Raw genomic sequence first — 115,343 nt, 5'->3', positions numbered from 1 at the left:
TTTCCTCGCCCATTTCAAGTATGACCTTGGCATTGAAGCCGAGCTTGCCGTTTGTCTTGAGCAACAGACCCAGGGCAGTAATGTTGATCAGATGTTGAATCTTGTTGTCGGCGGTGCCACGCCCGTAGAGACGGTCCCCCTCCTGTATCAACTCGAAGGGATGCAGCCCGTCGCGCCAGCGATGTGCCTCGCCGTTGCAGACATCTCCATGACCGTAAATGAGAACGGTCGGCAAGGCAGCATCCTCAATATGCCGGGCAATCATCAGCGGCGGTCCGTCACTGCGAGGATTGTCGCAGATCGTGGTTTCAAAGCCATAACTCTGGAGGAGCGGACCGATGTCCTCACTGAGATACGCCCAGGAGGCGTCGGGATTGCCCTCGGATTGGCTGACGGAGCGGCGAGCCACCAGGCGCCCAAGGTCCCGGATCAACTGGCCGGTTTTGACATAGTTCAGGGCTTGGGCACGGCAGGCTTCTCGGGACATCATGGGAGATACTCGGTGCGGGGGATACGATCGTCAAAGTCTGCAGCTTCGCCGGATGAACCCGGCGAAGCCAAAGCTGGCGCTCGATTCTGCTTACAGAGGTGTAATATCGAAGCCAAACCACTTTTCAGACAGTGATTTGATGGTGCCGTCCGCCGTCGCGGCCTTGATCGCCTCGTCGAATTTGGCCTTCAGTGCGGTATCTCCCTTGCGCATCGCAACGCCGATACCCGGTCCGAGCATACCGCCCTGGAAATGCGGCCCCACGATCTTGAGCTGTTCGAAGCCTGGCTTCTTCTGCACTGCTGTCAGATAAGCGATGGAAGCTGCGACGAAATCAACACGCCCGGCTTTCAGGTCGAGATCGTGTTCTTCGGTGGTCTTATATTCCCGGATGGTGACATCGTCTGCCAGATAGTGCTTGACCAGTATGCTGCCGATCGAGGCAACCTGCACGCCAACAGTTTTACCCTTGAGATCGTCCTTGATGTCATCGATCGCCTTTTGCGCTCCGGCTGCGTCGGTCGCGAGTGGATAAGTTTCTCCGGCATGTTTCAGATTGACCAGCGGGCTTGTATCAAGCGCTGCAAAAGCCTGCGGCACGCGACCGTAGGAAACGGAGAAGTCGACCGCTTCCTGACGCTTGGGCGTCATGGACATGCCGGTCATCGCGGCATCGAACTTGCCGGCGTTGAGCGCCGGGATCACACCCTCGAAAGACTGGGCAACGAAAGTGCATTCGGCCCCCATCGTCTTGCACAGATGCATGCCCAGCTCAACCTCATAGCCATCCAATGTTCCGTCCGGCTTGGTGAGATTATAGGGCGGAAACGCACCTTCGGTGGCGATGGTAAGTTTCAGCGGCTCGGCCTGCGCCATAGCGCAGGACGCCGCGGCTATCGCGATAGACGATGCAAGTAGTTTTATTGTTTTCAACATTGATGTGCCTCCTTTGAAGTTCCGCCTAGAACGCGCTGCTGTCTGATTGAACCAGCTCAACGCTCTGTGTGATTGTTTTTGTTTGTATCTTTACTCGACACCGGTTTACGCACGCCGTCCCCGCCGCGAACTTCCCGGCTATTTCAGGTAGAGGTCCCGGTATCGGTCGCGCAGTACATTTTTCTGCACTTTGCCCATGGTGTTGCGTGGCAGCTCATCGACAAAAATGACGTTCTTCGGCTGTTTGAAGCGCGCAAGCCGTCCCTGGAGATTGTTCGTGATCGTCGTTAAATCCAGATGGGCTTTCGGCTGCCCCACCACGATGGCGGTGACGCCTTCACCAAGATCGGGATGCGGAACGCCGATCACAGCGCTTTCGACCACGCCTTCAATAGCGTCGATCTCGTTTTCAATCTCTTTCGGATAGATGTTATATCCTCCGGATATAATGAGATCCTTACCGCGTCCGACGATGGAGATGCGGCCATCCGTCTCCATCACGCCGATATCACCGGTGGTGAAGTAACCGTCGGAACGAAATTCCTCCTTGGTCTTGTCGGGCATATTCCAATAACCTTGGAATACGTTTGGTCCCTTCACCTCGATCATGCCGGGTTCTCCCGCAGCGAGTGGTTCGCCGCTTACCGGATCGGTAATGCGGACGGAAACGCCGGGAAGCGCGTAACCAACCGTACCCGGCACACGAGCACCGTCACAGGGATTGGAGGTGATCATGTTCGTTTCCGTCATGCCGTAGCGTTCCAGAATGGCGTGTCCTGTATATTCTTCAAAAAGACGATGGGTCTCGGCCAAAAGCGGTGCCGAGCCCGAGATGAAGAGGCGCATGTGCCGCGTGTTGGCCTTGTTGAGCCGCTCGTCCTGCAAAAGTCTTGTATAGAAGGTCGGCACGCCCATCATCACAGTTGCACGTGTCATCAGCGCAAATATCTGGTCAGGATCGAACTTGCTAAGCAGGTAAATTGCGCCGCCGGCCAGAAGTGTCACGTTAGTGGCCACAAACAGCCCGTGCGTATGAAAGATTGGCAGTGCATGGATCAATCGGTCGGCACTGGTAAAACGCCAGTGTTCGCGCAGCGTCTGTGCATTCGACAACAGGTTGTCGTGGGTCAGCATCGCTCCTTTGGAACGGCCTGTTGTCCCGGACGTATAGAGGATCGCCGCAAGATCGTCCGCTTTGCGTTCGATATCGGCAAACTCCACCGGTTCGAGGCTCGCCATATCCATCAATGAGCCGTCACCGTTTACGCCAAGCGTTAACAATCTGGTGCCGACCCGTCGCGCCAGCGGTTCCAGCTGTTCTGCCGCGCAGGGCGAGACCACCACCAGTTTCGGCGTGGCGTCACCCAGAAAATATTCGAGTTCCGCAGGCGTATAAGCCGTATTGAGGGGCAGATAGACCGCACCGGCCCGCAGGCATCCGAGATAAAGCATCAGCGCCTGGGCGCTTTTTTCCACCTGAACCGCTACCCGGTCACCCGGGGATACGCCCAGTTTCACAAGAACATGGGTAATACGCGCCGAGCAGTTAAACATGGCGCCATAAGTCCATACTTTCCCGTCTTCAAGCTCAATAAACGTGCTTTCGGGAGAGGTAATGGAGAGACGGATTGCGTCAAAGAGATGATTGACCATGGGTTGATCCTGCAATGTGCCCGGCCCGGTTTCCCGTCGCGCCTAGCTTGTTTTGAGAACGGGCAGACTGCCAGAGGCGTTGCAGTTCTCGCGAAGCAGCGACGTCTCCGTGCTGGACGTAAGCCTCGTGATTGGCTTCGATTTCATCGGGCTTGTAGAGATAATTCACCATAACACCGAATGACTGTCGCATGCTGCGCTCCGAACGATCCGCCTCCATCACGATCCGCTCCAACCGCGCACCGTTGCCAAGATGAAAACGGGCGACCGGATCACAGTGCCGACCGTCTGCTTTTTTACCTGAGAAGAAGTATTCCAGCGTTCCGGCCATCAACCTGTCGCGTGTTGTATTGCCCATTTCGGTGGGGTGGCCGTGACCAGACAACCAAGCTGCAAGTCCCGGAACGGGCGATAATGTGACAAAAGTTCTGAGGTTCGGCAGGTCGCGCTGCAATTCCTCTACGACTTGCTTGATGAGGAAATTGCCGAAGGAAACGCCTCTCAAACCTGCCTGACAGTTCGAAATGGAATAGAAGACTGCCGTGTTGGCTTCACCCGCAGGGATAAGCTCGCGCTGGTCCGCCAATAGGTGAGAAATGCTCGCCGATATTTCCTCAGTCAGCGCAATCTCAACGAAAATCAGCGGTTCGTCAGGCAACTGGGGATGAAAGAAGGCATAACACCGCCGGTCTTCCGGCTCGAGCCTTTGGCGCAGATCCTTCCAATCCTTGATTTCATGCACCGCTTCATAGCGGATGATTTTTTCAAGAATGTTGGCTGGTGTTGACCAGTCGATCCTGCGCAGGATCAGAAAACCGCGGTTGAACCACGAACTGAAAAGATGCAGAAAGTCAGCATCCACGACAGTCAGTTCCTTATGGTTCCTTATGAAGTCCTGCAGCTGCTCTCGCATATCCACCAAAGTGGCTACACCGTTACGCGCCAAATTAAGCCGGCGAATGAGTTCCTGTCGTCTTGGCTCGCTCGCCATATGCAACTTGCTTAGATTTTCGAATGTTGGATTGCTGCGATAGTCGGCGATAGTTTTTTCAAGAAGTGAAATATCCGGTCCGAAATCGATGAGCAGCGCGTGCATGATTTCCAGCCGCTCATCCTGGTCCAGCTGGGACCAAATGCTGAGAATCTCTTCGGCCAGAGCCATTCCGGTAGCTTCGCCCCGGCTGGAAAGCAATATCGAGCAGAGCTTCAGTACCGCTTGGGGATTGTGCCGCTCATCAATACGCGATGGCCAGCCGAACACGAGGCTTCCGCGCGCCAATACGCTCTTCAACAGTCCATCAAGGACGGATTTATTTGGTGCCATTATCCCACTCCCATGGATAGGAACCATTAATTTGCTTAGTCGCGGTATAACCAGAAAGTCGCTGGCCTTTTCTGCTTTGCCAGTGAATATGGGTTTAGGTATCCTGCATTATGCATTCGACGTCAAGTATCTTGCATGCAAGATTTCATTTTATGGATGCACAATGAAGAACCAGGGAGACGCAGAGGGTTTGTGATGAACGTCGTGAAGACTGTAAGAGACCAGATTGAAGAAGGAATTCTCACCGTACGTTATGCGCCGGGAGAGCGGCTCGATGAGATGCGTCTGGCGGAGGAATACGGCGTATCGCGCACCCCCATTCGCGAAGCGTTGAAACAGTTGTCCGAGAACGGGTTAATTGAAATACGCCATCGTCGCGGGGCCATAGTCACGAATCCCCAACCGCATCAAATTCTGGAAAAATTCGAAGTCATGTCGGAACTGGAGGGAGCTGCCGGAGCACGTGCGGCGCAGCGCTTTACGACGGACGACAAGTTGGCTCTCCTGGCAGCTCACGAAGCCTGTGCAAATTCGGCAAGCACGGAGGATACAGACCGCTATTATTACGATAATGAGCAGTTTCATAAGGTTATCTACGCCGCCAGTCACTGCGGCTTCCTTGCGGAACAATGCCTCATGCTGCACAAGCGTCTTCGACCTTATCGGCGGTTACAGTTGCGAGTCCACAACCGTATGCGCACTTCAATTCAGGAGCATACCGAAATCGTCGACGCAATTCTGGCAGGTGACGCCTCCGCCGCACGTGAACTGCTTCGCAATCACGTCGCCATTCAGGGGGACCGCTTCAATGATCTGATGTCATCAATAGCAAGCGCTTTTAGCCGGAAAGAGTAATTTTATAGACGAGCGAGAAGCGCCGCTTGAACTATCCACATGACGATGGCCCTGATGCTGAGCGCAGTTATGCAGAGTATGGGGCCGACAAACTATCGCAAGTATGTTGAGGCTTATAAGGTGCAATCTCTAATATATATTAGTATATACTAAATTTATGAAATATATATATCTAACTTTACATATGAAATACTTTAGAACATTGTTGGGCCCGGGGGGTGAATCATGAATATTTTGGAGGCTCGGTTTCTGAGTCTTGTGTGCGGGGTTGACAGATATAATGACGGCTCAAGCTCGGCAAGAAGTGATTGCCGGTGAAGATCAGGCACATGCTTGCTCAAACATTCTACAGGCAGGCACCTTTCATTTCGATATCCCTCCAGGCGGCTTGCGGTCAGGGCAGATTACCGCCCGAGGTGAAGTCGCGCACTGCGTCTGTCGTTCGGGGTCGCTTGCGTTTGTGGCAAGAGCTCATCTGGTTGAAATATTTCTAACTCCCGTAAAAGACCTCGAATACATATCCGGTGGCCGTCGGATAGCACTGGCCGAAGTGCAGGCAGGCGCCGTTTTGACAAGCGCAGCCAACAGCCCGGTGTCTATGAAATGGGCTTCAGATAAGGAAAGCATAATTCTGGCAATCAAGCCGAACTGCTTGCGGAAACAGGACACGACGGAGCTTGAAACGATCGTCGCGTCGCCCGCTGTTGACGTGGTTGCTCTCGATATGGCGAGACAATTGAAAGCGATGCTGGCTGCGCCGGAAGCGGTCGAGCCCGCACGAGTAGACGCACTGGTTACAAGACTGATTGTCCACCTTTTCCAGGGTGATGAAGATGGCGAAGCCCGCGCGAAACCGAGGGCCGGTCTTTCGCTTTATAATGCGAAGAAAGTTCTGGCTTTCATGCGGGAAAATGTTTCGCGCAAGCTTACCGTGGCGGACCTTGCCACGATTTGTGATCTTTCGCCCAGCCACTTTATCAGCGGCTTTACGCAGACATTCGGGCAAGCGCCCTACGGTTATCTTTTGGGTCTGAGGCTTGCTTATGCCGAGCGACTCCTTGCCCAGAGCGAGATGTCCATCGCAGAAGTGGCGTATGTTAGCGGTTTTTCCAGCCAGAGCCATTTGACTGCGACAATGAAAAAGCTGAAGGGTGTCACGCCCTCCAATATCCGGAACCGGAAATGACGGCTGGTCAGGCTGCTGACCCACATGCGCATTAAGCTCAAACCCGCCGGAACATTGTGTGATCTATGCAATTCACTGTGCGGAATAGGGGTGCATTTCATAAAATCGTAGGATTGTGAAATACGAGCGGGCATAACTCGCGCATGCGTCTCCATTGATTGACCATTATCCGGGGTTGTGCCGTCTCTGTGAGGGCAGCAGGCCATGGCTCCGGATGGTTCATTGAGGGGACCATTCATGTTTCAGATTGCCATGCTGCGTCGTGTCGCTCGTCGTTTGTCGGGTCGCTTCGCTCCCGTCGCGCGACTTCATTCCAAGAGTTCGTTCCGCGCCGCAGTAGGCAATGTCACGAAACTGGTTTCGCTGGCGCTTGTTGGAGCGACGGCTCTGCCGACGGACAGCGCGGTTGCGCAGACACAGACGCCTTTCGCGTGTGATTCCAGAATGTATCTGGCACAGGACGCTCCCACAGCGCTCTATCGTTTTGACGCCACACAAAATCCTTTCATCGTAAGCCCTGTCGGATCGCCGTCGACACTGACGTATAACGCCGTCGCGCTGAATCCCGTCGACAAATACATGTATGGATTGAGCGGCACTTCCCTGCTGCGTATCGGTGCGGGCGGTGGTGTCGTCAATCTGGGTACAGTGTCTGGCATTCCCGGCAGTGTTGCCGGCGAGTTTGGGCCCGGAGGTACGTTCTGGGTTGCTAGTGGCGCGAACCTTTACGGGATCAATGTCAATACGCGGACATCCACAACAGTTGCGCTGACCCAATCCGTCAACCTCAACGATCTGGCATGGTATAACAATCGACTCTGGGGTGCTGCCCCCGATAATGGGCCGCTGTATGAGATCAATCCGTCGACTGGCGCCGTTATTGCGCACGGTTCAACGGGAGTGGCTGGCAGCTTTGGCGGTATGTTTGGCGCCACCAACGGTATTTTCGGCAGCAACAACAGCGGCGGTTTCTATCAGTTCGACCCGGTGACCGGTAAAGCGACGCTGATCTCGAGCCTGCAGGGATCGGGTAATAATGATGGTGCCAAGTGCCCGACCACTCCGTTGGAATTTCCTGCAGACCTGAAGATTACCAAGACTGATGGCGCAACGTCCTATTCGGCGGGTCAGGTAGTCAACTACACCATAGTGGTTTCCAATGCTGGTCCCTTTGGCGCAATGGGTGCGCGGGTCAGCGATCCGCTCCCTTCCGGCATCACCACTGCGAGTTGGAGGTGCGGCGGGGCAACCGGAGGAGCTGTTTGCGGCGCAGCAAGCGGTACAGGCGCGATTAATACTACAGCAAATCTGCCTGCCGGCGCGTCGGTAACCTATACGCTTGCCATGAGCATACCAGCCGGGTTTACGGGTGACCTCGTCAACACCGCTACCGTGACGCCGCCGACCGGGACACCCGACCCGAACACGTCCAATAACTCTGCTACGGACAGGGATACCTTCACACCGCCTGCCGCAACCGTAAAAAAAGAACTGATCCGCGAAAGCATTACCACCAACAAGATCGCCGAGCCCGGTGAGGTTCTTACCTATAAGGTAACCGTTACTCATACCGGCGGTGGAGCGTTCAAGGACTTCGATTTCATCGAAAATATTCCAAACGGCGCCACGATGACACGTGTTTCGGGCGCAAAAGGATTTACCAGCCCTGTCTCCGGTGCCTCTGCCGTCCTGTTGACCGTGCCGGAGGTGCCGGTGGGCGGTAAAGCAGAAGTAGAAATCGATCTGACGGTCGCGGCTCCAATTCCGCTCGGTGTGTCGCAGATACGCAATTTCATCAGCGGCGGCGATGTGCCGTCGGGTTGCACCACCTGTTCGGTATCGACTCCGACCCCGCCTTATGTGCCAAGTGCCCCGGATACAGTGTCCTGCGCAACGTCGGGCGCATTCTTCAATACGGCTTATAACGGCGCAGGCGGGCAGAAGGCGAGCGGTTACGATAATTATTGGCAAATCGCATTAACCACGACCAATGTGACAGGCGCGCCCCCCTCCAATCTGGCTTGGGGTGGAGCAACGATTGTCACCAACCCTCCAGCCTCATATGTGAAGTCGCCATTTGGCAATGCCAGCTGGATTTCCAACAGTTCGACAGCCGCGCATCCTAACACGCAACTCTCGTACGACATCTTCTACCGATACCAGTTCAATCTCGATCCGGCCGTCGATCCGGCGAGTCTCGACCTGAAGATGAATTTTTATGCGGACAATTCCGTATATCAGGTATGGGTGAATGGCGTAGCTCAGAATATCCGCTCCAATTACGGAGGTAGCGACCCCTACTATTATTGGGGCTTCACCGACACAGGAGCCGCCACCGGCTCGATGAGAGGCAGCTGGCGAGTTGGTCTCAACACCGTCATTGTCCACATAAAGTCCGGCCCCGGGGCCCAGGCATTCATGGCTCAGGTGACCTCCGAAGCCATCTGTCAGCCGAAGCTTACACTGCGCAAGCAGGTGATCAACGACCAGAAGGGCACTGCGGTACCGACCGAATTCACGCTGCGCGCGACGGGTAAGGCGCCACTCACCAATTCGATCCAGGGGTTCATGGGCGATGCAGCGATCACCAATGCACCCGTTCCAGGCGGCACCTATGTGCTGGCCGAGGATAATAAGCCCGGTTATCTGGCCAGCGCCTATAGCTGCTCGGTTGACGGCAACGCTGCTCAGCCTCTGACCAATGGCGAGATCGCGCTTGCTAACGGCGAGAACGCGATCTGCACCATTGTCAATGACGACCAGAACCCGAAACTGACCCTTAAAAAGACCGGGACGCTGAACGATACGGACGGCGATGGCCTGATCGATCCGGGCGAAACGATCAGCTATTCCTTCCGCGTTGAAAACACCGGCGATGTTCCACTGACAGATGTGACAGTAAAGGACACACTGCTTGATGCTGCCGGCATTTCGGTCACACCGGGACCTCAGACCATTCAGCCGGGAGGTTCGGTGGTCTTCACCGCTACCTACACGCCGAAGCAGGCCGAGATCGATGCCGGGGTCGTGACGAATACTGCGACTGCCACCGGCACGCCACCCCTGGGCGATCCTATCGATAGCGATCCCGACACGGCGAACGTGCCCCCGGACCGGACGCCCGGGCTCACCATCGATAAGATTGGCACGCTGAACGATCTGGACGGCGACGGTCTGATTGATCCGGGCGAAACGATCACCTATGCGTTCGTCGTCACCAATACGGGCAATGTAACGCTAACCGGCGTGACGGTTGATGATCCTTTGGTGACGGTCGAGGAAGCGCCGCAGACGCTGGCTCCAGGCGGCAGGTTCACGTTCCATGGCACTTATGAGCCAAGCCAGGCCGACATCAACAACGGCAATGTGGTGAACACGGCCACCGCAATCGGTACACCGCCTTCTGGCGACCCGTTGGTAAGTGACCCCGATACGGTTACCGTACCGCCGGACCAGACGCCGCGCCTCACGATCGACAAGTCCGGCGTGCTTCAGGATAAGGACGGTGACGGGTTCGTCGATGAAGGTGAGGAGATTGTCTACAGCTTCATCGTCAGGAATACGGGCAATGTCACGCTGACCGATGTGACGGTGAAAGATTCCCTGCTTGCCGCCGAAGGCATTTCTGTGACCCCCGGTCCCCAGACGCTGGCACCGGGCGACGAGGTGACCTTCACTGCGACCTATGTTGCGACGCAGGACAAGATCGACGCCGGTCGGGTGACGAACACGGCGACTGCGACAGGCACGCCGCCGTCCGGTACGTCTTATGAGAGTACTCCCGATACGGAAATCGTACCGTCTGACCAGACACCGGGACTGACGATCGACAAGAAGGGAACGCTCAACGATACGAACGGCAATGGTCTTGTCGATCCGGGCGAGTCGATCACCTACAGTTTCCTCGTCCGCAATAGCGGCGCGGTCACTCTCACGGACGTGACCGTCAATGACCCGATGCTTCAGAAACCGGGTGTAACCGTAACGCCGGGGCCGCAGACGCTCGCCCCGAACGGTTCGGTCACGTTCTCAGCCACTTACACGCCAAGCCAGGAAGAAATCGACTCCGGCAAGGTGACGAATACGGCTACAGCGACCGGCAAGACGCCGACTGACACCCCGGTTGAAAGTGACCCCGATACCGAGATTGTTCCCCCTGCGCAGGCGGCGGGACTGACCATCGAGAAGACAGGTACACTCAACGACAAGGACGGCGACGGCCTCATCGATCCGGATGAGACGATCAGCTATTCCTTCCTCGTAACCAATACGGGTGCGGTGACGCTCTCAAATGTTACCGTCAACGACTCGAAAGTGACGGTAATCGAAGGGCCGCAGACGCTCGCGCCTGGTGCCAGCTTCACCTTCACGGCTCTTCCCTATACGGCTTCGACACCGGAAATCGATGCGGGTCAGGTGGAGAACACTGCGACCGCCACAGGTGTCACCCCGACAGGCGATGCGGTCGAGAGCAATCCCGATACGGCCATTGTGCCGCCTGATCGCACAGCGGGACTGGCCATCAAGAAAACCGGCACGCTGAACGATCTCGATGGTGACAACCTCATCGATCTGGGCGAGACGATTACCTATAGTTTCGTCGTACGTAATACGGGCAACGTGACCCTGACCAACGTCACGGTGAACGATGCGATGCTGGCCAGCGCAGGCGTTTCCGTATCGCCCGGGCCACAGACTCTGGCGCCCGGCGGCACTGCGACGTTTACCGCCACCTACAAGCCGCAGCAGGACGCCATTGATGCAGGCATGGTGTCCAACACGGCAACCGCCAAGGGCAACAATCCGGATGGTGCCGAAGTCGAAAGCACGCCTGACACGGCGATTGTGCCGCCGGATCGCACTGCTGGGCTTTCAATCGACAAGGTTGGTACGCTTCAGGATCAGGATGGCGACGGTCTCGTAGATCCGGGCGAGACGATTTCCTATACGTTCCTCGTAAAGAATACCGGCAATGTCACGCTGAAGGATGTCACGGTCGAAGATCCGAAGGTCAAGGTCGTTGAAGGTCCGCAGACGCTCGCACCCGGCGGAACCTTCACTTTCCATGCCAGCTATACGCCAAGCCAGGAAGAAATCGACGCGGGCCAGATTGTTAACACGGCGGTCGCCGTCGGCACTCCGCCTGCCGGTCCGCTCGTGAAGAGTGAACCCGATACCGAGATCGTGCCGCCGGATTTGGTGCCGGGACTGACAATCGATAAGGAAGGCGCACTCAACGACAGCAACGGCAATGGTCTTCTCGATCTTGGCGAGACGATCAGCTACAGCTTTCTTGTCAGGAATACAGGCTCCGTTACGCTGAAGAATGTAACGGTCAACGATCCGCTGGTGCAGGTCACGGAAGCCCCGCAGACGCTTGCACCGCGCGGTACTTTCACGTTCCATGGCTCCTATACCCCCACACAGGCCGACATCGACGCGGGCAAGGTCGAAAATACCGCCACCGCAACCGGCATCACGCCGTCCAACGGTTCAGTGAATAGCGCCCCGGACACGGTTATCATCACCGCCGATGTTACGTCTGGCCTGACCATCAAAAAGCAGGGTGAGCTCAATGACCTTAACGGCAACGCTGTTGCCGATGTGGGCGAGCAGATCACTTATACATTTATCGTCAAGAACACCGGCAAGGTGACGATGACGAATGTCGGCATCGATGACCCGATGCTGGCACGGAATGGCGTGCAGGTCAGCCCGGCCTCGGTTCAGGCGCTCGCTCCGGGCGCAGAAGCAACCTTCACTGCTGTCTATACGGTGGTTCAGGCGGATGTCGATGGCGGCAAGGTCGAGAACAGCGCAACCGGCAAGGGTACGCCGCCGACGGGCGAGCTCATCACCAGCCCACCCGATAAGGTAATTGTGCCGCCCGACCAGGCTCCGGGTCTTCAAATCCGCAAGACCGGCCAGCTCAATGACCTCGATGGAGACAACCTCGTCGATGCAGGGGAGGAAATCACCTATACTTTCGTGGCGAAGAATGTCGGCAAGGTGACGTTGACGAATGTCAGCGTCAGTGACCCGATGCTGACCAAGTATGGCGTGGCGATCAGTCCGGCTTCGGTGGCCACGCTTGCTCCCGGTGCGGAAGCGACCTTCACTGCGACCTATACAGCAGTTCAGGATGACATTGATGCGGGCAAGGTCGTCAATACAGCTACCAGTACCGGTACGCCGCCGACGGGTGAACCCATAACCAGCCCGCCTGACACGGTGATCGTGCCTCCTGATCAGACTGCCGGTCTGACTATCAAGAAGACCGGTACGCTCAACGACAAGGACGGCGATGGCCTCCTCGATCCGGGCGAAACGATCAGCTACTCGTTCCTCGCCCGCAATACGGGCAATGTCACGCTGACCAACGTCACTGTGAACGATCCGCTGCTGACCAATGCCGGCATTGTGGTAACGCCGGGACCCCAGACGCTTGCGCCCGGAGGAACCGCGACCTTTACCGCGACTTATGAGCCGACACAGGCCGATATCGATGCTGGCAAGGTGGAGAATACAGCTACCGGCACCGGCACGCCGCCGACCGGGGGACTCATCACGAGTCCGCCGGATACGGTGATCGTGCCTCCCGATCAGACTGCCGGTCTGACTATCAAGAAGACTGGCACGCTCAACGACAAGGACGGCGATGGCCTCCTCGATGCGGGCGAAACGATCAGCTATTCGTTCCTCGTCCGCAATACGGGCAATGTCACGATGACCAATGTCACTGTGAACGATCCGCTGCTGGCTGATGCCGGTATTGCGGTGACACCTGGCCCGCAGACACTCGCGCCCGGCGCGAGCGTAACCTTCACGGCAACCTACCAGCCGACACAGGCGGAAATCGATGCGGGCAAGGTGAAGAATACCGCCGCCGGCACCGGCACGCCTCCGACTGGTGAACTCATCACCAGCCCGCCGGATACGGTCGTCGTGCCGCCCGATGAAACGGCTAGCATGACCATCGACAAGCAGGCCCAGTTGGATGACCGGAACGGCAACAGCCTCATAGATCCGGGTGAATCGATCACCTACACCTTTGTCGTGAAGAACACCGGTGCGGTGACCATATCGAACGTCGCCGTCAACGATCCGCTGCTGGCGAAGGCTGGCGTCGCAATCGAGCCTGCGTCCGTCGCGTCGCTTGCTCCAGGTGCGGAAGCGGTCTTCAAGGCGGTCTATCAGCCGACGCAGGCCGATATCGAGGCCGGTTCCGTTTCCAATACGGCGACCGGTACCGGCACACCTCCCGGCGGGGGAGAGCCTATCGAGACCCCGCCGGATACGGTTGTGGTGCCGCCGGTGGAGCTGTCGCGGCTCGAGATCGAGAAAACCGGCAAGTTCAACGATAATGACAACAACGGTTATGCGAGCCTGGGTGACACGATCACCTACAGCTTCAAGATCACCAATACTGGCGGTCAGGTCATTACCGATGTGTCTCCGGTGGACGAAGGGCCGACCTTCAACGGCAAGACGGCGGCCGGAAAACTGTCAGCCTATACGCCTCAAAGCGTAACCTTGCAGCCCCATGCTTCGCAGGTCTTCAACGCGACCTATGCGCTGACGCAGGAGGATATCGACAGCGCCGCCGGTGTATTGGACGGCATAAAGAACTCGGCGACCGTGCAGGGCACTGTAGACGGCGGCGGTTCGGTGCCTTCAACCACCTCGACGTCCAACGTTACTATTCCGCCTGCGAAGCCTGCCGATATCACCATCATCAAGCAGGCCGGTCTGCGCCAGATCAAGCGCGGCGAAAAAGCGCCGTTCACGATCAGGGTAACCAACCATTCGAGCGGAAATGCCGGTTATGTCAGCGTGACGGACATCATGCCGTCCGGCTTCCGCTATGTCGACGGTTCAGCGACCGTGGATGGAGTGGCGGCGATACCGATCATCAATGGCCAGCGGGTGCGCTTCGACAATGTGGCGCTTGGACCCAATGCTGAGGTGGTGATCAGATTGCAGATGCTGGCGCTGAGTTCCGCAGGACCCGGCAAGCACACCAACAAGGCGACGGTGACCGGTCTCGACGGCAATCCGCTCGCGCCGGAAGCGCGGGCTGACATCGAGATCGCCATCGAGCCTGTGTTCGATTGCGGCGATATCGTTGGCAAGGTGTTCGATGACCTCAACCGCAATGGCTATCAGGACGAAGGCGAACCGGGACTGCCCGGCGTGCGTATCGCGACGGTACGCGGATCGTTGGTGACGACGGACAAACACGGGCGCTTCCATGTTGCTTGTGCCGACCTGCCGGACAGCCGGATCGGCTCAAACTTCATCATGAAGCTCGATACGCGAACCTTGCCTGCCGGCTACCGGCTGACGACGGAGAACCCGCGCGTCATCAGGCTCACCGCGGGCAAGATGTCGAAGCTTAATTTCGGCGCTTCGATCGGGCGTGTCGTGCGTCTCGATCTGACCGACGCCGCGTTCGAGCCCGGTACAACAACCCTGAAACCAAAATGGCAGAAGGGCATCGATCGCCTGATCGAGGCGCTTGAAAGCGAACCGTCCACGCTACGCATCGGCTATGGCGCGGCGCCGGATGCCGAGCTTGCCCGCCGCCGTATCAAAGCCATCGAGGAGGACATTACCCAAAGATGGAAGTCGGTCAGGGGCAGATACGAACTGACCATCGAGACCCGTGTGGAGGCAGGTCAATGAAAACGATTTTCCTGACTTCATCCACCTTCGCGAATATCGTGCGCCGCAAGCGCGGCCTGCTTCTGGCGGGCTGCGCCTTGGCCGCAGCCAATGCGGTTGTGCTCGACGCTTCGGCAGAAGATCGTCTGCGTGGCAAGGTGCTGGACAACAGCGCAGTCGCTAAGACGGGGATTGCACCGAATACGGAAACCGAAAGCCCTGACGAGGAAGGCGATATTCCGTTCTCGATCAGCGTCGATGGTGAAACGCTGGCAGAATCCGGCAAGCCGAAGCCTGCCAGCGGCAAGACAGACAGACAGCGCAGAACCGATGTCGGGCTGTCTGCAGTCGACATCCAGGTCAAGTTTGATGGGCTGGATGCGCGGCCCGTGCTTAATATCTCGACCAATCCGGTCCGCCGAACCTACAGGGCCGGTGAAGCGGTGCGTTTTCTCGCAACGGCCAACTATCCGGCTTTCATCTCCCGCTCGGAAATTCGTGTCTTCGAGACGGACAAGACCCTGAAGGAAGAACCTGCAGCGGTCATCCCGGTCGCCATCAATGGCGAGGCGGAATGGGTGATGCCGGAGACGGAAAACGAAAAGACGCGGTTTAAATATATTCTGCGCGTTTATGACAAAGATGGTCGCTACGACGAGACCCTGCCGCGTTCCATAGCCCGCACCGACAAGGAATTGCCGAAGGAAGACACCAAGCTTACGGAAGCACCTGCACCGGGCATGGGCGAGGACAATACCGGCACACGCAATATCGACGTGGTTGGTGGTGCCGTGACCGTCTATGGGCGTAACGTGCCGGAAGGATATCAGGTAAAGGCGCTGGACGGGATTGTCCCGCTGGACAAGAACCAGTCCTTTGTCATGCAGCGCATCCTGCCGCCGGGCGAACATGACGTGGATGTGGCTGTGCTCGGTCAGGAAAAGGGAAGCGCCCTCGACTTCAGCCGCCAGATCAATATCCCGGATAACGACTGGTTCTATGTCGGTCTCGCTGATCTTACCGTCGGCAAGCGCATGGGCGATGACGGGATCGAAGATGTGCGCCCCGGCGAATATGATGAGGTCTACACCAAGGGTCGGCTCGCCTTTTACGTGAAGGGCAAGATCAAGGGCAAATATCTTCTTACCGCAGCGGCGGACAGTCGCGAAGGTGAGATCAAGGATATGTTCCGCGGCCTCGATGACCGTGATCCGCGTAGTCTGTTGCGGCGTATCGACCCCGATGCCTACTATCCGGTCTATGGCGACGACTCGACCATTCTGGAAGATGCGCCGACCAACGGAAAATTCTATGTGCGGCTGGATCGCGGACCGAGCCACGTGATGTGGGGCAATTACAAAGCTTCCATCAAGGGTACGGAGTTCATGCGTTCGGAACGGGGGCTTTATGGTGCCAGCGCCGTCTATAATTCCGAGGAAGTGACATCTTTCGGCGAGCGCAAAACCGAAGTGAATGTCTATGCAGCCCAGCCGGACACGCTGCCCCAGCGCGACGAGTTTCTCGGGACTGGCGGTTCGGCCTACTTCCTGAAGCGGCAGGACATCACCACCGGCTCCGAAACACTGACCGTGGAGGTACGCGACCAGGTAACCGGCGAGGTCAAGGAACGCCGGACACTTATCTACGGAGAAGATTATACGCTCGACTACCTGCAGGGTGTCGTCATCCTCAAGCGTCCGCTGTCGTCTTCGACGGGCACCGGCGGAGCGATCCGCGAGGGCGCGCTTGGGGGCAATCGGGTTTATCTCATCGCGCAATACGAGTTCACGCCCACGATTGGCGAAGTGGATGGCTATGTCTATGGCGGTCGCGCGCAGCACTGGTTCGACGAAAAGGTGCGTGTCGGTGTCACCGGCATGAATGAGACGACCGGAGAGGCCAACCAGCAGGCTGTGGGAGCCGACATCACTATTCGTCACTCGGAAAAGACCTTCCTTGAAGCCGAAATCTCCCACTCCAAGGGGCCGGGTTTTGGTCTGTCGCGTTCGACCGATGGCGGGCTTACGCTGAGTGACGTCGCGACCACCGGCACGCGTGATCGTTCGGCGATGGCCTGGCGAACAAAGGGTCAGCTCGATCTGGAGGACATCGTCAACGATGGCCTCAAGGGAACGGTCGGCGGCTACTACGGAGAAAAGCAGGCTGGCTTTTCCACTCTTGCCGAGCAGGTGACGGTGGACGAACGCATCTGGGGTGCGTATGCGGATATCAAGCTGACGAAGGACGATAATCTCAAGCTCACCTATGACGATTACAAGGAAGGGCGCGATTACGACGAGTTTTATCAGCGGGAAACCGGCGGACGCACCAAGCGCAAGGGCGAGGCAACCGTCAGTCACCAGTTCGACGAATACTGGAAGGCGTCATTCGGTGTTTCCTATACGGAACTTCGATCGCCAATCGCAGTCTATTCCGGCAAGAGCGGCTATGATGGTGACAGGCTCGACGCAGGCGTCCGGCTCGACTATGCGCCCGATGCCGATCACAAATATTACGTTTTCGGCCAGGGCACCCTGTCGCGGGACGGGGACGTTCGCCGCAACGACCGGCTTGGTGTCGGAACGAAATATCAACTGACCGAAAAGGTTGGTCTCGAAGGGGAGATATCTTACGGCAACAGCGGATTGGGCGGACTGGCGGCCATCACCTATTCGCCGACGGCGTCCGACAACTACTATTTCGGTTATCGGCTGGATCCGGACCGCGCTTTCGATCTGGACCGCAGCTACGATCTCGACGGTGTAGACAAGGGTACTTTCGTTCTGGGTATGCGACGCAAGCTCGACGACACGCTGTCGACCTATGCGGAGAACAACTACGATCTCTTCGGCCGCCGCATGTCGCTCACCAAGACTTACGGTGTTATCTATACGCCGGATAAGGTCTGGACTGTCGATGGCGGGTTTGAGGCGGGTTCGGTGGAGGACGATACGGTCGATCCCGATACCGGTGCGGAGCGCTCAAATTTCGACCGCAAGGCGGTTTCGCTCTCGGTCGGCTACAAGGATGAGGAGCAGGGCATCAATGCACGCATACGCGGCGAGGCCCGCTTCGAGGAATCCGACGATGGCAGTCGTGACCGCAACACTTACCTGTTCGCGACAGGACTTTCCTGGAAGACGAGCGAGGATTGGCGGCTGCTCGTCAATGTCGATGCGGTGGTGTCGGATTCTGCCGGCGACAGTTCGTTCCGTGACGGCAATTACGTCGATGCGTCTATCGGCTATGCCTATCGCCCGATAGACAATGACCGGCTGAATGCGCTGTTCAAATATGCGTGGGTCTACGATCTGCCCGGCGAGGACCAGGTGAGCGCCATCACCGGCGACGAATATGGTCCGGCCCAGCGCAGCCATATCCTTTCGGCAGACTTCACATATGATCTGATGCCGTGGCTGTCGGTCGGTGGTAAATACGGCATGCGCTACGGCCAGGTCCGAGAGCGGCAGATGGACGATGACCGCAAGGAGTTTTCGGACTGGTATACGTCATCGGCCCATCTCGGCATTGTCCGGGCGGATCTTCATGTGGTGAAGAACTGGGACGCGCTGCTTGAAGGCAGGGTGCTGCACATGCCGGAGGCAAAGACCACCGATTACGGTGCATTGCTGGCCATTTACCGTCACGTCGGCGAGAACTTCAAGGTTGGAGCGGGTTATAACTTTGGCGCATTCTCCGACGATCTGCGCGATCTGACCCTCAACGACCGTGGCGTTTTCCTGAATGTCATCGGGAAGTTCTAGAAGGCATACCGAAAAGCGTAGTGCTTTTTTCGGTATGCGCTCAACCGAAATCTACAGGAGGCGACAGGGCTGAGCCCGCTCACGTTTCCTAAGAGGTGTCTTCCTCTTAGAAACGGATCGACTTTCGGAGAGAGCGATGCATTGGTTTATTATGTCGCGTGCAGTGCGTCCGAATGGACACACTGCACTCTTGTCGTGGGCGACAAGATCAGGCGATAATTTTTGACGCCCGCGTGCCTATCCCGATAACGAGACAAATTGGCGGAAGCGGTTCCAGTTCAATTCAATTGCTTTTCCTTCAGCCAGTCAGATGCAACCGCATCATAACTTTCCTGAGAAGCGAGACGCCCGTTCATTCGGATTAGGTCTTCGTTGGTGAGCGCCGAGGAAACAGAATCCAGAACCTTGACTATGTCGTCCGTAACCTTTTGAGACGCAATGATGGGTACGATATTTTGCGCAGGAAAGAGGTTCTTCGTGTCTTCGAGTGCAACCAATCCACTGGTCAGTATTGCGGGATCGGTAGAGAACATATCAGCCGCCTGCACCTGACCGTTGACAAGCGCTGTTAGTGTCAAGGGCCCGCCGACGTCCAATGCCTTGAACGATTTGAACTCCAGTCCATAAACATCCCGCAGCCCAACCACACCTTCTTTGCGCGTTTTCCATTCCGGCGGTGCGCCAAGAACGAATTCCGCTGCATGAGGCTTAAGATCTTCGATTGACTTCAGTTTGTATTTCTCTGCGGTCGCCCGGGTGACAGCGAGAATGTCCGAATTCTGCGCATGTGACGGTGTAAGCATTGAAATGCCTTTCGGCAAAACCGCTTTCAGCGCAGCCGCCACATCTTGCGGTGAATGCGCGGTAGCATTTTTATCCAGATAGCTTAGCGTTGCGCCAGTATATTCCGGAAGGAGATCTATGGAGCCGTCCTGAAGCGCGGGCATGTAGACTTCGCGACTTCCGATGCTCAAACGCGTATCGGATGCTATGCCTTTCGCGGCGAGCGCTTTTGCGTAGATCGTGGCCAATAGCTGGCTTTCCGGAAAATCCGCAGAACCGACAATAATCCTTGTATTGTCAGACCTCGTGGGTTCGTCCGCCGCAAGCGGATTGTTCTGCGCAAAAGCAGGTATGGCGGTTGCTGCGAGGAGAACGAATGCGCTGATAGTCTTGGTAATGCGGAAAGCCATTTTCATTGCTCCTGTTTAAAATTGGGAAGATCTTTATGCGTGTTTTTGCCCGGACGCCGCGTGAGTCCCGGCGAAACTGTCATGCGGGAAACGAGCCCTATGATGAGATCGACCGCCAAAGCCAGCAGTCCCACGAGAATGGCGCCGGCGGCCATCTGGTAATAATCATTCTGCGCTCTTCCATCGATGATCAGGCGACCGAGCCCACCCAGCGACACAAACGCCGCGATAGTTGCCGTTGATATAATCTGCAACGTCGCACTGCGGAGGCCGGAAAACATCAGTGGGAGCGCGCATGGAAGCTCGACGCCGAATAGTATACCCAAGGGACGTTGGCCCATTCCCCGAGCTGCATCCACGACCGACGGATCAACAGCGGCGATGCCCGCATAAGTGGCGGTCATGATTGGCGGAACCGCAAGCAACACCAGCACGATGAGGCTCGGGACGAGAAAGGCGAGATCCGACACGAACACCGGACCGAACAAAATCACCAGCAACACTATCAAACCGAGACTTGGCAATGCACGCAGCGCATTTGCCATTCCGGCGACGACGACAACCCCCTTGCGAGTATGCCCCACGTAAAGACCTATAGGTATGGCAATCGTGCAAGCGAACAATAATGCGATGGCGCTGTAACTGATATGCTGGAGCAGCAGCGTTGGGATTCCGTCCGGTCCCTGCCAATGTTGGGGATCGCCAAACCAGGCGAGAATGGAAGCAAGCATGTCACTGTCCCTTCGGTTGCCATGGCGTTAGTCGCCCGGACGCCCATACGATGACCCCATCAAGAAAAGCGGCAAGAATGACGCAGAGCACGATACCTGCGATGATTGGCGTCAAAAAATGCAGCTGAAGTCCCTGAGTGAAAAGCACTCCCAACTGCGGAGTGCCAACGAGTGCCGCAACCGACACGATGCTGACATTCGAAACAACCGCTACACGCAGCCCCGCTGCAATGACGGGTACTGCAAGAGGGAGCTCAACAAATATAAACCGCGGCAGGCGGCGGTATCCCATGGCATTTGCAGCTTGAAGGACGTCCGGTGAAACGGCGTCCAGCCCGTCCGATACGGTGCGAACCAGAAGCGCGAGCGCATAAAGGGTTAAGGCGACAACGACATTGATCGGATCCAGGATCTTCGTGCCCAGAATGGCTGGCAGCAGCACAAAAAGCGCAAGTGACGGGATCGTATAGAGAAGCCCCGATGCGCCGAGCAAAGCGGTCTTGAACAAGCCCGCCCGCTGGGCCAGCCAACCGAGAGGCAAAGCTAGTGCCAATCCGATTAGCACCGGAACGACGGACAGGCCGAGATGCCAAAGAAAAAGCTCGCCTATCCTGCCCGATTCACGCTGAAGCCATTCGAAATTCATGCAGCGTGCCTTCCAAAGGAATTTTGGATCGCCTTGACGGCTTCCCCGAGGGCCACTGACCCGACCAATGCGCCCGAGGCATCCACTATGACACCGCGTCCCGATGGAGAACTCAACGCTGCGTCGAGCACATGCCGCAGCGAACTGCCTTGCGGTGCAAATGTCCCAGAAAGATTAAGGTCGCCTTCCCGCAATGGTGCGCGCGCGCTATCGACATCGGCCCAGCCAAGCGGGTTTCGCTGCGCATCAACAACAAGAATCCAGCGACCGAGAGCATTCTTGCGCGCCTCTTCCGGACTTGTGCCGAGCCCAACGGTCGGTTCGTTCACGAGTTGCACCGATCTGTTGAATTCGGCGAAGCTCAGGATTCGATATCCACGGTCGCGCCCGACGAAATCGGCGACAAAAGCATCGGCGGGGCGGGCCAGCAATTCCTGAGGTGTAGCGATCTGGGCCAATGTGCCACCAGTACGCAAGACGGCGACTTGGTCACCCAGTTTCAGTGCCTCATCAATGTCATGTGTTACCATGATAATGGTTTTACCGATGTCGCTTTGCAGCCGGAGAAACTCGTCCTGCAACTGAGTGCGCACGACAGGGTCAACGGCGCTGAACGGTTCATCCATCAGCATGAATTTGGGATCCGAAGCAAGTGCGCGCGCAACGCCCACACGCTGCTGTTGTCCGCCGGATAGTTGCCATGGATATCGGTGCGCGAAATCTACCGACAGTCCCACGCGTTCCAAAAGCTCGTGGGCCGTTCTTAACGCTTTTGCTTTCGGGACACCATTCAACCGGGCTGTTGTCGCTATATTCTGCACGACCGTTCGATGTGGGAATAAACCGGCATGCTGAATTACATATCCAATCCGGCGTCGCAGGAGCGCGACGTCCATTCGATCAGTTGGTTCACCGTCCAGCAGAATTCGTCCAGAGGAGGGCGCAATCAGCCGATTGACCATGCGTAATGACGTGGTCTTGCCGCAGCCTGATGGTCCAACGAAGACGGTAAGCTTGCCGTTCGGCGCCTCCAACGACAGGCCATTAACGGCCGTCGTCGCACCAGCATAATGCTTTGTGACATTATCAAAGACGATCATGATTTATCTTTTCGTTCCACCAGATTGTGCCGACTTATTGCGCCTTTTCGGCTTATAGTGTCGATCTTGTATATACATATCGTTGCATAAGTTTTTGAAAGCTGCAAGGGCTAACCCACGCCGAAAAATTATCCATGGCAGCAATAAGCTGAGAGAAGGGGACACAAGACACCGGGCGTTATGGACGCCGGCTCATGACATTTGAAAGGTCATCAGAAGTGGCTACAGCCCCAAAAAGCTCTGCAATATCGACATTGATAGCCTATCCATGTCGGGGAAGCTTCCGTTTTCGCCTGGAATTTAAAGACCCCGGGGAATGATTAGTTCCGTCGGGATCATTTCGGGCAGAGCGGCCGTCTGTGCAGACTCGTCCAGAAGCTCAAAGGCACGCTCGATCATTGCCTGAACATTTTGCCGGGCCATCACAACCGGGAAGTGGAGAACCTCGATGAATGGGTCCCAGTCGAAGCACCCGATGGAACATTCTCGCACTTCATCGACCGGAAGCGTTTTCAGAAAGCTGACGATCCCCTCGAAAGGGCTCGTCGAGTTCACGAAAAGAGCCTCGGGCAGCCCCTTCAGTTCAGCATAGATAGCGCGCATCGCCCTTGCGGCGATATCGGGATCGTAGCCTTCCGTAATGATCGTGCCGGGGTGGGTCGGGAGGTTCTGCGCGGCCAGTTCATCCTGATAACCCCGTACGCGTGCACGCGTGTTGTGGTCGCTATCCACGCCGCCGATGAAATAGAAGCTGTTGTCCTTTCGACGTGATCTGCGTTCGGCGATTTGACGCGTTAACTGTCGGGCACCGTCATAATTGTCGCTGATCACGGAAGCGCCGTGTTTCCCGGGAAGATCGACATTGATGTGCTTCAGGTGAGCCTTTTCGCAGAGTTCCGCGACGCTGTCCGGATCGGTTGCGCCTGCTATGAGCAGAGCATCGATATTATGCGCAATCAATGTTTCCACAGTGCTGCGTTCCTGCCGCGGGTCGCGCAATGTGCTGGCCACGACCGGAACAAGATTCCGGGAGCGGGCCACGGTTTCAAAAGACGCTGCCATCGAGCTGAAGTATCGATTGTCCAGCATCGGCAAGATCATGCCAATTAAGCCGGAGTTGGATATCCGTAATCCGCGTGCCTGAAGATTAGTTGTATAGCCGAGTTCGCCAGCTATTACTCGTACTTTATCCGCTGTTGCTTTCGTAATTCTCCTGTTTTCCCAAGAACCATTCATAACGGATGCAACGGTAGAGGCGGATACTCCGGCTCTTTCCGATATGTCGTAAATGGTTATTTTCCGGGGAGTGCTCATCAGGCCTGCTTTTGTGTCTGCATTGAGGCGCAATCTTAGCGGCCCCTCGCCACCCGCTGCAAGTGGCGCAAGGCTGAATCCGGTTGTTTCTCTGTCATTTTCCTCTTGACCGAATGTGTCATGTCGAGCAATGGTAGTGCTGCACTATCGATGGTGCAGCATGATAATACACCGAGAGGAGCGGTGAACACATGCCGAGGTCGGGGAGGAGCCTTCCATTCATGCATAACCCAGCCTCGTCAGCATTGCTCGGTTTGATTGGCCTGCCGCAAGGCAATGCGCCGTCAGGGGAATCGGAATTCCACGGCGTTTTGAGATCGCTGTCGGGAGAACATGTGGGGTGGAATAGCGAAACGAAGTCTGTCTGCAAGGTTGCGGAGACAAAAAATTAGAACTCAACGGGAGTGAGACATGAAGAATCTGATTGGTAAGGCAGCTTTTGCTGCAGTGATGCTGTCGTCTTTTGCGAGCGGTGCGCAGGCAGAAGTAAAGGATGCAGTGGTTGGCTTTTTGATGCCGGATCAGGCATCCACACGCTATGAGGAGCGTGATTATCCAGGCTTTGCCGCCGAGATGAAGAAAATCTGCGAAAGCTGCAAGGTGCTTTATCTCAACGCCGACGGCGATGCGAGCAAGCAGCAGCAACAGTTCAACTCGGTCATTTCGCAAGGCGCGAAGGTGATTGTACTTGACGCGGTCGACACGGCGGCAGCCGCCTCGCTGGTCAAACTCGCCCAGTCGCAGGGTATCAAGGTCGTCGCCTATGACCGTCCTATCCCGGATGCGACGTCTGATTTCTACGTGTCGTTCGACAATGAAGCCATTGGCAAGTCGATTGCGGAATCGCTGGTCAAGCACCTGAAGGACAAGGGCGTATCGGGCGACAAGGGCGGTGTTCTGCAGATCAACGGTTCGCCAACCGATGCCGCTGCCGGTCTCATCAAGAACGGCATTCATGCCGGCCTGAAGGATAGCGGCTACAAGACGCTTGCCGAATATGACACACCGGAATGGGCGCCGAGCAAGGCGCAGCAGTGGGCCAGCGGCCAGATCACCCGCTTCAACGACCAGATCGTCGGCGTGGTGGCCGCCAATGACGGCACCGCAGGCGGCGCGATTGCAGCCATGAAGGCGGCCGGTATCGATCCGCTTCCGCCGGTCACCGGCAACGATGCGACGATTGCAGCGCTTCAGCTCATCATTTCGGGCGATCAGTACAACACGATCAACAAGCCGTCTGAAATCGTCGCCGCGGAGGCTGCACGCGTCGCGGGCCAGCTTCTGAACGGGGAGACCCCCAAGGCTGAAGCCACGCTCTACAACACGCCGTCGAAGCTCTTCGTTCCGGTGGTCGTAACTGCTGACAACCTCAAGGCCGAGATCATCGACAAGAACATCGTTTCCGCTGAAACGCTGTGCGTCGACCGGTATGCTGACGGCTGCAAGAAGCTCGGTATCACGAAGTAGGCAAAGATACGCCCGGCCGGCTATCCGGTCGGGCAATTTGATGCGAATGGCGTATCCTGCTATATGCCGGGGAAAGTAAGATCATGTCCCAAGATCACAAAGCTACCGCGACATCATCGCAGCCCGTGCTGCGTCTTAGCGGCATATCCAAGAATTTCGGCGCCGTTTCAGCGCTGACCGATATCGATCTGGAAGTCTTTCCGGGTGAGGTTGTCGCCCTTGTCGGCGATAACGGCGCGGGAAAGTCCACCCTGATCAAGACGCTGGCGGGTGTGCATCAGCCGACATCCGGCACCATTGAGTTCAATGGTGAGAAGGTTGTGCTTTCATCGCCGGGCGTTGCGCTCGATCTCGGCATTGCGACGGTCTTTCAGGACCTGGCGCTGTGCGAGAATCTCGATGTCGTCGCCAATATTTTCCTTGGCCGTGAAATGAGCCCATACCGCCTCGACGAAGTGTCGATGGAAATCAAGGCCTGGAAGCTCCTGAACGAGCTTTCCGCCCGTATTCCAAGCGTGCGCGAGCCGGTGGCCTCGCTCTCCGGTGGCCAGCGTCAGACGGTTGCGATCTCGCGTTCGCTGCTGCTCGATCCGAAGCTCATCATGCTCGATGAGCCGACGGCAGCGCTGGGCGTCGCACAGACGGCTGAAGTTCTTGATCTTATCGAGCGTGTTCGTGACCGCGGGCTCGGGGTCCTGATGATCAGCCACAATATGGAAGACGTGCGCGCAGTGGCAGACCGCATCGTCGTGCTGCGGCTTGGCCGCAACAACGGTGTCTTCTATCCGGATTCGTCAAATGAGGAACTCGTCGCCGCCATCACCGGCGCGAGCAGCAATTCCGTTTCCCGCCGTGCCGAACGGCGTCAAGCGCAGCATGAAGCCGGTCAGGCCCATGATCGGGGAGAAGCATAATGAACCAGGCAACCGGAAATACCCCTCTCGACCGCCAGGATACACGCGTGCGTCATGACGAAGGCGTTTCAGGCGCGCTGCGTAGCTTCTTCGACCGTGTTCGTTCAGGCGATCTTGGGTCGCTGCCGGTTATCGTCGGCCTTGTCATCATCTGGACCGTTTTCCAGACGTTGAACCCGGTTTTTCTGTCGAGCAACAATCTCGTCAATCTGCTGTTCGACTGCTCGACCATCGGCGTGATTTCGCTCGGTATCGTCTGCATCCTGATGCTGGGTGAAATCGATCTTTCGGTCGGTTCGGTCAGCGGTCTGGCCTCGGCTATCGTCGGCGTGCTCTGGGTCAATCATGGCTGGCCTGTCGGATTTGCGATGCTGGCGGCGCTATGCACTGGGGCGCTTATCGGCCTGCTTTATGCGTTTCTCTATAACCGCTTCAGCATGCCAAGCTTCGTTTCCACGCTGGCTGGCCTGCTGGCAGCGCTCGGGCTTCAGCTTTATCTGCTCGGCAATACCGGCTCCATCAACCTGCCTTACGGCTCGTGGCTCGTGAGCTTCGGCCAGCTTCTGGTGATGCCGCGTCCGCTTTCTTATGCGCTGGTGCTGATTGCCGGACTTGCCATCTTCTTCACCGGATTCCGCTCCGCGCAGCGCCGCCGTGAAGCCGGCCTGTCGGCACCGTCCTCGGCCGGGATCGCGCTCAGGGCTATCGTTATCACGATCATTGTCGGTGGCGCAGTGTTCTATCTCAACCAGTCGCGGGGCGTGCCATGGATGTTCGGCCTGTTCGTGGCGCTGGTGATTGCAATGAACTACGCACTCACCCGCACCAAATGGGGACGTGCCATGCAGGCCGTCGGCGGCAATCGTGAAGCTGCACGCCGCGCCGGTATCAATGTCACCTTCGTCTATATTTCGGCCTTCGTGACCTGTTCGGTCCTGGCCGCGGCAGGGGGAATTCTGGCCGCAGCGCGCCTTGCTTCCTCCAGCCAACAAGCCGGTACGGGTGACGTCAACCTGAACGCTATTGCAGCGGCGGTCATCGGTGGCACAAGCCTCTTCGGCGGGCGCGGCAGCGCATGGTCGGCATTGCTTGGCATCATCGTCATCCAGTCGATCGCCAGCGGCCTGACGCTGCTCGATCTGTCATCGTCGCTTCGCTATATGATTACAGGCGCTGTGCTTGCAATTGCAGTGATTGTCGATTCTCTTGCCCGCCGCTCGCGCCAGTCGCACGGCCGCGCCTAACAAAAAGGGTTCTCAAATGGCTCAGGATCTCAAAGGACAAGTTGCAGCGGTTACTGGCGCTGCTTCAGGCATCGGCTTTGAATGCGCAAAGCACATGATCGAAGCGGGCATGACGGTGTTCCTCGTCGACCGTGACGAGGAGGCGCTGAAGGAAAAATGTGCTGAACTCGGCGACAAGGCCAGACCGCTGGTCATCGACCTGCTCAATCCGGCATCTGTCGCCACGATGATGCCGCAGATTCTCGAACACGCTGGCCAGCTTGACGTGTTTCACGCCAATGCCGGCGCCTATATCGGCGGTCCTCTTTGGGAGGGCGACCCGGATGCATGGGACCGCATGTTGAACCTCAACATCAACGCCGCCTTCCGCACCATCCATGCCGTGCTGCCACATATGATGGAGCGCAAGACCGGCGATATCATCATGACAAGCTCTGTCGCCGGTGTTGTGCCGGTGATCTGGGAACCGATCTATACGGCGTCCAAACATGCCGTTCAGGCCTTCGTGCATACGGTTCGCCGTCAGGTCGCCCCGCACGGTATCCGCGTCGGCGGCGTCCTGCCGGGCCCGGTCGTGACCGCCCTCATCAGCGACTGGCCGAAGGCCAAGCTGGACGAGGCACTTGCCAATGGCAGTCTGATGGAACCGAAGGAAGTTGCGGAATCGGTGATGTTCATGCTGACCCGCCCGCGCAACATCACCATTCGCGATCTGGTCATTCTTCCGCAGAGCCTTGATCTGTAAACAGGAGCGGCCATGACGAGCTATTATCTGGGCGTCGATGTCGGCACCGGCAGCGCCCGCGCGGGTCTCTTCGACGCCAGCGGCAGCATGCTTGCCTCGGCCAAGCGCGATATTACCATCTGGCGCGAGGCAGGCAGCATTGTCGAGCAATCGAGCGCCAATATCTGGCAGGCGGTGTGCGACAGCGTGCGCGAGGCCGTCAAGATCGCCGGCGTCGATCCGGCTGACATTGCCGGTATCGGCTATGATGCGACATGCTCGCTGGTCGTGCTGGGCGAGGGCGGCAAGCCGCTCGCCGTCGGCCCGTCCAATGATCCTGCACGCGACATCATCGTGTGGATGGATCACCGCGCAGTCGGACAGGCCGAGCGCATCAATGCGACCAAGGCCGGGGTTCTCGACTATGTTGGTGGCACCATTTCTCCGGAGATGGAAACGCCGAAGCTTTTGTGGCTCAAGGAAAACAAGCCGGAAACCTTCGCCGCCGCCTGGCAGTTTTTCGATCTGACTGATTTTCTAACCTGGAAATCCTGCGGCAGTCTGGCCCGTTCGGCCTGTACCGTAACTTGCAAATGGACTTATCTCAGCCACGAAAAGCGCTGGGATGAGGCGTATTTCCGCAAAGTTGGCCTTGGCGAGCTGGCCGACGAAAATTTCGTCCGCATCGGTACCGACGTTCGCGCCGGTGGCGAAAAGCTTGGCGACTTGAGCGAACAGGCAGCGGCCGAACTCGGCCTGAAGCCGGGGACAGCGATTGCCGCCGGTCTGATTGACGCCCATGCGGGCGGTATCGGAACGGTGGGGGCACGCGGTTCGGAAGGCCGGATATTATCACGCATGGCCTATGTGTTCGGCACTTCGGCCTGCACCATGACCACTACCGAACAGCCTGTTTTCGTGGATGGCGTCTGGGGACCGTATTATTCGGCGATGGTTCCGGGCCTGTGGCTCAACGAGGGTGGCCAGTCCGCGGCAGGCGCTGCTATCGATCATCTGATCCACATGCATCCTTTCGCGGCAGAAGCGGAAAAGCAGGCGGCGGACAAGGGCTACGGGCTTGCCGACAGCCTTGCCGCCGAAGTCGAGGCGAGGGGCGGCGTTGAAAAGACGGCTGCTATCATCGGCGACATTCATGTGGTGCCGGAATTCCTCGGCAATCGCGCGCCGTTCGCCGATCCTGACGCACGCGCCATCATTGCCGGGTTGGATCTCGATGCCGGGCTCGACAGCCTGACGGCACTTTATCTCGCTGGGTTGTGCGGGCTCGGCTATGGTGCGCGGCAGATCGTCGAGGCGCAGAAGGCAAAGGGCATCAAGACCGATACTATCGTGGTTTCCGGCGGAGCGGCCCGTTCACATCTGGTGCGACAGGTGCTTGCCGACACGACCGGTCTCGTCATCGCCGCTTCCACGTCGCCGGAACCGGTGCTGCTCGGTTCCGCCATGCTGGGCGCGGTTGCGTCGGGTGCTTATCCTGATCTTGCCGCCGCCATGCACGCCATGTCGGAACTTGGCGAGGTGAACAGGCCGGATGCCGAGCGCGCCAAATGGCACGACAGGCGCTTCGAGGCGTTCACGCTGTTGCAGGCAACGGCGCGAAAAATTCGCTCCATGGATGGCTCGAACTAGCGCGAAGGACAGACGGGAGGCGACGGGCATATTCTGCCGCCGCCCGTCGCCTTATTCAGCGCAGGCGTGTTCAGCTTCAATCGCTGGCGACATTCCAGACCACGGCCCCTGCCAGCATTCCGGCACCCGCCGCAGATAGAAGCAGCCGCTCGCCAGGTTGGAAAGGCCGCGTTCCTGATGCCAGCGACAATGAGAGCGGGATGGTTGCAGCCGACGAATTGCCGAACGCACCAATCGTATTGGCCGCGATGGAAACAGGCAGTCCCAGCTGGCCGCAGACGGTGTCTATGATCCGCCTATTGGCCTGATGAGGAAAGAACCTGTCCACATCGGCGGCGACAAGGGATGCTTGCTCAAGCGCGTCTTCTGCGCAACGCGTCATCATGCGAACAGCTTGCGTGAAGACGGCTTTCCCATCCGGCATCGTCATTCGTGTGCCACCCGCCGGAATGGAGATCAGCCCATAATGCGCTCCATCGGAAACGAGCGCGGAGCCACACAGTCCCTCCTGCGGGTTGTTTGACGGTGCGAGCAGGACAGCACCGGCGGCATCGGCAAAGAGAATTGCCGTGTTCCGTTCTTTCATATCGATGCGGCGGCTCAATATATTGGCTGCGACCACCAGAACCGGCTTTCCGAAGTTTTTGACGAAGCCGTCGGCAAGCACGAGCGCGTAAAGAAAACCCGAGCAGGCGCCCGCCAGATCGATGCCGCCGCAGTTTTCCAGCCCCAGCTTGTGCGCGAGAAGGGGCGCGGAAGGGGGCAGAAGGTGGTCGGGCGTGGATGTGGCGAGAATGACAAGTCCGACTGCGCTATGCTCCGGACCAGCAGCATTGAGCGCCATTCTCCCGGCTTTCATTGCCATGTCCGTCAGGGTTTCATCCGGTGCGGCCCAGCGCCGTTCGCGGATGCCGGTGCGCCTTTCGATCCAGCCGGCATCCAGTCCGAGACGTCGTTCCAGTTCGGCATTTTCCACCTGGCGATCCGGCACATAATGACCGAAGCCTGCCATTCGGCTCGAAAGGCTCATCGCGCTGCCTTCCCGATAATGTCGGCTGCCGCATCGATCGCATCATAGGCCAGGTCCAGATCGGCAGGCGTCGCGCAATAGGGCGGCATCAGATAGATCACATTGCCGAGCGGACGCAGAAGCACGCCTGCTTCACGGAAGAAGTCTTTCAGTTTCGGTCCCGCATCGGAAAGGTATCCGGTCTCTTCGACGGCGAGGTCGAGGGCCGCAATGGTGCCTTGCTGGCGCAGATTGGTGAAACGCAGATCGTTGCGAAAACGTGCAAGCCTTTCCGAATGCAATTGGCCGAGTGCCTTGATGCGGTCCGCAACGGGTTCTGTCTGCCAGACTTCAATATTGGCGCATGCAGCGGCACAGGCAATCGGATTGGCCGTGTAGGAGCTGGAATGGAAGAAGGTGCGGCTTCGATCCGTCGAAAAATGCGCATCGAAGATTCCGGCCGTGCTGAGCGTCGCGGCCAGCGGAAGCGCGCCGCCGGTAATGCCTTTGGAAAGGCACAGGATATCCGGTGTGATGGACGCCTGCTCGCAGGCAAACATGGTGCCGGTGCGTCCCCATCCGGTCATCACTTCATCGGCGATCAGCAGCGTTCCATAGCGTTGCGTAATCCGCCGGAATTCAGCCATAAGATGCGCGGAATAGATTTTCATTCCGCCCGCTCCCAGAACCAGCGGCTCTATCAATAGGGCTGCAACCTCGCCGCTGCGACAGAATTTTTCCAGCGCATCAAGCGTTTCCTGTTCCCGCTCGATCAACGGAAACGGAATGGTGTCGACCTGAAATAACAAGGGTTCGTAAGCCGCGTTGAAAACGCCGCGCGCACCCGTGGACATGGTTCCGATCGTATCGCCATGATAGCTATGCTCCATCACCACGATGCGCGAGCGCGGTTCGTTTCTGTTGTGATAGAAACCGAGCGCCATCTTGATCGCGACCTCGACCGAGGTGGAGCCGCTGTCGGAATAGAAGACATGGGCGAGGCCCTGCGGGGCGAGTTTGACCAATTTTCGCGCCAGCTTCTCCGCCGGTTCGTGGGTAAACTCGGCAAATATGATCTGGTCGAACCGTTCCGATGCATCACGGATTGCCGCCATGATCTTCTGGTGACGATGCCCGTGGGTAATCACCCACCATGACGATATGGCGTCCAGCACGGAGCGGCCGGTTTCATCAAGCAGATAGGCGCCCTCAGTTTTGACGATCCGGCGGAAAGCCGGTTCTGTAGCGTGTTGCGTGAATGGGTGCCAGACAGGCGACGAATAGCCGCTCATTCGGAAGCCTCGTTAAATAGTTTCATGTCGAAATGTTCGCGAAAAGCGCGGCGAAGTGTGTCCTGATCGAGCTTTGCAAGATGCGGCAACCGGCCCAGCCTGCGCACGCCGCTGAGTTCCGGAACAATCTGCTCGGTGTCGGGTTGCGGATCGCCGATAAAGGCGATGCCTAGCACGGGGATATTGCGCCGGTTCAATGCCTCGAGCGAAAGCAAGCTATGATTGATGGTCCCGAGGCCGGTTCTTGCACATAGAATGACCGGCTTCTGCCAACGCGCAAAAACATCGATGAATGTCGTACGGCGCGTCAGCGGCACATGCAATCCGCCTGCGCCTTCGATCACCAGAGGCGCATCGACCGATGGGATGTCGAGCGCATCTGCATCGATCTCCACTCCGTCGATCCGCGCCGCAAGATGTGGCGAGGCCGGTGTTTTCAGGCGCCAGGTTTCAGGAATGATCCGTCGCGGCGCAAGTCCTGCAAGCTGCAACACGGTTTCGCTGTCGGTCGCCTCATCCAGCCCCGACTGCACCGGCTTCCAGTAACAGGCATTGAGCGCACCCGTGAGGGCTGCGGAAAAGACGGTTTTGCCGATACCTGTATCGGTGCCGGTCACGACGAAAGTCTGATTCACAACATTTCCTCTGCCATGATTTCGGCAAGGCGCTCGAACATGCGCGTTATCGTGGGTTCATCGACGTTAAGCGTGATGGTGATGCGCAAACGCGCTGTACCGGCGGGCACTGTCGGAGGGCGGATGGCACGTATGTCGAAGCCCTCGGCCTGCATGCGATGCGCAATGCGCAAGGTGCGGTCGGCATTGCCGATGATCAGCGGCAATATCTGCGTGCCGCTGCCGGGTTTGCCGAAAAGATGTGCGAAACGCGCATTGGCGCGAGCGATAAGTCGGTGCAATTCCTGCCGACGGTGCTCTTCCGCCACCATGGTTTTCAGCGCAAACCGTGTTGCGGAAACCTGCAAGGGAGAGGGCGCGGTCGAATAGATGAAAGGACGCGCGCGGTTGATGAGGAAATCGCGCACTACCGGATCTGCCGCGACCAGCCCGCCCGCGCTTCCCATGGCCTTGCCGCAGGTATGGAGGACAATCACATTCTGCCTGCCTTCCAGCCCCGCCGCAAAACCGCGTCCACCCAGTCCGTGCACGCCTGTGGCATGGGCTTCGTCAATGAAGAGAAAGCCATCGTGACGGTCAGCGATTTCCATCAGATCGGACAGAGGCGCGCAGTCGCCATCCATCGAATAGAGGCTCTCCACCACAATCCACGGAGTGCCGCTTCCTCCCCGTTCGCGCCAGACGCGGATGGCTCTGTCGAACGCATCCGCATCATTGTGTGCAACGGAAACGGCCTCGGCCTTTCCGGCCCGCATGCCTTCATGCGCGCTGGCATGGATCAGCGCGTCATAGGCAATCAGATCGCCGCGTTGCGGCAGGGTCGAGAGAACCGCAAGATTTGCCGCATAACCGTTGCCGAAATAAAGCATGGACGGCGCGCGAAAAAAGGCGGCGGCTTCAGCTTCCAGAAGCTCATGTTCCGGGTGGTTGCCACGCAACAGCCTTGAGCCGCCGGCCCCGCTGGCAAGCCCCTTTTCCAATTCCGCAATCAATGCCCTGCGGATAGACGGCGAGGCGGCGAGCCCCAGATAATCGTTCGAGGTGAAGTCCGCGCCGCGATGATCTGAAAGCGCGCGCAGATGCCCGCGCCGCTCAAGATTTTTCAAGCTCGCGGCATAGCGGGCCAAGGAATCGGTGTTCATGCACGATCATCCAGTGTGTCCGTCGTCAGGCCAAGCCGCCGCAAGAGGCTCGTGTCGCGGTCTTCGCCCGGATTGGCGGCTGTCAAGAGCGTGTCGCCGATAAAGATCGAGTTTGCGCCGGCGAAAAAGCAGAGCGCCTGCATTTCATCGCTCATGGAATTGCGCCCAGCCGTCAGACGCACATGCGATTGCGGCATCATCAGGCGGGCAAGCGCGATGATGCGGACAAAGGCGATGGGATCGACGGGCGAGGCTTTTTCCAGCCGCGATCCGGGCATGGGGATCAGCATGTTTATCGGAACGCTCTCCGGCGGCGTGGGCAGATTTGCCAGCGTCACCAGCATGTCGATGCGGTCGTCCTCGGTTTCTCCAAGGCCGAGAATGCCGCCGCTGCAAACCTTGATCCCGGCGCTCCGCACATGGGCGAGCGTTTCCAGCCGTTCGTCGAAACTGCGCGTCGTGATGACCTGCGGATAGAAACGCTCCGACGTATCGATATTGTGGTTGTAATAATCGAGGCCTGCTTCCGCAAAGCTCTGCGCCTGAGCGGGGCTCAGCATGCCGAGGGTCATGCAGGTTTCCAGCCCGAGCGCCTTCACCTGCCTGACCATTTCCACGATGGCTGGTTCGTCACGCGGCTTCGGGCTGCGCCAGGCCGCGCCCATGCAATAGCGCGTCGCGCCACTTTCCTTGGCTTTCTGCGCTTCTGCAAGGACTGTATCAAGGCTCATCAGTTTGGAAGCCGTCAGCCCGGACGCATGATGCGCCGACTGGCTGCAATAGCCGCAATCTTCCGGGCAGCCGCCTGTCTTGATGTTGAGCAATTTGCTGAGCTGAACCCGGTTCGGGTCGAAATTGGCGCGATGAACACTCTGTGCCTCGAAAAGAAGATCATTGAACGGAAGATCATAGAGCAGGCGAGCGCTTGCGAGCGTCCATGCGGCATCTAACGTGGATGCTGTCTTGTCTCCGTTTTCCGGGGCAGATTGGACCGTATTCAGCATGGTTTCTCCATTTTATCTATAAAAATAGAAAGAATCTATGAAATATAGATTAAATGAATGGGCGTGAGTGACTCAAGCTAAATTATTATAGATAATTTAGCTTGGAAAGAGCGTGATGTGCCCACGCCAGAACGGAAAACGCCGCGATCACCAGATCGCGGCGCTATGAAATCGGCGGATTGAAAACGCTGGAAAAGTTTTTGTTGCTGCGGGTAGCTACTCGCCTGACGGCCCGAGCCGGGCTTCAGGTTGATCTTGCAGGAGGCGGTGGCGACCCAATGGCAACATGATGGGGCGACCGGAAGTCGGATCGGTCATGATGCGGCTCTCGAGATGAAAGACCTCGCGGATATTCTGTTCCGTCAACACCATGTCGGGCGTCCCTGCCGCGTGCAGGTTTCCGTCAGCCATTGCGACCAGAAAATCCGCATAGCGGGCGGCGAGATTGAGATCGTGCAGGACCATGACGATTGTGGTTCCGCGTTCCCGGTTGAGATCGGTGAGAAGGTCCAGAACTTCCACCTGATGGCTGATGTCCAGAAAGGTCGTCGGCTCGTCCAGCAGAAGGATTTCGGTTTGCTGGGCCAGCGCCATCGCGATCCATACGCGCTGGCGCTGACCGCCTGAAAGTTCGTCGACCGGCCTGTCGGCCAGTTCGGTGGTCCTGGTTGCTTCGAGTGCCGCCGCGATTGCTTCGTCATCTGCCCGCGTCCATTGCGAGAAAACACCGTGATAGGGATTTCGGCCCCGGCTGACGAGATCGGCAACCAATATGCCTTCCGGGGCTATTGGAGATTGCGGCAGCAGGCCGAGCGTCTGTGCAAGCTGGCGGGAGGGTAGCGCGTGGATCGACCTGCCGTCGAGCAGCACCTGTCCATGGCGCGGAGAAAGCAACCGTGACATCGTTCGCAAAAGCGTGGATTTTCCGCAGGCATTCGCCCCGACTATCGCTGTCACCTTGCCGGACGGTATTTCCAGATCGAGACCGTCCAGCACGAGCAGGTCGCCATAGCCGGTGGTCAGCTCCTGAACGATGAGAGTGTGATCGGTCATAGGGATGCCCCGCTGCGGTTGGCCCGTATAATGAGGTAGATGAGATAGGGAGCGCCCAGAACTCCGCTGACAACACCGACCGGATAGCGGCCCGGCAGCAGGAACTGTCCGCAATAATCGCCGGCAAGGACCAGTATCGCGCCGATAAGTGCGGACGGGATGAGCAGCGAACCGTTATTGCCGATGATGCGCGCTGCGATCGGACCGGACAGGAAGGCGACGAAAGCAATGGGGCCTGAAACGGCAGTGGCGAAGGCGATCATGCCGACCGCGGCGATGATGATGACGATCCGGGTTCGCCCGACATGGGTTCCGAGCGCTGCGGCGCTGTCGTCGCCCAGCCGCAGGGCTTCGAGATCGCGCGAACGGCTCAAAAGCAATCCGCCGAAGACGATCAACGCGATCAGAAGCGGCAGCATCTCATCCAGCCGTGCGCCGTTGACGCTGCCGGTCAGCCAGCGCATGGCTTCCTGCAGGCTCCAGGCGGGCGCGTTTGAAAGGATATAGGCGATGAAACTTTCGAGCATCGCCGAAACGCCGATGCCGACGAGTATCAAACGGGTTCCGGCACCCCCGTTTCTGAAGGAAAGTCCGTAAACGGCGAGCGCTACGGCAAGCCCCGCGACGACGGCAAAGACGGAGACGACCGGTCCGCTCATGGAAAGCACGACGATTGCAAAAACGGCGGCAGCGCTAGCGCCGGAACTGATGCCGATAATGTCAGGGCTTGCGAGCGAATTGCGCAGCATGAGCTGGAACGCGACGCCGCCGAGACCGAAGCTCAGGCCCGCGAGTACGGACAGAACAGCGCGCGGCAGGCGGAGCTTGCCGACCGTGAAGCTTGCCCCCGGAACGTCATCGCCCAGAAGCACCCGCACGATATCTTTCGGCGGCGTGAAAGATTGTCCCAGCATCAAGGTGATGAGGAATAAGCCGACGAGAATGACCAGGAGAGCGCCGACGACAAGATTGCGCTTGCGGGCGCGGCTGCGGCGGTTGCGGGCGATAAGATCGGCGGCGGGAAGCAGCGTTGTCATAACTCGCGAACCCGTTGGCGCCTGACGATCCAGATGAAGAACGGGGCACCGATGAGCGCGGTGACGATCCCGACATCGAGTTCGGCAGGGCGTGCAATGAGGCGTCCGACAATATCGGCGGCAAGCAGAAGGCAGGCGCCGCTCAGCGCTGAGAACGGCAACAGCCAGCGGTGATCGACACCGACCAGCAATCGGCAGAGATGCGGTACAACCAGCCCGACGAATCCGATGGGACCGCAGATGGCCGTCGTTGCTCCGCAAAGGAGGATTGCGCCAAGCGCCGCAATGGCGCGTGCGACGGCGACATTTTCACCCAACCCGGCGGCAAGTTCATCGCCAAGCGCGAGCGAGTTCAGCTTGCGCGCCGACAGAAGGCTGATGGCGAAGCCGACAACAAGAAAAGGCAGTACATAAGACAGCCGGTCGAACGTAGCACCGCCGACGCCGCCGATCTGCCAGGCGCGAATGCCGCCCGCGATATCGTTGCGGGGCAGAACGACGGCGATGACCAGCGAGGAAAAAGCGACCGATGTGGCTGCACCCGCAAGGGCGAGCTTGAGCGGTGTCGCGCCGCCGCGGCCAAGCGACCCGACCATATAGACGAAGACGGCGGCGCAACCGGCGCCGAATATGGCGGCCCAGATATAAGCCGATGCGGAGACGATGTTGAACCACGCGACGCCGATCACGACGGCGAGCGATGCGCCCATATTGACGCCCAGAATGCCGGGGTCCGCCAGCGGATTGCGGGTGATGCCCTGCATGATCGCGCCTGCCAGTCCGAGCGCCGCGCCGGCGAGAAGCGCCAGCAAAGTGCGCGGAATGCGCATGGCGACGGCGGCTTGGCCGACCGTATCCATATGGCCGCGCAACGCGGCGACGATATCCGTCAAGGGCACTTCGCGCGTACCAAGCGACACGGAAAGAGCGCAGAGAATAACGAGAAGAAAAACGACCGCAGCGAGCCAGCCGGTCCTTGTTCTGCTGGAGCGATATGCAGTGATCGGCGGGTGTGAGCGCCGGGTGTTGGCGACGGTCATTTTGCTTTGTCGACCGCATTGGCGAGAAGGGCTACGTAGTCCTTCAACACACAGGAAATGGAAAGCGGCGTGGGATTGGCCGCTGTTCCAACCGGGTTTCTGCCCAGCATGACCACCGCATCTTTCTCCACCACCGGCATTCTGGCGAGAAGCGGATTGCGCTTCATGGCGTCCAGCAATTCCTGACTGCCATAGGTCACGACGATGTCCACGTCATCGAACATATCGATACGTTCCGCGCTGATGGAACCGGAGAACTGGCCGGGCCTCGAAGCATCGACCACGCTTTTGGGTGAGTTTAGCCCCAAGTCCTTGAAGAATCTCACCCGCGTATCGTTGGTGGTGTAGAAGTTGACCGTGCTCAGGTCCGTCGTGTCGAGATGCGTGACGAACATGGCGGACTTGCCCTTCAGGTGGGGATACTGGCTGACCGTTTCGGCAATCTCGCCCTCAATCTTTGCGATCAGCGCTTCACCTTCTTCCGCCATGCCCATGCCCGCACTGTTGAGGCGGATCATGTCGCGCCAGTCGGTCGACCATGGAGCTTCCGGATAAGCGACAACCGGAGCGATCTGGCTGAGTGTGTCGTAGTCGGACTGGCTGAGGCCAGAATAGGATGCAAGGATGACATCGGGCCTCGTCTCGGCAACAGCCTCGAAATCAATCCCGTCGCCTTCATCGAAGAGCACCGGCGTATCGGCGCCCAGTTCCTTCAACTTTGCCGCAACCCAGGGCAAGAGACCGTCATTGTCGTCATCGCCGAAATTGGCTCTCGCAAAACCGACCGGCACAACGCCGAGCGCAAGGGGAACCTCATGGTTCGCCCAGGCAACGGTAACGATCCGCTCCGGCTTCTTCTCGATTGTCGTTGTCCCAAAAGCATTTTTGATAACAATCGGATAAGCTGTTTTTGCACCAGCCTGTACGCTTTGCGGCGCAATGATCGCAAAACACGACAGGGCGGCGAAAAATAGAGAGCGAAAGGACCACGTCATCCGGCGCATTCTCCTTGCATATAAAGTGGCCTTTCACTGTCAAGTTAAGCCCGGCGCGTCAAGGCCGAAGCATGCGTCCCGATAAAGCTGTTGCGAATTAACCGTGACTTCCTACAAAAAAGCGGTTTTCTACAATACTGGACAATGTTTCTCAAGTTATTGGCGATCCGGGGATAATTTCAGTTTACTTACAGTCTCGATGATCGGGTGCGCCTGGTCGTTGACCGTATGGCTGGTCGACGTCCCCACGACTTGAAAACCGTCGCCGAAAGCGATTGCCGCAAACTGCATATCGGACCTGACCATGAACACTGAAAAGACTGCTGAGACGAAGAAGACCACCGGGGTCCGCTGCCGCAGGGCAATTCTTCTGGGGTGCACGGCGCTGGGTGTATCCATGCCGGGTCTGGCTTCGGCGCAGCAGGCGACGGCGGAAACGACAACGGTGCTCAAGACCATTACGGTCAATGGCTCCGGCGGAAGCGACGACGATTCCAAATCAATCGTTGCGACGCGGACAACCGGCGGCGGCAAGATGGCGACGGACATCATGGATACGGCGGCTTCCGTCTCGGTGATCACGGCCAAGGAAATACAGGAACGCAACGCGCAGACTGTTGAGCAGGTGCTGCAATATACGTCGGGCGTTTCCACCAATTTTTACGGATCGGATGATCGGTTCGATTTCTTCCAGATACGCGGCTTCGATGCCAACACCTATCGTGACGGGCTTCCACTCGGCCGCCCCTTTGGCGGCGTGCGGGAAGAACCGTATGCGTTCGAGCGTATCGAAGTGCTGAAAGGCGCCAGTTCAACCGCTTTCGGTGTTTCCGATCCGGGCGGCATGGTCAACTACGTGACCAAGCGGCCGAAGAGTGAGCGCTTTGGCGAAGCCTATGTTACGGGCGGGTCTTTCAACCAAAAGGAAGTCGGCTTTGATTTCGGCGACAACCTGACCGGTGATGAAACGCTGTCCTATCGCCTCACCGGCAAGTTCAAGGATGCTAACGCCGAATATGATTATTCACGCGATGATGAAAAGTTCATCATGGGCGGTCTGACATGGCGTCCGAGTGATGCGACCAACCTGACGGTGATCTTCGATCATCTTCACCGCAATGGCGTGCCCGGAAGCGGTGGCCATCCGGTCGGCTCTGATTTCAACAGAAGCCGCTTTTTCGGCGAGCCTGATTTCAACTATCGCGGCACCGACAGAAATACCGTCAGCGCCATGTTTGATCATGATTTCGGCAATGGCCTGACGCTGAGCGCGAACGGACGATACAGCAATCAGGATACCGATTTCGGTTATGCCTATATTTCTGCAACGCCGACCGATGGCTCAACAATTGCCAGGCGCGATTTCTTCGGAAATGAATCATCGGCCGAGAACTTCGTAGGCGATGTGAACCTGAAATATGAGACCAGCTTCGACCGGTTTGAAAGCCGGACGATGGCAGGCATCGAGTACAATAATTATTCGGCGACCAACAAGACGTTCTGGGGGCCGGCGCCGGGCATAGACTGGACCAATCCGGTTTTCACAGGCGCGCCGGTCAATCTGCCGCTTATCGGCAGCACGTCGACCAAGCAGAAGACGAAGGCGATCTATTTCCAGGAAGATCTGACATTCGCGGAAAAGCTGATCGCCAGCGTGGGCCTGCGCAATGACTGGCTCGACCTGTCGGAGACCGACCGTCTGGGCAACACATCGACGGATGGCGATCTGAGCGAGTTCACCAGCCGTTTCGGCCTCACCTACCGGGTAACGGACGAATGGGCAGTCTATACGAGCTATGCTGAATCGGTCGCGCCCCCGGCCATCGGGGTCGATCCTGAACGCGGCGAGCAGATCGAAGTCGGTGTGAAGTATCAGCCGACCGCCTTTCCTGCCTTGTTTACGGCCTCGGTTTACGACCTGACCAAGAACAATATCTCGGTCAACGATCCAATCACGCTCCAGCCATCGACCATCGGCGAGGTACGCGTGCGCGGCATCGATCTGGAAGCCAAGGCGGAGCTGACCAATAATCTGAGCCTGATCGCCGCCTATTCCTATATGGACCCGGAGATTGTCGAGAACGGCGCCGGCGGCAACGAGGGCAACCGTCCGCAGTTTGTTTCCAAACACCTTGCTTCGCTTTGGGCGAACTACAAGGTCGAGGGCAGTGGCCGGCGCGGCGACATGACGTTCGGTGTCGGTGGCCGCTATATCGGTGCCTACTACTTTACGCCAGACAATACGTCGGGTACGAGCGGCAATGTGGTGTTCGACGCCGCGTTTACCTACCAGTTCCTCGATAACTCGGCGCTGCAGGTGAATGTCAGCAACCTGTTCGACAAGAAATACGTCGCCTATGGCGGCTTTGGAGCGGATTTCTACAATCCGGGCCGGGAGATCACCGCAACGCTTCGCCGTACCTGGTGAGTTGAGCGGCACCGCCGGAAACAAACGGCGGGGCCTCAAAGCCGGAAATACCTACCGTTTCGATTGGAAGCGCCGCCATGCGGCTGGCGTTTCTCCCACCACCTGACGGAAAGCTTTTGTCAGGTGGGCCTGATCGGTGAATCCGAGCTGTGCCGCGATGCCGGCGACAGTCATGTCGCTTTCCGCCAGCATTTGTTGCGCCAGATCGATGCGCTTGGCCATCTGCCATTGCAGCGGTGTTTTGCCGGTCGTCTGCTTGAAAACATTTGCGAACCAGCTTTCCGACAGGCCGACGGCTGCTGCCATTTCCGCAACACTTAACCGACGGTCGCCGCAGCTGTCGAAACGTGCATTGAGCTTGTTCATCTGCGCCATGGTGAGGCGGCCATGGCCCTGCCTGTTATCCTCGCCCGGTATATCGAGAAGACCGGTCAGAATGCTGCCGATGAGGTTTTCCGCATAGAGCCCGTGTTTCGTCGGATTGGCAGTTTCGCCGACGATGAGGCGGGCAAGGGTTTCTATGGCGCCGAGGTCCTGTATTTCAACAGGGCTGCGGATGGCGGCCATCGCCATCGAAGCACCAAGAGTAGGGCGGAGATATTTGAGCAGCCGGTCCTTGTGAAAATGCAGGTTCAGATGTGAAAAACGGTGCAGCGAAACCGTATTCGTCCACATCGGGACGCCCGCGGGTATGTAGATCGCACGCGTCATCGGGCGATGATGCTGGAGGCGCTGAGGTTGGCTAAAGACGCCATTATCGTTCGATATGCGGATATTGGACGAGACATCCTGGAAGAAAATCATGATGCGCGGATCATGCGACAGGAAATAGCCGTTGGCTCCCGCCTGGCTTTCAGCCTCCCAATAGACGCTAACCAGCCCATCCAGTACGCGCCATTGAACAGGCGCCACTACCCGGATGCCTTCGGCCTGCCAGATCATCGAATGCCAGAAGCCCAAAACGTTCCGATCCGTATGCGACAGCGTTTCGTCGAGTTCCCGGTTCGTTTACCGGAAATGTTTCGTGAGACAAGCGTCGAACATCAACGCATTAATATGACTTAAATTATCATATTTTAGGGCCGTGACAAGTCAATTCTGCCAAAAATGCGAGGAGGTGTTACCCCGCTTTCACTCGAGGTTTTCCTGCTCGAAATGCTGGCTCACGTGGATGTCGGTTGTTTCCAGTCGTCCAGGCCCGAGATTGATGAACTTGTGCGGTATGTTTGCCGGACCGAAGACAACCTGTCCCTCGGTCGCCTCGATCTGTTCATCGCCAACAATGAACAGGGCGTTTCCCTGACGAACGATGAAAATCTCATCATAGGGGTGCCGATGCAGTTTGGGACCATGCCCGACAATATCGGTCGAGAAGAATATGATCGACGCATCGGTACCAAATCTCTTGCCTTCGACGCGGCCGGACCACGCATCGTCGCGCTTCGCCCATTCTTCTCTTTTCAAGACAGCGGCTTGCTTCGTCAAAACTGTTCTCCAGGCCTTTTCAAGGCGCTTGACCCTGCGTTTCCCGGTCGGGAACGGAAGGTCAGACTCTAACGAGGCCGGAGCGCTTCAACAAGCCCATCAGGACCAGCGGCAGAAGTGTGGTGATGAGAATGGCTATGAATGCCATGGCCATGCCGAGGCCGACCGATCCCTGTTCAAACTGCCGCCAGATAAAGATAGAGATGGTTTGCATGCCGACCGGCGCGACAAGAATTGAAGCGACCAGCTCACGCGTGGCAACGGCAAAGACGAGCAGCATGGCCGTTATGAGGCTCGGTGCGATCAACGGCAGCATGATGCGGCGGAAAGCGGTGAAACTGTTTGCACCGCAAACACGTGCCGCAGCTTCCAGATTGTCGCCGATCTGATGAAAGGCCGCTGTCGCGTAACGGATCGGCTGCGGCAGCAGAATGCAGCAATAGGCGAGCAGCAGGATCAGCGGCGTATTGTAGGGCGAGACGGGCAGGGCGGGCTGGTTCCAGGCGAGAATAAGGCCGACAGCCACAACGACGCCGGGAAGCGCATTGGGCAGGACCGTCAAGAGATCAAGCCAGAAACGCCCGCGAAAGCGCATCTTGACCACGGCATAGGCGGCAACGGCACCCAGAAGTCCGGTCAGAAGTGCGCTCGCGAAACCGAGTGACAGGCTGTTGATGAGTGCACGCATGCCGCCTGCGCTGTTCTCGGCAATGGCCGCAAAATTGTCGAAGCTGAGGTTCGATGGCGTCAGCCCGCCAGACACGGTTTTGGAAAGAGCGGTCGCGAGAATGGCCAGAAGGGGAACACCGGTCGCAGCAAAGGCGACGAGGGCGAAGAGAGCGATCACGGGAATGGTAAGCGCTCCGAGCGGTCGCTTGTCCCTAGCCTGCGGCTTGCCGCCGGTCGTCACATAGGAGCGGCGCGTCAATATCCAGCGCTGGATCAGAAAAGCCGCAAGCGACAGGCAGACAAGCGCCAGGGAAAAGACGGCGGCACCGGCAAGGTCGATCGGCCAGTCGGAAATGCGCAGATCAATTTCCGTCACCAGAACTTCAAAGCCCGAGCGGCGTCCAAGCGCTGCTGGCGTGCCATATTCCTCGATGGCTGCAGCGAAAACCAGAAGAAGGCTTGCCGCAAGTCCCGGTGTCGCCAGCGGCAGGGTGATGCGGAAGAAGGATCGCCATGGGGACGCTCCGAATACGCGACCGACATCGGAATAGCGCGCACCAACCGCTTCAATCGTGCGCGACACCGCGAAATAGACGAGCGGGAACGTGTTCAGCGCCATGACAAAGCTCATGCCTGCGACCGAAAACAGAAAAGGGGCCAGATTGAAGCCGACAAGCTGTTCAAGATAGCCGCGCGGTTGCAGCGTCATGATCCAGCCAAGTGTCGCGATATAGGGAGGGATCATGAAGGGCACGAGCATCAGCACGTCCCATAGCACGGCAAAAGGCACTTTGTAGAGCGCCCTGAACACCGCGAGCGGAACGGCAATGAGGGCGGAGAGTGCCACCACAGAAAGCCCGAGCAGAACGGTGTTGCCGCTCATGCGCAAAAGCTTCGGGTCTTCAAACAGTGCCGGGAGATGCAGGAAAGGCTCGGCCAGCGAGCCTCTCCCCAGTTGCGGAAAGACAGCCTGAAGAACGATGAAGACAAACGGCACCGCGACGATGAATGCTAGCCCGGCAACCGCAACGAACCCGAGCGGATTGCGAGCCGCCGTACTGCCTGTCTTCATGTCTGTCTGTCCTTTAAGAAGTTAGTTGCTGGCGGCGAAGGTGGTGCTGAATTCCTTCAGCGTCTCGTCGCGCTTGCCATAGACTTCCTTGGCGTCGATCGGCAGGATTTTCAGATCGCCGATCAGCGGGCGGTTGGCCGGAACATCGGTGCGCGAAGGCATCAGATAGGTGTCGGCAACCATTTTCTGACCTTCGTCGGACAGCATGTAGTCGACAAACTGCTTGGCTTCATCCTGGTTTTTCGACCATTTGAGGATCATGGCCGGGCGGGGCGCGATCACGGTGCCGGATGCCGGGAATATGACGTCGATGGATTCACCCTTGGCCTTGCCTGCAAGCGAGATGTAGTCGACGGCGCCGAACACGGCGGCCTTGGCGCCCTGAAGGACGGGGTTCAGAGCCTCTGCATTGGCACCGGCGACAGCGGCGCCATTTTCATGCAGGTTCTTGAACAGGTCCCAGCCTTGCTGGGCCTGCAGGGCGGCAACGAGCTCGAAAGTCGCGCCAGACTGTGCCGGGTCCGGCAGATTGACGAGATCCTTGTATTCGGGCTTGGCGAGATCGGCCCATTCGGCAGGCTTCGGCGTTTTGCTGGCCGGGTTCCACGCGATACCGAGCGCAGAAACGCCCTGTGCCACTGCCGTTTCATTCTTGAGGAAATCCGGCACTTTCTCGGCGTTCGGGCTGGTATAGGCGACCAGCCAGTCACGCTTGGCGAAGTCGGTTGCCGTATCCCATGACGCCGAGATCAGAACGTCGACAACCGGATTGGCGGCTTCCGCTTCGATGCGCGCCATGACCTTGCCGGTGGTCGCCTGAAAGACGTTGACCTTCGCGCCGGTCTTGGCGGTGAAGCCTGCGGCAAGCTTTTCGATCAGGCTGCCCGGACCTGCCGAATAGACGGTGATGTCTGCATGGGCGGCCGTGCTGGCCAGCAAGGCGGTGACAAGCGCAAGCCCCGCGCCGAGAATAGATTTCTTCATGTTTGCCTCCTGAGATATTGCCTGATGGAATAGTCTTATTTCGAGAACCAGCGCAGCTGGCTGGCATCGACCGAAATGCCCACCGGAACGCCGGGAGAAAGGCGGATATGGTCGAGATAAGTCAGTTCGTGACCGTCCTGCTGAGAGCCGATGCGCACCGTGGTCAGGTGGCCGTCGCCGCGAAACTGCGAGCGCAGCACGGTTGCGGGAATTGCGGCTTCATGGACGGGAACGCTGCGCACGGAGCGCGACGGCAACAGCACATGCGTTGCCTGACTGGCAGGTGAGCGATGGGCGATGTGGATTTCGGTGCGCGCAATCCTGTAGGCATTGTCGTGCTGCTCAACAGGCACGACACAGCCGAGCCGGAGAAAATCGGCGACCTCCGGCGTGGTGGGTTCGGCGACGAGGGCTTCGGGCGCGGCCAGTTGCTCGATCACACCGGCGCGCATGACGGCCACCTGATCGGCAAGCGAAAAGGCTTCGCTCTGGTCATGGGTTACATAAATCGCGGTCAGCCCCAGATTGGCGACAAGCTGCCCGATCTCGGTGACCATGTTTTCGCGCAGTTCGCGGTCGAGATTGGAAAGCGGCTCGTCAAAGAGCACCAGTCCCGGCTCGGCAACGATGGCGCGGGCAATGGCGACGCGCTGCTGTTGGCCACCCGACATATCGCTGATCGCACGCTCTCCAAATCCGGCGAGACCGACGCGCTCCAGCGCAGAGGCGACACGCTTTTCACGCTCCGCGCGGCCAAATCCGCGCATTTCGAGCGGGAAGGACACATTGCCGAAAACGGTCATATGCGGCCAGAGCGCGTAGTCCTGGAACACCATGCCGAGATGCCGCTTTTCAGGCGGTATGAAAGTGCGCGTCGCGGCGTCTGCAACGGTTATGCCGTTGATCGTGATCGATCCCTTGGTGGGGGCGAGCAGGCCGGCGACGAGGCGAAGCAGCGTGGTCTTGCCGCAACCGGACGGCCCGAGCAGAGCGAGCGTCTGTCCTCGTGGCAGCGAAAGATCGATATTTTTCAATATGGTGGCCGGACCGTAGGCAAGATGCAGCCCCTCAGCCTGAACAGCGATATCCGCCTTGATATTTGAGGACTGTAACATTTTCCCGCAATCCAAATGACTTGGGAGCTTCTATTCCGATTGCGTGACAGTTGGATGACGTTACGAAAGCCTGTCCGGCCTGCTGTTCGGAACCAATCGCCACCGCATCGGTTTGTCTCTTCATGCGACAAAGGAAGGGAAGACCATGAGATTCGGAAAACTCGCTTTGGGCCTGACGGGGCTGGCTGTGGGATACGCGCTGACACGGGCAAGTTCGCCGCAGATTCCGCCGGGGATCGTGCCGGTAAAACCCTTCGATCTCACGCGCTATCTGGGCAAATGGTACGAAGTGGGACGGCTTGAAAACCGTTTCGAGCGTGGCCTGACGCGAACGACGGCGGAATATTCATTGAATCCCGACCAAACCGTCAAAGTGGTCAATCGAGGTTTTGATCCGTGGAGAGGGCGCTGGACGCAAGCCACCGGGACCGCACGCTTTGTTCGTTCAACCGATGAAGGCGCGCTGAAAGTATCCTTTTTCGGACCGTTCTATGGCGGCTATAACATCGTGGATATTGATGAAGGCGACTATCAATGGTCGATCGTTGTCGGTTCGACGCGCAGCTATTTCTGGGTGCTGTCGCGCGAGCCGGAAGCAAGCGCGGAGTTGAAGGCGCGCGCGGTCGCGCAGGCGCTGCTTCTGGGGATCAATCCCGACGCCATTTTGTGGGTGCCGCAGTAAATGCTCGGCAAAAGGCCCGCCGAAGCGGGCCTTTCAGTCCTGCTCTATGCTCCGTAAGGCACCCAGATATTCTTCACCTGTATGGCCCGACGCAGATAGTCGCGGCCCTGTCCTTCCGCCTTGTTAAGCCAGTTTGGCAGGCGGCCATTGCTGACCCATGTGGCCTTCAGGTTTCCGGCGGACGCCTTTTCGACCATGGCGCTGCCCTCGCGTGAACCAAAATACCAGAGCGCGGCGACATCATCGTGTTCGGCCAGCGTCTTCGTCAGAAGGTCGCGTTCGCCGGTGACGATATTGACCACGCCGCCCGGCACGTCGGATGTGTCGAGCACCTGATAGAAATCGCCAGCGATCAGCGGATGGCGGCCCGAAGGCACGACGACCGTTCGATTGCCCATGGCGATGGCTGGAAGGACCAGCGAAACGAGCGAGAGAAGCGGCGCTTCGTCCGGGCAGACGATCCCCATCACGCCCCACGGTTCGTTCATCGCCAGCGTCACATGGCGCGACTTGGTGGAATGAACCGAACCGTCGAACTTGTCGGCCTGCGCGGCATAATAGAAGATGCGGCGCAATGAGGCTTCAAATTCCTCTTCCGCTTTTTTCTCGTTGACGCCGGTGCTTTCGATGAGCCGCGCCACGAAATCCGCACGGCGCGCATCGAGGTTTTCGCCGAGATAATAGAGCACCTGCGCCCGGTTATGGGCCGTCGCCGCGCCCCAACTGCTGGCCTTGCTCGCTTCTTCCACAGCATTGCGGATGTCCTTGCGGTTGCCGATACCGGCCTGGCCGATGACAGCGCCGCCCTTGCCGATGATCGAATAACTGTAGCCGCCATCGGGACGGGCCTGCTTGCCGCCAATATAATTCTTCATCGTCCGGTCGATGCCCTCGACGGCGATCTTGTCATCGCCCGAAGGGGAGGCTGACGGCACGAGGGCTTCCGCAATCTTCGCCGAAGGGAGTGCCTTTTCCCAATCGGAAACGAGGTATTCGTACATGCCTTCGCGTGCGCCTTCGCGACCGAAGCCGCTTTCGCGGTAGCCGCCGAAACCGGCTCCGGCATCCAGCATATTGGTGCAGTTGATCCAGACGACACCGGCCTTGACCCGTGCCGCAAGATCAAGCGCGACATTGATATTTTCAGACCAGATCGACGCAGCCAGCCCGTAGCGCGTGTTGTTGGCGAGCGAGGCGGCTTCATCGGGCGTGCGGAATGTGGTCGCTGCCGCAATCGGACCGAAGATTTCCACCTGACAGACGGTCGATGCCTGATCCACATCGGTAAAGAAGCCGGGCGCGATGTAATTGCCCTTGGCGGGCAGCGGATTTGGCGTCTGCCACAGTTCGCCGCCTTCCTCGATGCCCTTCCGGATCAGGTCGGAAATGCGCTTTACCTGACCGGGCGAAACGATGGCGCCCACATCGGTGGATTTGTCGAGGGGATCGCCGACGCGCAGTGTGTCCAGCCGTCTTTTAAGCTTGGCATAGAAACGCTCGGCAATGCCTTCCTGCACCAGCAGGCGCGACCCGGCGCAGCACACTTCGCCCTGGTTGAACCAGATGGCATCGACCACGCCTTCAACGGCGGCGTCGAGATCGGCATCTTCAAAGACGATGAAAGGCGATTTGCCGCCCAGTTCCAGCGACAGTTTCTTGCCCGATCCGGCGATCTGCTCGCGAATGACGCGGCCAACCTGTGTCGAGCCGGTGAAGGCCACCTTGTCCACGCCGTCATGGCCGCAGATTTCCGCGCCGGTGGTGCCGTCGCCCTGCACGATGTTGACGATGCCGGCGGGCAGGCCGACTTCATGGCAGATTTCAGCGAAGGCGATGGCCGAAAGCGGCGTCAGATCGGCAGGCTTCAGAACGACGGTGTTACCGGCCGCAAGTGCTGGCGCGATCTTCCAGGCCAGCATGAGCAACGGGAAATTCCATGGAATGACCTGCCCGCAGACGCCAACGGGCGAGAAGCCCTTGAACTCGTCTTCCACCATCTCGGCCCAGCCTGCATGATGGTAGAAATGGCGGGCGGCGAGTGGAATGTCGATATCGCGGGTTTCGCGGATCGGCTTGCCATTGTCCATGGTTTCCAGCACGGCCAGAAAGCGCTCGCGCTTCTGGATATGGCGGGCGATGGCATAGAGATATTTGGCGCGCTCATAGCCTGAAAGTTTGGACCATTTGCCGAAAGCGGCGCGGGCGGCCTTCACGGCCTGATCCACATCTTCCGCATTGCCGCAGATGATTTCTGCAAGCTTGTCGCCATTGGCCGGATTGGCGACGTCGATCGCCTTGCGGCCTTCCGGTTTGACAAAGGCACCGTTGATATAGTGGCCGAAAGAGCGGCCATGCTGTTCCAGCCACAGGTTCACATCGCCGTTTGCTTCGGGGGAGGGTCCGTATTCCATGGTCTTGAGAATGTCCTTGATGGGTCGCATTCTGAAAATCCTCTAAGCATTTGCAGCCAAATGGAACATTTGGCGTCGCAGAAATGCGATAAACTTTATGCAGCAGCGTGACGGTTGGCGGCGGAGTAGCGTCCGGTCACGAAGTGCTCCAATTGCCGTTCGATATCGCCGAGCATCGACGATGCGCCGATGCGGAACAGATCAGGCTCCAGCCAGCGAAGCCCAAGTTCTTCCTTCATCAGCGTCAGCCAGGCGAGCGCATCCTTGGCGGTCTTGAGTCCGCCTGCGGGCTTGAACCCGACGCTCTGGCCGGAGAGCTCGCCGTAATCGCGCAGCGCCCGCACCATGGTCAGGCTCACCGGCAAGGTGGCGTTGACGTCTTCCTTGCCGGTCGAGGTCTTGATGAAATCCGACCCTGCCTGCATCGCCACCATCGAAGCGCGATAGACATTGGTCAGCGTGTTGAGATCGCCAGTGGCGAGGATCGCCTTCATGTGCGCATCGCCGCATGCTTCCCGCATGGCTGCAATCTCGTCATAGAGGGCTGACCAGTTCTGCGTCAGCACGTGCTCGCGGGTAATCACGATGTCGATTTCATGCGCGCCCTCACCCACCGCATAGGTGATTTCAGCAAGGCGAAGCGGCAAAGGGGTCAAACCGGCAGGAAACCCTGTCGCCACCGAGGCGACCGGAATGCCGGAACCTTCGAGCGCCTTGACAGCGTGCGGAACCATGGTCGGATAGACGCAGACCGCGCCGGTGGTGATGCCGGCGTCCGCGAGGCCCAGCGCCTCCAGAATATCCTCGCGCACCGGACGGCGCGCCTTGGCGCAGAGCCTGCGCACGCGGCCCGCCGTATCGTCGCCCGCAAGCGTCGTCAGGTCGATGCACTGGATGGCCCGGACGAGCCACGCGGCCTGATATTCCTTTTTCACAGAACGGCGGGGGCTGATCGTGGCGGCGCGGCGCTCGGAAGCGCTGCGATTGACGGACACATCCTCAAACCATTCCGGCTTGAGCGGTGTCCCGTTATTGCGGGGGAGGGCTTCGGTCATTTCATTGTCCGTTCATGGGTTCAATTGCGATCAGGCACATTCGGTCGAGGGGGCGTGATCGCGGCAGAACGTTTCGAATTCTTCCTGGCTGGCATAGGCTTTCTGCGTGCCGGGCCGGGTGATGGAATGGGCTGCATAAAGTGCGGCCTTGCGAAGCGAGGCCTCCACATCGCCGGTCCCGGCGTAAAAGCGGGCGAATGAGCCGATAAAGGCGTCGCCTGCGCCGGTCGTATCCTTCGGCGTGACCTTGACCGGCGGAATATTGACGATTTCACTTGCCGTAATCATGCGCGCCCCGCGTCCACCGAGCGTGACGATGACGGTGCGGATGCCACGCGCGATGAGCGAACGCGCTGCGGTGACGATCTCGTCATCCGTGCCGGTCGGCAGGCCGGAGAGGATGGCAAGCTCGCTCTCGTTCGGCACGAGAAAAGTCACCTGCCGGATCAGTTCGGGATCGAGATCGGCAGCGGCGGGCGCGGGGTTCAAAATGGTTTCGATGCCGTTTTCGGCAGCAAAGGCGATGGTGTGGTAGACCGTCTCGACCGGAACTTCCATCTGCATCAGGATGAGGCCGCAAGCTTTCAGATCGTCAGCCGCCTTGTCGACTTCTGCGGGCAGAAGATCGGCATTGGCGCCCTTGACGATGAGGATTGAGTTTTCACCGGACGGCTCGACGAAGATGGGGGCTACGCCGCTCGACTTGCCGGCAACCTTCACCACATGGCGTGTATCGACGCCGAACTCATTGAGGTTGCGAATGGTGTTGTCGGCGAAAATATCGTCGCCGACGCGCGTGACCATCAACACATCCGCGCCAAGGCGCGCGGCGGCGACGGCCTGATTGGCGCCCTTGCCGCCGCAGCCGATTTCAAATGTTGGCGCTTCCAGCGTTTCGCCGGGGCCGGGCATACGGTTCACATAGGTGATGAGGTCCACCATGTTGGAGCCGACCACTCCGATCTTTCTGGTCATGAGATGTTCCTTTGAAATTTCAGAGTGCCTTGATCGTGGCTTCAAACCGTTCAGCGGCTGTCGTATCCAGATAGCCGACGCGCACTGGGAAGACGGCGCGCTCGCCCGATGCCAGCACCTGCACATTGTTCTTGGCTTTTTCGGCCAGATAGCCTTCCGGCTCGCAGGTCGATGGCAGTGCAAACGCTGCAACCTGAGCGTCCCCGTTCACAAGAATCCAGCGCACGGTCTTGGGGAAGATTTCGGTGGGGTAGGAAATGCCGAAACCGTCACCCTCGGGAAGCTGCATCATCAGATGCGTGTTGCCTTCGGCGTCTTTCGGCAGGCCGCGAATATAGAAGACCTGCTCGGGATCGTAGCGCTCCGGCTCGTCCAGCACTTCCATCGCGGCCGGATCGGTGGCCAGTTCATCGATCAGCGACAGATAATCATCATTGGGTGTAACGTGGCCCGGAACGGCGGTACGCACCTGCACATGATCCGGCATATAGGGCACGGGCTGCACGATCCGCGCGCCTTCCGCATAAGCGAAATTGACGTGGCACATATACATCAGCTCCATAGGAGCGGATGAAAGGTTCTCCACGTCCATGGTGATGTCGAACAGCGTTTCATCTGCATGAAGCCGCACGCTTGGCCGTGCCAGATAATGCGCGCCAAAGCCCATCACATATTCATATTCGCCGGTGATTTCGACGAAGGCGCCGCGCTCGTCATGGCCGAACAGAAGCCCGGCCTTGTCCATCTTCGCGCAGGCCATCTCGCCATGCAGAAGATGATTGTCCTGCGGCGAAGGACAGCCATTGCGCAGGATGCCGCTATGGAATGCAAAGCAGCCATAGGTCTCGACGATGGTGGCTGCCGGGCGCGGCATGGAGAAGCCGTTGCCCATGGTAAGGTCCACGCCGTCGAACTCCGCGCCCCAGATCATCTGGCCCATGAAGGGCAGCACGATGATGTTGCCGCGTTCGTTCTCGACCAGCAGCGCCTCGATGCCGCTTGGATAGCGAAAGGCGGTGACGCTAAGGCCATAGGTGTTGGCGATCACATGCGGCTGCTCGACAAAATCCTGACGGCGAAGATGAAACTCGATGTCCTGCATAAGGGATCACCTGCCCTGATTGCGCGATGCGTTGATCGCGATGACGAGAATGAGGAAAGCGCCCCAGATGAAATCGATGAGATGGTTGGAGAACCGCATCATCTGGAAGCCGGAGGAAAGCAGCATCAATGCCACGAGCGCGATGGCGATGCCGAGAACGCGACCCTTGCCGCCTGCCGGATTGGTGCCGCCAAGAACGGCAATCAGCACGGCTTGCAACAGGTAGGATGCGCCATAGTCCGATTTGGCGGCGTTGGTGCGGCCCGAAAGGATGATCCCGGCTATGGAGGCAAGCACGCCGGTCAGCATGTAGGAATAGAGGATCATGCGCTCCTTGCGGATGCCGGCGAAGACGGCAGCGCGCGGATTGGTGCCGATCAGCATGAGATTGATGCCGAGCGTCGTGCGCGTGAGGAGAATGGCGACGACAATGCACACCGCGATGAACAGCAGGAAAGGCGTGGCGATGCCGAACATCTTGCCGTTGCCGACCCAGTTCCACGCATCGGGAAAGCCGACGATGGCAGGCCCGCCGGTCAGAACCAGGGCAAGCCCCATCAGTACCTGTCCGGTGCCGAGCGTGGCGAGGATCGGCGTGATGCGCAGCCTGGCTATCAGGAGGCCGTTGACCAGTCCCGATACAAGCCCAACGAGGAGGGCAAGCAATATGCCGATGATGGTGTAGAACAGCATTCCCGAGCCGGAAGCCTGTGCCGCCTGCACCATGGATGAGTGGAAATAGCCCCCGGCCACGATGCCCGCCAGATTGGCGATGCCCACCACCGAAAGGTCGATGCCGCCCGTCAGCATGGCAATCATCATGGCGACGGAGAGGATGCCAAGCTCCGGCATGATGTAGCTGATGGATTCGAAGTTGTAATAGCGCAAGAACTTGTCCGGGTTCATCCAGGTCATCAGCGCAAAGACCAGCACGGTGATGACGATAAGCTGGATGATGTTGCCATCGCCTCCGAGGAAGCGGCGCATGTCGAAAGACTGTTTCATGTCGCTTGTCTCCTCAGGCAATGCTTTTGCGGTCACGCCATGCGGTGATGGCGGTGGCGACGATGATGATGAGACCGACCACGACGCGCTGCCATGTGGTGTCGACCTTCATGATGATGAGCGAGTTCTTGACCATGACGAGCATGAAGACGCCCATCAGCGTGCCCAGCACCGTGCCGCGACCGCCGAAGATCGACGCGCCGCCCAGAACCACGGCTGCGATCACGTCCAGCTCCAGCCCGACGAAATCACGCGGATTGGCGAGCCAGATCATCGAGGAATGCAGAAGCCCCGCGAAGCCTGCGAGCGCCCCGGCCACGCAATAGACGAAGAAGATGGTGCGGCGGGTATTGAAGCCGACGCGCTTTGCCGCTTCGGGCGAGCCGCCATAGGCATAAACGCTGCGCCCGATCATCGTATAGTTGAGGATCAGGTGGATCAGCAGCGCCAGCGCCAGATAGACGACGAACATCGCAGTCAGGCCGAATGCCGTGCCGGAGGCCGATGTCAGCGAGATCACGTCTGTCTTGCCGAATGCGATCAGCTCCTTCGGCATCTTGTTGATGTTGACGATGCTGGTGCCGACAAGGCCCAGCACCAGCCCACGCACGATGGAACCGGTGCCGAGCGTGACGATCAGCGGGATCATCTTGAAGCGATGGATGATGAAGCCGTTGAAAGCGCCCAGCAGCAGGCCGATCAGCGTCGCCGCCACGAATGGAATGAACACGCCGTCATAGCCGAGATAGACCATGGCGCGGACGGTCAGATACATGGCCGCGATGGCGAAGGCGGTGAAGGAAACGTCGATGCCGCCGGAAATCATCACCAGCAGAACGCCAAGCGCCATGATGCCGATCACGACATTGGAGCGCAGGAGGCCGAAAATATTGTCCAGCGACCAGAAAGCCGGATTGATGAGGCCGATAATGACCATCGCCGCGAACAGAACGCAGGCAATGATGAATTCGGTACTGCGAAAGAACTTCATGTGCCGGTTCCTCAATTCAGCGTCTTGAGCCGGTCGTTGACGGCATCTTCGGTCATGGTTTCACCGGAAAGCTCATCGACGAAACGCCCGCGATGCATCACCAGCACGCGATTGCAGTTCTGCACCAGCTCGGGCACGTCGTCGGAAATCATCAGGACGGCGAGCCCTTCCTCACGCGCAAGCTTGCGGATGATGTTGTGGATCTGCGCCTTGGAGCCGACATCGACGCCGACGGTCGGCCCGTTGAGGATCAGCACTTTGGCCCCGGTCAAAAGCCAGCGCGCCAGCACCACGCGCTGCGCGTTGCCGCCCGACAGATGATTGACCGGCGTATGCGGGCCGGGAGCGACGATGTGCATCGCCGAAAACATGTCGCGGGTCGTGGTATCGGCCTTCTTGCGGTCGATGAAGAGGCCGCGCACGAATTTCTCGATCGAGGTGACGATGATGTTGCGTTCGATCGATTGCGTCAGGAACAGGCCTTCCGTCAGGCGGTCTTCCGGAACATAGGCGACGCCGCAGGCGATCCCCTCCTGCACGGTTTTCGGGTGGACCTGCCTGCCATTGATGCGCAAGGTGCCCGTGAAATCCGGCTTCATCCCGAAGAGGGCGAGCGCCAGTTCCGTGCGGCCCGAGCCGATCAGCCCGGATATGCCGACGATCTCGCCCGCATGGAGGGTGAGGCTGGCATTTTCCACGGAACCGGGAACGGAGAGGTTCGTGATTTCGAGCGTTGGGCTGGCCGAAGCGCCTTCACGCGGGGTCCAGTGATAATGGTCCGATGTGAGTTCCTGGCCGGTCATGGCGCGTGTGATCGACGGCTCGTCGAAATCGGAAATCGGACCTTCGGCAACTTTCTTGCCGTTGCGGAAGACGGTCAGCCTTTCGCTGATTTCCAGCATCTCGCGCATCTTGTGACTGACGAAGAGCACGGCGATGCCCTGCGCCTGAATATCGCGCACGATCCTGAACAGCGCGTCCACCTCATGCCGCGTCAGCGCGGTGGTCGGTTCGTCCATGATGATGAGGCGGGCGTCGGCCATGACGGCGCGCGCAATCGCCACGATCTGCTTGCCCGATGTCGGCAGGCTGTCCACATCCGCATCGAGGTCGATGCTGACGCCAAGCCGGTCGAGCGCCTTTTGCGCCAGTTCGCGCACACGCTTCCAGTCGACGCCCTTGCGACCTTCGATGAGAAAAGTATTGATGGCCAGATTTTCGGCAACGGTCAGGTTCCCGAACAGCGAGAAATCCTGATAGATCACCTGAATGCCATGATGAACGGACTTGACCGGATCGAGCTTGCCGACCGGCTTGCCGTCGATCAGTATCTCGCCGTCCTCCGGCGTGTAGACGCCCGACATGACCTTGATGATGGTGGATTTACCGGAGCCGTTCTCGCCTGCCAGGCAGTGGATTTCACCGGGCTTGATGGCAAAGGAAACGTCGTCCAGCGCCCTGACGCCACCGAAGCGTTTTCCGATATGGCGCAGTTCGATCAGGTTTTCACTCATGAGGGGCCTCGTGCAAGGCTGGAATGCGATTGGCAGGATGGGAGGGGCATGAAGCTCCTCCCATCGAGCATCCATGGATATCAGAAGTCGTACTTGTCCATGTTTTCCTTGGTCACACCGACCCAGCCTGCGCCATAGAGCAGGTTCGGCTTGGCGGCATCCGGGGCCAGCAGGCTTTCATAGCCCGGCAGGCCCAGATTGAGACCGGCCTTGATCTGGTCGTTCTTCTTTTCAAGCGCTGCGACGGCCAGCATGTTCATGGCATAGCCTGCAACGGCAGGGTCCCAGAACTGGATATACTGGATGTCGTCGTTCTTCAGATATTCGCCAGCCACCGAAACGAGGCCCGTGCCCGCGAAGAAAACCTTGCCCTTGAGACCGCCTTCGGCGATCAGGCGTCCGGCACCGGCAGAAGTCGGCATCGGCGCGCCGAGAATGCCCTTGATGTCCGGATAGGCGGTCATCGCTTCCTTGAGCTTGTTATAGTCGGTGTTGGCATCGTCATAGGTTTCGAGACGGCCGGTCGCTTCCGACATTTCCGGGAAGTTGGCCTTCTGGTATTCGACGGCGCCGTCGATCCATTCCATCTGCGACTTGGAGGTCAGGCTGCCAACGGTCGTGACATATTTGCCCTTGCCGCCCATCGACTTGCCCAGTTCCTTCATGAGGTTGGCGCCATAGGCCTTGTTGTCGAAGGCTTCGATGTCGTAATCGACGTTCTGGATATTGGATGCCTCGTGGCTGATGACCACGATGCCGCGTTCGCGCGCCTTTTTCAGAACCGGCTCCACTGCTTCGACCGAGAACGGCACGATGGCAATAGCGTCAACACCCTGCGCGATCAGGTTTTCGACAATCTGCACCTGTGCCGCGGCGTCCGCCTGGCTCGGGCCAACCATCCAGACATCATTGCCGGTGTCGGCCTTGAACTGGTCGACGCCATCGCGCATGCGGTCGAACCAGGCAATGCCGTCCACCTTCACGACCGTCGCGATGGTGTACTTCTTGTCGTTGGCCGTGGTGATGAGTTCCTTGTTGATCTTCGACGTATCAACGACGCCTTCCGCGAAAGCGTGCGGAACGGCAACGGACATGGCAATCGCCACGGATGCTAGAAATTTTTTCACCGGTTTTCCTCCCTGGGAATTGTTTGGCCGTCTGCCCTCGGTGGCTGAGGCTCAACTGTTACTGCGCCGACGCACCCAGGAACGGTGGGTGCATCGGCGTTCTCCTCCATGCCCGGCTTCCCCGCCGGGCGAAAATCAATCTGCTTTCCCGCCTGTTTGACGCCGCGAACGGAATTCTGTCCGGCGCGCGCAAAACCCTGTTGTCATATCCTCCCGACAATGCGAATTATAATGTTATAATCCGATCATTATGTTTGGATCGTTTCACATTTATGTTCGGCCTGTCAAGATCGAAGGATCGTAATTGCGTGAAATGTGACGGACGTATAAACGGATGAGCAGACTGCAAGAATTGGGGACAATGTGAGCAGAATCAGCCGAAAAGAAGAGCGCATTGCTGAACTGGCGGCGTTGGTCGATGAAGTCGGCGTGCTTCGTCTGCGCGATGCGGCAGCGCGTCTCGGCGTTTCGGAAATGACGATCCGCCGCGATATAGGCAGCGACGGCGGTGCGCTCAATTGTTTGGGTGGTTACATTATCCCCACGCAGGACGGTGTGAACGGCGATTATGTCTTTGATTTTGAAAAGGACAGCCACGCCAGTGCGAAAGCGCAGGCTTGCGCCGCAGCCGCCGCATTGATCGAGCCCTATGATACGGTTTTCATCGATTGCGGCACCACGATGCCGCATCTTGCCCACCGCATCCCGCAGAACCAGCACATTACCGTTGTCTGCTATGCGCTCAATATTGCCGAAATCCTGTCGCAGCGCAGCGATGTGCGCCTCATCGTTCTGGGCGGGCTCTACCACCCGGAAGCGGCATCGTTTTCAGGTGACGAGGGGATCGACGTCCTGAAGCGCGTCAACATCAACAAGGCTTTTCTGTCGGCTGGTGGGGTCGATGAGCAGCACGGCATCACCTGTTCGCACTTCCACGAAGTGCCGATCAAGCAGATGGCCATGCAGCGCGCCGTCGAGAAACACCTTGTCGTCGACAAGAGCAAATATGGCAAGGTCCGTGCCGCCCGTTTCGCGGGCATGGCCGATTTCACGTCGATCGTGTCGGGCTAACTCAATTTTTCCGCTTCAACAGGCCTTCCAGAAGTGTCCGGAATGCCTTGACCGCGCGCTTTGACGTGGCTTCAGGATCGTCGGAATTGGCGATCCACTGCGCCGCGCTGCTGCTTGCCGCGTTGATCAGCCGTGCGGCCGCTTCCGTGTCTATATCGATGATGACGCCTTCCTCACGCAAGGCGTCGAGGCTTGTGGAAATCGTGCGGATACAGCCATTGGCGCTCGGCCAGCAGGACGGATCGCCGAACACCGCCGGTCCGTCGCGAAACATGATGCGCTGGATTTCAGGTTCCAGCGCCATCTCGATATAGGCGACATTCTCGTCGACAAAACTCTGCCAGCGGTTGGGCGCCTTCGCGGAAATCGTGCAGAGCCTCGCGGCCATCTCGCAATCGATTTCGTTGATCACGGCCTGCAAAAGACCCTTCTTGTCGCCGAAATGGTGATAGAGCGCGCCCCGCGTCAGCCCGGCGGAGGCGGTAAAATCATCCATCGAAGCTTCGGCATAGCCAACGGTTCCGAAAGCCTTGCGGCCCGCAGCCATCAGCTTCGCCCTTGTTTCGGCAATCATTTCGCTTCGCGGTTTACGCATGGCGGCTCCATTTATTTAGATACGCGGCGTATATTAGTTGACATACGCCGCGTATCAATTATTTAATTAACATACGGACCGTATGCAAGTGATGCAATTTCCCCTTTCAAGGACCCACTCCGATGTCCAATCCATACAGAGAGATTTTCAGCGCTCCGGGCGCTGTCGGCTTTTCGGCGGCTGCATTCTTCGCCCGTCTTCCCTTCGCGATGGCGCCCGTCGGCATCGTCGCAATGCTTGCGCAGACCCATGGCGAATACTGGCTGGCTGGCGCGGTCTCTGCCACCTTCGCGCTGACGAATGCATTCCTATCGCCGCAGATTTCCCGCCTTGTCGACCGTTACGGGCAAAGCCGCATCGTCATGCCTGCCACCGTCGTTTCGGTGATAGCCTTCGCCCTTCTGTTGGTGGCAACGAACCAGCGCTGGGCAAACTGGACCCTCTTCGCCACGGCATTCTTTGCCGGTGCGATGCCCAGCATTCCGGCAATGGTGCGGGCAAGATGGACCGAAATTTTCCGCAACCGTCCCGAACTGAATACCGCTTTCGCGTTCGAATCGGCGGCGGACGAGCTGGTCTATATTTCGGGTGCTTCCCTTTCCGTGGCCTTGGCGGTATCGCTGTTTCCGGAAGCGGGGATGCTGATCAGCACGGCCTTTCTCGCCGTGGGCACGATTGCCTTCCTCCTGCAGCGTTCCAGCGAGCCGCCGGTTCGCGCGCTCGACCGGAACAGCCCGCAACGTTCCGCGATCTGGTCGCGTCCCGTTCAGATCATCACGCTCGCGCTCATCTTCGTCGGCTCGACGTTCGCGACGGCTGAAGTCAGCGCCGTGGCGATCACGCGTGAGCTTGGACAGCCCGGCGCAGCCAGCATCGTAATCGGGGTCTATGCCATCGGTTCGTTCCTTGTCGGGATAACGCTTGGCGCATTGTCGATCCGCATTCCATTGCAGCGCCAGTTGCTGATTGCCGTCAGCGTCCTTGCCCTGACTGCGCTGCCGCTGCCTTTCGCCGGTACATCGACCGCGCTTCTTGCAACGGCGGTGTTCGTCAGCGGTGTTGCGATTTCCCCGACATTCATCACGGCATTCGGCCTGATCGAACGGCGCGTGCCTGAGTCGATGCTGACCGAAGGCATCACCTGGGTCATGACCGGCATTGGCATCGGCATGGCGCTGGGCGCCTTCGTTTCCGGCTGGGTGGTCGACAATTTCGGCGCAGCAAACGGCTTCTGGGTTTCGGTCGCAGCAAGCCTCAGCGCAACGGCCATCGTCGCGCTTGGCCAGGCAAGCCTCTCGGCTGCGACGGTAACAGCCGAATGCGACGATGCACTATGCGCGGCAGAAGCGGCAGAATGATCGCAGGCGAGCGGGCTTTGCCCGCTCGTCAGTCTCCGTAAATCCGGTCTTCCAACGGGGTCGAGGCGATCAGCCCCTTCAATCCAGCCAGCATGGCCTTCTCGGCCTTATTGAGATTGGTTTCCGGATTGTGGATCAGGAAAACATCGATGGCGGGCGGGTTCTCGTAAGGTGGCAGACGCCAGAGAAGGCCGTCATCGATCTCGCGCCGGGCCACGTGCAGCGGCAGCGGGCCGATGCCAAGGCCGGTGATGATCATGCGGCGCACTTCCTCAAGGCTCGATGACGTGCCGACCACCTCCGGCGAAAGCCGCGCCTCGCTACGCAGCAGGGCGACGGGGCGCAGCGCGTCGGCAATGTGATCGGTCTGGAACGACACGGACGGCTCCCCCTTCAGATCGGAGAGCGTCAGCCCGGACTGGCCGAACATGCGGTGGCGGGGTCCGCAAAAAAAGCCGAAGAACTCCCGATAGACCATGGTGTAGTCCAGCGCCGGATCGCGATTGCTCACCAGCCCCAGACCGAACGAGGCACGCTTCTCGCGCACCAGCCGGGCGACTTCGGTGCTGGCGGATACGTTGATCGTCAGCGTTGCGCGGGGATGCTGTTCGTGAAAGAGCGCAAGCGCCTGATCGAAGATCGGCGAGATGATATGGCTGGCAACCGATATGGTGACATGTCCGGTCACATCGTCTCCCACCCCGCGCACCAGCTGCGGCAATTGGGAAATGGCGCCGAAGACCTCGATGCTCTGTTCATAGAGAAGCTTGCCCACCTCCGTCAGCTCAAAATGGGTGGCGTCGCGCTCGACAAGGCGCTGGCCGATGCGGTCTTCCAGCCGGCGCAACGCATTGCTGACGCTCGGCTGTTTGAGGTTGAGCCGTTCGGCGGCGCGGGTGATGCTTTTCACCTCCGCGATCACTACGAAACTGCGCAGCAGGTTCCAGTCCAGATCCCAGACAAGACGCTCGGGGCGATGCAATGACATGGTTCATCCATTCATGAAATCTATGCAATCCATTCCCATTATCTATTTGCGAAATGCATCCATAAAAGCAATCATGAATATTGAAGGCATCGAAATAGCCTCAAGAAAAACAACAAGAGGGAAGTCGGGAACAGCATGTTTAACAAATTCACGGGGTTCATTGCCGCCGCCGCGATTGCCGCCACCGCCGTCTTTGCGGTTGCGCCAGCACAGGCGGACGATCTTGAAAAGATCAAGGCATCAGGAGAACTCAAGATCGCCATGAGCGGCCAGTATCCGCCGTTCAATTTTGTCAACGAGAAGAACGAGGTCGTGGGCTTCGATGCGTCCATCGGTTCGGCGATTGCCGAACGCATGCAGTTGAAGCCGCAGCTCATCACCACAGCCTGGGACGGTATCGTTGCCGGTCTTCGGGCTGGCAAGTTCGACACGGTAGTCGGCTCCATGACGATCACGCCGGAACGCGAGAAGGCGGTGGACTTCGTCGGACCCTATTATCACGCGGGCCGCGCGGTTTTCGTGAAGGAAGATTCCGCCGTTCAGAAGCTCGACGATCTCAAGGGCAAGACGCTGGGCGTGACGCTTGGCGAAACCCATGAGAAATGGGCGCGCGAGCAAGGCGGCTGGACCATTCGCACCTATAAGGGCCTGCCGGAACTGATGCTCGAACTGAATTCGGGCCGCGTCGACGCCATCGTCGTCGACAACATCCCGGTCATGGTGGCGATCAAGGAAACCGGCCAAAAAGTCCGCAAGCTCGATACGCCGGACATCGAAGGCGGCAGCGTCGCCATCGGCATTGCCATCCGCAAGAACAACCCGGAGCTGAAGGCAGCGATGCAGAAGGCTCTCGACGAGATCATGGCCGACGGCACCTACGAGAAAATCTCGATGCAATGGATCGGCAGCGACATTCGCTGACATGCCGTCATCCCGGCCCGGCATTTGTCCGGGCCGGTTGAGAACCGATTGACCGGAGTTTTCCGATGGATTTTGCGTTGATGCAGCGCGTCCTCCCGTTTTTTCTGGAGGCGGCATGGGTGACTGTGCAAATTTCCGCGCTGGCCCTGATCCTGGGTCTTGTGGTGGCCGCATTCCTTGTGGCGGCCCGCCTGTCCCGCTCCCCCATTCTGCGCGGGCTGGCGGCGGCCTATGTCAGCGTCTTTCGCGGCACGCCCTGCCTTGTGCAGCTCTTCATCCTCTATTTCGGCGGCCCGCAGATCGGCATCAATCTGGAACCGTTTGCCGCCGGCGTCATCGGGCTGGGGCTTAATATCGGCGCCTATATGTCGGAATCGATCCGCGGCGCGATCCAGAGCGTCGACCGCGGCCAGACGGAAGCCGCGCGCTACATCGGCTTCGGGCGCGGCCAGACCATGCGGCTCGTTGTGCTGCCGCAGGCGGCCCGGCTTATGATCCGCCCGCTCGGCGTCAACGCCATCGCCCTTTTGAAAGGTTCGGCGCTGGTTTCCACCATTTCGGTGGTTGAACTGACCTATACCGCGCAGCGGTTCATCGGCTCGACCTACAAGCCGTTCGAGATTTTCGGCGTCGCCGCGGTTCTCTACATGATCATTATCTATGTCGTGGCGCGCGGGGTCGATCTGCTCGACAAGCGCTTCGCGGCGCAGTGAGGGAGGACCGGATGCAGGCTCTCGATTTCAGCATCGTCACTCCCTATACCGATCTGCTTCTGACCGGCCTCTGGTGGACGCTTGTTCTGACCGTTGCTTCGGCCTTCTTGAGCTTCGTGCTCGGCATCGCGTTTGCGCTCGTGGTGCTTTATGCGCCTGCAATCCTCGCATGGCCGGTGCGGTTCTTCATGTGGCTGTTCATGGGAACGCCGCTTCTGCTGCAACTGTTTTTGATCTATTTCGGGCTGGTGCAGATCGGCATCGATATTCCAGCCCTTGGCGCTGGCATTATCGGCCTCAGCCTGCATTTCGCGGTCTATAATGCGGACATCATCCGCGCAGGCATCGTGGCTGTCGATCCCGGCCAGATGGAAGGCGCGCGTTCCATCGGTTTCAGCCACGGTCAGGCCCTGCGCTATGTCGTCATTCCGCAGGCGATCCGCAACACCATCCCGCCGATAGGCAACAACATGATCGTTCTTCTGAAGGATACGTCGCTGGTTTCGATCATCGGCATTGCGGAACTGGTGCACAGCGCCCAGCTTGCCATCAGCGAAACCTTCAGCCCGTTTGAATTCTATATCACCGTCGCGGCCATCTATTACGTGGTCAATCTCGTGCTTGAGGCTGGCCTGCGGCGCATTGAAAGAAAAGTGGAGGTCACGCGATGAGCAGCTCCAAATCGGCAAAACCGATGGTCGAAGTGAAGGGCGCCCGCAAGGCCTACGGCGCGCTGGAAGTGTTGAAGGGCATAGACCTTTCAGTGGCGCGCGGCCAGATCGTTGCGATCATCGGCCCCAGCGGTTCCGGCAAGAGCACATTGTTGCGCTCCATCAATCATCTGGAAACGCTGAATGGCGGCGAGGTCTGGCTTGATGGCGTGCAGGTCAACCAGCCGCTGGCAGGGCAGGCATTTGAAAAGCACATCAATGCGGTGCGCCAGCAGATGGGCATGGTGTTTCAGCACTTCAACCTGTTCCCGCATCTGACCGTGCTGGAAAACATCACGCTCGGCCCGATCAAGCTCAAGGGCATGGGCAAGGATGCCGCGCGCACGCTGGCGCTGGAGCTTCTGTCCAAAGTGGGGCTTGCCGACAAGATCGATGTCTATCCCTCGCGCCTGTCGGGCGGGCAGAAGCAGCGTGTCGCCATTGCGCGTGCGCTCGCCATGCAGCCGAAGGTGATGCTGTTCGACGAGGCGACTTCAGCGCTCGACCCCGAGCTGGTGGACGAAGTGAATGCCGTCATGAAACAGCTTGCCACCGAACATATGACGATGCTGATCGTCACGCACGAGATGCGTTTTGCAGGCGAGGTCGCCGACCGCATCCTGTTCATGGATGGCGGCGTGGTGGTGGAAGAGGGACTGCCGGACCAGATTCTGAGCAATCCGGTACAGGAGCGCACCCGCTCCTTCCTCAAGAAATATCTGGCTGCGTGAGGTGTCGGCATGAGCGAGAGAAACATTAACGAGTTTCCCGATTTCGGGCTAACCCCGGCGCAGCGGCGCGAGGCTGTCCTCGGCCATTATTACGAATATCCCGGCATGGACGGCCCGCGCGGTGAAATCTGGTGCTACACCGACGCCTATTCCTATCTGCCGGGCGCGACCGTCCAATTGCAGGTGAGCGCGACCGCGCCGCGTTTCGACATCGAGATCGTGCGGGACGGGGCGGTGGAAACGCCGGTATTCTCAAAACGCGGGATCGACTGCAAATGGCAGGAAACGCCGGCACAATGTTCGGTCGCCGGCTGCGGCTGGGAAACGACATTTGCCTTCAAGACGGATGAGAACTGGCCTTCCGGCGCTTATCGCATCACTTTGAGGGCGCATGGCAATGACGGAGAACCCATCCATTGCCACCACCTTTTCATCCTGCGTCCTGCGGCGGGGAAAAAGCCCGGCCGTATCCTGCAAGTCGCGGCGACCGGCACGTGGACAGCCTACAACACCTGGGGCGGCTCCAACCATTATCAGGGCATCACCGGGCCAAATGGCGATCAATATGCGACGACGGTGAGCATCGAGCGCCCGTTCTGCCGTGGCTTCGCGCTGCTGCCGCCCGATGCGCCGCGCGTGCCGCTGGAAATCATCACGCCGCCTGCTGCACCCCCGCGCTATCCGCACATGGAATGGGCCTATGCCAATGGCTATTCCAAGAAATATGCCTCGTCCGGCTGGGCAAGCTATGACAGCCTGTTCTTCCGCTGGGCCGAACGGGAAGGCTATGCGGTCGATCTCGCAACCCAGCATGAGCTGCATTTCTCGCCGGAAATCCTCGACGGTTATGACTGCGTGGTCTTTGTCGGTCACGATGAATACTGGACGTGGGAAATGCGCGATGCCGTCGATAATTATGTCGATGGCGGCGGTCGCGCGGCGCGTTTTGCCGGCAACTTCATGTGGCAGACCCGGCTTGAGGATAATGGCAAGCGGCAGACCTGCTACAAATATCGTGCCCGCGCCGAAGATCCGGTCTATCGCTCCGCCGATCCGCGCCGCACCAGCGGCTGCTGGGAAGCGGCGGAAACCGGACGGCCTGCCGCAGAAACCTTCGGTCTCAATGCATTGCGCGGGCTTTATGTCGGCTGGGGCGGCTGCGCCCCGCGCGGCGTGCGCGGATTCCCGGTCTATCGTCCCGAACACTGGGCCTTTGCTGGCACCGGTATCTATTACGGCGATCTTCTGGGCGCGGAAGGCCATGCCTTCGGCTACGAGGTAGATGGACTGGATTATGTGATCCGCGGCGGACTGCCGGAGCCGGAGGAAGGCAGCGGCGCACCCGACGGGTTGCAGATTCTGGCGCTCGGCATGTCGTCGCTCAAGGAAGAAAGCGCGGATATCCCGGCCGACGACCAGTTCCTTTCCGACGCCGATGCAAAATTCGTGGCCGATACGCTGATTGGCAACGATGGGGATGCAGCCGTGGAACGCATCAAGCGCGGCTGCGGCATGATCGTCAATTTTCCACGCGGCAAGGGCGAGGTTTTCCACGCCGGAAGCTGCGAATGGGTGGCGGCCCTCAAGCGCGGCGACCGCATGGTCGAGCGTGTGACCGCCAATATTCTCAACCAATATCTCAAGCGCTGACAGAGTAACGCCATGCTCAACACAAAAGCACCGAACGAACGCCCGGCATCGCATCTTTTCTACCAGTCGCGCCTGCGCAGGCCGCTGGTGGATCGCGCCGAAGGCATCTACATCTGGGATCAGGACGGACGCCGCGTCATCGACGGGTCGAGCGGCGCGATGGTGGTCAATATCGGCCATGGCAATCGCAACGTGCTCGACGCCATGAAAGAGCAGATGGACCGCGTGACCTTCGCCTATCGCCTGCATTTCGAGAACGAACCGGCGGAAGATCTGGCACGCATAGCCGCAGAGCGGATGCCGGAAGGTCTGGACAAGATCTTCTTCGTTTCCGGCGGCTCGGAAGCGGTGGAATCCTGCATCAAGCTTGCCCGCCAATGGGCGGTTGCGACCGGGCAGGGCAAGCGCTGGAAAGTGATCTCGCGTTTTCCGTCCTATCATGGTGGCACGCTTGGGGCGCTCGCCGTCACCGGCTATGCGGCGCTCAGCGAGCCTTTCGCGCCCATCATGCGCGAAATGCCGAAGGTTCCTGCGCCGACCGCCTATCTCGACCGCGACAATCTTTCGATGGAACAGCGCGGGCAGAAATATGCCGACATGCTGGAGGAAAAGATTCAGGAGGAAGGCCCTGAAAGCGTGCTCGCCTTTATCATGGAGCCGATTGGCGGGGCATCCACCGGCGCGCTGGTCGCGCCCGACAGCTATTATCCGCGCATCCGTGAAATCTGCGACCGCTATGGCATCCTGCTCATCCATGACGAGGTGATGAGCGGTGCCGGGCGTACCGGCAAGTTTCTGGGCGGCGACCACTGGAATTGCAAGCCAGACCTGATCGCGCTTTCCAAGGGCTTTGCCTCCGGCTATTGCCCGCTTGGCGCGATGGCCGCGCCAGCCCGTATCGTGCAGCCGGTTCTTGATGCCGGGGGCTTCCTGCATGGGTTCACCTATGCCGGCAATCCGCTGGCCTGTGCCGCAGGCAAGGCGGTGTTGCAGGAAATCGATCGTCTTGATCTCGTCGGCAATGCCGCCCGCATGGGCGATGCGCTGAAGGGCGAACTGGAAGGACTTGCAAAACGCTTCCCCTTCATCGGCGATGTGCGCGGCAAGGGCCTGCTGCTCGCTGCTGAGTTCGTCTCCGATCCTGAAACCATGAAGCCGCTGCCGAAGGAGTTGAACGCCCATCAGCGCATGGTCGATCTTGCCTATGAACGCGGGCTGATCATCTATTCGCGCCGCACACGCGGCGGTGTCGAAGGCGATCATTTCCTCGTCTGCCCGCCCATGGTCGTCAGCCGCGAACAGGTGGGCGAGATCACCGCTATCCTCGGCGACACGCTGGAGGTTCTGGCGCGTGAACTCAACCTGCCTGTCAACGCGTAAGGAAACCGGATCATGACCGACAAGAAGAAGACGCGTCGCAAGGTGATCATCACCTGCGCGGTGACGGGTTCCGTGCACACGCCGTCCATGTCGCCGCATCTGCCGGTGACGCCAGACGAGATTGCGAGCGAAGCCATTGCGGCGGCGGAAGCGGGTGCATCCATCCTGCATCTGCATGCCCGCGACCCGCGCGACGGCAGGCCGTCCGCCAATCCGGACCTGTTCATGCAGTTCCTGCCGCGCATCAAGCAATCAACATCTGCCGTGGTGAATATCTCGACCGGCGGCTCGTCGCTGATGACGCTGGAGGACCGGCTGGCCGCGCCGCTTAAGGCAGAGCCGGAAATGTGCTCGCTCAATATGGGCTCGATGAATTTCGCGCTGTTCCCGGCACTCGACAAGCCGCGCGAGTGGAAACATGCGTGGGAGCCGGAACTGCTGGAGGCCACGCGCCATTCGATCTTCAAGAACACTTTCGCGGATATGGAAGGCATCCTGACCAGCCTGGGTCAAGGCTGCGGCACGCGCTTCGAGTTTGAATGCTACGATGTCGGGCATCTCTATTCGCTGGCGCATTTCCGCGACCGGGGGCTGGTGTCCGGCCATCTGTTCATCCAGTTCGTCTTTGGCGTTCTGGGTGGCATCGGGGCCGACCCGGACAATCTCATGCATATGAAGCGGATTGCCGACAAGCTGTTCGGGGAAGATTATTCCTTCTCCGTGCTGGCCGCAGGACGGCACCAGATTCCGATGATCACCATGGCGGCTGCCATGGGCGGCAATGTGCGTGTCGGGCTGGAAGACAGCCTTTATGACGGGCGCGGCCAGCTTGCCAGAAGCAATGCCGATCAGGTCCGGCGCATCCGCAGCATCCTCGACGGCCTGTCGCTGGAGGTGGCGACGCCAGACGAGGCGCGTGAATATCTCGGGCTTAAGGGCGGAGACAGGGTGGCGTTTTAGAGCATGTCCCCCGATAGCGGGAACCGCCTCCGCGGGGAAATTAGTCCATTGGACTGATTTCTGACCCCGCTACGACGGGATAAAGACATTCGTAAAAACAAACAGATAGAGAGTTTCCAATGGTTCAATCAAAACAGGAAATGCTCTGATGCCGAAGATCGTGTTGGACAGTGAAACAGGCATCGTCGTGCGGCTGGGCGATGCTGCCGATGCGGAATTGATCCATGAGGCGATCCGCATCATGGGCGAGGGGCTTGGTGCCGCCGACAGGATTTCCAGCACGGTCGAGGATTTTCGCCGTTACGGTTTCGGACCCTATGCGGCCTTCACCAGCCTGATCGCCGAGGTGGACGGGGCATTTGCCGGGCTCGCGCTGTTCTTCCCGATCTTTTCGACATGGTACGGCAAACCCGGCGTCTATGTGCAGGACCTCTATGTCGATGAAGCCTTTCGCGGCAACGGGATCGGGGAAGTGCTTCTGCGCCACGTCGCCTCCTGGTCGATGGCGCGGGGCGGGGTCTATCTGCGGCTTGCCGTGGACAGGGACAATGTGGCCGCGCAGAGATTTTATGAGCGGCTCGGTATCGGATGGATCGAATCCGACCGCGATCACGGCGCCTATGGCGAGGATTTCAACCGCCTGGCCCGCATCAATCAAATGAGGGAGCAGTCATGAAAGCCTTTTACGCCTTCGAGCAGAAGCGTCACGACCCGAAAGCCTTTCTTTCCAGCGGCGCGCCGCAGCCTAACCCCGAACAGCCGGAGCGCGTCGAACGTCTGCTCGCCGGTGCGAAGGCGGCGGGCTGCGAGATCATCCGTCCGCAAGATCACGGCCTTGGCCCGATTGCGGCGGTGCATACGCCCGAATATCTGGAGTTCCTTCAGCACATCCATGCCCGATGGCGGCGTATCGAAGAGGCGTCGGAAGAGGTGATCCCCAACATCCATCCGCTTGCGCGCGATGGCCGTTATCCGGCGTCGGCGGTCGGGCAGGTCGGCTATCACATGGCCGATACGGCTTGCCCCATTGCCGAGCACACATGGGAAAGCGTGTGCTGGAGTGCGTGGAGCGCGGTCGATGCCGCCGATGCGGTGCTTGGCGGCGAGGTTGCGGCCTATGCGCTCTGCCGCCCGCCGGGGCATCATGCCTTTGCCGATGTGGCGGGCGGCTTCTGCTTCGTCAACAATTCGGCAGTCGCAGCACAACGCCTGCGCTCGAAGGCCGGGCGCGTGGCGATCCTCGACGTCGATCTGCACCACGGCAATGGCACGCAGGGCATTTTCTATTCCCGCCCCGATGTGCTGACCGTCTCGATCCATGCCGATCCGGTGCGCTTCTATCCATTTTTCTGGGGTCATGCCGACGAGCGCGGCGAAGGCGCGGGGCTTGGCTACAATCTCAACCTGCCGCTGCCGCGCAAATCCGGCGATGCCGAATTTCTGGCGGCGCTCGACACTGCGTTCCGCCGCATCGAAGCCTTCGCGCCGGATGCGATTGTTGTGGCGCTTGGCCTTGATCCGTTTGAAGGCGATCCGTTCGGCGGATTATCGGTCACCACCGGCGGCTTCGGACGCATTGCCGAAGCAATCGCGAAGCTTCGCTTGCCAACCGTCATCGTGCAGGAAGGCGGCTATCTGTGCGATGCGCTGGGTGATAACCTCACAGCCTTCCTTGGCGGCTACCAGTCGGTGGCGCGATGACCGGTCTTGTTACTTTTATTGGCGTCGCGCATCCATGGATGTGCGACGTAATGGGACATATGAATGTCCGGCATTATGCCGCGATGTTCGATGATGCGAGCTTCCAATTGCTTGGCCACATTGCCGGGAAAATTCCAGATGACGCATATGGCTGGGCAGATGTGCGCTCGACAACCGAATACAAGCGGGAAGTGCCGGTCGGGGACCTGCTGACGATCCGTTCGCATGTGGTGAAGGTCGGGCGCTCGTCGATCACGTTTCGCCAGACGATGGTGGGGTCGCTCGACGGCGAGCTGCGCGCGCTCAACGAGACGACCACTGTTTATTTCGACAAGATTGAGCGACGTTCGATAGTGCTTGAACCCGAAATGCGCGTCCGGGCTGAACAATTGCTGGCAGAGTGAGGAGCGGGCCGGAAACCCGCTCCCTCTCGTTTTATTCGGCAGGCTTGTCGCTGCGGCCGATGCCGAGCAGCTGGTAGAAAACCAGTGCTGCAAGGGTGGAAGTCGCAATGCCGCCAAGGGCGAATTCGCCGATCTTCAAGGTGAAGTCGCCAGCACCGAAAATGAGCGCCACGCCTGCGGTGAACAGATTGCGGGAATCCGCGAAATCCACCTTGTTGACGATCCAGATGCGGGCCATGGCCGAGGCGATGAGACCGAACACCGAAACGGCAAGACCGGCCAGAACCGGGGCCGGGATCGTCTGCAGGATGGCGCCGAATTTCGGCGACATGCCGAGGATCAGCGCCATGATTGCGGCAATGACGAAGATCAGCGTCGAATAAACCTTGGTCATCGCCATGACGCCGATGTTTTCGGCATAGGTGGTGACGCCGGTGCCGCCGCCCGAACCGGAAATCACGGTTGCGATGCCATCACCCAGGAAGCCGCGACCGATATAGCGGTCCATGTTCTGGCCGGTAATGGAACCGAGCGCTTTGATGTGACCGAGATTTTCGGCGACCAGCACGATGGCGACCGGTGCAATCAGCGTGATCGCCTGCCAGTTGAACTCCGGCGTGGTGAAATGCGGCAGGCCGAACCATGCCGCATTGCTGACGGCGGTGAAATCGATGCCGGGCACGATGCCGAGGCCGTTGCCGAGGATCAGGACCAGCAGATAGCCGAACAAAAGTGCGAAAAGCACCGACAGGCGCTTGGTGCCGCGCGGCCCATAGGCGGCGATCATTCCCATGCAGAGAACCGTAAGCAGCGCGATGGTGATATGCGTGCCGCTCCCCTTCAACTGGCCTACAGCGACGGGGGCAAGGTTGAGGCCGATGGAAACACCGATCGCGCCGGTGACGACCGGCGGCATGAGCCGCTCCACCCAGCCCGTGCCGATGGCCATGACCACGAGGCCGATCAGCGCATAGAGCGCGCCGCAGGCGATGATACCGCCGAGCGCGATTGCGATATTGGGATTGGGGCCGGAGCCGCCATAGCCGGTTGCGGCAATCACAACGGCAATGAAAGCGAAGGACGAACCGAGATAGCTTGGCACCCGGCCTGCTGTCAGCACGAAGAACAGAAGCGTGCCGATACCGGAAAAGAAGACGGCCACATTGGGATCAAAACCCATCAGCAGCGGCGCCACAATGGTCGAGCCGGACATTGCGAGCAGATGCTGCACGCCCATCGGAATGGCCGCGGCGGCTGGGAGGCGCTCGTCAGGAAGCACGACGGCGTTTGATGTCAAACGCCAACTTGGAAAATAGCCCATGATGTCCCTCTGGAAAATATTATCCATTTGTTTTTTACGCGCATCTTTTCCGAAAACCGCTTCGCAGTTTTCGGGACGCGCAGTTGCCTTTATCGACTCATGGCACTGATTTCCAGAGGGGAACAGTCCAAACAATGAGGGAGCTGTTGATGAGTGGTCTCAACAATTTTCAGCCTGTCACCGTCACGCGGCCCGCATCATCCGTCACTTTCCCGACGATGCGGGCGGATGGATAGCCGGCGGTGCGGATGCGGTTCAAAAGCCTTTCGGCTTCCTGCAGCGCGCAGGATATGAGAAGTCCGCCGGATGTCTGCGGGTCGGTCAGCAATTGCTGTTTCCAAAGCGGATAATCGTCGGGAAGCCCCACATCCTCGCCGTAGCTTGCCCAGTTGCGGGTCGAGGCTCCGGTGACGAAACCGGCTTGCGTCAGATGCTCGGCCTGATTGAGAAAGGGCAGGGCGGCATAATCCAGCGCAACGCCCGCATTCGAGCCGCGCGCCATTTCGAGCGCATGACCCAGAATGCCGAAGCCGGTCACATCGGTAACGGCATGGACCGCGTCATCCTTGCCAAGTTCGGCGCCCACCCGGTTAAGCAAGGTGACGGATGCCATCATTTCATCATAACCGGCGCTGTCGAGTTCCTGCTTCTTGAAGGCGGCGGAATAGATGCCGACGCCAATTGCCTTGGTCAGGATCAGCATATCGCCGGGACGCGCACCGCTGTTCTTGCGCAGGTTCGAGAGCTTGCAGGTGCCGATGACCGCCAGTCCGTAGATCGGTTCCGGCGCGTCGATGGAATGCCCGCCCGCAACCGGAATGCCAGCTTCGGCGCAAATGCTGGAACCACCTTTCAGGATTTCGCGGATCATCTCGGCGGGCATCTTGTTCACAGGCATTCCGAGGATCGCCAGCGCCATGATCGGCGTTCCGCCCATGGCATAGACGTCGGATATCGCATTGGTGGCCGCGATGCGTCCGAAGTCGAACGGATCGTCCACCATCGGCATGAAGAAATCCGTGGTGGCGATCACGCAGTTTTCGTCGTCCAGCTGCCAGACGGCGGCATCGTCGCCGGTTTCCGTTCCGACGAGAAGCTGCCGGAAGGGCTGCATGACCGGCTGGTCCGACAGCAGATCCTGCAAAACGGCCGGAGCAAGCTTGCAGCCGCAACCGCCGCCATGGGCAAGCGTGCTCAGACGAATAGGCGATGCAATATCCATGATATCCTCAAAACTTATATCGTTATTTCGCGTGCGGTCATGGCGTAGCGGAAGACATCCGCATCCAGGCAATCCAGACGGGCGCTGGCGACTTCGGCCTGCGGATACATCAGGAAGCCGAGTTCCGGCCCATGCGCGGACGGCAAGGCGATATCGCTGCCATCATTGAAGGCGATCCAGTTGCCCTCCCAGGAGCCGAACAGCTTCTGCCGGACAGCCACGACACGCGGATCGTCGGCGGGGAGCCCGTCCTTTTCCTCTTCCAGCATCACCTTGCGCACATCCGCCGGATCGGTCGCGACCCAGCCGATGCCGTCGAGATAGATTTCGGCGCGGCAGTGCTGGGCCTTGGTGATGACCTCGTTCTTTGCGCCGAGGCTCTTGTAGCCAAAGGCGGAAGGCGCGACGCGCACGCCATAGAGGTCGCGGGCGGGAATCCCCGCTGCCCTGACCAGGGCCACGAACAGCGGATTGATGTCGGCGCATTTGCCGCCGAGATCGCCGCTGTCGAGCATGGCGACGATGTTGCCGTCACCGCAGCCGCGTGTCGCAGCGAGCCTATAGGTGTTGGCGACGACCCAATCGTATATCCTGCGGGCCTTCTCCTGATCGTTGTCCGCACCTGCAACGATCCTGTCGGAGGTTTCTTTGACAATGCCGTCGACCGGAGCAAGGCGCGTTCCGGCCAGATAGCGTTCGCGTTCGGCGCGGGTCAGCGGCACGGCCTTTGCCGACGCATCGAGATTGCTTGCACGGTCGCGGGTGGAGATAAGGCTGATGATTTCGGCTTGTGGTTCTGCTTCGCCTCCATCCCATTCGAGGTAAAGCAGGCCCGTACCGCTGACAGGATCGCGGTCGAGCCGCGCAACCCTGGCATTGGTCGTCCAGCGATTGCCCTCCGGGCGGTTCCAGTCATCGGCACTAAACCCTGCCAGCGGAACCCAGACACGAATGACTTCCGCCGAAGCGGCAGGCGTGATGCTGGTGGTGATCTCGAAGCTGCGCCAGTCGGAAGGCTGCGGCGCGAATGTGTTGGAGGCGGCTGATGCAAAATTCGGCAGCAGGCTGAAGGCGGCGCAGGCCGCACCGGATTTAAGAAGTTCCCGACGGTTCATGACGATCCCCTTTTGTGCCTTGAATTGCTCTTGTTGCGTTTGCGCGAGAAAAATCGCTTCGCGGCCTTCCGGCCGGAAAGTGACGAACATGCAATGATTTCAGGAAATCTGGATGCGGCTTTGCCCCATTGGAAAGTCGCTGAACCGAGGGCCGCACCGACCCATCGCGCCGGGTCAAGGAAGCCGACGCGAGGCAGAAGCCGCTCAAAATTCAGGCCCCGAAACTCGGGAGCAACAAAAGAAGCCACGGCAGCAGTCTGGCGTTTTTACACGGCAACGTCAATCTGCTTGCGCGCTTTCAAGTCATTCTCGCGACGAGGTTCATGTATTAATACATGACAATTAAATTCATGTTATTGATAAATGTGCCTTATTGTTAATTTATTTAACCTGCCCTTCGGTTGACAACTTGGTTTTATTGCGGTGAACTGATGTCGGCCAAGTCCAATTTAGGGGGGATGTGCCTCGGCACTTTTCTTCTGACGATCAGGGAGGTGCAGCGCAATGAATGTTGAGCTCTCACGCCGCCAGTTTCTGGGCGGAACGGGGGCGGTAGTGGCGGCTTCGGCGCTTGGGTCCTTCGGTTTCGGTGCGGTGGAAAGCGCCTATGCCGAATCCATTCGTCCCTTCAAGCTGACCAACACGACCGAAACCCGCAATACCTGTCCTTACTGCTCGGTCGCCTGCGGCGTCATCCTTTATTCCAAAGGCGATGTGCGCAAGGGCGAGAAGGCAGAGCTGATCCATGTCGAAGGCGATACGGATCACCCGACCAATCGCGGCACGCTTTGCCCGAAGGGCGCGGCGCTCAGGGGTTTTGTTCAGGCCGAGACCCGTCTGAAATATCCGCAGGTGCGCGAGTCGGGTTCTTCCGAGTTCAAGCAGATTTCCTGGGAAGATGCGCTCGACCGTATCGCGCGGCATCTGAAAGACGACCGCGACGCCAACTTCATCGCGAAGAACGCGGCGGGCACGGCGGTCAACCGCTGGACCTCGACGGGCTTCCTCGCGGCTTCGGCGACCACCAATGAAACGGCGTTCCTCACCTACAAGGTGGTGCGCAGCACAGGCATAGTTGCGTTCGATAACCAGGCACGCGTCTGACACGGCCCGACGGTGGCGAGTCTCGCCCCAACATTTGGCCGCGGAGCAATGACCAATTCCTGGACCGACATTAAAAATACCGATCTCGTCGTCGTCATGGGCGGCAATGCGGCGGAAGCGCATCCTTGCGGCTTCAAGTGGGTGACCGAGGCCAAGCACCATCGTGGCGCGAAGCTGATCGTCGTTGACCCGCGTTTCACGCGCACGGCGTCGGTGGCGGATTTCTACGCGCCCATCCGGCAGGGTTCGGATATCGCTTTCCTGCTCGGCGTCATCAATTACTGCATCCAGAACGACAAGGTGCAGTGGGATTATGTGAAGCATTTCACCAATGCCAGCTACATCATCAAGGATGGCTTCGAATACAAGGACGGGCTGTTTACCGGCTATGACGAGGAAAAGCGGGATTATGACCGCTCGAGCTGGGACTATGTGATCGGCGACGACGGTTACGCCGTCGTGGACGACACGTTGCAGAACCCGCGCTGCGTGTGGAACTTGCTCAAGCAGCATGTTTCCGTGTTCACGCCGGAAATGGTGGAACGCATCTGCGGCACGCCAAAGGAGAAATTCCTGAAAGTGGCGCAGATGATGTCCGAATGCTCGGCGCCCGACAAGACGATGACGTCGATGTACGCGCTCGGCTGGACGCAGCATTCCAAGGGGTCGCAGAATATTCGCTGCATGGCGATGCTGCAGCTCATCCTTGGCAATATCGGCGTGCGCGGCGGCGGCATGAATGCGCTGCGCGGCCACTCCAACATTCAGGGACTGACCGATATCGGCCTCATGTCCAACCTCCTGCCGGGCTATATGAACATCCCGGTTGAAAAGGAGGTCGATCTCGAGACCTATATGTCGACACGCGGTTTCAAGCCGCTGCGCCCGAACCAGACGAGCTACTGGCAGAACTATCGCAAGTTCTTCGTCAGTTTCCAGAAGGCTATGTGGGGCAGTGCCGCGACGGTCGAGAATGACTTTGCCTATGACTGGCTGCCGAAGCTCGATGTGCCGAACTACGACATGCTTCGTATTTTCGACATGATGCATGACGGCAAGGTCAACGGCTATGTCTGTCAGGGGTTCAATCCGCTGATGGCGGTGCCGAACCGCAAGAAGTTGACCGACGCCTTGTCGAAGCTGAAATTCCTCGTGACGATCGACCCGCTGGAAACAGAAACCTCGCGTTTCTGGGAAAACCACGGCGAATTCAACGAGGTGGATTCGGCTTCCATCCAGACTGAAGTGTTCCAGCTGCCTTCCACCTGCTTTGCGGAGGACGAAGGTTCGCTCACCAATTCCGGACGCTGGCTGCAATGGCACTGGCCGGGTGCTACGCCGCCCGGCGAGGCGAAGACCGACAACTGGATCATGGCGCAGATTTTCCTGCGGCTGCGGGAGCTTTATCGCAAGGAAGGGGGCGCTTTCCCCGATCCGATCCTCAACCTCACATGGGACTATAAGGAAGAGGGCGAGCCCACGGCGGAAGAACTGGCGAAGGAACTGAACGGCCGCGCACTTTCCACGGTGACGGACCCGACCGATCCGACCAAGGTGGTTGCCGAGGCGGGCAAGCTCCTGTCCGGCTTCGCGGCGCTGCGCGATGACGGCTCGACGGCGTCGGGCTGCTGGATCTATTCCGGCTGCTTCACCGAGGCTGGCAACAACATGGCCCGCCGCGACAATCACGATCCGGACGAGACGGGCGCCTATCTCAACTGGTCGTGGGCATGGCCCGCCAACCGCCGCATTCTCTATAACCGCGCCTCTGCCGACATCAACGGCAAGCCGTGGGATCCGAGCCGCAAGCTCCTCGAATGGGATGGTTCAAAATGGACAGGCTATGACGTGCCGGACATCGCGCCGACCGCCAGGCCGGAAGAGGTCGGTCCTTTCATCATGAATGCCGAAGGCTCCTCGCGCCTGTTCAGCCGCGGCATGATGCGCGACGGTCCTTTCCCGGCTCATTACGAGCCGTTCGAGTCGCCGGTCGCCAATGTGATTGCGCCAAAGGTTCGGGGTAATCCGGTGGCCCGCGTGTTCAACGACGACTTCAAGCAGTTCGCGGAAACGGCATCGGAGGAGTTTCCTTATGCCGCAACCTCGTACCGCCTGACGGAGCATTTCCACTACTGGACCAAGCATGTTCATGTGAACGCCGTCCTGCAGCCGGAATTCTTCGTGGAAATCTCGGAAGAACTGGCGAAGGAAAAGGGCATCGCCAAGGGCGACTGGGTGCGTGTGTGGTCGAAGCGCGGCTCCGTCAAGGCCAAGGCGGTCGTCACCAAGCGCATCAAGCCGCTCATCTGCGACGGCAAGACGGTGCATGTGGTCGGCATCCCGCTCCATTGGGGCTTCATGGGCGCCGCCCGCAAGGGCTTCGGCCCCAATTCGCTGACACCTTTCGTCGGCGACGCGAACATCGAGACGCCGGAGTTCAAGGCGTTTCTGGTCAATATCGAGCGCTCAAGCGCGCCTGTGGCTTAGGAGGGATAAATGTTTCCACCCGTTCCCAATCCTGACGTCCAGCCGCAGCAGCCGCGTTTCGGCGATAAGGACCTGATCAGGCGGTCGGCGTCGAATGTGACGCCGCCCGCCGAACGCCAGACCGAGGTGGCGAAGCTCATCGACGTGTCGAAATGCATCGGCTGCAAGGCCTGCCAGTCGGCCTGCGCCGAATGGAACGACACGCATGAGGAAGTGGGCGTCAATGTGGGCGTCTATGACAATCCGCACGATCTGACGCCGGATACTTTCACGCTGATGCGCTTTACCGAGTGGGACAATCCCGATACCGGCAATCTGGAATGGCTGATCCGCAAGGATGGCTGCATGCATTGCGAAGACCCCGGCTGTCTCAAGGCGTGCCCGGCGCCGGGCGCAATCGTGCAATATTCCAACGGCATCGTCGATTTCATCCATGAGAACTGCATCGGCTGCGGCTATTGCGTCAAGGGTTGTCCGTTCGACATTCCGCGCATCTCTCAGGTCACGAACAAGGCCTATAAATGCACGCTCTGCTCCGACCGCATCGCGGTGGGACAGGGTCCGGCCTGTGCCAAGGCCTGCCCCACGCAGGCCATCGTCTACGGCACCAAGGACGAGATGAAGGAATGGGCCGACGGACGCATCAAGGATCTGAAATCGCGCGGCTTTGAAAATGCCGGTCTTTACGATCCGCCGGGCGTTGGCGGCACCCATGTCATGTATGTGCTGCACCATGCCGACAAACCGGAAATCTATGCGGGCCTGCCGAACAATCCGCGCATCAGCCCGGTCGTCGAGGCGTGGAAGGGCGTCAGCAAATATGCGGGCATGGCGGCGATGGGGCTGGCTGCCGCAGCCGGCCTGCTGCATTATATCTTCAAGGGTCCGAATGTCGTGACAGAGCACGACGAGGAACAGGCCGAAAAGCTCACGGGAGAAAAAAGCTCATGAGCAAGACCGATTTCAAGGACGTTGAACGCGGCGACGGAATAGAGCCGGGCAAGCCGGTCAGGGTGCATCGCTATTCCGGCGCTGCGCGCATCAATCACTGGATCACCGCCGTCAGCCTTGTGCTGCTGGCGCTTTCCGGGCTCGCCATGTTCCATCCGTCGCTGTTTTTCCTGTCGGGCCTGTTTGGCGGCGGACAATGGACACGCGCCATTCATCCATGGATCGGCGTGGTGCTGTTCTTCAGCTTCCTGGGGCTTTTCCTGCGTTTCTGGAGCGCCAATCTGTGGAAGCGCGAAGACAGCCAATGGCTGGCACAGGCCAATGACGTGATTGCCGGCAATGAGGAGAAGCTGCCTGAAGTCGGCAAATATAATGCCGGTCAGAAGCTTGTTTTCTGGTCCATGTCGCTGCTGATCATCATCCTGGTCGCCTCCGGCGTGATGATCTGGAACGAATATTTCGGCGCCTTGACCAGCATCAACCAGCAGCGCTGGGCTTTGCTTGTGCATTCCATGGCGGCGGTGGCGGCGATCTGCGTCTGGATCGTGCATGTCTATGCCGCGATCTGGGTGAAGGGCACCATTCATGCGATGACGCGCGGCACCGTGAGCGGCGGCTGGGCATGGCGGCATCACCGCAAATGGCTGCGCGAACTCGCGTCGAAGCCGAAGGCCAAGCAGACCGGCGGCAAGCCGGTGGCGTGATCCTGTCGCCGGGTTGAAAAATCCGGCGATTGGGCGACAATGAAGGACGATGCAAAAAACAGGTAGAGCTGTTCCGAATACCGTCAAAGGCGGAACCGCTCTGCAACTTTCCACAGACCCGCTGGGTCCGCGTGGCCCGTCGGGTTCGTGAGGAGTGACATGGCAGGCAAGAATGATCTGGCGCCAGACCCGACCGTTATCGGTGAAATCTCGGCTCCGCCCTTCGTACGGTTGCCCGATCCGGGTGATCTCTTCGCAAAGCGTGCAGCGCGACTGCATCTCATGGGCTCGGTCAGCCCCCTCAAACCCTATCTGGAATTCATTGCCGGACTGACCAATGCGCAGGCGCGTATCCATGCCGCGCTTGGCGCGGCCGAGGCTCCCGATGCTTCCGCCAGCGGGCAGGAGTTCGGCATGCCGGCAATCGACCGTGCGGATGCCGCTTCGCAAAAGGCGCTCGGCAGCATTTTCGACCGTCTGTTCGATGAGGCGCGTTCTGTTGCCATGCCCAGCGATGCTGCGAGCGCCCTCGACCGTGTTGCCAATGCCAGTGCCCATGAACGCCGCCGGATGATCGAGGCGATCTTTGCAGGCGTTCTGCCGCCCGAGGCCATTGCCGAACATATCTATGTTTGGGCGGGGCTGCAGCTCCATTTCACGCGGCTCGCTTCCGCGCTCGACCCGAAATCGGTGAAGCCGGTCGCCGATGGCGTCTGCCCGTCTTGCGGCTCCCTGCCGTCAAGCTCGATGGTCGTCGGCTGGCTTGGTGCGCATGGCGCCCGCTTCTGCTCATGTTCCGTCTGCAACACGCTCTGGCACTATGTGCGGATAAAATGCGTGTGTTGCGGCTCCACCAAGGGCATTGGTTACAAGGAAGTCGAGGAAGGCGGCGGCATCATCAAGGCCGAAACCTGCGATGAATGCCAGAGCTGGGTCAAGATCATCTATCAGCAGCTTTCAGCGGATGCCGATCCGGTGGCCGACGATGTTGCAAGCCTCGGCCTCGATATGCTGATGCGCGAGACGCCTTACAGGCGAGGCGGCTTCTCCCCGCTTCTTGCCGGATTGTGAGGCGGCATGGACCAAATCAGGGACCAGATCAGGGCGTCGCTGCGCCATCTTCCATCTGTGGATGCCATCCTGCAAATGCCCGAGCTTTCCGCGGCATTGGAAAGCTGTGGCCGTGCGTCGGTAACGGAAGCTGTGCGCAAGGTGTTGGGCGATGAGCGCGAGGCAGTCAAATCCGGTGCCTCGCCCTCCAGCAATGCGCATTTGGCCGAACGGGTTCTCCAACTGCTCGAAGCATCCGGGCAGTCGAGCCTGCGCCCGCTCTTCAATCTGACGGGCACCGTGCTGCACACCAATCTGGGGCGCGCCATTCTGGCTGAAGCGGCCATCGAGGCGGCGACCGAGGCGATGCGGCAGGCGGTTTCGCTTGAATTTGATCTGTCGTCCGGCTCCCGAGGCGAGCGGGACGACCATCTGCGGTCGCTTGTCTGTGAGCTGACGGGCGCGGAAGATGCAACCATCGTCAATAACAACGCGGCGGCGGTTCTTCTCGTGCTGAACAGTCTGGCCGCGGGCAGGGAGGCTATCGTTTCCCGCGGCGAACTGATCGAGATCGGCGGTGCGTTCCGCATGCCGGATATCATGACCCGCGCCGGGACACGGCTTGTCGAGGTTGGAACCACCAACCGCACCCATCCGCGTGATTACGAAAGCGCCATCGGCGCCGATACCGGCCTTGTGCTCAAGGTTCACGCCTCCAATTACCGCATCGAAGGTTTTACGCGGGAAGTCACCGCCTCGGAACTGGCGACAATCGCGCGAGGCAAGGGCGTGCCGCTGGTCAACGATCTCGGTTCCGGGACACTTGCGGACCTGACCGCTTTCGGTCTCGCACATGAGCCAACGGTGCGCGAAGCGGTCGCCGAAGGCGCTGACATCGTCACCTTTTCAGGTGACAAGCTTCTCGGCGGACCGCAGGCGGGGTTCATTGTCGGGCGGCGTGATCTGATTGCCCGCATCAACAAGAACCCGATGAAGCGCGCCCTGCGGGTGGACAAGATCAGGCTTGCAGCACTTGAAGCGACGCTGAAACTTTATCGCAACCCGGAACGGCTTTCGGAAAAGCTGCCGACCATTCGCTACCTCGCGCGACCGCAGCCGGAAATCGCCGCGCAGGCCGCAAGGTGCAAGCCGGAGCTTGAAAAAATGCTCGGCCCGGCTTTCACCGTCACGGTGACGGCGTGCGCAAGCCAGATCGGGTCCGGCGCATTGCCGCTTTCGACTGTTCCAAGCGCCGGATTGTCGATTGTGCCGAAAGATGGCGGCGGCTCGCCGCTGACGGCTCTTGCGGCTTCTTTGCGCGGGCTGCCCCTTCCGGTCATCGGGCGGATCGAAAAGGGCGCGCTGGTCCTCGATCTGCGTTGTCTCGATGATGAGAAGGGGTTTCTGCATAGCCTCTCTGCGCTTGCGGCGCGCCGGTCATGATTGTCGGAACGGCGGGGCATATCGATCACGGCAAGACCTCGCTCGTGCGCGCGCTGACGCAGATCGATACGGACCGGCTGAAAGAGGAAAAGGCGCGGGGCATTTCCATCGATCTCGGTTTTGCCTATCTGCCGCTTTCCGGCGACGAAAAGGATATACTCGGCTTTGTCGACGTGCCGGGGCATGAAAAATTCGTGCATACGATGCTGGCCGGGGCGGCAAGTATCGATTTCGTCATGCTGGTTGTCGCCGCCGATGACGGGATCATGCCGCAAACGCGCGAACATCTGGCAATTGTCAACCTGCTCGGCATCCGGCGCGGCGTCGCCGTCATCACCAAATCCGATCTTGCCGGGCCGGATCGTCTGGCCGAAGTGGAAAGCGCCATTCGCAATGAACTGGCCCCGACCGGCCTTGCCGATATTCCCGTTCTGGCGGTTTCCACCGTTTCCGGTGCGGGTATAGACGTTCTCAGGACCCTGCTTGAAGTTGAAGCGCATGCATTTGGCGAGCGGCGGACAACAGGACGCTTTCGTCTGGCTGTGGATCGCTCCTTCACGCTGAAGGGGGCGGGGACGGTCGTCACCGGCACGGTGCTTTCCGGCAAGGTCTCCATTGGCGAGCATCTGATCGTCAGCCCCTCCGGCAAGGAAGCGCGGGTTCGCACCATCCATGCGCAGAACAGGCCCAGCGAAACCGCGCAGGCGGGGGATCGCTGCGCGCTCAATCTGGCGGGCGACGGCATATCGAAAGAGGCGGTGCATCGGGGCGACATGCTTGTGTCGCCGGGCCTTCATCGCCCGACGGACCGCATCGATGCCGCGCTGCAAATATTGCCCTCCGAGAAAAAGCCGGTCGGCCAGTGGTTTCCGGTGCGTCTCCACCATGCATCGGCGGAGGTCGGGGCGCGCATCGTGCTTTTGGGGGATGAGGAGCTTAAGCCCGGCGTGGAAGACCGGGTGCAGCTGGTGCTGGATCGCCCCGTCGCGGCGGCGGCGGGAGACCGTTTCGTCATCCGGGATGTTTCCGCGCAGCGCACTATCGGCGGCGGTCGTTTTCTCGATCTGCGCCCGCCGCAACGCAAGCGCCGCAGCCTGGAGCGCATGGCGCAGCTCGACGCCCATTCCATCGATGATCCCGTAGAGGCTGCACGCGCACTGCTGGCTGTCGAACCTTATTATCTCGATGCACAATCATTCCTGCGCGACCGCGCGCTGGCAGACGATCCGCAAGGTCTGGCGCAGGAACTCGATGCGGTGATGCTCCCGCAGGGGAATTCCGTGCTCCTGCTGTTGCCGGAGCGATGGAAGGCGCTCCGCGACGATATTCTGGTGCGGCTCGGTGCGTTCCACGATGAAAATCCCGACCTGATCGGCATGGGTGTGGAACGGCTGCGCCTGTTGTTGAAGCCGCGCCTGCCAGCTCCGGCCTTTCGTGCAGCTATCGCCGCGCTGGTCGATGCGGACCTCTTGAGACTGGACGGTGCCTGGCTTCGCCTTCGCGATCACGAAGTGACGATGAGCGATGCCGACGAGGCGCTCTGGCAGCGCATCGCGCCGCTGCTTGAAGGCGACGCCCGTTTTCGCCCGCCGCGCGTGCGCGATATTGCTGGGCTGGTTGAGGAGCGGGAGGAGGATATTCGCCGGCTTCTCAAGCTTGCCGGACGCATGGGCCGGGTGCATGAAGTGGCGCACGACCATTTTTTCCTGCGGGCGACGATTGCCGAGATGATCGGCATCCTCTCGGATATGGACGCGGCATTCGACAGCGGCTGGTTCATCGCGGCGCGATTCCGCGACCGGGTCGACAGCGGACGCAAGGTGGCGATCCAGATACTCGAATTCTTCGACCGCAACAGCGTCACGATAAGGCGTGGAGATATGCGCCGCCTCAATCGCCGCAAGCTGGACTTGTTCGGTGATTTCTCGCAAACTGCATTAACCGAAACGGCGGTTTAAGGAAGAGACGCGTCCCTGGTGGGGCGTCCGGACTTCAAATCCGGGAGGGGCCGATAGACGGTCTTTGGTGGGTTCGACTCCCATTCTCTTCCGCCAATCCGCTTTTCCGGTCATCTGGCGCGCACGATGCCGAGCACGTTACGAACCACTTCGTTCTGAAGCGGGCGCTGCTTCTCAATGTTGAAATGGCCGATATCCTTCATGCCCGAAAAATCGCGGTTGTCGAGGCTTCCCCTGAACCGCGGGCCGGCGGTCAGCGGCAGGCCCCAGCCGTCCTGCTTGAAATAGAAGTTCACGACGCGCCTGATATTACCGGGCAAAGGAGCGGGCGCGGTCGCGGCAAAGGTCGCCATATAGGCAACCTGAATGCCCTTCTTTTCAAGGGACGCTGCAATATCGATAACGGCATTGGCGCCGAGCGAGTGGCCGATCAGCACCACCGGCGCGCGCGGATTGTTCCTCTGGTCGGCGAGAATCCGGTTCAGCACGAAACGCCATGCCTGGTGCCCCTCGACATGCGCATCGACGCCGTTGGCCTGCAATTGCCTGCCGATCTCGTCGATGCCGGTGGAGAAAATATCCCCGAACCCGCGCAGAAGATAGACATCCGCCTGCGGTGACTTTCTGGAAGGCGTTTTCGGCGCTGCCTGCGCGGCGCTGCCATAGAGCGCAAGTGCCGCCCCGGCAAAAAGCAGGCTGCGGCGGGTCATGATTTTCGAATGCAAATTATCGGGCTTGGAAACCATCTTCGACTACCTGTTTGGGCGCGTTCGAGAACCGAGTTTCGAACGAGGCGCATCAAAAGGAGTATTTAGAGCGCCGGTCCGTTTCCGCCAAATCACTAGAACTTGAGCTAAGCACAAGCTGAAAGAACGACGCGGGACGGGATCTCACCCGGGTCCTGCTTCCAAACCGATTCACATTTCTTTCGGGATGCGGCTAGAACCTGATTTTCGGGATGATACGGCCCGTCCGTCTTGCATAGTCGTCATAGGATGCGCCGAACGCCGCACGCATCATCGCCTCCTCGTGGCCGACCCGATAGAAATAGAGGACGGCGACGCCGGCAAGGCCCGCCAGCCCGGCAAACCAGTTCGGCAGCAGGCAGAATTGGGCAATCGCCCACAGCCAGAACGACAGATACATCGGATGGCGGACATATTTGTAAAGCCCGTCAGTCACCAGCTTGTGCTCGCGGCGGATTTCAAGCGAAACGGACCAATTCTTGCCGAGCTGCCGGTGGCTTGCATAAAAAAGCCAGAGGAAGGCGATCTCGACAATCACCCCGATCCAGGCGAGCCACGGCTGGAAGGCATAATCGGCAAAGGCGGGAAAGCCGGTCGCGACATAGACGATCGGGATCAGCGACAGGCCGACCGTCGCCGCACCCAGCGCCAGCCTGTCAGCCAGTGTCTTCGCATTGTTGGCAACCTTGATCTTGCGTGCGCGCCGCTGGTGCGGAATGCGGATAACGACCCAGGCGACGAGCCCGATCCCCCAGACGATTGCGGCCAGTGTCGGTGTCATTCGGCGATAGTTTCCTTCCTTGGCAGGGCACCGATTATGCGGTCGTCGGTTCGCTCCCGCAGCGAGAGCGGTCCGCAGCAGATCTGAAAGAAATCATACCAATAGGGCTTCGTATTTCCGAATACATATTGATAATGCACGCGAAAAAGGTTCCGCTTCACGCGCTTGTAGATTTCCGGCTGCAGCATTTCCTTTATACGTACTGTCCGCGTAACGGGAAAGGAGCGCTGCGGTTCCCGCTTCAAGCCCATCTCGGCCACGGGATCGGTCTTGTAGAAATTGATCGCATCGGTCAGGCACTGGATTTCCACCCAGTCGATCCCGCCATCGTCCACCAGCCGCTGCACGCCTTCGCGAAAATGCCCGGCCGCCGGATGGTAGCCGGCCTTGAGGGCAGTCGATCCGAGCGTGAGGACCGTCACTTTCTGCGCATGGCTGCTGAAACCCGGATCGATGGCAAGGCAGCGCGCCGCGACGTCCAGCATCAACATGCCGCCGGTGCTGTGGCCGATCAGTATGACTTCATCATAATGTTTCGCGGCGGTGCGCTCGACGATGCCGGCGGCGAAACGCTGCATCAGGGATTCGGCGTCCCGCCGTCGCCCGCGAATGAAATTGAGCGAAAACGACCAGAGGTCCATCAGATGGTTGGTGGACCATCTTTTGCCAAGAATGGCGAGCGCCAGGAAGAAAACCGCGAGGCCGAGCAGCCAGCCGACCGCGCCCAGCCACTGCACTGTCCACCGCGCCACGGCATAACCCGCCGCCGCGAACAGGGCGAGCACGAGAAACGGATAGAGAAAATAAAGCCCGAACCGCCAGGCCTTGGCAAAGAAGCGGAAGGCCGTTCCGGTAATGACGAAATCGCCGAAGGCGACCAGATATTTGGCAAGTCTCACCGGGAGCGGGCGGTCGAAATCCGCCAGCACGATCTTGTCCAGAACGAGAAAATTGAAGTCCGTTTCGGTGGCCCAGCCATTGTCGGCGGCAGCCGTTTTGATCGCAACCGAGCCTATCTCACGATCCGGCGATACGCTGACATCCGAAACGTCGGACCGAACGCTCCAGAGAGCTTCGAACCGTTTGATTTCTCTGTTCAATCGCCCAAAAAACGCCTCCGGCGTTTTCGGATCATAGCCGCCAATGAAGAAGACAGCGCGTTGTCGAACCGGTTGCTTCATGAGCAGACCGTAATTTGGGGCTTGTGGATTGTCGAGGTCATAACCGGTCATCCCCAACAAATCTGGTGAACAGGCCAGCTTATCTCATGTCGACCAGACCGCGCCTGATTGCTTCGCGGGTTGCTTCGGCACGCGATGACACGCTGAGCTTCTGATAAATAGCCTTCACATAGTCGCTGACCGTATGTTCCGACAATCCAAGCTTGCGGGCGATTTCACCGTTGCGTTGTCCGGTGCCGATCTCTTTCAACACTTCGGTTTCGCGGCGTGAAAGATGGATGAAGTCGCCCTCCGGCTCCGCTGCGGGGCTGGTCGATATGGCCTTGACGCGCGCGACCAGATTGAGCCTGGCGCGGATGGTGAGGATGAGGACGTCGAAATCGATCGGCTTGGTCAGATAATCGTCGGCGCCGGCCTCTCTGCCGGTCAGTTCGTGGCTGCGGTCGGCAAGTGCTGTCAGGAACAGGAATGGCGTTCCGGCGAGGCCGGTGCGGGTAGTGCGAATCTGTTCCAGGAATTGCAGGCCATTGGTGCCGGGCATCAATATATCGCAGATGATGATGTCGGGCGTCGTCGTGTCGAGCACGCGCAGCGCTTCGGTCGCATTGGCGGCGCCAATGGCGTTGAAGCCCGAAGTGCCCAGTTCATCGATCATTTCTTCCAGAATATGCGTTTCGTCCTCGATGCAGAGGACGGTAGGCGTGGGGAGGATTTCAGGCAGTCGCATGCTGGGCCACCTTTGGTAGAGTGAGGATGAACACCGTACCTTGTCCTTCAACCGAAGTGAAGACAAGCGTTCCGCCATGCAATTCCGCGAGCGCGCGTGACAGGCTGAGGCCGAGGCCGGTGCCCGCCATATGCGATGCGTTGCTGGCGCGGAAAAAGCGCGTGAATATGCGGTTCGCCTCTTCGGCCGGTATGCCGATGCCATGGTCGCGGACGATGCATCGGAAGCCGCTTTCGTCTTCCTCCGTCGTCACTTCGATGGGCTTGCCGGCGGGCGAATATTTGGTGGCGTTGCCAAGCAGGTTGACCAGAATCTGCTCGACGAGAATGCCGTCGCAGTAACAGAAAGTCTCGCTGTCCTTGATGTCCGTCACCAGTTCCAGCTCGGGGTGCAGCTCCTGATGATAGGCGCAGGTATTGCGCACCAGTTCGGAGAAATCGACCGGCTGCCGGTTGATCTGAAACCCGTTCTCATCAAGGCGTTCGGCATTGGCGGTGCTTTCCAGAAGCAGGATGAGGCGGCGGCTGGCATTCCGCATCCGCTTGGCCTTGTCGATGATGATTTCAGGCGTGAACTCGTCGGCGCGGCGGATGAAGCGCTGGGCGATGATGTCGATGATCGATACGGGCGTGCGGAACTGGTGAGAAACCGTGGTGATGAAGCTCTTGTAGAGCTCCTTGGCCTTGCGCTCGCTGTCCAGCGCCTCGCGCAAGGCGGCGGTGCGGTCGGCGACAGTGTGTTCCAGCTGCTGCTTGTATTCCTGCAGCGCCTTGTGGGCGCGCTCGGCCTTGCGCATGTTGGAAACCACCTGCCACGACAGAATGGCGCCCGTGGCCATGATGCCCAGCACCGCAAACATGATCAGATAGATCGACTGCAATTGCTGGTCGCGCTGCGCGCCGCCGCGGTCCTGCTCCACGATCGTTGCATCATTGGCGACCTTGGTCAGTTCCTCGCGCATGGGGACCAGCGCTTCGTAGATGGCGGCGGGGTCGAATTGTTCCGGCCTGGCCTTGATCATAGCCTCGATTTCGGGAAGCCGGTCCGCATTGCGCTGGATGATTTCGGCAGCGCCCGGAATGCCAGCGAAATATTTCTTCTGCGGGCCATCGGCCAGAAGTGCGAAACGGCTGTAGAGAACATCGAGGCGGAGCGAGAGATCGTCTGTATTCGTGCTGCCGGCAGGAAATGCCAGCGCGGTTTCGGCCAGGCGGCTGGCGTCGCGTTCCGTCTTGGTGATGGCCCAGACCATGTTCTCGCCGGTATAGGTCGCAAGCGATTTCTGGATTTCGAGAAGCTGAATGAATGCATAAGCGAGCAGCGCTGCAAAACCCGCCATGACCAGGCCGGAGAGAATGTAGCCTCGCTTGATTCTCATTTCACCTCGATCTGCTTCAGCTGCCACGCCCAGCGGTGGTCATAGCGCGAATCGTTCAGTTCCTGATGCTGGTCGCGCGGATAGACGATCCAGTAGGGTCCCTTGTCGCGCAGGCTCAATTCCCTGCCGTTCATCTTGTGCGCGACGAGGACATTGTACTTGTAGGCGTCTTGCAGCGGAATGCTGATACTGTAGTCGTTGATCGCAAGCACGGTGATCGAACGGTTTGCGGCGTCTTTCCCGTCGACGCCTACCGTTGCCAGCACGTCGCGCAGCAGCACGCCGTCGAAATTCTGCGGACCTTCGGTCCAGGCAGTATTCGTCTGCAGCCTGTTTTGCGGCAGTTTCGTGAAGTCATCGCCGCTCAGCACGCGCGTCGTTCCGTCCGGGGCGATGATGGTCAGCGTGATGGTCACCGCCGCAGGCGACGCGGCATCGGCCATGCCCATGAACAGTGGAATGTGGCAGATGGCGAAAAGCGCGATCAGTGCCCGGAGCGCCAGAAGACGCCGGAAAGCGAACATCCAGTTTGCGCATGACACGTGAGGTATCTCCAGAAACGAAAAAATGCGAATGCACCGAAGCTTAAAAGGGAGGACGCGCGCAATTTCAAGAATCTCTTGAGTTCGGCGGACGAAATTCCCCTTTAAAAGCGTCAATTCGCACATAACACTGAAAAAGTCTGGTCCAATTCCAAATAAATATCAAACGGTTTCATACAGTCTTTCAAAATCTACCGGCTTTTGAAAGTTATCTCTGGATAAGAGGGGCCGTTCTTCTTTGTTTCGTATCCCCCTAAATAGGGGAATTGTTTTTCGCTACTGGAGCGTTCACTAAATAGTCGTCGGCCTGTTGGGGCTTAGGAGGCTGGCACAAAAAAATTGGGCGGGGGCTGCTTATCGACCGCGGGGAGTCGGGGTCGATAAGCAGCCAAACCAGTCCGGACAGCGCGGAAGCGGCGATAACGGTTACTCTCGAAACGACATGTTTCGAGCTACGAATAAAAACCGGTCCCGCATTCTGGATCGCTTCCAGGACAGAATGGCCGACAGGCATCTGGTCGAGCCTAGAACCTGCCGTTCGGGTTCCTCGAACAGAGCGAGCTTGCAACTCTTTCGCGTCCTTCAATCTGGAGGGCGCGCTTTTTTTTACCCGTATTCGATTCCAGAAAAAGTGACGACCGGCGTTTCGGCACGGTCGTCACGAATCAGGATATGGCAGTTCAGCTTCAGCTTTTTACGGCAGTCATTTCTGATCGGGCGCCGTTGTCTGAATGCTGGCAGTGGTCTGGGGTTTCTCGATCTTCGTGGAAGATTGGGCACTATGATAGGTGCAGTCTGCCATCGCGCCTGTAACCGATAGAGCAAGCGACAGAGCGAGGACAGCGGTAGTCACGAATACGACTTTCATGTCTGTCTCCCTATAATTTGGGTATGGCATTGCAACGGCGAGTTTAGCAGGGCGGGACCCTCCTGTCGCATCACATCATTCCCTAAAAGCCATTCGCCACATTTCTGCCATGAAATTGTCGGGCGCTCGCCACATCTTTTAGTGGAAAAACGGTAGCGTTTGCTCCGTGAAAACGCATCTGGCGCGATTTTCGCGCCAGATCACGGTTCTGCCTTGATTTGATTTCGGCCCGTTCAGGAAGCGCAGCGGCTAACCACCGCCCGCTTGCCGCCCATCGACAGGAACGAGATATGCAGCGTCTGGCCGACGGGTGAAATGGTGATGTTTTCCTTCGACTGCTGGCCGTTGGCATTGCAAGACATCGAGACGGTAAAGGTGCCTTCGTAATTGTTCATCCGCGTGACCGAGCACTGGCTGTCGCGGCTGTCGAAACGCTCGCCGAAAATGGCGAATCGCTGGCCGTCCGGGCTGCACCAGTTGCCGGTGATGGGTGTGGGATCGACGGGTGGCTTTGCCGGGGTGGCGCTTGCCGAAGGACCGGGGGTCGTTTCAGAACATGCCGTCAGGGCCATGACAGCGAGGGCGAGAGCAAGCAAACCGGACTTCTGCAACGATCTTCTCCTTGATGCAGCGGACAAAGCCTCCTCTTAAGAAAGAGATTCGGGCGATATCGCGACCGCACAAGGCAAGTCCACAAGGAAAGGGCCGGATTGCTCCGGCCCTCACTGTCTGATCCAAAAGTCACCATGCCGGTCTGCAAATGGCAATTTGTCTGCGTTCCGGTGCTCACGTACCCTTAAGTACGCTGCGCTCCGGTACTCGAAAATCACCATTTTCGCCTCGGCCTGCTGCTTTTTGATTCAGTCACTTTGATTCAGTCACTGGATTTAAAGCGTCAGAACGACGCCGGGTTATTCCCCCGGCGCCAGATGCGGGGCCTCGATCTTCGCGCCTGCATGTTTCAGCGGGCGTTCGCCGGAAAGCTTGCGGATCAGCACATAGAACACCGGCGTCATGAAGATGCCGAAGGCCGTCACGCCGATCATGCCTGCAAAGACCGCGATGCCCATGGCCGAGCGCATTTCCGCACCGGCCCCGGTCGACGTGACCAGAGGCACCACGCCCATGATGAAGGCCATCGAGGTCATCAGGATCGGACGCAGACGCAACCGGCTCGCCTCGACGGCGGCCTGCACCACGCTTCGACCTGAAAGCTCCAGCTCGCGGGCGAATTCCACGATCAGGATCGCGTTCTTCGCCGACAGCCCCACAAGGACGATCAGGCCGATCTGGGTGAAGACGTTGTTGTCGCCTCCTGTCAGCCAGACGCCGGTGAGTGCGGCCATGATCCCCATCGGCACGATCATGATGATCGAGAGCGGCAGGGCAAGGCTTTCATATTGCGCGGCCAGAACCAGATAGACGAGCAGCAGCGCCAGCGGGAAGACGAGGAAACCAGAGCTGCCAGCCAGAATCTGCTGGTAGGTCAGATCCGTCCACTCGAAGGTGATGCCGGGAGGCAAGGTTTCCTGCGCGATCCTTTCAATGGCAGCCTGCGCCTGACCGGACGAGAAGCCGGGGGCCGGATTGCCGTTGATATCGGCGGAAAGGAAGCCGTTATAGCGGATGGCGCGTTCTGCACCCACGGTCTGGTCGACTTTCAGAAGCGCGGACAGCGGGATCATTTCGCCCGATTGCGAACGCACCTTCAGCTTGCCGATATCCTCGGCATGGCTGCGATAATTCGCATCGGCCTGAATGCGCACGCTGTAGGTGCGTCCGAAGGCATTGAAGTCGTTGACATAAAGCGAACCCAGATAGATTTGCAGGGTCTCGAACACGTCGGTCACGGCCACGCCAAGCTGGCGCGCCTTCACGCGGTCCAGATCGGCATAAAGCTGCGGCACGTTGATCTGGTAGCTCGAATAGAGACCGGCGAGTTCGGGTGTCTGATACGCCTTGGCGAGAAACGCCTTGGTCGCATCGTCGAGCGCCTTGAAGCCAAGCCCGTTGCGATCTTCAAGCTGCAACTTGAAGCCGCCCGTCGTGCCGAGACCCTGTACGGGCGGCGGCGGGAACATGGCGATGAAGGCATCCTGAATGGCGCCGTATTGCTGGTTCAGTTCCATGGTGATGGCGTTGGCCGAAAGTTCCGGGGTCTTGCGCTCCTCGAACGGCTTCAGCGTCACGAAAACGATGCCCGAGTTCGATGAGTTGGTGAAACCGTTGATCGACAGGCCGGGGAAGGCGATGGCATTGGCCACGCCCGGATGTTTGAGGGCAATGTCGCTCATGCGGCGGATCACGTCTTCCGACCGGTCGAGCGTTGCCGCATCCGGCAATTGCGCGAAGCCGATCAGATATTGCTTGTCCTGTGCCGGAACGAAGCCGCCGGGCACCGCGCGGAACAGGACGAAGGTGACGCCGAGCAGCACGACATAAAGCCCCATGACCAGCGACTTGCGCGAGAGAATTGCGCCCACGCCGCGACCATAGGCATTCGAACTTGCACCGAAGAAGCGGTTGAAGCCACGGAAGAACCAGCCGAACAGCTTGTCCATGACGCGGGTGAGCCGATCCTTTGGCGCATCGTGACCGCGCAGCAGCAATGCTGCCAGCGCAGGCGAAAGCGTCAGCGAGTTGAAGGCCGAGATCACCGTCGAGATTGCGATGGTGAGCGCGAACTGGCGGTAGAACTGGCCTGTCAGGCCGGTGATGAAGGCCAGCGGCACGAAGACCGCAACCAGCACCAGCGCAATCGCGATGATCGGCCCGGACACTTCCTGCATGGCGCGATAGGTTGCCTCGACCGGCGACAGCCCCTGTTCGATGTTGCGCTCGACATTTTCCACCACCACGATGGCGTCGTCGACCACGATGCCGATGGCAAGCACGAGGCCGAAAAGGCTGAGCGCATTGATGGAGAAGCCGAACACATACATGACCGCAAACGTGCCGACGATGGAAACGGGAACGGCAACCAGCGGAATGATGGAGGCGCGCCATGTCTGCAGGAACAGGATGACGACGATCACCACCAGCACGATGGCTTCGAGCAGGGTATGGATGACCGACTCGATGGAAGCCTTCACAAACCCGGTCGTGTCATAAACGATGTCGAAATCCACGCCTTCCGGCATGGTTTTCTTCAGGTCCGCCATGGCGGCATGGACATTTTCGGAAATGTCCAGCGCGTTGGAGCCGGGCGACTGGAACACGCCCATGCCGACCGCCAGCTTGTTGTCGAGCAGCGAGCGCAGCGAATAATCGGCGGCACCCATTTCGACACGCGCCACATCGCCCAGCCGGGTGATTTCGCCTTCATTGCCTGACTTCACGACGATATTGGCGAATTCTTCCGGCGACTGGAGACGGCCCTGCGCATTGACGGAAAGTTGCAGGTCGAGACCCGAAACGGACGGCGATGCGCCGATGACACCGGCTGCGGCCTGAACATTCTGCTGGCGGATGGCATTGGCGATGTCGCTGGCAGAAAGACCGCGTTCGGCGGCCTTCTGCGGGTCGATCCAGACGCGCATCGAATAATCGCCACCACCGAATATCTGCACCTGTCCGACACCGGGGATACGGGCGATACGGTCCTTGACGTTCAGAACGGCATAGTTGCGCAGATAGTTCACGTCATAGCGCCCATCGGGCGAAATAAGGTGAACGACGAGCGTCAGGTCGGGCGAGCTTTTGGCGGTTGTGACGCCAAGCGTGCGCACTTCTTCCGGCAGGCGCGGTTCGGCCTGCGAAATACGGTTCTGCACCAGCTGCTGGGCCTGATCGGGATCGGTGCCGAGCGCGAAGGTGACGGTCAGCGTCATGACGCCATCGGCGGTCGCCTGGCTTTGCATGTAAAGCATGCCCTCGACGCCGTTGATCTGTTCTTCAAGTGGCGTGGCGACGGTTTCGGAAATGACGGCAGGGTTGGCGCCCGGATATTGCGCGCGCACCACGATCTGCGGCGGCACGACTTCAGGATATTCCGAGATCGGCAGACCTGTCATGCCGATCAGACCGGCAACGAAGATCAGGACCGACAGAACGCCAGCGAAGACCGGGCGGTCGACGAAAAAGCGAGAAAAGTTCATGTCAGTATCCCCCTTTAGGCGGATGGGCAAAGACTCTCCCGGCCCGCGAAATCGGCAGATTTCGCGGGTTGCTGAGGCTGAGAATTTGCGTTTGGCGCGCATCAGGCGCGCCGTTTCAAGTCAGTTTTTGGCGAGTGTTTCGGTGACGGGTTGCGGTGCGACGACCACGCCCGGACGAATGCGCTGCAACCCGTTGACGACGATATTCTCGCCGGGCTTCAACCCGCTTTCGATAATGCGCAAGCCGTCATAATTGCGTCCCAGAACCACCTGCCGGTATTCGACCTTGTTATCGGCGCCGACCACGAAGACGAATTTCTTGTCCTGATCGGAAGCAATGGCCCGGTCGCTCACCACCAGCTTTTCATCCGGTTCCGGTTCGCCGAAGCGAATGCGGACAAACTGGCCGGGAATGAGCCTGCCGTCCGGATTGTCGATAGCGGCCCGAACGCGGATCGTGCCGGTGGTGGCATCGACCTCATTGTTGATGAGCTGGATATGGCCGGAAATCGGGGTGCCTTCATCGGAAGCGGTGCCGATCTGGACCGGTATGCGCTCGATGGCGTTTCCGCCCGGTGAGGCGGCAAGCTTGGCAAGCGCCCTGGTGACGACTTCCTCATTGGCGCTGAAGCTTGCATAGATCGGATCGACCGAGACAAGCGTGGTCAGGACCGGGGAGGCGGAGCTTGCGGCAACCAGATTGCCTGCCGTTACTTCCAGCCGCCCGACGCGGCCGGAAATCGGCGCGCGCACTTCCGTATATTGAAGATCGAGTTCGGCGGTGCGAAGGGCCGCCTTGGCTGAACGCAGGCTTGCCTGCGCCTCGTCATAGGCGCTGGACCGCTGGTCGAGGCCGCTCTGGGCGATGGTGCGGGTGGTGACGAGCTGCCGTCCGCGTTCCAGTTCCGTCTTGGCCAGCGCAACGCGGGCCTCTTCGGCGGAAACCTGCGCCTTCGCCTTTTCCACCGCCGCCGCATAGGGCTCCGGATCGATGGTGACGAGCAGGTCGCCCTGTTTCACCAGAGCGCCCTCGCGGAAATGGGCTTTCAGGATTGCGCCGCCGACGCGGGGGCGAATTTCAACCCGGTCGATTGCTTCCAGACGACCGGAAAATTCTTCCCAGGTCGCAATGCGGCGCGATTCCGCCTTGGCGACGGAAACCGGCACGGCAGGCGGGGGAGCGGAAATATCGGTTGCAGCATCGGCCTTGAGGTGAGGCGCGCCGAAGAGGATGGCGCCGCCGCCAGCTGCAGACAATAGGATACTCAGGCCGGCGCCCCATAGGGCCCGGCGGGCTGTGATCGATGTCATTGTTGTATCTCCTAAACCGGTAGGGGAAGCCGGCTTCAATGGGGCATCAGGTCAAAGCTTGGGAGGACTTTAATCTGATTGTTTTTCAAGCATGTTTCCCAAAACCGGTTCCCACTTTCGGGAGACATGCTTCATGCTGCGATTTGCTTAGCTCCTGCCTGCCGGAAGAAATCGGAAAACAGGTCTATGAGTTTGTGTTCCTGTGGCGACCAGTCGGTGCCCGCCACCTTGTTTTCGGGTATCCAGCCGGCTTTTCCGGGCAGGACATGCGATTGGACCTTCACGCCCGCCTGACGAAGACGCTCGGCATAGGCCTGCGTTTCATCGCGCATCGGGCACTGGGCGCTGGTGACCAGCAAGGTCGGCACCAGACCGCCAAGACGCGTACACAAGGCGGGTGCGGCATAGGGGTGGGCAAAACCCGCACACTCGCCCAGATAATGCTGCCAGCCATCCGACATCGTCTGGACGGCGCTTTCCGGGCAATATTTGCGGAAAGACGCCGTGGCGAGGCAGGGGTCGAGCATGGGCGAAAGCAATATCTGACCTTTGAGATCCGTCAGATTCTGATCTCGCGCCATGAGGGCCACGCCGGCAGCAATGTTGCCGCCCGCCTCTTCACCGGCGACGAACAGCATCGACTTCTTGTGCGCGAATTCCGGGCAGCGCGCGCGCATCGAAGCCAGGATCGAATAGACTATCTCAAGCGCCGCCGGGAACGGGTTGAGACAGGCTGACGAATATTCCGGCGAGACGACCACCGCACCTGCCTCGGCAAGTGTTTCGGCAACGCGCTCGCAGGCGCCCAGACAACTGGCCGAAAAAGCGCCACCGTGCAGGTGCAGCACCACCGGCGGCGGGGAAAGCAGTTTCGTTCCCCGGTAGATGCGCGCCTTGCACGTGCAGTCGCCTGCCTGTCCACGGGCTTGACCATGAAGCTGCCCATGCACTTGCAACGTCTCTACACTAAACTTCTCGCACATCCTGTTCGGCCTCATGTATAAAGCGGTTCCTGTTTCACGGAATCGTCCAGGCCGCTCTATCCATTCTATTTCCACGCATTTGCGAACGCAAAACCGTTTCACGCTTTGGGGTCGAAAATGCTTAGCGGCAAACCGCTATGTTGGAATATTATCATTGTTCACCGTCTGGAATAGTCCCCTAGAATTGGTTACACTGTCCAGAATCTCGAACAATGACGGCTATTGTAAATGGACCAGCTTTCGGCCATGCGCGCCTTTCTCCGGGTTGTCGAAACCGGGAATTTCACGCGCGCCTCCGCCTCGCTCAATATGCCCAAGGCAACGATCAGCAATCTCATTCAGGGGCTGGAAGCGCATCTGGGCACAAAACTTCTCAACCGCACGACCCGCCGGGTTCTCGTGACGCCGGACGGCGCGCTTTACTACGAGCGCGCGGCCCGTTTGCTCGCTGATCTTGCCGAACTCGACGGCAGCCTGTCGAGCGCGCAGACATTGCCGAAGGGGCGTTTGCGCGTTGAAATGGCGGGCGCGGTCGCCAATCTCATCATCATTCCGGCGCTGATGGAGTTTCACCAGCGCTATCCCGATATCCAGATCGATCTCGGCGTGTCGGACCGGCCTGTCGATTATGTGGCGGAGAATGTCGATTGCGCCATCCGCGTCGGAGAGCTTTCCGACCAGTCATTGATTGCGCGCCGCATCGGCGACATGCATTTCATCGCCTGTGCTTCCGCCGAATATCTCGACCGCTGCTCCACGCCGCTCCACCCCTCCGATCTTGGCCGGAATTGCACGGTGGTCGGCTATTTCCGGCCATCGACCGGCCAGCAGATGCCGTTCCGCTTCAGGAAGGGGACGGAGGAGATCGAGGTCAACGGGCGCTATGTGGTGGCGGCGAACGAATCGACCACCTATCTTGCCGCCGCGCGGGCAGGCCTTGGCGTGGTGCAGGCGCCCTTGTTCATGGTGAAGGACGATATCGCCAGCGGCACGCTGCGCCCGGTCCTGCAGGAATGGGAGATCGAGCCGACGCCGATCTATCTGGTCTATCCGCCCAACCGGCATCTGAGCAACCGCCTGCGCGTCTTCGCCGACTGGGTGGTCAAGACCGTCGCGAGGTCCCAACTCAACGGGAGTTAGCGCGCGCAGCGCCGCTTGTTGAGCCGAACCTTGATCCTGTCGGGAGAGGTGCTTTTCGCCTTGTGGCCGGACGAGACGATATGCGCGCGCACCGTGCAGTCGCCCGCCAGAACCTCGAAATTGTTGGAGCGGATATACATCACCGTGTTGATCGGCTGGTCGGGCATCTTCTGCGCGACGGCGTTGACGACCGCGGTGACTTCCTTCGCCCGCTGGCTGGAACTGCCATCACTGGCGGCGAGCGCCGGGCCGGACGCGGATGACAAGACGAATATGCCCGCGATTAGAACAGCAGTCTTAGCTTTCTTCATTGGCATGGCCTCCGATTGAGCTGGAATTGAACGGGAACCAACATAGGCCCCAATTGCGTCAATACCAGTACCGGAAGCCCGTTTTAACGGTTCTTTGCCTCGTTTATGCCGTTGGCGATGCGCTTGACCGTGGTTGCGGCCAGCAACAGGCAGAGGAGCGGCTGTAGCCAGAACATCCAGTCCGGCAATGCGCCGTCGATGGCGATCCATGCGCCGAGCACACCGAAGACCACGGCGCGGTCGCTCTTGCCCATCGGGCCGTCATAGCGGCGGCTCGCCCCCACGGACGCGCCGGCAAGGCCGGCAAATTCCGTCAGGGTGGCGAGGAATATGACCGCGAAAATCCACGGGCCGGTGAACGGCGCCACAAGCGCGAAAGGCGCATAGAGCGCCGCATCGGAAACCACATCGCCGATCTCGTTGAGATAGGCGCCGAGCGTCGATTTCTGCCCATGTTCGCGGGCCAGCATTCCATCGACGGCGTTCAGGGCCATGCGCAGGAACAGCCAGGCCGGGACGAGCGCGAACCATGCCGCGTTTCCGCTCCACGCCAGAAAAGCGCCAAGTATGATCGAGACGAGCGCGGCGGCGACTGTAACCTGATTGGCGGTTACACCGCCTGCCGCAAGTCGCACGACCAGCGGTCTCAGTAAATTCTGGAAACGCGACTTGAGTTGATAAACCGACATCAAGAATCTCTTGGGAAACGAAGAATAAGTATTGAACAGCTATTTGCGGTTCGCTCCAGCTCGTTTAAGCAAACATTTTGTTTCACTCAATAGAAATTGGGGGCAAGCGCCCCGCGAGGAAACGCTGGAGAGGGATGCATGAACGAGCATGCAGTGAAACCGCATCGCGCGGCGCGGGAAAGCCGGTTCGTCACCCATGACGGCACGTCGCTGTTCTACCGTTTCTGGCCGACACTTTCCGGCAAGCCGAAAGGCGTGATCGTCCTCTTGCATCGCGGGCACGAGCATAGCGGCCGCGTCGCGCACCTCGTCGACGAGCTGGGGCTGGACGACTATGCCTTCTATGCCTGGGATGCGCGCGGCCATGGCCAGTCGCCGGGCGTGCGCGGCTTCTCGCCATCCTTTGGCGCGTCGATCCGCGATCTCGATTGTTTCGTCACCCATGTCCGGCAGGAAACCGGTGCTGCCATCGAGGACATGGCCATCATCGCGCAAAGCGTCGGTGCGGTGCTTGCTGCCGCATGGGTGCATGACTATGCGCCCAATATTCGCGCGCTGGTGCTGGCTTCGCCCGCCTTCGACATCAAACTCTATGTGCCGTTCGCCAGGGAAGGCATTGCGCTCTGGCAGAAGCTGAAAGGCACTTTCTACGTCAATTCCTACGTCAAGCCGCAATTCCTGACCCACGATCCGGAACGCATCGAATCCTATCGCACCGATCCGCTGATCACGCGGCCCATCGCCTCCCACATCCTGCTGCAACTCTACGAGACGGCGAAGCGCGTGGTGGACGATGCCCGCGCGATTACCGTTCCGACGCAACTGCTCATCTCCGGCAGCGATTTCGTCGTGCGCCCCGCGCCGCAACATCGCTTCTTCGAGAACCTCGGCAGCCGCATCAAGGAACGGCACGTGCTGAAAGGCTTCTACCACGACACGCTCGGCGAACGGCATCGCAAACCGGCAATCGAACGCATCCATGATTTCATCGAGGCGCGTTTTGCCGAAGCGCCGCAGCGCGCGGACCTGACCGAAGCGCATATTGCAGGCCACACGCGCGACGAGGCGGACCGGCTGTCGAGCCCGCTGTCGCTTCTGACCGCGCAGGGGCTTTACTGGGCAATGACACGCGCTTCGATAGGCTTCGGCGCACTGTTTTCCGAAGGGCTGAAAGTCGGCAGGCGCACGGGCTTCGATTCCGGGTCCACGCTCGATTATGTCTATGAGAACGAAGCGCGGGGCCTTGGGCCGGGCGGCAAGCTCATCGACAGGCAGTTTCTGGAAGCCATCGGTTGGCGCGGCATCCGCCAGCGCAAGGTGCATCTGGAAGAACTGATCAGACACGCCATCAGGCGGCTCGAAAGCGAAGGCCGCTCGACCAATATCCTCGACATTGCCTGCGGCCATGGCCGCTATGTCATCGATGCGGTGGTGCGCGCAGGCGACTTGCCGGACAGCATTCACCTGCGCGATTATTCGCCGATCAATGTGCTGGCTGGCAACAAGCTCATCAGGGAGCGCGGGCTGGAAGCCATCGCCCATATGGAAGAAGGCGACGCTTTCGATGAGGAAAGCCTTGCCGCGGTCACGCCGCAGCCGGACCTTGCCATCGTGTCCGGTCTTTACGAGCTTTTCCCCGATAACGCGCTGATCAACCGTTCGCTGTCGGGGCTTGCCCGCGTGCAAAAACCCGGCTCATTGCTGATCTACACCAATCAGCCCTGGCATCCGCAGCTTGAAATGATCGCGCGGGCGCTGACCTCGCATCGTGGCGGCGAGGCGTGGGTGATGCGCCGCCGCACGCAGGGCGAAATGGACCAGCTTGTCGAAAAGGCAGGCTATCGCAAGATCGAACAGCGCATCGACCAGTGGGGCATTTTCACCGTCTCGATTGCGGAGCGCGTGGGAGACGGCAAAGCGTGACAGTGCAACTGACGGAACGCGAGGGATCTTCGCGGCGGCCTGTGATCCGCCGCGCTATCCTTTGGCTTCTGTTTCTCGCGCCCTTCTTCTACCTGACCTACGGTACGGCCAACTGGCTCGCATCGCAGCAAGGCCATGTGCCGAACCTTGCCTTCGCATGGGAAAGCCGGGTTCCGTTCATCGCGTGGAGCATCGTTCCCTATTGGTCGGTCAACCTGTTCTATGCGATTGCGCTGTTCGCCAATGACAGTCCGGAAAAGGTCGACCGGCTGGCGAAGCGTTATCTGACGGCGCAGGTCATCGCCGTTTTCTGCTTCGTCGCCTTTCCGCTGACGGCGACCTTCGTAAAACCGGCAACGGCAGGCATTCCGGGCTTCATGTTCGATGTGCTTGGCGGGTTCGACAAGCCTTTCAATCAGGCACCTTCGCTGCATATCGCGCTGCTGATCATCATCTGGGACCAGATGCGCCGCGTGATGGGCGGTGCCGTGCGCGTGGTCTGGCATGTCTGGTGCCTGCTGATCGGCCTGTCGGTGCTGACCACCTATCAGCACCATGCGGTCGATATTCCGGCGGGCGCTTTGCTCGGCCTGTTCGCCCTGTGGCTTTTTCCGCGCCACAACCCTTCGCCGCTGGCCGGGTTCCGGCTCACATCATATCCCAAAGCCACAAGGATCGGGCTTTGTTATCTGGCGGGCGCGATCCTGTTTCTGGCGTTCGCTATCCACGGCCTCACCGTCACAGGCTATGCGATTTTCTGGCTCTGGCCTGCAACCGCGCTTGCCCTTGTAGCGCTTGGCTATCTCTGTGCCGGTGCGGCCATTTTTCAGAAGCAGACGGATGGATCGGTCAGTCTTGCAAGCCGCTGGCTGCTTTGGCCATACCGGCTTTTTGCCCGGCTGAATGTGCATTTCTGGACGCGCACCCTGCCGCCGCATGTCGAGCTTGCCGATGGCGTGTTTCTCGGGCGTTTTCCAAAAGCCGCAGAACTTTCATCCTTTGCGACCATCATCGATCTGGCCGCTGAAATGGTGCCGCCCCGCCATTCCATCGAATGGAAAAGCTTTGCCACGCTGGACCTGATCGCGCCGCCATCGGAAAAAGTGCAACTGGCCGCCGATGCCGTTGAAGCGGCTCGCCATCACGGTCCGGTTCTCATCTGCTGCGCGCTCGGTTTCCAGCGCAGCGCCACGGTTGCGGTCGCTTGGCTCGTTTCCACCGGACGCGCAGCCAATGCGCGGGAAGCCGAAGCGCTGATCCGCGCCAAGGGCTGGCCGGTTCATCTACATCTGACGGGGGAGATGGCATGAACTCACCTGCAACCTCCACGGCGATCATGCTGCGCCGCAACGCCTTTCCCGGCATTGCCCTCGCGGTCGTTCTTCTTGCGGCTGCGCCCTTCCTGCGCCCGGTGCACGATCTGGCTTTCTGGCTGATCTGGCCACTGCTGCTCGCAAGCGCGCTGATCATGCTGGGTATCGCGGCGCATCTGTTGTTCGACGCAGCGCTTTTCCGCCTGATCGCCAGTTCCGGTGAGGCGGGCCTGGGCGAGGTGGATCAAATTCTGGAACGCATGGGGCTGCGCTCCAATGAGGGACCGCTGCGTCCGCTTGCGGCACGGATCGAGGGTTCGCGGCGCATCGTGGGGCGCCTGCGGTTCTTCATGGGGCTCGGGATCGTGCTTTTCATTCTGCTGGCCACAGTGCCATCAGGTCAGCCATTGGGGTGGGGGCCGTGACATGCGGGAACTGATCCGCCATCAGGTGCAATCGATTTTCGGCTCGTTTCTGGCCATCCTGTCGCGCGGGATTACCGGCGTGCGGCCGATCTGGAGCGGCACCGGCCCGTCGCGCAACCAGCGCATCTATTTTGCCAATCACACGAGCCATGGCGATTTCATCCTGCTTTCTTCCTGTCTCGATCAGGAAGAGCGTGCGCGCACCCGCGCCGTCGCTGGTGCGGATTACTGGCGGGGCAACCGCGTGCGCCAGTTCATGGCGGAAGTTCTGCTGCGCACCGTGCTTGTCGAGCGCAACTGGGTGGAACGCACGCAGGACCCGATGGAAGTGATGCTGAAGGCGCTGGCCGATGGCCATTCGCTCATCATCTTTCCCGAAGGCACGCGCAACATGACCGAAGAGGCGCTGCTGCGCTTTCGCTCCGGCATCTACAATCTGGCGCTGGCGCGCCCAGATGTCGAGCTGGTGCCGTGCTGGATCGAAAACATGTCACGCGTTCTGCCCAAGGGCGCGATGCTGCCGGTGCCGCTTCTGTGCCGTGTCATTTTCGGCGCGCCGGTCCAGCTTCGCGAGGGCGAGGACCGCAAGGAATTTCTCGCCCGCGCCCGTCAGAGCCTTCTCGATATTCAGCCCCGTAACGGTAAACAGCCATGAGCGAAACGACCCGACTATTCCTTGGCCTCATGGGCGTTCTGACAACGGCAAGCGCCGTTGCGGGTGTTCTTTCATGGCGCGCGCCAAAGCCGCTTTCATCCACGCTGGTCAATCTCAATGCCCGGATCAAGGCATGGTGGATCATGGTCGGCGCCATGTGCATCGCCTTCCTGTTCGGCAAGGGCGGGGTGATCGTTCTGTTCGCGCTGATCTCGTTTGCCGCCTTGCGCGAATATGCGACGCTGACGCAGACGCGGCGCGCCGATCACCGCGTGCTGCTCGGCATGTTCCTGCTGGTCATTCCGGTGCAGTATTACCTGATCTGGATCGACTGGTACGGGCTCTATTCCATCTTCATTCCGGTCTATTGCTTCCTCGCAATGCCGGTGCTGACGGCGCTTTCCGGCGACACGTCGCGCTTTCTCGAACGCATCAGCGAGCAGCAATGGGGCATCATGCTGTCGGTCTATTGCATCAGCCATGTGCCAGCGCTGATGACGCTGGATATTCCCGGCTTCGACGGCAAGAAGCTGCTTTTGATCGCCTTTCTGGTGGCGACCGTGCAGGGCAGCGATGTGCTGCAATATATTTTCGGCAAGCTGTTCGGCAAACATCGCATCGCGCCCAGCATATCGCCGTCAAAAACCTGGGAAGGCTTTGTGGGCGGGGTAGCGGCGGCATCGCTTTTGGGGGCAGGGCTTGCCTGGCTGACGCCGTTTTCGCCGCTCCAGGCGGGCGCGCTTGCCGCAACATCCTGCATCATGGGCTTCTTCGGCGGGCTTGTCGCATCCGCGATCAAGCGCGATCGCGGCGTGAAGGACTGGGGCCACATGATCGAAGGGCATGGCGGCATGCTCGACCGGGCCGACAGCCTTGTCTTCTCGGCCCCGGTCTTCTTTCACATCGTGCGCTATTTCTGGACCTGAGTGCGGTCACTATTTGTCAGGGCAGCTTCAGGGCGATGAACTGCGAAACCTGACCGTGGTTGAAATTGTTGTCCGAGGCGAGGACCAGCGTCCTCTTGCCGTCAACCATCGGTCCGAAGGTAATGGCCTCAATATTGTCGATGTCGAGGCCGAAATCGCCTTCATTGAGCTGCAGGAGAAGCTGCTTTGCGAGCGGCGTTGCCGACTGATTGGCGAGCGACGGAACGTCTTTCACATCGCTGACGCCGTCGAAGGATGCGCGGTAAAGCGTGATCCGATTACCGACGCCCATGGCGAATGAACGCTCGACGGTGAGGAGATCGTTTCCATCGGAAACAAATTCCGACATGCCGTTATCGTTCCAGAAAGGCGGCTCAGTCGCCTTGGTGAAGATCGGGTCGGTATCATAGGCATATTCCGCCGTCACATCGCCCGATGCGAGATCGAAGGCGATGATGCGCGAGCGGCTGCCATGGTCGAGCGTCGCCTTGTCCCCGTCCTGTACCAGCGCGTTTTCAGTACCGGCCAGAAGCGTCTTGCCATCCGGCGTGATGGTCAGGCTTTCAAAGGAAAGATTGTTGCGGATGCCGCGTGTGTTGGCCTCGTCGGGAATATAGGCCTCCGGCAAGGCAAATTCGCGGATGAAGCTGCCGTCGGTCTTCGCTTCGCCGACAAAAGGCCTGCCGTTTCTGTCGCCTTCGCTCGACCAGTAGATGGTGCCGGTGGCAGCGTTGAAGCGGATGCTTTCAGGGTCCACGTCCTTCAGCGCAAATGGTTTGCCGGCTTTATCGAGAAGCGTGACCGTTTCCAGAATGTCGAGGCCCTGCACGCCGGAAGCGTCGATGGCGAGCTTGAGCTTGTAGAAACGCGCCGGCGCATTTTCCGAACGGTCGTCGGAAATGGCGTAATAGACATCTTCACGCGGGTCGTAGTCGAGCCCGGAAATTCCGCCGAATTCCACGCCATCGATTTTGAGGCCTGTTGGCAGCGTGAAAGCGCCGATCAGTTCGGGCTTGTGCATTTCCTGCGCAACGGCGCTGGTTGCAAGGGCGAGAAACAGTGCAATAAAAGGTGCTTTCATGGCGGCGGCCCGTTCAATCGAGAAAGTCACCGGATAGTCTTTCTGTTTGACAGGAAGATGAAAGCGCGTCTCAAACCCTGTCGGCCGTGCGCGCCGGTTCCTGCCTGTCGATCAGGTGGGAAGGGGCGGCAAATTGCAAGAGCTTGTTCTTGTTGGTGATCCTGATCGCCGAAGCCTGCACGCTGACGCCATGGGAACCGAGTGTCGCGAAATTGCGCGACAGGTTCTCCGGCGTCATGCCGAGATAGGCGGCAAGCGTGCGTTTTTCGCAAGGGATCATCACGACGTCGCCGCCGCCGTTCAAAAGCGATTCCTTGACGATCCAGTTGGCGAGGCGCTGCACGCTGCTGCGCAGCTTCTGCGCCTTCAGTTCCTTCACCAGACGGCGATAGGCGCGCGCGGTTTCAAAAACGATGGCGCGCATGAAGCCGACATCCTCGCTCATCAGATCGCGCACCAGGCTGGAGGGCACCATCAGCACGCGGGTGGGCGTGAGCGTCTGCGCGGTCTGCAGGCACACATCGTCGTTGAGCACGGCGGCGAGAATGAAGATATCGTCGGCGCGGAGCATCTCCAGCGCAGTCTCGCCATCGTCCGATTTCGCCGACATCAGCACAAGCCCGTCGAGGATCGCGAACAGGAAGTCCGCAGGCTCATCCTCCCGGATCAGGGTCGTGCGCGGCGGGAATGACTGCACGAAGCTTGGACGCACGATCCGCTCGAACGTGGCATCCGCCATGTCCATGAAAAGCGGCAAATTTCTCAGCGCGTCGATTTCTTCTCTCCGCATCGATCCTCACTTCAGGGGGCAAGTTATGGCCCGCTAACATAATTGATAAATATCAATCGTGCAATATGCATTAATCAATACTTGCGCCCAACTTGGTCTATTGTTGGCCTTAAGTCATGAAGAACTAAAATTCAACTTGAATAGTTCTGAGATATTGATCTTAATCAATGTATTCATCTCGCAGTCGACGCATAAGTGCATACGAAACCTCCCAATGGTATTCAATTCGGAGTACGCCTATGCAACATGTCGCAGGGGAAAATCCCGGGGCGCAGACAACGGCGCTAGCGATGAGTACGACCGCGTTCACGGTCTGTTTTGCGGTCTGGACCATCTTTGCAATCATCGGCATTGAAATTCGATCCGAGCTTGGACTGAGCGAAACGCAGTTCGGCCTGCTGGTCGGCACACCCATCCTGACCGGGTCGCTGATCCGGGTCATTCTGGGCATCTGGGCGGACCGCTATGGCGGGCGCGCCATCTTCACGCTCACAATGCTGGTCTCGGCGGTCGCCACATGGCTGCTGACCTACGCCACCACCTATCCGCAGATGCTGATTGCAGCGCTTGGCGTCGGCGTGGCGGGCGGGTCGTTCTCGGTCGGCGTCGCCTATGTCTCGCGCTGGTATCCGCCGGAAAAGCAGGGCGTCGCGCTTGGCATTTTCGGCGCGGGCAATGTCGGTTCGGCGGTGACGAAATTCTTCGCGCCGATGGTCATGGTCGCTTTTGGCTGGCACGCGGTCGCAGAAATCTGGGCGGCTGCGATGGTCATCATGGCGCTCATCTTCTATTTCACCACGAGCGACGATCCGGTTCTGGTCGAGCGCCGCAGCAAGGGCATAAAGCCCGCCAGCACGCTGATGGAGCTGGAGCCGCTGAAGAACATTCAGGTCTGGCGTTTCTCGCTCTACTATTTCTTCGTCTTCGGCGCCTTCGTGGCGCTCGCGCTGTGGCTGCCGCAATATCTGATCCATGTCTACGGCGTCGATATTCGCCTTGCTGGCATCATCGCGGCGTTCTTCTCCGTCCCGGCCAGTCTTTTCCGTGCCTATGGCGGGCATCTTTCGGATGTCTATGGTGCGCGCCGCGCCATGTACTGGACCTTCGCCGTGGCGCTGGTCGCAACCTTCGTGCTGTCCTATCCGCCGACGGATTATGTCATCCAGAGCGATAACGGCCCGCTGGCCTTCCATGCGGAAATGGGCGTGATCGGCTTCACCATCACCGTCTTCATCCTCGGCTTCTTCATGGCGCTCGGCAAGGCGGCGGTCTTCAAGCACATTCCCGTCTATTATCCCGGCAATGTCGGCTCGGTCGGCGGTCTGGTGGGCATGATCGGCGGTCTTGGCGGCTTCATCCTGCCGATCCTGTTCGGCGTGCTTCTCGACCAGACCGGCCTCTGGACAAGCTGCTTCATGCTGCTCTTCGTCATCGTCGCCGTGTCGTTCACATGGATGCATGTCTCGATCCGCCAGATGGAACGCGCCGCGCAAGGCAAGGCTTTCGGCGAACTTCCGGCATTCCCCGAATTGCAGGGGTTGAAGAAAGCCGATATCAAGCCGGCAAAGGGCGATTCCGTCCTGACCGACTGGCGTCCGGACGACCCGGCTTTCTGGGAGCAGAAGGGACGCAAGATCGCCAAGCGCAACCTGTGGCTTTCGATCCCCGCGCTTCTTTTGTCCTTCGCCATCTGGCAGGTCTGGTCCGTGGTGGTGGCGAAGCTGCCGCTGGTGGGCTACCAGTTCACGACCGACCAGCTTTTCTGGCTGGCGGCACTCCCCGGCATTTCGGGCGCGACCTTCCGCATCTTCTATTCCTTCATGGTGCCGATCTTCGGCGGCCGCCTGTGGACCACACTGACCACCTGGTCGCTGGTCATTCCGGCCATTGGCATCGGCTATGCGGTGCAGAACCCGAACACGCCTTACTTCGTCTTCTTGGCTCTCGCGCTCTGCTGCGGCTTCGGCGGCGGCAACTTCGCCTCCTCCATGTCCAACATCTCGTTCTTCTTCCCGAAGCACGAGAAGGGCAATGCGGCAGCGCTCAATGCGGGCCTCGGCAATCTCGGCGTCAGCGTCGTGCAGTTCGTGGTGCCGCTGGTCATCACCGCCGGCATCTTCGGCAAGCTTGGCGGCGATCCGGCAATGGTCGCCACCGAAGCGGGCAGCGCACCGCTGTGGCTGCAAAATGCCGGTTTTATCTTCGTGCCGTTCATCGTCATCACGGCTTTCGCCAACTGGTTCGGCATGAACGACATCGCATCGGCCAAGGCTTCGTTTGCCGATCAGGCCGTCATTTTCCGCCGCAGGCACAACTGGATCATGTGCTGGCTCTATACGGGAACCTTCGGCTCGTTCATCGGCTATTCGGCGGGCTTCCCGCTTCTGACCAACATCCTGTTCCCGGAAGTGAATGCCCTTCAGTTCGCCTTCCTCGGGCCTCTCGTCGGCGCGCTGTCGCGGTCGGGTTCGGGCTGGCTGGCGGACAAGTATGGCGGCGGCCGCGTCACCATCTGGGCATTCGTGCTGATGATGATCGGCGTGGCGGGCGTGCTCTACTTCGTCGGCATCAAGGATCAGCCGAATGCGTTCTGGGGCTTCTTCGCTTCCTTCGTCCTGCTGTTCTTCGCGACCGGCATCGGCAATGCCTCCACCTTCCAGATGATCCCGGCGATCATGTCGAAGGAAATGGACAGGCTCATGCCCAGTGCCACCCCGGAAGAACGCCGTCACGAAGCGGACAAGGAATCCGCGGCCATCACCGGCTTCACCTCGGCCATCGCCGCCTTCGGCGCCTTCTTCATCCCGAAGGGCTATGGCACCTCGATCAGCATGACCGGCGGGCCGGAAGCCGCGCTCTGGGCCTTCCTGATTTTCTACGTGACCTGCCTCGTCATCACCTGGGCCGTCTACACCCGAAAAGGCGGGCTGCTCTACGACGTGGAGCACCGCAGCAAGCCAGCCGCCGCTGCTGCCTAACGAAATAATGTGAGGATAAAATCATGAGTCTACTCCTCGACCGCCTGAACTTTCTTGCGCGCAAGAATGTCGGCACCTTCTCGGAAGGCCATGGCGTCACCACCAACGAAAACCGTGACTGGGAAGACGCCTATCGCAAGCGCTGGCAGCACGACAAGATCGTGCGCTCCACCCATGGCGTGAACTGCACCGGCTCCTGCTCGTGGAAGGTCTATGTCAAGGGCGGAATCATCACCTGGGAAACCCAGCAGACGGACTATCCGCGCACCCGCGCCGATCTTCCGAACCACGAACCGCGCGGCTGTTCGCGCGGGGCAAGCTATAGCTGGTATGTCTATTCGGCCAACCGCGTGAAATATCCGCTGATCCGCTCGCGCCTGCTGAAGCTGTGGCGCAAGGAACGTGCGCTGAAAACGCCGGTCGCTGCATGGGCCGCGATCCAGCAGGACCCGGCCAAGCGCGCCGACTATATGAAGGTGCGCGGCCTTGGCGGCTTCGTTCGCGCCACCTGGGAAGAAGTCAACGAGATCATCGCAGCCGCCAATGCCTATACGGCCAAGACCTATGGGCCTGACCGCGTGATCGGCTTCTCGCCGATCCCGGCCATGTCGATGGTGTCCTATGCGGCAGGCTCGCGTTACCTGTCGCTCTTGGGCGGCGTCTGCATGTCGTTTTATGACTGGTATTGCGACCTGCCGCCCGCGTCGCCCATGACATGGGGCGAACAGACCGATGTGCCGGAATCGGCAGACTGGTACAATGCGGGCTTCCTGATGCTCTGGGGTTCCAACGTGCCGCAGACCCGCACGCCGGATGCGCATTTCTATACGGAAGTGCGCTACAAGGGCACCAAGTCCGTCGTGGTCTCGCCCGACTATTCGGAAGCCGCGAAGTTCTCCGACCTCTGGCTGCACCCGAAGCAGGGCACCGATGCGGCACTTGCCATGGCGCTCGGCCATGTGATCCTGCGCGAATATCATCTTGACCGGCAGGTTCCCTATTTCGAGGATTATTGCCGCAAATATTCCGACTTTCCGATGCTGGTCATGCTCACGAAGAAGGACGGACGCTACGTGCCTGACCGCTTCCTGCGCGCATCCGACCTGAAGGGCGATCTGGGCGAGGCCAACAATCCCGACTGGAAGACGGTCGCCTTCGATACGAAATCGGGCACCTATGTTGCGCCGCAGGGTTCCATCGGCTTCCGCTGGGGCGATGACGGCCAGTGGAACCTTGAAGAAAAGGACGGCCAGGGCAAGGATGTGGAACTCGCCAAGAGTTTCATTGAGCCGGGCGCGCACGATGCCGTTGCCGATGTGGCATTCCCTTATTTCGGCAATCGCGAGCACGATTATTTTGAAGGCACGGACCATGACAGCGTGCTGGTGCGCAAGGTCCCGGCCCGCAAGCTCAAGCTGAAGAAGGGCGAAGTGCTGGTCGCGACTGTGTTCGACCTGTTCGCCGCCAATTACGGTCTCGATCGCGGGCTTGGCGACGAGAACTCTGCCAAATCCTATGACGAGGGCCTGCCCTATACCCCGGCCTGGGCGGAGAAGATCACGGGCGTCCCGCGCGACCAGATCATTGCTGTCGCCCGCGAGTTTGCCACCAATGCCGAAAAGACCAATGGCCGTTCCATGGTCATTCTCGGTGCCGGTCTCAACCACTGGTACCACATGGACATGAACTATCGCGGCATCATCAATATGCTGGTGATGTGCGGCTGCATCGGCCAGTCCGGCGGCGGCTGGAGCCATTATGTGGGGCAGGAAAAGCTGCGCCCGCAGACCGGCTGGACCGCGCTTGCCTTCGCGCTGGATTGGAACCGTCCGCCGCGCCACATGAACTCCACCTCCTTCTTCTATGCGCATACCGACCAGTGGCGCTACGAGACCGTGAAGGTGCAGGACATTCTCTCGCCCACCGCGCCGGACGGCGCGTGGGACGGCACGATGATCGACTACAATATCCGCGCCGAACGCATGGGCTGGCTGCCTTCCGCGCCGCAGCTCCAGACCAACCCGCTGGAGCTTGCCAGGGAGGCAGCCGCATCGGGCAAGGAGCCGAAGGACTTCATCGCGAATGCCTTGAAGAACGGCACGGTCACCATGTCCTGCGAGGACCCGGACCACGAGGCCAACTGGCCGCGCAACATGTTCGTCTGGCGCTCGAACCTGCTCGGTTCGTCGGGCAAGGGGCATGAATATTTCCTGAAGCACCTGCTCGGCACCTCCAACGGCCTGCTTGGCAAGGATCTGGGACAGGAAGGCGCGCAGGAAAGCCGCGAGGCCGTGTGGCATGAGAATGCGCCGGAAGGAAAGCTCGATCTTCTGGTCACGCTCGATTTCCGCATGTCCACGACCTGCGTCTATTCCGATATCGTTCTGCCGACTGCCACCTGGTACGAGAAGAACGACCTCAACACCTCCGACATGCATCCCTTCATCCATCCGCTGTCGAGCGCCGCCGATCCGGCATGGGAAGCACGTAGCGACTGGGACATCTTCAAGGGCATCGCGAAGAAGTTCTCGGAAGTGGCGCCGGAAGTGCTGGGCGTCGAGAAGGACATCGTTCTGGTGCCGACCCTGCATGACACGGCGGGCGAACTGGCGCAGCCCAAGGATGTTCTCGACTGGAAGAAGGGCGAGGTCGAGCCGATCCCCGGCAAGACCATGCCATCGGTCGTGGTCGTGGAGCGCGATTATCCGAACCTCTACAAGCGCTACACCTCCGTCGGGCCGCTTCTCAACAAGCTTGGCAATGGCGGCAAGGGCATTTCGTGGAACACCGAACATGAGGTCGAGCTTCTCGGCAAGCTGAACGGCAAGGTTCATGAGCCGGGCGCGACCGAAGGGCGTCCGCGCATCTATACCGATGTCGACGCAACCGAGGTTATTCTCTCGCTTGCGCCCGAAACCAACGGCGAAGTGGCGGTCAAGGCATGGGAAGCGCTGTCGAAGTTCACCGGCCGCGACCACACCCATCTGGCTCTTCCCAAGGAAGACGAGAAGATCCGCTATCGCGATATCGTCGCGCAGCCGCGCAAGATCATCTCCTCGCCGACATGGTCGGGGCTGGAATCCGAGCATGTCTGCTACAATGCGGGCTATACCAACGTGCACGAGCTGATCCCGTGGCGCACGCTGACCGGCCGTCAGCAGCTCTATCAGGATCACCTGTGGATGCGCGCCTTCGGCGAAGGCTTCTGCGTCTATCGTCCGCCCATTGACACCAAGACGGTCAACCCGGCAATCCGCGAAAAGGCGGACGGCCAGCCGCATCTGGTGCTGAACTTCATCACGCCGCACCAGAAATGGGGCATCCATTCCACTTATACGGACAATCTGTTGATGCTGACGCTCAATCGCGGCGGTCCGGTGGTCTGGATATCCGAGCCGGATGCAGCAAAGGCCGGCATCGTCGATAATGACTGGGTGGAAGTCTATAATGCCAACGGCGCCATCGTGGCCCGCGCGGTCGTCTCCCAGCGCATGAAGGATGGAACCATCTTCATGTATCACGCGCAGGAGAAGATCGTGAATACGCCCGGCTCGCCGCTCACCGGCCAGCGCGGCGGCATTCACAACTCCGTCACCCGTATCATCACCAAGCCGACGCATATGATCGGCGGCTATGCCCACCAGTCCTATGGCTTCAACTATTACGGCACCGTCGGCGCCAACCGCGACGAGTTCGTGGTCGTGCGCAAGCTCGACCATGTGGACTGGATGGAAGGGCCGCTTGAAGAAGGCAACCGCAACTCCGCCGTAAAGGAGGCAGCAGAATGAAAATCCGTGCGCAAATTGGAATGGTGCTCAATCTCGACAAGTGCATCGGCTGCCACACCTGCTCGGTGACATGCAAGAACGTCTGGACCAACCGCGAAGGCGTGGAATATGCCTGGTTCAACAATGTCGAGACCAAGCCCGGCATCGGTTTTCCCAAGGAATGGGAAAACCAGAAGAAGTGGAACGGCGGCTGGGTCCGCAAGAAGAACGGCAAGATCGAGCCGAAGATGGGTTCCAAGTGGCGCATCCTCGCCAAGATTTTCGCCAATCCCGACCTGCCGGAAATCGACGACTATTACGAGCCGTTCGACTTCGATTACGGCCATCTCCAGACAGCGGGCGAAAGCAAGACCATGCCGACCGCCCGTCCGCGCTCGCTGATTTCCGGCGAGCGGATGGAAAAGATCGAATGGGGTCCGAACTGGGAGGAAATTCTCGGCGGCGAGTTCGCCAAGCGCTCGAAGGACTACAATTTCGAAGGCGTGGAGAAGGAAATCTACGGCCAGTTCGAAAATACCTTCATGATGTATCTGCCGCGCCTGTGCGAGCATTGCCTCAACCCCACCTGCGTTGCGGCCTGCCCTTCGGGTGCGATCTACAAGCGCGAGGATGACGGCATCGTCCTGATCGATCAGGAAAAGTGCCGCGGCTGGCGCATGTGCGTCTCCGGCTGCCCCTACAAGAAAATTTATTACAACTGGAGTTCGGGCAAGTCCGAGAAGTGCATCTTCTGCTATCCGCGTATTGAAGCCGGACAGCCGACCGTATGTTCGGAAACCTGTGTCGGCCGCATCCGCTATCTGGGCGTGATGCTCTATGATGCGGATCGTATTTCGGAAGCCGCATCCACGGCCAACGAACAGGATCTCTATCAGGAACAGCTCAACATCTTCCTCGATCCGAACGATCCCGCCGTGATCGAACAGGCGCGCAAGGACGGCGTGCCGGAAGCCTGGCTGGAATCGGCAAGGCATTCGCCGGTCTACAAGATGGCGATGGACTGGAAGATCGCCTTTCCGCTCCATCCCGAATACCGCACCCTGCCGATGGTCTGGTATGTGCCGCCGCTTTCGCCGCTGCAATCGGCTGCCGCTGCGGGCAAGCTCGGCATGGACGGCCCGCTGCCGGATGTCCGCTCGATGCGCATCCCGGTCCGCTACCTCGCCAATCTCCTGACCGCAGGCAAGGAAGAGCCGGTCATCTCGGCGCTGGAACGCATGCTCGCCATGCGCGCCTATATGCGCGCCAAGACTGTCGATGGCGTCATCGACGAGGCGATTGCCGACCGTGTGGGCATGAGCGGTGCGATGATCGAGGAAATGTACCACATCATGGCCATTGCCAATTACGAGGACCGCTTCGTCATCCCGACCACGCATCGCGAAGTCACGGAAGACGCCTATGACATGCGCGGCTCCTGCGGCTTCACCTTCGGCAATGGCTGCTCGGGCGGCACGTCGACGGAAGACCTGTTCGGCGCCAAGCGCCAGAAAGTGGTTCAAACGCCGACCGATATTTTCAGGGAGCAGGTGTAATGAACAGGACCCTGAAAATCATTTCGCTGCTGCTTTCCTATCCGACGCCTGAGCTGCAATTGGGCGGGGAGGAGCTGAAAGAAGCGTTGGCCGGGGAAAACCTTTCGCCCGGCATCCGCAGGCTTCTCGACAGTCTTGTCGATTATGTCTGCGACTGCGATCTCTACGAGGCGCAGGAACGCTATGTGCATCTTTTCGACCGCACGCGGTCGCTGTCGCTGCATCTTTTCGAGCACGTGCATGGCGAAAGCCGCGACCGCGGCCAGGCCATGGTCGATCTCATGAAGATGTATGACGACAACGGCTTTGTCGTGGATGCCAAGGAACTGCCGGATTACCTGCCGTTGTTCCTCGAATTCCTGTCCACAGGCTCAGCCGAAGAGATACACGATCTTCTCACCCAGACCGGCCATATCACGGCGGCCATCGGCGAGCGGCTGCGCAAGCGCCAGTCGCCCTATGCCAATGCCTTTGCCGCGCTCCTGCATGTCGCCAACGCCAAGCCGGACAAGAACCTCGTGGGAGAATTGCTTCGGCAGGAAGAAGACGACCCGAACGACCTCGCCGCGCTCGACCGCATCTGGGAAGAAGAAGCGGTGACGTTCGGCGGCAATGCGGGTGAAAACGCCTGCGGCCCGGACCGGCTGCGCATGCAGATGCGTGCGGCACAGCGCAAGCCCGGCACCCCGTCCAACCCTTCACATCTATAGGAGACGGAAAATGGCTTACCTCCATACGTTTCTTTTCGGCATCTATCCCTACATCGCATTGAGCGTGCTCGCGCTCGGCTCGATCTTTCGCTACGACCGCGAGCCTTACACATGGCGTTCGGGCTCAAGCCAGCTCTTGCGGCGCAGGCAGCTCATGTGGGGTTCGGTCCTGTTTCATGTCGGCGTGCTGTTCATCTTCGCCGGTCATTTCGTCGGCCTGCTGACGCCGATCTGGGTGTTCGACATGCTTG

Annotated in this window: 91 protein-coding genes, 1 tRNA gene and 1 pseudogene (2 of these 93 running past the window's edge); 42 read left to right on the top strand and 51 right to left on the bottom strand. The window is 59.3% G+C overall.

Translation table 11 applies throughout. The features are described from left to right. The 4 genes from J9800_RS16465 to J9800_RS16450 form a co-directional block, all read right to left on the bottom strand. On the bottom strand, window positions 1-487 hold the 5' portion of the coding sequence (locus tag J9800_RS16465) for a M20 family metallopeptidase (protein ID WP_114216132.1). The gene continues 914 nt to the left of window position 1, outside the view; the window shows 487 of its 1,401 coding nt (coding positions 1-487); it begins with the start codon at window positions 485-487; the stop codon falls past the left edge of the window. Between the two features lie 93 nt (window positions 488-580). Then, a complete protein-coding gene (locus J9800_RS16460) occupies window positions 581-1,426 on the bottom strand; it encodes a transporter substrate-binding domain-containing protein (protein WP_114216070.1) in 846 nt (281 codons plus the stop codon). Between the two features lie 138 nt (window positions 1,427-1,564). Then, window positions 1,565-3,079 (bottom strand): malonate--CoA ligase, encoded by a 1,515-nt coding sequence (locus tag J9800_RS16455; RefSeq protein ID WP_114216069.1) that lies wholly within the window; start codon window positions 3,077-3,079, stop codon window positions 1,565-1,567. Then, a complete protein-coding gene (locus J9800_RS16450; protein ID WP_114216068.1) occupies window positions 3,060-4,403 on the bottom strand; it encodes a malonyl-CoA decarboxylase in 1,344 nt (447 codons plus the stop codon). The genes J9800_RS16455 and J9800_RS16450 overlap by 20 nt, the downstream gene beginning before the upstream one ends. Before the next feature lie 195 nt (window positions 4,404-4,598). On the opposite strand from J9800_RS16450, the gene J9800_RS16445 reads away from it, so the two are divergent. The 4 genes from J9800_RS16445 to J9800_RS16430 all read left to right on the top strand — a co-directional run bounded on the left by J9800_RS16445 (window position 4,599) and on the right by J9800_RS16430 (window position 18,872). Beyond that, window positions 4,599-5,258 (top strand): GntR family transcriptional regulator, encoded by a 660-nt coding sequence (locus J9800_RS16445; RefSeq protein WP_114216067.1) that lies wholly within the window; start codon window positions 4,599-4,601, stop codon window positions 5,256-5,258. 652 nt (window positions 5,259-5,910) lie between these two features. Then, window positions 5,911-6,444 carry a helix-turn-helix domain-containing protein gene (locus J9800_RS16440; RefSeq protein ID WP_210845884.1) on the top strand — a complete coding sequence of 178 codons (534 nt, stop codon included), beginning with the start codon at window positions 5,911-5,913 and terminating at the stop codon, window positions 6,442-6,444. A gap of 237 nt (window positions 6,445-6,681) precedes the next feature. Beyond that, window positions 6,682-15,129, top strand: a complete 8,448-nt coding sequence (locus J9800_RS16435) for a CLIPPER-2 domain-containing protein (RefSeq protein WP_210845883.1) — start codon at window positions 6,682-6,684, stop codon at window positions 15,127-15,129. Next, window positions 15,126-18,872: a TonB-dependent receptor gene (locus J9800_RS16430; RefSeq protein ID WP_114216064.1), complete on the top strand. Its 3,747-nt coding sequence runs from the start codon at window positions 15,126-15,128 to the stop codon at window positions 18,870-18,872. The genes J9800_RS16435 and J9800_RS16430 overlap by 4 nt, the downstream gene beginning before the upstream one ends. A 278-nt stretch (window positions 18,873-19,150) precedes the next feature. On the opposite strand, the gene J9800_RS16425 is transcribed toward J9800_RS16430, so the two are convergent. The 5 genes from J9800_RS16425 to J9800_RS16405 form a co-directional block, all read right to left on the bottom strand. Continuing rightward, on the bottom strand, window positions 19,151-20,065 hold the full coding sequence (locus J9800_RS16425) for an ABC transporter substrate-binding protein (RefSeq protein WP_114216063.1): 915 nt from the start codon (window positions 20,063-20,065) through the stop codon (window positions 19,151-19,153). A gap of 2 nt (window positions 20,066-20,067) precedes the next feature. Continuing rightward, complete coding sequence (locus J9800_RS16420) at window positions 20,068-20,796, bottom strand: ABC transporter permease (protein WP_286167559.1); 729 nt, start codon at window positions 20,794-20,796, stop codon at window positions 20,068-20,070. Window position 20,797: 1 nt separating this feature from the next. Continuing rightward, window positions 20,798-21,442 (bottom strand): ABC transporter permease, encoded by a 645-nt coding sequence (locus J9800_RS16415; protein ID WP_112586488.1) that lies wholly within the window; start codon window positions 21,440-21,442, stop codon window positions 20,798-20,800. Next, on the bottom strand, window positions 21,439-22,542 hold the full coding sequence (locus J9800_RS16410; RefSeq protein ID WP_112586486.1) for an ABC transporter ATP-binding protein: 1,104 nt from the start codon (window positions 22,540-22,542) through the stop codon (window positions 21,439-21,441). Before J9800_RS16410 ends, J9800_RS16415 begins: the two co-directional genes overlap by 4 nt. A gap of 300 nt (window positions 22,543-22,842) precedes the next feature. Beyond that, complete coding sequence (locus J9800_RS16405; RefSeq protein ID WP_286191791.1) at window positions 22,843-23,889, bottom strand: LacI family DNA-binding transcriptional regulator; 1,047 nt, start codon at window positions 23,887-23,889, stop codon at window positions 22,843-22,845. Between the two features lie 378 nt (window positions 23,890-24,267). Here J9800_RS16405 and J9800_RS16400 point away from each other — a divergent pair, with 378 nt between their 5' ends. From J9800_RS16400 to J9800_RS16380, 5 genes are all read left to right on the top strand, one after another. After that, entirely contained in the window at window positions 24,268-25,323 is a 1,056-nt protein-coding gene (locus J9800_RS16400) for an ABC transporter substrate-binding protein (protein WP_114216062.1), read from the top strand. A gap of 83 nt (window positions 25,324-25,406) precedes the next feature. After that, complete coding sequence (locus J9800_RS16395) at window positions 25,407-26,237, top strand: ATP-binding cassette domain-containing protein (protein WP_112586482.1); 831 nt, start codon at window positions 25,407-25,409, stop codon at window positions 26,235-26,237. After that, window positions 26,237-27,481 (top strand): sugar ABC transporter permease, encoded by a 1,245-nt coding sequence (locus tag J9800_RS16390; protein ID WP_114216061.1) that lies wholly within the window; start codon window positions 26,237-26,239, stop codon window positions 27,479-27,481. The genes J9800_RS16395 and J9800_RS16390 overlap by 1 nt, the downstream gene beginning before the upstream one ends. Window positions 27,482-27,497: 16 nt before the next feature. Beyond that, window positions 27,498-28,226, top strand: a complete 729-nt coding sequence (locus tag J9800_RS16385; RefSeq protein WP_114216060.1) for an SDR family oxidoreductase — start codon at window positions 27,498-27,500, stop codon at window positions 28,224-28,226. A gap of 12 nt (window positions 28,227-28,238) precedes the next feature. After that, complete coding sequence (locus J9800_RS16380) at window positions 28,239-29,855, top strand: FGGY-family carbohydrate kinase (protein ID WP_114216059.1); 1,617 nt, start codon at window positions 28,239-28,241, stop codon at window positions 29,853-29,855. A 76-nt stretch (window positions 29,856-29,931) separates the two neighbouring features. On the opposite strand, the gene J9800_RS16375 is transcribed toward J9800_RS16380, so the two are convergent. The 9 genes from J9800_RS16375 to J9800_RS16335 form a co-directional block, all read right to left on the bottom strand. Then, on the bottom strand, window positions 29,932-30,885 hold the full coding sequence (locus J9800_RS16375; RefSeq protein ID WP_114216058.1) for a beta-ketoacyl-ACP synthase III: 954 nt from the start codon (window positions 30,883-30,885) through the stop codon (window positions 29,932-29,934). Further along, window positions 30,882-32,156: an adenosylmethionine--8-amino-7-oxononanoate transaminase gene (locus tag J9800_RS16370; RefSeq protein WP_114216057.1), complete on the bottom strand. Its 1,275-nt coding sequence runs from the start codon at window positions 32,154-32,156 to the stop codon at window positions 30,882-30,884. Before J9800_RS16370 ends, J9800_RS16375 begins: the two co-directional genes overlap by 4 nt. Beyond that, complete coding sequence (gene bioD / locus J9800_RS16365) at window positions 32,153-32,791, bottom strand: dethiobiotin synthase (protein WP_114216056.1); 639 nt, start codon at window positions 32,789-32,791, stop codon at window positions 32,153-32,155. The genes J9800_RS16370 and bioD overlap by 4 nt, the downstream gene beginning before the upstream one ends. Continuing rightward, entirely contained in the window at window positions 32,788-33,933 is a 1,146-nt protein-coding gene (locus tag J9800_RS16360) for an 8-amino-7-oxononanoate synthase (protein ID WP_114216055.1), read from the bottom strand. Before J9800_RS16360 ends, bioD begins: the two co-directional genes overlap by 4 nt. Continuing rightward, window positions 33,930-34,937: a biotin synthase BioB gene (gene bioB / locus J9800_RS16355; protein ID WP_114216054.1), complete on the bottom strand. Its 1,008-nt coding sequence runs from the start codon at window positions 34,935-34,937 to the stop codon at window positions 33,930-33,932. Before bioB ends, J9800_RS16360 begins: the two co-directional genes overlap by 4 nt. A 216-nt stretch (window positions 34,938-35,153) precedes the next feature. Further along, entirely contained in the window at window positions 35,154-35,990 is an 837-nt protein-coding gene (locus J9800_RS16350) for an ABC transporter ATP-binding protein (RefSeq protein ID WP_114216053.1), read from the bottom strand. Beyond that, entirely contained in the window at window positions 35,987-37,027 is a 1,041-nt protein-coding gene (locus tag J9800_RS16345; protein ID WP_114216052.1) for a FecCD family ABC transporter permease, read from the bottom strand. The genes J9800_RS16350 and J9800_RS16345 overlap by 4 nt, the downstream gene beginning before the upstream one ends. Then, window positions 37,024-38,067 (bottom strand): FecCD family ABC transporter permease, encoded by a 1,044-nt coding sequence (locus tag J9800_RS16340; RefSeq protein WP_114216051.1) that lies wholly within the window; start codon window positions 38,065-38,067, stop codon window positions 37,024-37,026. Before J9800_RS16340 ends, J9800_RS16345 begins: the two co-directional genes overlap by 4 nt. Next, the gene (locus tag J9800_RS16335) at window positions 38,064-39,062 is read right to left on the bottom strand and encodes an iron-siderophore ABC transporter substrate-binding protein (RefSeq protein WP_114216050.1); all 999 of its coding nucleotides are present in this window, start codon (window positions 39,060-39,062) and stop codon (window positions 38,064-38,066) included. Before J9800_RS16335 ends, J9800_RS16340 begins: the two co-directional genes overlap by 4 nt. Before the next feature lie 304 nt (window positions 39,063-39,366). Here J9800_RS16335 and J9800_RS16330 point away from each other — a divergent pair, with 304 nt between their 5' ends. After that, a complete protein-coding gene (locus tag J9800_RS16330; RefSeq protein ID WP_114216049.1) occupies window positions 39,367-41,490 on the top strand; it encodes a TonB-dependent siderophore receptor in 2,124 nt (707 codons plus the stop codon). A 51-nt stretch (window positions 41,491-41,541) separates the two neighbouring features. Here the strand turns inward: J9800_RS16330 and J9800_RS16325 are convergent, their stop codons facing one another. The 5 genes from J9800_RS16325 to J9800_RS16305 form a co-directional block, all read right to left on the bottom strand. Further along, a complete protein-coding gene (locus tag J9800_RS16325) occupies window positions 41,542-42,450 on the bottom strand; it encodes a helix-turn-helix domain-containing protein (RefSeq protein ID WP_114216048.1) in 909 nt (302 codons plus the stop codon). A 171-nt stretch (window positions 42,451-42,621) separates the two neighbouring features. Next, window positions 42,622-42,975: a cupin domain-containing protein gene (locus J9800_RS16320; protein ID WP_112586453.1), complete on the bottom strand. Its 354-nt coding sequence runs from the start codon at window positions 42,973-42,975 to the stop codon at window positions 42,622-42,624. A gap of 61 nt (window positions 42,976-43,036) precedes the next feature. After that, window positions 43,037-44,716, bottom strand: coding sequence for an ABC transporter permease (locus J9800_RS16315; protein ID WP_114216047.1), 1,680 nt, complete (start codon window positions 44,714-44,716; stop codon window positions 43,037-43,039). 21 nt (window positions 44,717-44,737) lie between these two features. Continuing rightward, window positions 44,738-45,700, bottom strand: coding sequence for an ABC transporter substrate-binding protein (locus J9800_RS16310; protein ID WP_112586449.1), 963 nt, complete (start codon window positions 45,698-45,700; stop codon window positions 44,738-44,740). A 35-nt stretch (window positions 45,701-45,735) separates the two neighbouring features. Then, complete coding sequence (locus tag J9800_RS16305; RefSeq protein ID WP_114216046.1) at window positions 45,736-46,815, bottom strand: ABC transporter ATP-binding protein; 1,080 nt, start codon at window positions 46,813-46,815, stop codon at window positions 45,736-45,738. Window positions 46,816-46,960: 145 nt separating this feature from the next. Between J9800_RS16305 and J9800_RS16300 the strand changes: the two genes are divergently transcribed. After that, window positions 46,961-47,497, top strand: coding sequence for a lipocalin family protein (locus J9800_RS16300; protein WP_112586445.1), 537 nt, complete (start codon window positions 46,961-46,963; stop codon window positions 47,495-47,497). 44 nt (window positions 47,498-47,541) lie between these two features. Here J9800_RS16300 and J9800_RS16295 read toward each other — a convergent pair whose 3' ends face one another. The 8 genes from J9800_RS16295 to J9800_RS16260 form a co-directional block, all read right to left on the bottom strand. Then, entirely contained in the window at window positions 47,542-49,938 is a 2,397-nt protein-coding gene (locus J9800_RS16295) for an aldehyde dehydrogenase family protein (RefSeq protein ID WP_162792659.1), read from the bottom strand. Window positions 49,939-50,003: 65 nt separating this feature from the next. Continuing rightward, complete coding sequence (deoC, locus tag J9800_RS16290) at window positions 50,004-50,963, bottom strand: deoxyribose-phosphate aldolase (RefSeq protein ID WP_114216045.1); 960 nt, start codon at window positions 50,961-50,963, stop codon at window positions 50,004-50,006. 30 nt (window positions 50,964-50,993) lie between these two features. Further along, window positions 50,994-51,938, bottom strand: coding sequence for a ribokinase (rbsK, locus tag J9800_RS16285; RefSeq protein WP_114216044.1), 945 nt, complete (start codon window positions 51,936-51,938; stop codon window positions 50,994-50,996). 19 nt (window positions 51,939-51,957) lie between these two features. Further along, window positions 51,958-53,040 carry an aldose 1-epimerase family protein gene (locus J9800_RS16280; protein WP_114216043.1) on the bottom strand — a complete coding sequence of 361 codons (1,083 nt, stop codon included), beginning with the start codon at window positions 53,038-53,040 and terminating at the stop codon, window positions 51,958-51,960. Window positions 53,041-53,046: 6 nt separating this feature from the next. Continuing rightward, the gene (locus tag J9800_RS16275; protein ID WP_114216042.1) at window positions 53,047-54,045 is read right to left on the bottom strand and encodes an ABC transporter permease; all 999 of its coding nucleotides are present in this window, start codon (window positions 54,043-54,045) and stop codon (window positions 53,047-53,049) included. Between the two features lie 13 nt (window positions 54,046-54,058). Next, entirely contained in the window at window positions 54,059-55,036 is a 978-nt protein-coding gene (locus J9800_RS16270; protein ID WP_112586435.1) for an ABC transporter permease, read from the bottom strand. Between the two features lie 11 nt (window positions 55,037-55,047). Continuing rightward, complete coding sequence (locus J9800_RS16265) at window positions 55,048-56,550, bottom strand: sugar ABC transporter ATP-binding protein (protein ID WP_114216041.1); 1,503 nt, start codon at window positions 56,548-56,550, stop codon at window positions 55,048-55,050. Between the two features lie 80 nt (window positions 56,551-56,630). Further along, window positions 56,631-57,677 (bottom strand): autoinducer 2 ABC transporter substrate-binding protein, encoded by a 1,047-nt coding sequence (locus tag J9800_RS16260; protein WP_162707425.1) that lies wholly within the window; start codon window positions 57,675-57,677, stop codon window positions 56,631-56,633. A gap of 363 nt (window positions 57,678-58,040) precedes the next feature. Here J9800_RS16260 and J9800_RS16255 point away from each other — a divergent pair, with 363 nt between their 5' ends. Further along, window positions 58,041-58,748: a DeoR/GlpR family DNA-binding transcription regulator gene (locus J9800_RS16255; RefSeq protein ID WP_114216040.1), complete on the top strand. Its 708-nt coding sequence runs from the start codon at window positions 58,041-58,043 to the stop codon at window positions 58,746-58,748. A 1-nt stretch (window position 58,749) separates the two neighbouring features. Here the strand turns inward: J9800_RS16255 and J9800_RS16250 are convergent, their stop codons facing one another. Further along, on the bottom strand, window positions 58,750-59,343 hold the full coding sequence (locus J9800_RS16250; protein WP_114216039.1) for a TetR/AcrR family transcriptional regulator: 594 nt from the start codon (window positions 59,341-59,343) through the stop codon (window positions 58,750-58,752). A 122-nt stretch (window positions 59,344-59,465) separates the two neighbouring features. On the opposite strand from J9800_RS16250, the gene J9800_RS16245 reads away from it, so the two are divergent. Beyond that, a complete protein-coding gene (locus J9800_RS16245) occupies window positions 59,466-60,701 on the top strand; it encodes an MFS transporter (RefSeq protein ID WP_114216038.1) in 1,236 nt (411 codons plus the stop codon). A 28-nt stretch (window positions 60,702-60,729) separates the two neighbouring features. Here the strand turns inward: J9800_RS16245 and J9800_RS16240 are convergent, their stop codons facing one another. Beyond that, window positions 60,730-61,689, bottom strand: a complete 960-nt coding sequence (locus J9800_RS16240; protein WP_114216037.1) for a LysR family transcriptional regulator — start codon at window positions 61,687-61,689, stop codon at window positions 60,730-60,732. A gap of 135 nt (window positions 61,690-61,824) precedes the next feature. On the opposite strand from J9800_RS16240, the gene J9800_RS16235 reads away from it, so the two are divergent. The 10 genes from J9800_RS16235 (at window position 61,825) to J9800_RS16190 (ending at window position 70,859) form a co-directional block, all read left to right on the top strand. Further along, window positions 61,825-62,610, top strand: a complete 786-nt coding sequence (locus J9800_RS16235; RefSeq protein ID WP_112586424.1) for an ABC transporter substrate-binding protein — start codon at window positions 61,825-61,827, stop codon at window positions 62,608-62,610. A 65-nt stretch (window positions 62,611-62,675) separates the two neighbouring features. After that, the gene (locus tag J9800_RS16230; protein ID WP_210845882.1) at window positions 62,676-63,323 is read left to right on the top strand and encodes an amino acid ABC transporter permease; all 648 of its coding nucleotides are present in this window, start codon (window positions 62,676-62,678) and stop codon (window positions 63,321-63,323) included. Between the two features lie 11 nt (window positions 63,324-63,334). Beyond that, window positions 63,335-63,994: an amino acid ABC transporter permease gene (locus tag J9800_RS16225; protein ID WP_006472058.1), complete on the top strand. Its 660-nt coding sequence runs from the start codon at window positions 63,335-63,337 to the stop codon at window positions 63,992-63,994. A 23-nt stretch (window positions 63,995-64,017) separates the two neighbouring features. Next, on the top strand, window positions 64,018-64,764 hold the full coding sequence (locus tag J9800_RS16220) for an amino acid ABC transporter ATP-binding protein (RefSeq protein WP_114216128.1): 747 nt from the start codon (window positions 64,018-64,020) through the stop codon (window positions 64,762-64,764). Between the two features lie 9 nt (window positions 64,765-64,773). Continuing rightward, on the top strand, window positions 64,774-66,414 hold the full coding sequence (locus J9800_RS16215) for a N,N-dimethylformamidase beta subunit family domain-containing protein (RefSeq protein WP_114216036.1): 1,641 nt from the start codon (window positions 64,774-64,776) through the stop codon (window positions 66,412-66,414). A gap of 12 nt (window positions 66,415-66,426) precedes the next feature. After that, window positions 66,427-67,794 carry an aminotransferase family protein gene (locus J9800_RS16210; RefSeq protein ID WP_114216035.1) on the top strand — a complete coding sequence of 456 codons (1,368 nt, stop codon included), beginning with the start codon at window positions 66,427-66,429 and terminating at the stop codon, window positions 67,792-67,794. A gap of 12 nt (window positions 67,795-67,806) precedes the next feature. Then, on the top strand, window positions 67,807-68,754 hold the full coding sequence (gene kce / locus J9800_RS16205) for a 3,5-dioxohexanoate:acetyl-CoA acetone transferase (RefSeq protein ID WP_114216034.1): 948 nt from the start codon (window positions 67,807-67,809) through the stop codon (window positions 68,752-68,754). Window positions 68,755-68,902: 148 nt separating this feature from the next. Further along, window positions 68,903-69,430, top strand: coding sequence for a GNAT family N-acetyltransferase (locus tag J9800_RS16200; protein ID WP_114216033.1), 528 nt, complete (start codon window positions 68,903-68,905; stop codon window positions 69,428-69,430). Continuing rightward, window positions 69,427-70,455 (top strand): histone deacetylase family protein, encoded by a 1,029-nt coding sequence (locus J9800_RS16195; protein WP_114216032.1) that lies wholly within the window; start codon window positions 69,427-69,429, stop codon window positions 70,453-70,455. The genes J9800_RS16200 and J9800_RS16195 overlap by 4 nt, the downstream gene beginning before the upstream one ends. Continuing rightward, entirely contained in the window at window positions 70,452-70,859 is a 408-nt protein-coding gene (locus J9800_RS16190; RefSeq protein WP_114216031.1) for an acyl-CoA thioesterase, read from the top strand. The genes J9800_RS16195 and J9800_RS16190 overlap by 4 nt, the downstream gene beginning before the upstream one ends. A gap of 31 nt (window positions 70,860-70,890) precedes the next feature. Here the strand turns inward: J9800_RS16190 and J9800_RS16185 are convergent, their stop codons facing one another. The 3 genes from J9800_RS16185 to J9800_RS16175 all read right to left on the bottom strand — a co-directional run bounded on the left by J9800_RS16185 (window position 70,891) and on the right by J9800_RS16175 (window position 74,517). Continuing rightward, window positions 70,891-72,180: a solute carrier family 23 protein gene (locus J9800_RS16185; protein WP_114216127.1), complete on the bottom strand. Its 1,290-nt coding sequence runs from the start codon at window positions 72,178-72,180 to the stop codon at window positions 70,891-70,893. A 169-nt stretch (window positions 72,181-72,349) separates the two neighbouring features. Beyond that, window positions 72,350-73,402 (bottom strand): selenide, water dikinase SelD, encoded by a 1,053-nt coding sequence (gene selD, locus J9800_RS16180; RefSeq protein WP_114216030.1) that lies wholly within the window; start codon window positions 73,400-73,402, stop codon window positions 72,350-72,352. Window positions 73,403-73,416: 14 nt separating this feature from the next. After that, the gene (locus J9800_RS16175; RefSeq protein ID WP_114216126.1) at window positions 73,417-74,517 is read right to left on the bottom strand and encodes a transglutaminase-like domain-containing protein; all 1,101 of its coding nucleotides are present in this window, start codon (window positions 74,515-74,517) and stop codon (window positions 73,417-73,419) included. A gap of 504 nt (window positions 74,518-75,021) precedes the next feature. On the opposite strand from J9800_RS16175, the gene fdnG reads away from it, so the two are divergent. The 7 genes from fdnG to J9800_RS16140 all read left to right on the top strand — a co-directional run bounded on the left by fdnG (window position 75,022) and on the right by J9800_RS16140 (window position 84,310). Further along, window positions 75,022-78,108, top strand: a complete 3,087-nt coding sequence (gene fdnG / locus J9800_RS16170) for a formate dehydrogenase-N subunit alpha (RefSeq protein WP_114216029.1) — start codon at window positions 75,022-75,024, stop codon at window positions 78,106-78,108. A 9-nt stretch (window positions 78,109-78,117) separates the two neighbouring features. Continuing rightward, window positions 78,118-79,059, top strand: coding sequence for a formate dehydrogenase subunit beta (gene fdxH, locus J9800_RS16165; protein ID WP_114216028.1), 942 nt, complete (start codon window positions 78,118-78,120; stop codon window positions 79,057-79,059). Continuing rightward, window positions 79,056-79,763 (top strand): formate dehydrogenase subunit gamma, encoded by a 708-nt coding sequence (locus J9800_RS16160; RefSeq protein WP_114216027.1) that lies wholly within the window; start codon window positions 79,056-79,058, stop codon window positions 79,761-79,763. Before fdxH ends, J9800_RS16160 begins: the two co-directional genes overlap by 4 nt. 159 nt (window positions 79,764-79,922) lie before the next feature. Next, window positions 79,923-80,834, top strand: a complete 912-nt coding sequence (gene fdhE, locus J9800_RS16155; RefSeq protein ID WP_114216026.1) for a formate dehydrogenase accessory protein FdhE — start codon at window positions 79,923-79,925, stop codon at window positions 80,832-80,834. A gap of 6 nt (window positions 80,835-80,840) precedes the next feature. Further along, window positions 80,841-82,256: an L-seryl-tRNA(Sec) selenium transferase gene (gene selA, locus J9800_RS16150; protein WP_114216025.1), complete on the top strand. Its 1,416-nt coding sequence runs from the start codon at window positions 80,841-80,843 to the stop codon at window positions 82,254-82,256. Continuing rightward, a complete protein-coding gene (gene selB, locus J9800_RS16145; RefSeq protein WP_114216024.1) occupies window positions 82,253-84,214 on the top strand; it encodes a selenocysteine-specific translation elongation factor in 1,962 nt (653 codons plus the stop codon). Before selA ends, selB begins: the two co-directional genes overlap by 4 nt. Next, window positions 84,215-84,310: transfer RNA gene (locus tag J9800_RS16140), tRNA-Sec, on the top strand. A gap of 14 nt (window positions 84,311-84,324) precedes the next feature. Here J9800_RS16140 and J9800_RS16135 read toward each other — a convergent pair. From J9800_RS16135 to J9800_RS16100, 8 genes are all read right to left on the bottom strand, one after another. Beyond that, the gene (locus J9800_RS16135; RefSeq protein WP_114216125.1) at window positions 84,325-84,924 is read right to left on the bottom strand and encodes a thioesterase domain-containing protein; all 600 of its coding nucleotides are present in this window, start codon (window positions 84,922-84,924) and stop codon (window positions 84,325-84,327) included. 229 nt (window positions 84,925-85,153) lie between these two features. Then, window positions 85,154-85,741 (bottom strand): protein-S-isoprenylcysteine O-methyltransferase, encoded by a 588-nt coding sequence (locus J9800_RS16130; protein WP_114216023.1) that lies wholly within the window; start codon window positions 85,739-85,741, stop codon window positions 85,154-85,156. Continuing rightward, window positions 85,738-86,922, bottom strand: coding sequence for an alpha/beta fold hydrolase (locus J9800_RS16125; RefSeq protein ID WP_114216124.1), 1,185 nt, complete (start codon window positions 86,920-86,922; stop codon window positions 85,738-85,740). The genes J9800_RS16130 and J9800_RS16125 overlap by 4 nt, the downstream gene beginning before the upstream one ends. Window positions 86,923-87,001: 79 nt before the next feature. Beyond that, entirely contained in the window at window positions 87,002-87,649 is a 648-nt protein-coding gene (locus tag J9800_RS16120; protein WP_114216022.1) for a response regulator transcription factor, read from the bottom strand. Next, a complete protein-coding gene (locus J9800_RS16115) occupies window positions 87,636-89,027 on the bottom strand; it encodes a sensor histidine kinase (protein ID WP_114216021.1) in 1,392 nt (463 codons plus the stop codon). The genes J9800_RS16120 and J9800_RS16115 overlap by 14 nt, the downstream gene beginning before the upstream one ends. After that, window positions 89,024-89,569 (bottom strand): putative pterin-binding protein, encoded by a 546-nt coding sequence (locus tag J9800_RS16110; protein WP_286167554.1) that lies wholly within the window; start codon window positions 89,567-89,569, stop codon window positions 89,024-89,026. Before J9800_RS16110 ends, J9800_RS16115 begins: the two co-directional genes overlap by 4 nt. Window positions 89,570-90,272: 703 nt before the next feature. Next, window positions 90,273-90,437 carry a hypothetical protein gene (locus J9800_RS16105; protein WP_162792658.1) on the bottom strand — a complete coding sequence of 55 codons (165 nt, stop codon included), beginning with the start codon at window positions 90,435-90,437 and terminating at the stop codon, window positions 90,273-90,275. Window positions 90,438-90,670: 233 nt separating this feature from the next. Beyond that, entirely contained in the window at window positions 90,671-91,048 is a 378-nt protein-coding gene (locus J9800_RS16100; protein WP_210845881.1) for a hypothetical protein, read from the bottom strand. A 149-nt stretch (window positions 91,049-91,197) separates the two neighbouring features. Between J9800_RS16100 and J9800_RS22315 the strand changes: the two are divergent. Further along, window positions 91,198-91,307 (top strand): annotated as a pseudogene (locus tag J9800_RS22315) (flagellar basal body P-ring protein FlgI); the annotation flags it as partial. A gap of 41 nt (window positions 91,308-91,348) precedes the next feature. On the opposite strand, the gene J9800_RS16095 reads toward J9800_RS22315, so the two are convergent. The 3 genes from J9800_RS16095 to J9800_RS16085 form a co-directional block, all read right to left on the bottom strand. Then, window positions 91,349-94,534, bottom strand: coding sequence for an efflux RND transporter permease subunit (locus J9800_RS16095; RefSeq protein ID WP_114216019.1), 3,186 nt, complete (start codon window positions 94,532-94,534; stop codon window positions 91,349-91,351). 120 nt (window positions 94,535-94,654) lie between these two features. Next, window positions 94,655-95,845: an efflux RND transporter periplasmic adaptor subunit gene (locus J9800_RS16090; protein WP_114216018.1), complete on the bottom strand. Its 1,191-nt coding sequence runs from the start codon at window positions 95,843-95,845 to the stop codon at window positions 94,655-94,657. Window positions 95,846-95,976: 131 nt separating this feature from the next. Next, the gene (locus J9800_RS16085; protein ID WP_112586371.1) at window positions 95,977-96,828 is read right to left on the bottom strand and encodes an alpha/beta hydrolase; all 852 of its coding nucleotides are present in this window, start codon (window positions 96,826-96,828) and stop codon (window positions 95,977-95,979) included. Window positions 96,829-97,056: 228 nt separating this feature from the next. Here J9800_RS16085 and J9800_RS16080 point away from each other — a divergent pair, with 228 nt between their 5' ends. After that, window positions 97,057-97,968 carry a LysR family transcriptional regulator gene (locus J9800_RS16080; RefSeq protein ID WP_210845880.1) on the top strand — a complete coding sequence of 304 codons (912 nt, stop codon included), beginning with the start codon at window positions 97,057-97,059 and terminating at the stop codon, window positions 97,966-97,968. Here J9800_RS16080 and J9800_RS16075 read toward each other — a convergent pair. Next, entirely contained in the window at window positions 97,965-98,279 is a 315-nt protein-coding gene (locus J9800_RS16075; protein WP_114216016.1) for a hypothetical protein, read from the bottom strand. The two genes, J9800_RS16080 and J9800_RS16075, sit on opposite strands and share 4 nt — an antisense overlap. An 83-nt stretch (window positions 98,280-98,362) precedes the next feature. Further along, window positions 98,363-98,968 carry a CDP-alcohol phosphatidyltransferase family protein gene (locus J9800_RS16070; protein WP_114216015.1) on the bottom strand — a complete coding sequence of 202 codons (606 nt, stop codon included), beginning with the start codon at window positions 98,966-98,968 and terminating at the stop codon, window positions 98,363-98,365. Between the two features lie 138 nt (window positions 98,969-99,106). On the opposite strand from J9800_RS16070, the gene J9800_RS16065 reads away from it, so the two are divergent. Genes J9800_RS16065 through J9800_RS16045 form a run of 5 tightly spaced genes read left to right on the top strand, consistent with a single transcriptional unit; the run spans window position 99,107 to window position 104,210 of the window. Beyond that, window positions 99,107-100,891, top strand: a complete 1,785-nt coding sequence (locus J9800_RS16065; protein WP_114216014.1) for a bifunctional alpha/beta hydrolase/class I SAM-dependent methyltransferase — start codon at window positions 99,107-99,109, stop codon at window positions 100,889-100,891. Continuing rightward, window positions 100,888-102,201, top strand: a complete 1,314-nt coding sequence (locus tag J9800_RS16060; RefSeq protein ID WP_114216013.1) for a phosphatase PAP2/dual specificity phosphatase family protein — start codon at window positions 100,888-100,890, stop codon at window positions 102,199-102,201. The genes J9800_RS16065 and J9800_RS16060 overlap by 4 nt, the downstream gene beginning before the upstream one ends. Next, window positions 102,198-102,629 (top strand): hypothetical protein, encoded by a 432-nt coding sequence (locus J9800_RS16055; RefSeq protein ID WP_114216012.1) that lies wholly within the window; start codon window positions 102,198-102,200, stop codon window positions 102,627-102,629. Before J9800_RS16060 ends, J9800_RS16055 begins: the two co-directional genes overlap by 4 nt. Window position 102,630: 1 nt before the next feature. Next, entirely contained in the window at window positions 102,631-103,284 is a 654-nt protein-coding gene (locus J9800_RS16050; protein ID WP_114216011.1) for a lysophospholipid acyltransferase family protein, read from the top strand. Next, a complete protein-coding gene (locus J9800_RS16045) occupies window positions 103,281-104,210 on the top strand; it encodes a phosphatidate cytidylyltransferase (protein ID WP_114216010.1) in 930 nt (309 codons plus the stop codon). Before J9800_RS16050 ends, J9800_RS16045 begins: the two co-directional genes overlap by 4 nt. Window positions 104,211-104,226: 16 nt before the next feature. Here J9800_RS16045 and J9800_RS16040 read toward each other — a convergent pair whose 3' ends face one another. Together J9800_RS16040 and J9800_RS16035 are read right to left on the bottom strand one after the other, a co-directional pair. Further along, the gene (locus J9800_RS16040) at window positions 104,227-105,291 is read right to left on the bottom strand and encodes an esterase-like activity of phytase family protein (RefSeq protein WP_114216009.1); all 1,065 of its coding nucleotides are present in this window, start codon (window positions 105,289-105,291) and stop codon (window positions 104,227-104,229) included. Between the two features lie 70 nt (window positions 105,292-105,361). Beyond that, entirely contained in the window at window positions 105,362-106,081 is a 720-nt protein-coding gene (locus tag J9800_RS16035; RefSeq protein WP_114216008.1) for a cyclic nucleotide-binding domain-containing protein, read from the bottom strand. Between the two features lie 239 nt (window positions 106,082-106,320). Here J9800_RS16035 and J9800_RS16030 point away from each other — a divergent pair, with 239 nt between their 5' ends. The 5 genes in view from J9800_RS16030 to narI are tightly spaced (at most 23 nt apart) and all read left to right on the top strand, a layout consistent with a single transcriptional unit that may run on beyond the window. After that, window positions 106,321-109,059: a nitrate/nitrite transporter gene (locus J9800_RS16030; protein WP_114216007.1), complete on the top strand. Its 2,739-nt coding sequence runs from the start codon at window positions 106,321-106,323 to the stop codon at window positions 109,057-109,059. A gap of 23 nt (window positions 109,060-109,082) precedes the next feature. After that, window positions 109,083-112,847 carry a nitrate reductase subunit alpha gene (locus J9800_RS16025; protein WP_210845879.1) on the top strand — a complete coding sequence of 1,255 codons (3,765 nt, stop codon included), beginning with the start codon at window positions 109,083-109,085 and terminating at the stop codon, window positions 112,845-112,847. Further along, window positions 112,844-114,382: a nitrate reductase subunit beta gene (narH, locus tag J9800_RS16020; protein ID WP_114216005.1), complete on the top strand. Its 1,539-nt coding sequence runs from the start codon at window positions 112,844-112,846 to the stop codon at window positions 114,380-114,382. The genes J9800_RS16025 and narH overlap by 4 nt, the downstream gene beginning before the upstream one ends. Continuing rightward, window positions 114,382-115,092, top strand: a complete 711-nt coding sequence (gene narJ / locus J9800_RS16015; protein WP_114216004.1) for a nitrate reductase molybdenum cofactor assembly chaperone — start codon at window positions 114,382-114,384, stop codon at window positions 115,090-115,092. Before narH ends, narJ begins: the two co-directional genes overlap by 1 nt. A gap of 10 nt (window positions 115,093-115,102) precedes the next feature. After that, window positions 115,103-115,343: the 5' portion of a respiratory nitrate reductase subunit gamma gene (gene narI, locus J9800_RS16010; protein WP_114216003.1), read on the top strand. 482 nt of this gene lie beyond the right edge of the window; the window shows 241 of its 723 coding nt (coding positions 1-241); its start codon is at window positions 115,103-115,105; its stop codon lies beyond the right edge, outside the window.

Source organism: Ochrobactrum sp. AP1BH01-1 (assembly GCF_018066705.1).
In the GTDB taxonomy this organism is placed as follows: domain Bacteria; phylum Pseudomonadota; class Alphaproteobacteria; order Rhizobiales; family Rhizobiaceae; genus Brucella.
The sequence above is the reverse complement of the archived record's forward strand: the minus strand, read 5'-3'. Positions and strand labels throughout refer to the sequence as shown.

Coding starts and splice junctions, on each gene's coding strand:
- J9800_RS16460 (WP_114216070.1), bottom strand. CDS start 1,426: ATGTTGAAAACAATAAAACTACTTGCATCGTCTATCGCGATAGCCGCG.
- J9800_RS16455 (WP_114216069.1), bottom strand. CDS start 3,079: ATGGTCAATCATCTCTTTGACGCAATCCGTCTCTCCATTACCTCTCCC.
- J9800_RS16450 (WP_114216068.1), bottom strand. CDS start 4,403: ATGGCACCAAATAAATCCGTCCTTGATGGACTGTTGAAGAGCGTATTG.
- J9800_RS16445 (WP_114216067.1), top strand. CDS start 4,599: ATGAACGTCGTGAAGACTGTAAGAGACCAGATTGAAGAAGGAATTCTC.
- J9800_RS16435 (WP_210845883.1), top strand. CDS start 6,682: ATGTTTCAGATTGCCATGCTGCGTCGTGTCGCTCGTCGTTTGTCGGGT.
- J9800_RS16430 (WP_114216064.1), top strand. CDS start 15,126: ATGAAAACGATTTTCCTGACTTCATCCACCTTCGCGAATATCGTGCGC.
- J9800_RS16425 (WP_114216063.1), bottom strand. CDS start 20,065: ATGGCTTTCCGCATTACCAAGACTATCAGCGCATTCGTTCTCCTCGCA.
- J9800_RS16420 (WP_286167559.1), bottom strand. CDS start 20,796: ATGCTTGCTTCCATTCTCGCCTGGTTTGGCGATCCCCAACATTGGCAG.
- J9800_RS16415 (WP_112586488.1), bottom strand. CDS start 21,442: ATGAATTTCGAATGGCTTCAGCGTGAATCGGGCAGGATAGGCGAGCTT.
- J9800_RS16410 (WP_112586486.1), bottom strand. CDS start 22,542: ATGATCGTCTTTGATAATGTCACAAAGCATTATGCTGGTGCGACGACG.
- J9800_RS16400 (WP_114216062.1), top strand. CDS start 24,268: ATGAAGAATCTGATTGGTAAGGCAGCTTTTGCTGCAGTGATGCTGTCG.
- J9800_RS16395 (WP_112586482.1), top strand. CDS start 25,407: ATGTCCCAAGATCACAAAGCTACCGCGACATCATCGCAGCCCGTGCTG.
- J9800_RS16390 (WP_114216061.1), top strand. CDS start 26,237: ATGAACCAGGCAACCGGAAATACCCCTCTCGACCGCCAGGATACACGC.
- J9800_RS16385 (WP_114216060.1), top strand. CDS start 27,498: ATGGCTCAGGATCTCAAAGGACAAGTTGCAGCGGTTACTGGCGCTGCT.
- J9800_RS16380 (WP_114216059.1), top strand. CDS start 28,239: ATGACGAGCTATTATCTGGGCGTCGATGTCGGCACCGGCAGCGCCCGC.
- J9800_RS16375 (WP_114216058.1), bottom strand. CDS start 30,885: ATGAGCCTTTCGAGCCGAATGGCAGGCTTCGGTCATTATGTGCCGGAT.
- J9800_RS16370 (WP_114216057.1), bottom strand. CDS start 32,156: ATGAGCGGCTATTCGTCGCCTGTCTGGCACCCATTCACGCAACACGCT.
- J9800_RS16360 (WP_114216055.1), bottom strand. CDS start 33,933: ATGAACACCGATTCCTTGGCCCGCTATGCCGCGAGCTTGAAAAATCTT.
- bioB (WP_114216054.1), bottom strand. CDS start 34,937: ATGCTGAATACGGTCCAATCTGCCCCGGAAAACGGAGACAAGACAGCA.
- J9800_RS16350 (WP_114216053.1), bottom strand. CDS start 35,990: ATGACCGATCACACTCTCATCGTTCAGGAGCTGACCACCGGCTATGGC.
- J9800_RS16345 (WP_114216052.1), bottom strand. CDS start 37,027: ATGACAACGCTGCTTCCCGCCGCCGATCTTATCGCCCGCAACCGCCGC.
- J9800_RS16340 (WP_114216051.1), bottom strand. CDS start 38,067: ATGACCGTCGCCAACACCCGGCGCTCACACCCGCCGATCACTGCATAT.
- J9800_RS16335 (WP_114216050.1), bottom strand. CDS start 39,062: ATGACGTGGTCCTTTCGCTCTCTATTTTTCGCCGCCCTGTCGTGTTTT.
- J9800_RS16330 (WP_114216049.1), top strand. CDS start 39,367: ATGAACACTGAAAAGACTGCTGAGACGAAGAAGACCACCGGGGTCCGC.
- J9800_RS16315 (WP_114216047.1), bottom strand. CDS start 44,716: ATGAAGACAGGCAGTACGGCGGCTCGCAATCCGCTCGGGTTCGTTGCG.
- J9800_RS16310 (WP_112586449.1), bottom strand. CDS start 45,700: ATGAAGAAATCTATTCTCGGCGCGGGGCTTGCGCTTGTCACCGCCTTG.
- J9800_RS16305 (WP_114216046.1), bottom strand. CDS start 46,815: ATGTTACAGTCCTCAAATATCAAGGCGGATATCGCTGTTCAGGCTGAG.
- J9800_RS16300 (WP_112586445.1), top strand. CDS start 46,961: ATGAGATTCGGAAAACTCGCTTTGGGCCTGACGGGGCTGGCTGTGGGA.
- J9800_RS16295 (WP_162792659.1), bottom strand. CDS start 49,938: ATGCGACCCATCAAGGACATTCTCAAGACCATGGAATACGGACCCTCC.
- deoC (WP_114216045.1), bottom strand. CDS start 50,963: ATGACCGAAGCCCTCCCCCGCAATAACGGGACACCGCTCAAGCCGGAA.
- rbsK (WP_114216044.1), bottom strand. CDS start 51,938: ATGACCAGAAAGATCGGAGTGGTCGGCTCCAACATGGTGGACCTCATC.
- J9800_RS16280 (WP_114216043.1), bottom strand. CDS start 53,040: ATGCAGGACATCGAGTTTCATCTTCGCCGTCAGGATTTTGTCGAGCAG.
- J9800_RS16275 (WP_114216042.1), bottom strand. CDS start 54,045: ATGAAACAGTCTTTCGACATGCGCCGCTTCCTCGGAGGCGATGGCAAC.
- J9800_RS16270 (WP_112586435.1), bottom strand. CDS start 55,036: ATGAAGTTCTTTCGCAGTACCGAATTCATCATTGCCTGCGTTCTGTTC.
- J9800_RS16265 (WP_114216041.1), bottom strand. CDS start 56,550: ATGAGTGAAAACCTGATCGAACTGCGCCATATCGGAAAACGCTTCGGT.
- J9800_RS16250 (WP_114216039.1), bottom strand. CDS start 59,343: ATGCGTAAACCGCGAAGCGAAATGATTGCCGAAACAAGGGCGAAGCTG.
- J9800_RS16245 (WP_114216038.1), top strand. CDS start 59,466: ATGTCCAATCCATACAGAGAGATTTTCAGCGCTCCGGGCGCTGTCGGC.
- J9800_RS16240 (WP_114216037.1), bottom strand. CDS start 61,689: ATGTCATTGCATCGCCCCGAGCGTCTTGTCTGGGATCTGGACTGGAAC.
- J9800_RS16235 (WP_112586424.1), top strand. CDS start 61,825: ATGTTTAACAAATTCACGGGGTTCATTGCCGCCGCCGCGATTGCCGCC.
- J9800_RS16230 (WP_210845882.1), top strand. CDS start 62,676: ATGGATTTTGCGTTGATGCAGCGCGTCCTCCCGTTTTTTCTGGAGGCG.
- J9800_RS16225 (WP_006472058.1), top strand. CDS start 63,335: ATGCAGGCTCTCGATTTCAGCATCGTCACTCCCTATACCGATCTGCTT.
- J9800_RS16220 (WP_114216128.1), top strand. CDS start 64,018: ATGGTCGAAGTGAAGGGCGCCCGCAAGGCCTACGGCGCGCTGGAAGTG.
- J9800_RS16215 (WP_114216036.1), top strand. CDS start 64,774: ATGAGCGAGAGAAACATTAACGAGTTTCCCGATTTCGGGCTAACCCCG.
- J9800_RS16210 (WP_114216035.1), top strand. CDS start 66,427: ATGCTCAACACAAAAGCACCGAACGAACGCCCGGCATCGCATCTTTTC.
- kce (WP_114216034.1), top strand. CDS start 67,807: ATGACCGACAAGAAGAAGACGCGTCGCAAGGTGATCATCACCTGCGCG.
- J9800_RS16200 (WP_114216033.1), top strand. CDS start 68,903: ATGCCGAAGATCGTGTTGGACAGTGAAACAGGCATCGTCGTGCGGCTG.
- J9800_RS16195 (WP_114216032.1), top strand. CDS start 69,427: ATGAAAGCCTTTTACGCCTTCGAGCAGAAGCGTCACGACCCGAAAGCC.
- J9800_RS16190 (WP_114216031.1), top strand. CDS start 70,452: ATGACCGGTCTTGTTACTTTTATTGGCGTCGCGCATCCATGGATGTGC.
- J9800_RS16185 (WP_114216127.1), bottom strand. CDS start 72,180: ATGGGCTATTTTCCAAGTTGGCGTTTGACATCAAACGCCGTCGTGCTT.
- selD (WP_114216030.1), bottom strand. CDS start 73,402: ATGGATATTGCATCGCCTATTCGTCTGAGCACGCTTGCCCATGGCGGC.
- J9800_RS16175 (WP_114216126.1), bottom strand. CDS start 74,517: ATGAACCGTCGGGAACTTCTTAAATCCGGTGCGGCCTGCGCCGCCTTC.
- fdxH (WP_114216028.1), top strand. CDS start 78,118: ATGTTTCCACCCGTTCCCAATCCTGACGTCCAGCCGCAGCAGCCGCGT.
- J9800_RS16160 (WP_114216027.1), top strand. CDS start 79,056: ATGAGCAAGACCGATTTCAAGGACGTTGAACGCGGCGACGGAATAGAG.
- fdhE (WP_114216026.1), top strand. CDS start 79,923: ATGGCAGGCAAGAATGATCTGGCGCCAGACCCGACCGTTATCGGTGAA.
- selA (WP_114216025.1), top strand. CDS start 80,841: ATGGACCAAATCAGGGACCAGATCAGGGCGTCGCTGCGCCATCTTCCA.
- selB (WP_114216024.1), top strand. CDS start 82,253: ATGATTGTCGGAACGGCGGGGCATATCGATCACGGCAAGACCTCGCTC.
- J9800_RS16135 (WP_114216125.1), bottom strand. CDS start 84,924: ATGACCCGCCGCAGCCTGCTTTTTGCCGGGGCGGCACTTGCGCTCTAT.
- J9800_RS16130 (WP_114216023.1), bottom strand. CDS start 85,741: ATGACACCGACACTGGCCGCAATCGTCTGGGGGATCGGGCTCGTCGCC.
- J9800_RS16125 (WP_114216124.1), bottom strand. CDS start 86,922: ATGAAGCAACCGGTTCGACAACGCGCTGTCTTCTTCATTGGCGGCTAT.
- J9800_RS16120 (WP_114216022.1), bottom strand. CDS start 87,649: ATGCGACTGCCTGAAATCCTCCCCACGCCTACCGTCCTCTGCATCGAG.
- J9800_RS16115 (WP_114216021.1), bottom strand. CDS start 89,027: ATGAGAATCAAGCGAGGCTACATTCTCTCCGGCCTGGTCATGGCGGGT.
- J9800_RS16105 (WP_162792658.1), bottom strand. CDS start 90,437: ATGAAAGTCGTATTCGTGACTACCGCTGTCCTCGCTCTGTCGCTTGCT.
- J9800_RS16095 (WP_114216019.1), bottom strand. CDS start 94,534: ATGAACTTTTCTCGCTTTTTCGTCGACCGCCCGGTCTTCGCTGGCGTT.
- J9800_RS16090 (WP_114216018.1), bottom strand. CDS start 95,845: ATGACATCGATCACAGCCCGCCGGGCCCTATGGGGCGCCGGCCTGAGT.
- J9800_RS16085 (WP_112586371.1), bottom strand. CDS start 96,828: ATGTGCGAGAAGTTTAGTGTAGAGACGTTGCAAGTGCATGGGCAGCTT.
- J9800_RS16080 (WP_210845880.1), top strand. CDS start 97,057: ATGGACCAGCTTTCGGCCATGCGCGCCTTTCTCCGGGTTGTCGAAACC.
- J9800_RS16075 (WP_114216016.1), bottom strand. CDS start 98,279: ATGAAGAAAGCTAAGACTGCTGTTCTAATCGCGGGCATATTCGTCTTG.
- J9800_RS16070 (WP_114216015.1), bottom strand. CDS start 98,968: ATGTCGGTTTATCAACTCAAGTCGCGTTTCCAGAATTTACTGAGACCG.
- J9800_RS16065 (WP_114216014.1), top strand. CDS start 99,107: ATGAACGAGCATGCAGTGAAACCGCATCGCGCGGCGCGGGAAAGCCGG.
- J9800_RS16055 (WP_114216012.1), top strand. CDS start 102,198: ATGAACTCACCTGCAACCTCCACGGCGATCATGCTGCGCCGCAACGCC.
- J9800_RS16050 (WP_114216011.1), top strand. CDS start 102,631: ATGCGGGAACTGATCCGCCATCAGGTGCAATCGATTTTCGGCTCGTTT.
- J9800_RS16045 (WP_114216010.1), top strand. CDS start 103,281: ATGAGCGAAACGACCCGACTATTCCTTGGCCTCATGGGCGTTCTGACA.
- J9800_RS16040 (WP_114216009.1), bottom strand. CDS start 105,291: ATGAAAGCACCTTTTATTGCACTGTTTCTCGCCCTTGCAACCAGCGCC.
- J9800_RS16035 (WP_114216008.1), bottom strand. CDS start 106,081: ATGCGGAGAGAAGAAATCGACGCGCTGAGAAATTTGCCGCTTTTCATG.
- J9800_RS16030 (WP_114216007.1), top strand. CDS start 106,321: ATGCAACATGTCGCAGGGGAAAATCCCGGGGCGCAGACAACGGCGCTA.
- J9800_RS16025 (WP_210845879.1), top strand. CDS start 109,083: ATGAGTCTACTCCTCGACCGCCTGAACTTTCTTGCGCGCAAGAATGTC.
- narH (WP_114216005.1), top strand. CDS start 112,844: ATGAAAATCCGTGCGCAAATTGGAATGGTGCTCAATCTCGACAAGTGC.
- narJ (WP_114216004.1), top strand. CDS start 114,382: ATGAACAGGACCCTGAAAATCATTTCGCTGCTGCTTTCCTATCCGACG.